At 41.2% G+C, this 115,343-nt stretch carries 114 protein-coding genes, 6 pseudogenes and 1 riboswitch (1 of these 121 running past the window's edge); of the genes and pseudogenes, 88 read left to right on the top strand and 32 right to left on the bottom strand.

Annotated features, from left to right (window positions below):
* Nucleotides 1-859, top strand: the final stretch of a protein-coding gene (locus tag AB5618_RS01760) for a bifunctional UDP-sugar hydrolase/5'-nucleotidase (protein WP_148462140.1). It extends 1,088 nt beyond the left edge of the window; only the last 859 of its 1,947 coding nucleotides appear in the window; its start codon lies beyond the left edge, outside the window; the stop codon is at nt 857-859.
* A gap of 103 nt (nt 860-962) precedes the next feature.
* Here the strand turns inward: AB5618_RS01760 and AB5618_RS01755 are convergent, their stop codons facing one another.
* Nucleotides 963-1,295, bottom strand: a complete 333-nt coding sequence (locus AB5618_RS01755) for a helix-turn-helix domain-containing protein (RefSeq protein WP_173735011.1) — start codon at nt 1,293-1,295, stop codon at nt 963-965.
* A gap of 399 nt (nt 1,296-1,694) precedes the next feature.
* Between AB5618_RS01755 and AB5618_RS01750 the strand changes: the two genes are divergently transcribed.
* Entirely contained in the window at nt 1,695-2,732 is a 1,038-nt protein-coding gene (locus AB5618_RS01750) for a DUF3878 family protein (RefSeq protein WP_148462141.1), read from the top strand.
* A gap of 8 nt (nt 2,733-2,740) precedes the next feature.
* Here AB5618_RS01750 and AB5618_RS01745 read toward each other — a convergent pair whose 3' ends face one another.
* Both AB5618_RS01745 and AB5618_RS01740 read right to left on the bottom strand, forming a co-directional pair.
* On the bottom strand, nt 2,741-3,172 hold the full coding sequence (locus tag AB5618_RS01745) for a threonine/serine exporter family protein (protein WP_148462219.1): 432 nt from the start codon (nt 3,170-3,172) through the stop codon (nt 2,741-2,743).
* A 5-nt stretch (nt 3,173-3,177) separates the two neighbouring features.
* Nucleotides 3,178-3,942, bottom strand: coding sequence for a threonine/serine exporter family protein (locus AB5618_RS01740; RefSeq protein ID WP_148462142.1), 765 nt, complete (start codon nt 3,940-3,942; stop codon nt 3,178-3,180).
* Nucleotides 3,943-4,153: 211 nt separating this feature from the next.
* Here AB5618_RS01740 and AB5618_RS01735 point away from each other — a divergent pair, with 211 nt between their 5' ends.
* From AB5618_RS01735 to AB5618_RS01705, 7 genes and pseudogenes are all read left to right on the top strand, one after another.
* Nucleotides 4,154-5,674: a C69 family dipeptidase gene (locus AB5618_RS01735; protein ID WP_148462143.1), complete on the top strand. Its 1,521-nt coding sequence runs from the start codon at nt 4,154-4,156 to the stop codon at nt 5,672-5,674.
* A 119-nt stretch (nt 5,675-5,793) separates the two neighbouring features.
* Nucleotides 5,794-6,147, top strand: coding sequence for an Hpt domain-containing protein (locus AB5618_RS01730; protein ID WP_148462144.1), 354 nt, complete (start codon nt 5,794-5,796; stop codon nt 6,145-6,147).
* 145 nt (nt 6,148-6,292) lie between these two features.
* A pseudogene (locus tag AB5618_RS01725) lies at nt 6,293-6,421 on the top strand (AzlD domain-containing protein); the annotation flags it as partial.
* Between the two features lie 17 nt (nt 6,422-6,438).
* Nucleotides 6,439-6,549 (top strand): DUF6783 domain-containing protein, encoded by a 111-nt coding sequence (locus AB5618_RS01720; RefSeq protein WP_368366453.1) that lies wholly within the window; start codon nt 6,439-6,441, stop codon nt 6,547-6,549.
* A 115-nt stretch (nt 6,550-6,664) separates the two neighbouring features.
* A complete protein-coding gene (locus tag AB5618_RS01715; protein WP_368366440.1) occupies nt 6,665-7,843 on the top strand; it encodes a PLP-dependent aspartate aminotransferase family protein in 1,179 nt (392 codons plus the stop codon).
* A complete protein-coding gene (locus AB5618_RS01710; RefSeq protein WP_368366439.1) occupies nt 7,824-8,999 on the top strand; it encodes a MalY/PatB family protein in 1,176 nt (391 codons plus the stop codon). Before AB5618_RS01715 ends, AB5618_RS01710 begins: the two co-directional genes overlap by 20 nt.
* An 86-nt stretch (nt 9,000-9,085) precedes the next feature.
* Nucleotides 9,086-9,721 (top strand): DUF4317 family protein, encoded by a 636-nt coding sequence (locus AB5618_RS01705; protein ID WP_330661182.1) that lies wholly within the window; start codon nt 9,086-9,088, stop codon nt 9,719-9,721.
* Between the two features lie 247 nt (nt 9,722-9,968).
* On the opposite strand, the gene AB5618_RS01700 is transcribed toward AB5618_RS01705, so the two are convergent.
* Genes AB5618_RS01700 through AB5618_RS01690 form a run of 3 tightly spaced genes read right to left on the bottom strand, consistent with a single transcriptional unit; the run spans nt 9,969 to nt 11,371 of the window.
* Nucleotides 9,969-10,418 carry an HD domain-containing protein gene (locus AB5618_RS01700; protein ID WP_294670883.1) on the bottom strand — a complete coding sequence of 150 codons (450 nt, stop codon included), beginning with the start codon at nt 10,416-10,418 and terminating at the stop codon, nt 9,969-9,971.
* Nucleotides 10,419-10,421: 3 nt separating this feature from the next.
* On the bottom strand, nt 10,422-11,252 hold the full coding sequence (locus AB5618_RS01695) for a hypothetical protein (RefSeq protein ID WP_368366438.1): 831 nt from the start codon (nt 11,250-11,252) through the stop codon (nt 10,422-10,424).
* On the bottom strand, nt 11,228-11,371 hold the full coding sequence (locus AB5618_RS01690; RefSeq protein WP_368356933.1) for a DUF6783 domain-containing protein: 144 nt from the start codon (nt 11,369-11,371) through the stop codon (nt 11,228-11,230). The genes AB5618_RS01695 and AB5618_RS01690 overlap by 25 nt, the downstream gene beginning before the upstream one ends.
* A gap of 217 nt (nt 11,372-11,588) precedes the next feature.
* On the opposite strand from AB5618_RS01690, the gene AB5618_RS01685 reads away from it, so the two are divergent.
* Genes AB5618_RS01685 through AB5618_RS01675 form a run of 3 tightly spaced genes read left to right on the top strand, consistent with a single transcriptional unit; the run spans nt 11,589 to nt 13,908 of the window.
* Entirely contained in the window at nt 11,589-12,761 is a 1,173-nt protein-coding gene (locus AB5618_RS01685) for a glycosyltransferase (protein WP_226836580.1), read from the top strand.
* Nucleotides 12,749-13,477, top strand: a complete 729-nt coding sequence (locus tag AB5618_RS01680) for a glycosyltransferase family 2 protein (protein ID WP_195991162.1) — start codon at nt 12,749-12,751, stop codon at nt 13,475-13,477. Before AB5618_RS01685 ends, AB5618_RS01680 begins: the two co-directional genes overlap by 13 nt.
* Nucleotides 13,474-13,908, top strand: a complete 435-nt coding sequence (locus AB5618_RS01675; protein ID WP_368366437.1) for a DUF2304 domain-containing protein — start codon at nt 13,474-13,476, stop codon at nt 13,906-13,908. Before AB5618_RS01680 ends, AB5618_RS01675 begins: the two co-directional genes overlap by 4 nt.
* Before the next feature lie 14 nt (nt 13,909-13,922).
* On the opposite strand, the pseudogene AB5618_RS01670 reads toward AB5618_RS01675, so the two are convergent.
* Nucleotides 13,923-13,976: pseudogene (locus AB5618_RS01670) on the bottom strand (DUF6783 domain-containing protein); the annotation flags it as partial.
* A 51-nt stretch (nt 13,977-14,027) separates the two neighbouring features.
* Between AB5618_RS01670 and AB5618_RS01665 the strand changes: the two are divergent.
* From AB5618_RS01665 to AB5618_RS01595, 15 genes are all read left to right on the top strand, one after another.
* On the top strand, nt 14,028-14,855 hold the full coding sequence (locus AB5618_RS01665) for a glycosyltransferase family A protein (RefSeq protein WP_368366436.1): 828 nt from the start codon (nt 14,028-14,030) through the stop codon (nt 14,853-14,855).
* Nucleotides 14,856-14,875: 20 nt separating this feature from the next.
* Nucleotides 14,876-15,868: a glycosyltransferase gene (locus AB5618_RS01660; RefSeq protein WP_148462152.1), complete on the top strand. Its 993-nt coding sequence runs from the start codon at nt 14,876-14,878 to the stop codon at nt 15,866-15,868.
* 89 nt (nt 15,869-15,957) lie between these two features.
* On the top strand, nt 15,958-16,836 hold the full coding sequence (locus AB5618_RS01655; RefSeq protein WP_148462153.1) for a glycosyltransferase family 2 protein: 879 nt from the start codon (nt 15,958-15,960) through the stop codon (nt 16,834-16,836).
* A gap of 106 nt (nt 16,837-16,942) precedes the next feature.
* Complete coding sequence (locus tag AB5618_RS01650) at nt 16,943-17,737, top strand: ABC transporter permease (RefSeq protein WP_148462154.1); 795 nt, start codon at nt 16,943-16,945, stop codon at nt 17,735-17,737.
* A gap of 17 nt (nt 17,738-17,754) precedes the next feature.
* Nucleotides 17,755-19,056 carry an ABC transporter ATP-binding protein gene (locus tag AB5618_RS01645; RefSeq protein WP_148462155.1) on the top strand — a complete coding sequence of 434 codons (1,302 nt, stop codon included), beginning with the start codon at nt 17,755-17,757 and terminating at the stop codon, nt 19,054-19,056.
* A 16-nt stretch (nt 19,057-19,072) separates the two neighbouring features.
* Nucleotides 19,073-20,746, top strand: coding sequence for a glycosyltransferase (locus tag AB5618_RS01640; RefSeq protein WP_368366435.1), 1,674 nt, complete (start codon nt 19,073-19,075; stop codon nt 20,744-20,746).
* A gap of 2 nt (nt 20,747-20,748) precedes the next feature.
* Entirely contained in the window at nt 20,749-21,645 is an 897-nt protein-coding gene (locus tag AB5618_RS01635; protein ID WP_187566109.1) for a glycosyltransferase, read from the top strand.
* Nucleotides 21,646-21,664: 19 nt separating this feature from the next.
* Nucleotides 21,665-23,119, top strand: a complete 1,455-nt coding sequence (locus AB5618_RS01630) for a glycosyltransferase family 2 protein (RefSeq protein ID WP_195380266.1) — start codon at nt 21,665-21,667, stop codon at nt 23,117-23,119.
* A gap of 17 nt (nt 23,120-23,136) precedes the next feature.
* Nucleotides 23,137-23,973 carry an NAD(P)-dependent oxidoreductase gene (locus tag AB5618_RS01625; RefSeq protein ID WP_148462159.1) on the top strand — a complete coding sequence of 279 codons (837 nt, stop codon included), beginning with the start codon at nt 23,137-23,139 and terminating at the stop codon, nt 23,971-23,973.
* 22 nt (nt 23,974-23,995) lie between these two features.
* Nucleotides 23,996-25,345 (top strand): bifunctional 2-polyprenyl-6-hydroxyphenol methylase/3-demethylubiquinol 3-O-methyltransferase UbiG, encoded by a 1,350-nt coding sequence (locus AB5618_RS01620; RefSeq protein ID WP_270413456.1) that lies wholly within the window; start codon nt 23,996-23,998, stop codon nt 25,343-25,345.
* 50 nt (nt 25,346-25,395) lie between these two features.
* Nucleotides 25,396-26,451 (top strand): acyltransferase, encoded by a 1,056-nt coding sequence (locus AB5618_RS01615; protein WP_187566112.1) that lies wholly within the window; start codon nt 25,396-25,398, stop codon nt 26,449-26,451.
* A 469-nt stretch (nt 26,452-26,920) separates the two neighbouring features.
* Entirely contained in the window at nt 26,921-27,940 is a 1,020-nt protein-coding gene (locus AB5618_RS01610) for an acyltransferase family protein (protein WP_368365669.1), read from the top strand.
* 111 nt (nt 27,941-28,051) lie between these two features.
* Complete coding sequence (locus AB5618_RS01605) at nt 28,052-28,237, top strand: hypothetical protein (RefSeq protein WP_148462163.1); 186 nt, start codon at nt 28,052-28,054, stop codon at nt 28,235-28,237.
* A gap of 201 nt (nt 28,238-28,438) precedes the next feature.
* A complete protein-coding gene (locus tag AB5618_RS01600; RefSeq protein ID WP_226836596.1) occupies nt 28,439-28,618 on the top strand; it encodes a hypothetical protein in 180 nt (59 codons plus the stop codon).
* 218 nt (nt 28,619-28,836) lie between these two features.
* Entirely contained in the window at nt 28,837-29,772 is a 936-nt protein-coding gene (locus tag AB5618_RS01595) for a glycosyltransferase family 2 protein (protein WP_148462165.1), read from the top strand.
* A 100-nt stretch (nt 29,773-29,872) separates the two neighbouring features.
* Here the strand turns inward: AB5618_RS01595 and AB5618_RS01590 are convergent.
* Together AB5618_RS01590 and AB5618_RS01585 are read right to left on the bottom strand one after the other, a co-directional pair.
* A pseudogene (locus AB5618_RS01590) lies at nt 29,873-29,956 on the bottom strand (DUF6783 domain-containing protein); the annotation flags it as partial.
* A gap of 96 nt (nt 29,957-30,052) precedes the next feature.
* A complete protein-coding gene (locus tag AB5618_RS01585; protein WP_368366434.1) occupies nt 30,053-32,056 on the bottom strand; it encodes a DUF2142 domain-containing protein in 2,004 nt (667 codons plus the stop codon).
* Nucleotides 32,057-32,189: 133 nt separating this feature from the next.
* Here AB5618_RS01585 and AB5618_RS01580 point away from each other — a divergent pair, with 133 nt between their 5' ends.
* From AB5618_RS01580 to AB5618_RS01515, 14 genes are all read left to right on the top strand, one after another.
* Nucleotides 32,190-34,283: a transglutaminase domain-containing protein gene (locus tag AB5618_RS01580; protein WP_368366433.1), complete on the top strand. Its 2,094-nt coding sequence runs from the start codon at nt 32,190-32,192 to the stop codon at nt 34,281-34,283.
* 148 nt (nt 34,284-34,431) lie between these two features.
* Entirely contained in the window at nt 34,432-35,400 is a 969-nt protein-coding gene (locus tag AB5618_RS01575) for a beta-ketoacyl-ACP synthase III (RefSeq protein WP_195380294.1), read from the top strand.
* 282 nt (nt 35,401-35,682) lie between these two features.
* Nucleotides 35,683-35,907, top strand: coding sequence for an acyl carrier protein (gene acpP / locus AB5618_RS01570; RefSeq protein ID WP_118578781.1), 225 nt, complete (start codon nt 35,683-35,685; stop codon nt 35,905-35,907).
* Between the two features lie 145 nt (nt 35,908-36,052).
* Nucleotides 36,053-36,991 carry an enoyl-[acyl-carrier-protein] reductase FabK gene (fabK, locus tag AB5618_RS01565; RefSeq protein WP_118578783.1) on the top strand — a complete coding sequence of 313 codons (939 nt, stop codon included), beginning with the start codon at nt 36,053-36,055 and terminating at the stop codon, nt 36,989-36,991.
* Nucleotides 36,984-37,910 carry an ACP S-malonyltransferase gene (gene fabD, locus AB5618_RS01560; protein WP_195589757.1) on the top strand — a complete coding sequence of 309 codons (927 nt, stop codon included), beginning with the start codon at nt 36,984-36,986 and terminating at the stop codon, nt 37,908-37,910. Before fabK ends, fabD begins: the two co-directional genes overlap by 8 nt.
* 148 nt (nt 37,911-38,058) lie before the next feature.
* Nucleotides 38,059-38,799: a 3-oxoacyl-[acyl-carrier-protein] reductase gene (fabG, locus tag AB5618_RS01555; protein ID WP_148462171.1), complete on the top strand. Its 741-nt coding sequence runs from the start codon at nt 38,059-38,061 to the stop codon at nt 38,797-38,799.
* The gene (fabF, locus tag AB5618_RS01550; protein WP_148462172.1) at nt 38,796-40,034 is read left to right on the top strand and encodes a beta-ketoacyl-ACP synthase II; all 1,239 of its coding nucleotides are present in this window, start codon (nt 38,796-38,798) and stop codon (nt 40,032-40,034) included. Before fabG ends, fabF begins: the two co-directional genes overlap by 4 nt.
* A 106-nt stretch (nt 40,035-40,140) precedes the next feature.
* Nucleotides 40,141-40,677, top strand: a complete 537-nt coding sequence (accB, locus tag AB5618_RS01545) for an acetyl-CoA carboxylase biotin carboxyl carrier protein (RefSeq protein ID WP_148462173.1) — start codon at nt 40,141-40,143, stop codon at nt 40,675-40,677.
* A 121-nt stretch (nt 40,678-40,798) separates the two neighbouring features.
* On the top strand, nt 40,799-41,227 hold the full coding sequence (gene fabZ / locus AB5618_RS01540; protein WP_118578791.1) for a 3-hydroxyacyl-ACP dehydratase FabZ: 429 nt from the start codon (nt 40,799-40,801) through the stop codon (nt 41,225-41,227).
* A 36-nt stretch (nt 41,228-41,263) separates the two neighbouring features.
* Nucleotides 41,264-42,628 carry an acetyl-CoA carboxylase biotin carboxylase subunit gene (locus AB5618_RS01535; protein ID WP_173770180.1) on the top strand — a complete coding sequence of 455 codons (1,365 nt, stop codon included), beginning with the start codon at nt 41,264-41,266 and terminating at the stop codon, nt 42,626-42,628.
* A complete protein-coding gene (locus AB5618_RS01530; RefSeq protein WP_173770181.1) occupies nt 42,618-44,378 on the top strand; it encodes an acetyl-CoA carboxylase carboxyltransferase subunit alpha in 1,761 nt (586 codons plus the stop codon). The genes AB5618_RS01535 and AB5618_RS01530 overlap by 11 nt, the downstream gene beginning before the upstream one ends.
* A gap of 99 nt (nt 44,379-44,477) precedes the next feature.
* Complete coding sequence (locus AB5618_RS01525) at nt 44,478-44,915, top strand: MarR family transcriptional regulator (protein ID WP_330602502.1); 438 nt, start codon at nt 44,478-44,480, stop codon at nt 44,913-44,915.
* Between the two features lie 346 nt (nt 44,916-45,261).
* Entirely contained in the window at nt 45,262-46,299 is a 1,038-nt protein-coding gene (locus tag AB5618_RS01520; RefSeq protein ID WP_148462176.1) for an ABC transporter substrate-binding protein, read from the top strand.
* Nucleotides 46,274-47,044, top strand: a complete 771-nt coding sequence (locus AB5618_RS01515) for an ABC transporter permease (protein WP_148462177.1) — start codon at nt 46,274-46,276, stop codon at nt 47,042-47,044. Before AB5618_RS01520 ends, AB5618_RS01515 begins: the two co-directional genes overlap by 26 nt.
* Before the next feature lie 97 nt (nt 47,045-47,141).
* Here AB5618_RS01515 and nth read toward each other — a convergent pair whose 3' ends face one another.
* The 3 genes from nth to AB5618_RS01500 all read right to left on the bottom strand — a co-directional run bounded on the left by nth (nt 47,142) and on the right by AB5618_RS01500 (nt 51,327).
* Entirely contained in the window at nt 47,142-47,780 is a 639-nt protein-coding gene (gene nth / locus AB5618_RS01510) for an endonuclease III (protein WP_148462178.1), read from the bottom strand.
* A gap of 250 nt (nt 47,781-48,030) precedes the next feature.
* Entirely contained in the window at nt 48,031-50,289 is a 2,259-nt protein-coding gene (locus tag AB5618_RS01505; RefSeq protein ID WP_148462179.1) for a glycogen/starch/alpha-glucan phosphorylase, read from the bottom strand.
* Nucleotides 50,290-50,430: 141 nt separating this feature from the next.
* Nucleotides 50,431-51,327, bottom strand: coding sequence for an AraC family transcriptional regulator (locus AB5618_RS01500; protein ID WP_226836606.1), 897 nt, complete (start codon nt 51,325-51,327; stop codon nt 50,431-50,433).
* Nucleotides 51,328-51,697: 370 nt separating this feature from the next.
* Between AB5618_RS01500 and AB5618_RS01495 the strand changes: the two genes are divergently transcribed.
* The 11 genes from AB5618_RS01495 to AB5618_RS01445 all read left to right on the top strand — a co-directional run bounded on the left by AB5618_RS01495 (nt 51,698) and on the right by AB5618_RS01445 (nt 60,094).
* Nucleotides 51,698-52,477, top strand: a complete 780-nt coding sequence (locus AB5618_RS01495) for an HD domain-containing protein (protein WP_306797063.1) — start codon at nt 51,698-51,700, stop codon at nt 52,475-52,477.
* Nucleotides 52,471-53,037: a M48 family metallopeptidase gene (locus AB5618_RS01490; RefSeq protein WP_226836608.1), complete on the top strand. Its 567-nt coding sequence runs from the start codon at nt 52,471-52,473 to the stop codon at nt 53,035-53,037. Before AB5618_RS01495 ends, AB5618_RS01490 begins: the two co-directional genes overlap by 7 nt.
* Nucleotides 53,037-54,035, top strand: a complete 999-nt coding sequence (locus tag AB5618_RS01485; protein ID WP_118578801.1) for a glycoside hydrolase family 5 protein — start codon at nt 53,037-53,039, stop codon at nt 54,033-54,035. The genes AB5618_RS01490 and AB5618_RS01485 overlap by 1 nt, the downstream gene beginning before the upstream one ends.
* Nucleotides 54,036-54,128: 93 nt before the next feature.
* On the top strand, nt 54,129-55,355 hold the full coding sequence (locus AB5618_RS01480) for an endonuclease Q family protein (RefSeq protein ID WP_226840945.1): 1,227 nt from the start codon (nt 54,129-54,131) through the stop codon (nt 55,353-55,355).
* A gap of 55 nt (nt 55,356-55,410) precedes the next feature.
* Nucleotides 55,411-55,872, top strand: a complete 462-nt coding sequence (locus tag AB5618_RS01475; RefSeq protein WP_118578803.1) for a metallophosphoesterase — start codon at nt 55,411-55,413, stop codon at nt 55,870-55,872.
* 169 nt (nt 55,873-56,041) lie between these two features.
* A complete protein-coding gene (locus AB5618_RS01470; RefSeq protein WP_118578805.1) occupies nt 56,042-56,518 on the top strand; it encodes a hypothetical protein in 477 nt (158 codons plus the stop codon).
* Nucleotides 56,515-56,877, top strand: a complete 363-nt coding sequence (locus AB5618_RS01465) for a CidA/LrgA family protein (RefSeq protein ID WP_118578807.1) — start codon at nt 56,515-56,517, stop codon at nt 56,875-56,877. The genes AB5618_RS01470 and AB5618_RS01465 overlap by 4 nt, the downstream gene beginning before the upstream one ends.
* Nucleotides 56,874-57,566, top strand: a complete 693-nt coding sequence (locus AB5618_RS01460) for an LrgB family protein (RefSeq protein WP_148462180.1) — start codon at nt 56,874-56,876, stop codon at nt 57,564-57,566. The genes AB5618_RS01465 and AB5618_RS01460 overlap by 4 nt, the downstream gene beginning before the upstream one ends.
* A gap of 285 nt (nt 57,567-57,851) precedes the next feature.
* Nucleotides 57,852-58,109, top strand: a complete 258-nt coding sequence (locus tag AB5618_RS01455) for a hypothetical protein (protein ID WP_148462181.1) — start codon at nt 57,852-57,854, stop codon at nt 58,107-58,109.
* A 10-nt stretch (nt 58,110-58,119) separates the two neighbouring features.
* Entirely contained in the window at nt 58,120-59,109 is a 990-nt protein-coding gene (locus tag AB5618_RS01450) for a YafY family protein (protein ID WP_148462182.1), read from the top strand.
* On the top strand, nt 59,099-60,094 hold the full coding sequence (locus AB5618_RS01445) for a biotin--[acetyl-CoA-carboxylase] ligase (protein ID WP_306797064.1): 996 nt from the start codon (nt 59,099-59,101) through the stop codon (nt 60,092-60,094). The genes AB5618_RS01450 and AB5618_RS01445 overlap by 11 nt, the downstream gene beginning before the upstream one ends.
* 68 nt (nt 60,095-60,162) lie before the next feature.
* Here the strand turns inward: AB5618_RS01445 and AB5618_RS01440 are convergent, their stop codons facing one another.
* From AB5618_RS01440 to AB5618_RS01430, 3 genes are read right to left on the bottom strand one after another with little or no spacing between them, the layout of a single operon-like run.
* Nucleotides 60,163-60,930, bottom strand: a complete 768-nt coding sequence (locus tag AB5618_RS01440) for a hypothetical protein (RefSeq protein ID WP_148462183.1) — start codon at nt 60,928-60,930, stop codon at nt 60,163-60,165.
* A 1-nt stretch (nt 60,931) separates the two neighbouring features.
* Nucleotides 60,932-61,426 carry a hypothetical protein gene (locus AB5618_RS01435; RefSeq protein WP_148462184.1) on the bottom strand — a complete coding sequence of 165 codons (495 nt, stop codon included), beginning with the start codon at nt 61,424-61,426 and terminating at the stop codon, nt 60,932-60,934.
* Nucleotides 61,427-61,909, bottom strand: coding sequence for an RNA polymerase sigma factor (locus AB5618_RS01430; protein ID WP_226855120.1), 483 nt, complete (start codon nt 61,907-61,909; stop codon nt 61,427-61,429).
* Nucleotides 61,910-62,314: 405 nt separating this feature from the next.
* Between AB5618_RS01430 and AB5618_RS01425 the strand changes: the two are divergent.
* Nucleotides 62,315-62,983 (top strand): annotated as a pseudogene (locus AB5618_RS01425) (alanyl-tRNA editing protein); the annotation flags it as partial.
* A 383-nt stretch (nt 62,984-63,366) separates the two neighbouring features.
* On the opposite strand, the gene AB5618_RS01420 reads toward AB5618_RS01425, so the two are convergent.
* Nucleotides 63,367-63,672 (bottom strand): DUF6783 domain-containing protein, encoded by a 306-nt coding sequence (locus AB5618_RS01420; RefSeq protein ID WP_319017798.1) that lies wholly within the window; start codon nt 63,670-63,672, stop codon nt 63,367-63,369.
* Here AB5618_RS01420 and AB5618_RS01415 point away from each other — a divergent pair.
* Both AB5618_RS01415 and AB5618_RS01410 read left to right on the top strand, forming a co-directional pair.
* A complete protein-coding gene (locus tag AB5618_RS01415; protein WP_319017799.1) occupies nt 63,613-63,783 on the top strand; it encodes a DUF6783 domain-containing protein in 171 nt (56 codons plus the stop codon). The two genes, AB5618_RS01420 and AB5618_RS01415, sit on opposite strands and share 60 nt — an antisense overlap.
* Before the next feature lie 18 nt (nt 63,784-63,801).
* Nucleotides 63,802-64,677 carry an amidohydrolase family protein gene (locus tag AB5618_RS01410; RefSeq protein WP_148462186.1) on the top strand — a complete coding sequence of 292 codons (876 nt, stop codon included), beginning with the start codon at nt 63,802-63,804 and terminating at the stop codon, nt 64,675-64,677.
* Here AB5618_RS01410 and AB5618_RS01405 read toward each other — a convergent pair.
* Nucleotides 64,658-65,815, bottom strand: a complete 1,158-nt coding sequence (locus AB5618_RS01405) for a hypothetical protein (RefSeq protein WP_148462187.1) — start codon at nt 65,813-65,815, stop codon at nt 64,658-64,660. The genes AB5618_RS01410 and AB5618_RS01405 overlap by 20 nt on opposite strands.
* The gene (locus AB5618_RS01400) at nt 65,812-66,036 is read right to left on the bottom strand and encodes a hypothetical protein (RefSeq protein WP_148462188.1); all 225 of its coding nucleotides are present in this window, start codon (nt 66,034-66,036) and stop codon (nt 65,812-65,814) included. Before AB5618_RS01400 ends, AB5618_RS01405 begins: the two co-directional genes overlap by 4 nt.
* 189 nt (nt 66,037-66,225) lie before the next feature.
* A riboswitch (THF riboswitch) is annotated at nt 66,226-66,327 on the top strand.
* Nucleotides 66,328-66,413: 86 nt separating this feature from the next.
* On the opposite strand from AB5618_RS01400, the gene AB5618_RS01395 reads away from it, so the two are divergent.
* Nucleotides 66,414-66,974 carry a folate family ECF transporter S component gene (locus tag AB5618_RS01395; protein ID WP_148462189.1) on the top strand — a complete coding sequence of 187 codons (561 nt, stop codon included), beginning with the start codon at nt 66,414-66,416 and terminating at the stop codon, nt 66,972-66,974.
* A gap of 210 nt (nt 66,975-67,184) precedes the next feature.
* Here AB5618_RS01395 and AB5618_RS01390 read toward each other — a convergent pair whose 3' ends face one another.
* Nucleotides 67,185-67,940: an N-acetyltransferase gene (locus AB5618_RS01390; protein ID WP_118578831.1), complete on the bottom strand. Its 756-nt coding sequence runs from the start codon at nt 67,938-67,940 to the stop codon at nt 67,185-67,187.
* 289 nt (nt 67,941-68,229) lie between these two features.
* On the bottom strand, nt 68,230-68,850 hold the full coding sequence (locus tag AB5618_RS01385) for a GDSL-type esterase/lipase family protein (RefSeq protein ID WP_148462190.1): 621 nt from the start codon (nt 68,848-68,850) through the stop codon (nt 68,230-68,232).
* A gap of 275 nt (nt 68,851-69,125) precedes the next feature.
* On the opposite strand from AB5618_RS01385, the gene AB5618_RS01380 reads away from it, so the two are divergent.
* From AB5618_RS01380 to AB5618_RS01325, 12 genes are all read left to right on the top strand, one after another.
* Entirely contained in the window at nt 69,126-69,635 is a 510-nt protein-coding gene (locus AB5618_RS01380) for a prepilin peptidase (protein ID WP_148462191.1), read from the top strand.
* Nucleotides 69,632-70,645, top strand: a complete 1,014-nt coding sequence (locus tag AB5618_RS01375; protein ID WP_148462192.1) for a hypothetical protein — start codon at nt 69,632-69,634, stop codon at nt 70,643-70,645. The genes AB5618_RS01380 and AB5618_RS01375 overlap by 4 nt, the downstream gene beginning before the upstream one ends.
* Complete coding sequence (locus AB5618_RS01370) at nt 70,642-71,835, top strand: CpaF family protein (protein ID WP_148462193.1); 1,194 nt, start codon at nt 70,642-70,644, stop codon at nt 71,833-71,835. Before AB5618_RS01375 ends, AB5618_RS01370 begins: the two co-directional genes overlap by 4 nt.
* A complete protein-coding gene (locus AB5618_RS01365; protein WP_148462194.1) occupies nt 71,832-72,584 on the top strand; it encodes a type II secretion system F family protein in 753 nt (250 codons plus the stop codon). The genes AB5618_RS01370 and AB5618_RS01365 overlap by 4 nt, the downstream gene beginning before the upstream one ends.
* 3 nt (nt 72,585-72,587) lie before the next feature.
* Nucleotides 72,588-73,604, top strand: a complete 1,017-nt coding sequence (locus AB5618_RS01360) for a type II secretion system F family protein (protein ID WP_148462195.1) — start codon at nt 72,588-72,590, stop codon at nt 73,602-73,604.
* A gap of 79 nt (nt 73,605-73,683) precedes the next feature.
* Entirely contained in the window at nt 73,684-73,863 is a 180-nt protein-coding gene (locus tag AB5618_RS01355) for a Flp1 family type IVb pilin (protein WP_118578007.1), read from the top strand.
* 44 nt (nt 73,864-73,907) lie between these two features.
* The gene (locus AB5618_RS01350; protein WP_148462196.1) at nt 73,908-75,407 is read left to right on the top strand and encodes a DUF5702 domain-containing protein; all 1,500 of its coding nucleotides are present in this window, start codon (nt 73,908-73,910) and stop codon (nt 75,405-75,407) included.
* A gap of 80 nt (nt 75,408-75,487) precedes the next feature.
* Complete coding sequence (locus AB5618_RS01345) at nt 75,488-76,285, top strand: hypothetical protein (RefSeq protein WP_148462197.1); 798 nt, start codon at nt 75,488-75,490, stop codon at nt 76,283-76,285.
* A 28-nt stretch (nt 76,286-76,313) separates the two neighbouring features.
* On the top strand, nt 76,314-76,724 hold the full coding sequence (locus AB5618_RS01340; protein ID WP_173715845.1) for a prepilin peptidase: 411 nt from the start codon (nt 76,314-76,316) through the stop codon (nt 76,722-76,724).
* Nucleotides 76,721-77,155 (top strand): TadE/TadG family type IV pilus assembly protein, encoded by a 435-nt coding sequence (locus AB5618_RS01335; protein WP_226840946.1) that lies wholly within the window; start codon nt 76,721-76,723, stop codon nt 77,153-77,155. Before AB5618_RS01340 ends, AB5618_RS01335 begins: the two co-directional genes overlap by 4 nt.
* A gap of 3 nt (nt 77,156-77,158) precedes the next feature.
* Nucleotides 77,159-78,613 carry a DUF6382 domain-containing protein gene (locus AB5618_RS01330; protein WP_148462199.1) on the top strand — a complete coding sequence of 485 codons (1,455 nt, stop codon included), beginning with the start codon at nt 77,159-77,161 and terminating at the stop codon, nt 78,611-78,613.
* 130 nt (nt 78,614-78,743) lie between these two features.
* Complete coding sequence (locus AB5618_RS01325; RefSeq protein ID WP_319017797.1) at nt 78,744-79,382, top strand: rhomboid family intramembrane serine protease; 639 nt, start codon at nt 78,744-78,746, stop codon at nt 79,380-79,382.
* Here AB5618_RS01325 and AB5618_RS01320 read toward each other — a convergent pair.
* Nucleotides 79,313-80,002, bottom strand: coding sequence for a HAMP domain-containing sensor histidine kinase (locus tag AB5618_RS01320; protein ID WP_148462200.1), 690 nt, complete (start codon nt 80,000-80,002; stop codon nt 79,313-79,315). The genes AB5618_RS01325 and AB5618_RS01320 overlap by 70 nt on opposite strands.
* 193 nt (nt 80,003-80,195) lie before the next feature.
* On the opposite strand from AB5618_RS01320, the gene AB5618_RS01315 reads away from it, so the two are divergent.
* The gene (locus AB5618_RS01315) at nt 80,196-80,603 is read left to right on the top strand and encodes an HIT family protein (protein WP_118578001.1); all 408 of its coding nucleotides are present in this window, start codon (nt 80,196-80,198) and stop codon (nt 80,601-80,603) included.
* A 17-nt stretch (nt 80,604-80,620) separates the two neighbouring features.
* Nucleotides 80,621-81,148, top strand: coding sequence for an RNA polymerase sigma factor (locus AB5618_RS01310; RefSeq protein WP_173715846.1), 528 nt, complete (start codon nt 80,621-80,623; stop codon nt 81,146-81,148).
* A 48-nt stretch (nt 81,149-81,196) separates the two neighbouring features.
* On the opposite strand, the gene AB5618_RS01305 is transcribed toward AB5618_RS01310, so the two are convergent.
* Nucleotides 81,197-82,261, bottom strand: a complete 1,065-nt coding sequence (locus tag AB5618_RS01305) for an undecaprenyldiphospho-muramoylpentapeptide beta-N-acetylglucosaminyltransferase (RefSeq protein WP_148462202.1) — start codon at nt 82,259-82,261, stop codon at nt 81,197-81,199.
* Between the two features lie 120 nt (nt 82,262-82,381).
* On the opposite strand from AB5618_RS01305, the gene AB5618_RS01300 reads away from it, so the two are divergent.
* Together AB5618_RS01300 and AB5618_RS01295 are read left to right on the top strand one after the other, a co-directional pair.
* Nucleotides 82,382-82,924 (top strand): hypothetical protein, encoded by a 543-nt coding sequence (locus tag AB5618_RS01300; RefSeq protein WP_148462203.1) that lies wholly within the window; start codon nt 82,382-82,384, stop codon nt 82,922-82,924.
* 55 nt (nt 82,925-82,979) lie between these two features.
* Nucleotides 82,980-84,596: an MBL fold metallo-hydrolase RNA specificity domain-containing protein gene (locus AB5618_RS01295; RefSeq protein ID WP_148462204.1), complete on the top strand. Its 1,617-nt coding sequence runs from the start codon at nt 82,980-82,982 to the stop codon at nt 84,594-84,596.
* Nucleotides 84,597-84,646: 50 nt separating this feature from the next.
* On the opposite strand, the gene AB5618_RS01290 is transcribed toward AB5618_RS01295, so the two are convergent.
* Nucleotides 84,647-84,889: a TIGR03905 family TSCPD domain-containing protein gene (locus AB5618_RS01290; protein ID WP_148462205.1), complete on the bottom strand. Its 243-nt coding sequence runs from the start codon at nt 84,887-84,889 to the stop codon at nt 84,647-84,649.
* Between the two features lie 204 nt (nt 84,890-85,093).
* Here AB5618_RS01290 and AB5618_RS01285 point away from each other — a divergent pair, with 204 nt between their 5' ends.
* The 9 genes from AB5618_RS01285 (at nt 85,094) to AB5618_RS01245 (ending at nt 97,539) form a co-directional block, all read left to right on the top strand.
* Nucleotides 85,094-85,792 carry a 5'-methylthioadenosine/adenosylhomocysteine nucleosidase gene (locus tag AB5618_RS01285; RefSeq protein ID WP_118577995.1) on the top strand — a complete coding sequence of 233 codons (699 nt, stop codon included), beginning with the start codon at nt 85,094-85,096 and terminating at the stop codon, nt 85,790-85,792.
* A gap of 77 nt (nt 85,793-85,869) precedes the next feature.
* The gene (locus AB5618_RS01280) at nt 85,870-86,244 is read left to right on the top strand and encodes a hypothetical protein (protein ID WP_148462206.1); all 375 of its coding nucleotides are present in this window, start codon (nt 85,870-85,872) and stop codon (nt 86,242-86,244) included.
* Between the two features lie 87 nt (nt 86,245-86,331).
* Nucleotides 86,332-87,531, top strand: coding sequence for a methyltransferase (locus tag AB5618_RS01275; RefSeq protein WP_148462207.1), 1,200 nt, complete (start codon nt 86,332-86,334; stop codon nt 87,529-87,531).
* A gap of 11 nt (nt 87,532-87,542) precedes the next feature.
* Nucleotides 87,543-89,993 carry a hypothetical protein gene (locus AB5618_RS01270; protein WP_148462208.1) on the top strand — a complete coding sequence of 817 codons (2,451 nt, stop codon included), beginning with the start codon at nt 87,543-87,545 and terminating at the stop codon, nt 89,991-89,993.
* Nucleotides 89,994-90,142: 149 nt separating this feature from the next.
* Entirely contained in the window at nt 90,143-91,633 is a 1,491-nt protein-coding gene (gene galT, locus AB5618_RS01265) for a UDP-glucose--hexose-1-phosphate uridylyltransferase (RefSeq protein WP_148462209.1), read from the top strand.
* Nucleotides 91,634-91,778: 145 nt separating this feature from the next.
* A complete protein-coding gene (locus tag AB5618_RS01260) occupies nt 91,779-93,287 on the top strand; it encodes an InlB B-repeat-containing protein (protein ID WP_178090628.1) in 1,509 nt (502 codons plus the stop codon).
* 204 nt (nt 93,288-93,491) lie between these two features.
* Nucleotides 93,492-94,883 carry an asparagine--tRNA ligase gene (gene asnS / locus AB5618_RS01255; protein WP_118578103.1) on the top strand — a complete coding sequence of 464 codons (1,392 nt, stop codon included), beginning with the start codon at nt 93,492-93,494 and terminating at the stop codon, nt 94,881-94,883.
* Between the two features lie 14 nt (nt 94,884-94,897).
* Nucleotides 94,898-95,956 (top strand): DNA repair exonuclease, encoded by a 1,059-nt coding sequence (locus AB5618_RS01250; protein ID WP_148462211.1) that lies wholly within the window; start codon nt 94,898-94,900, stop codon nt 95,954-95,956.
* Between the two features lie 74 nt (nt 95,957-96,030).
* Complete coding sequence (locus tag AB5618_RS01245) at nt 96,031-97,539, top strand: hypothetical protein (protein WP_148462212.1); 1,509 nt, start codon at nt 96,031-96,033, stop codon at nt 97,537-97,539.
* A 126-nt stretch (nt 97,540-97,665) separates the two neighbouring features.
* On the opposite strand, the gene AB5618_RS01240 is transcribed toward AB5618_RS01245, so the two are convergent.
* The gene (locus AB5618_RS01240) at nt 97,666-98,841 is read right to left on the bottom strand and encodes a ribose-phosphate pyrophosphokinase (protein ID WP_148462213.1); all 1,176 of its coding nucleotides are present in this window, start codon (nt 98,839-98,841) and stop codon (nt 97,666-97,668) included.
* A 3-nt stretch (nt 98,842-98,844) separates the two neighbouring features.
* A pseudogene (locus AB5618_RS01235) lies at nt 98,845-99,981 on the bottom strand (ATP-binding protein).
* Here AB5618_RS01235 and AB5618_RS01230 point away from each other — a divergent pair.
* Nucleotides 99,931-100,041: pseudogene (locus AB5618_RS01230) on the top strand (DUF6783 domain-containing protein); the annotation flags it as partial. The pseudogenes AB5618_RS01235 and AB5618_RS01230 sit on opposite strands and share 51 nt — an antisense overlap.
* 17 nt (nt 100,042-100,058) lie before the next feature.
* Here the strand turns inward: AB5618_RS01230 and AB5618_RS01225 are convergent.
* Together AB5618_RS01225 and murC are read right to left on the bottom strand one after the other, a co-directional pair.
* Nucleotides 100,059-101,243, bottom strand: a complete 1,185-nt coding sequence (locus tag AB5618_RS01225; protein WP_226814863.1) for a DnaD domain protein — start codon at nt 101,241-101,243, stop codon at nt 100,059-100,061.
* Nucleotides 101,244-101,761: 518 nt separating this feature from the next.
* Nucleotides 101,762-103,141 carry a UDP-N-acetylmuramate--L-alanine ligase gene (gene murC, locus AB5618_RS01220; protein ID WP_148463566.1) on the bottom strand — a complete coding sequence of 460 codons (1,380 nt, stop codon included), beginning with the start codon at nt 103,139-103,141 and terminating at the stop codon, nt 101,762-101,764.
* Nucleotides 103,142-103,551: 410 nt separating this feature from the next.
* Between murC and AB5618_RS01215 the strand changes: the two genes are divergently transcribed.
* The 4 genes from AB5618_RS01215 (at nt 103,552) to AB5618_RS01200 (ending at nt 107,802) form a co-directional block, all read left to right on the top strand.
* Nucleotides 103,552-104,829: a glucose-1-phosphate adenylyltransferase gene (locus AB5618_RS01215; RefSeq protein ID WP_148463565.1), complete on the top strand. Its 1,278-nt coding sequence runs from the start codon at nt 103,552-103,554 to the stop codon at nt 104,827-104,829.
* The gene (gene glgD / locus AB5618_RS01210) at nt 104,826-105,944 is read left to right on the top strand and encodes a glucose-1-phosphate adenylyltransferase subunit GlgD (protein ID WP_118577983.1); all 1,119 of its coding nucleotides are present in this window, start codon (nt 104,826-104,828) and stop codon (nt 105,942-105,944) included. The genes AB5618_RS01215 and glgD overlap by 4 nt, the downstream gene beginning before the upstream one ends.
* 54 nt (nt 105,945-105,998) lie before the next feature.
* Complete coding sequence (spoVG, locus tag AB5618_RS01205; protein WP_118577982.1) at nt 105,999-106,274, top strand: septation regulator SpoVG; 276 nt, start codon at nt 105,999-106,001, stop codon at nt 106,272-106,274.
* 271 nt (nt 106,275-106,545) lie between these two features.
* A complete protein-coding gene (locus AB5618_RS01200) occupies nt 106,546-107,802 on the top strand; it encodes a hypothetical protein (RefSeq protein WP_148463564.1) in 1,257 nt (418 codons plus the stop codon).
* 89 nt (nt 107,803-107,891) lie between these two features.
* On the opposite strand, the gene pduB is transcribed toward AB5618_RS01200, so the two are convergent.
* The 5 genes from pduB to AB5618_RS01175 all read right to left on the bottom strand — a co-directional run bounded on the left by pduB (nt 107,892) and on the right by AB5618_RS01175 (nt 114,024).
* Nucleotides 107,892-108,605: a microcompartment protein PduB gene (gene pduB / locus AB5618_RS01195; protein WP_118577981.1), complete on the bottom strand. Its 714-nt coding sequence runs from the start codon at nt 108,603-108,605 to the stop codon at nt 107,892-107,894.
* Nucleotides 108,606-108,670: 65 nt separating this feature from the next.
* Nucleotides 108,671-110,542 (bottom strand): ABC transporter ATP-binding protein, encoded by a 1,872-nt coding sequence (locus AB5618_RS01190; protein WP_148463563.1) that lies wholly within the window; start codon nt 110,540-110,542, stop codon nt 108,671-108,673.
* The gene (locus AB5618_RS01185; RefSeq protein ID WP_148463562.1) at nt 110,529-112,358 is read right to left on the bottom strand and encodes an ABC transporter ATP-binding protein; all 1,830 of its coding nucleotides are present in this window, start codon (nt 112,356-112,358) and stop codon (nt 110,529-110,531) included. Before AB5618_RS01185 ends, AB5618_RS01190 begins: the two co-directional genes overlap by 14 nt.
* Nucleotides 112,359-112,642: 284 nt before the next feature.
* Nucleotides 112,643-113,305 carry a sensor histidine kinase gene (locus tag AB5618_RS01180; protein WP_148463561.1) on the bottom strand — a complete coding sequence of 221 codons (663 nt, stop codon included), beginning with the start codon at nt 113,303-113,305 and terminating at the stop codon, nt 112,643-112,645.
* Between the two features lie 14 nt (nt 113,306-113,319).
* Nucleotides 113,320-114,024 (bottom strand): LytTR family DNA-binding domain-containing protein, encoded by a 705-nt coding sequence (locus AB5618_RS01175; protein WP_148463560.1) that lies wholly within the window; start codon nt 114,022-114,024, stop codon nt 113,320-113,322.
* Between the two features lie 165 nt (nt 114,025-114,189).
* Here AB5618_RS01175 and AB5618_RS01170 point away from each other — a divergent pair, with 165 nt between their 5' ends.
* Entirely contained in the window at nt 114,190-114,747 is a 558-nt protein-coding gene (locus AB5618_RS01170; RefSeq protein WP_148463559.1) for a biotin transporter BioY, read from the top strand.
* Nucleotides 114,731-115,147 (top strand): DUF1284 domain-containing protein, encoded by a 417-nt coding sequence (locus AB5618_RS01165; RefSeq protein WP_306467730.1) that lies wholly within the window; start codon nt 114,731-114,733, stop codon nt 115,145-115,147. The genes AB5618_RS01170 and AB5618_RS01165 overlap by 17 nt, the downstream gene beginning before the upstream one ends.
* Nucleotides 115,148-115,343 lie beyond the last annotated feature (196 nt).

The raw sequence follows: 115,343 nt of genomic DNA, 5'->3' as shown, positions 1-115,343 counted from the left end.
CAGTCTGGAAGAGATGGGCACAAAGCATGAAGAACTGAATCTTGGCGATATTATGTCTGATGCGTACGTATATGCTGTGGAAAATTCAGAGTATTACGATGGAAATCCGGTAGACGTAGCGGTTGTACCAAGCGGAACGGTCCGTGATACATACACGAAAGGTGATATTACAGTAGAAGATGTTTACAATTCGTTTTCTCTGGGAATTGGAAAAGACGGTGTAGCAGGATATCCTCTTATCAATGCATATCTGACAGGAAAAGAATTGAAGCTGGTAGCAGAAGTAGACGCTTCTGTTTCAGATTTTATGACAACTGCAAGATTATATTGCAGCGGATTGAATTTTACATACAATCCTCACCGAATGATTCTGAACAAGGTGACGGACTGTTATCTGACCAGAGAGGACGGAGAAAGAATCGAAATCCAGGATGATAAGCTGTATCATGTTGTGACCGATTTGTATACAGGACAAATGCTTGGCTCTGTGATGAAAATGTCCTATGGCCTGCTGTCTCTTGAACCAAAGGACAAGGACGGCAATCCCATTGAAAATCTGGAAGACCAGGCAATCATGGAAGACGGCAGAGAATTAAAGGCGTGGGATGCCATTGCAAGATATATGAAGTCCTTTGAAGATACAGACGGGGATGGAATTGCCAATGTACCGGAATATTATGCAGCCACTCATAACCGTAAGGTTGTAGATGACAGCACAAATATTATTGATCTGGTAAAAAATCCCAATAGATTCTCAGTAATGATCGTGTTGATCTGCCTGCTCTTCCTTGTAATTATTATCCTTATTGTAGTTCTGGTCCGAAAACTTGTCCGCAAGGTAAAAAAGAAAAGTATGTGATACTATCACAGAAATGGGGAATAAAATCTGATATAATACTATAAACACCATAAAGTTACAAAAGGGGCTGTCGGGAAATAGACAGCCCCTTTTACGTTCAGAATCAATCTTCTTCCATCCATACCTTCATGGTTTTCAGAAGCTTTTGTTTCTCTGGAATACTCATTTTATGTACCTGCTCGGAAATCTCGCGGTCCAGGGCAGTTTCACGGTATTCAGAATCAATTCTGCCAATCAGGGAATCCAGGGAGATGTTCAGCAGTCTTGCATAATAAATAAGGATACGCAGGGACATTGCAGTACGGTTATTCTCCACGTTGCTGATATAGCCAGGAGTTACATTCAGAGCTTTGGCAACTTCTGCCTGGGTAAGCTTCATTTTGATTCGCAGTTCTTTCATTCGGGATCCTAAGTTTTCGTAATCAATCTGATTCATATTCGTTCTCCAATCTTTTTAACAGGTGCCGAACCGGCTTACCTGCGATTTTACACGCATTTAAGCTGCTTTCCAATTTGAACAAAATCTTCTGCAAATTCTGACGCACATCTTGCAGAAAACCCTTTTCAAACAGTTTCTTCAAACATGCTCTGGCAATCTATGGAACGGTTTCACCGCTTCCTGATTGCCTGCGGGTTCTTATATTATGGAACGACAGCTTCTTTATCCATAATATAAAGTATATAGAAAATATATGAAAAATGTAAGCTGTAAATTGTATGCTATTTATTTTATAGCTATATATCTGTTGTCGTTATTTTGACATTTCTGTCAGATACCCATATAATAAAAAGTGAAATTGGAAACAGGAATCGAACAGTTTGAGGTAATCACAAGATGCAGGATACATTTGAAATGCTGGAGGAGCTTTTGGAACAGGAGCAATTTGAATTGCTGTTTCCGAAAGAAAACGGAGCACAGGCTGAATGGGAATGTTATGAGACATATGAAAATAATGAGGGAAAACAGGGCGAAAAAGACAGCCTTGCCAGAGTGGGAAAAGAGAAAATTCCAGGTGATATCCGCCTTGTTTATTTGATGAATGATGCCGTAGAAAGCTTTCTCATTTTCCGGGATGCCAGACTTACAGGCTCTTATCTGGAGAATTATGAAGGCCCTCTGAAATCATCCTTAAGTCAGGAAGGGGATGAATATATACTGGTAGTATGGCAGGGGGAGAACGTAGTCACTCTGTTTTTCAGAATGCTGGATCTGGAGGTTTATCTTTATAACTATGGGGAGATCGGTCATTTCTGGGTGCCTGGATATGAATATCTGCGTCAGCTGGAATATCGGATCGCCATTGCAAGAGATAAGCTGGAATATCTGGGAGAAGAGTTTTGTACAGAAGAAGAAAGGGCACTTGTGCAGCTGGCGGACTTTCCACCGTTGAATTATTGTTGTTATCCGGCAGTGCCGAAACAGTATATTGTGCCAAAGGAAGACCCCTGGAAGCCGTCTGCAGCAGCATTTCAAGTAATGGAAGAGCTAGCAGAAGAAGCCCGGGATTTTTCTCTGCTTCGGTTATTGCATGTTTATAAGAAATTTCCAGCTACATTTATCGCCAGGATTTTTGCCAGGGCATTACACAAGAATAAGCATAGTGCAGTGATTGATCTTCTTACTGGAAAAATAAAAAGCGCAGCGGCAGCTTATCCTGACCGGAATTTTGGAAATGAGGCTGATCAGCAGTTAAAAAGTCTGCTGTCAAAAGCGGGAAAAATGCAGGAAAAACTGGCCCGGGACGGAATCCATGCAGAAATATTAAGAGAAGAGCCCTTTACAACAGCCAGAGACAGCCTGGATTTTCAGGTTTTTCTCATGGTTTGGAAAAAGGGCTGGCGGAATCGCAAGGTGGAAATCCAGAAACTGTGAATAAGAAACTATCGTGCTTTAACACTTCTCAGAAAATAACAGATCGCCCATGCAATACTCATCCCTGCGGCGATTCCAAATGCGAAGAGAAAGGTGTCCCTCCCATATTTAAGTGCCTGCATGGGATTTCCCTCTACAATACTGCTCATGCAGTAATAAAGGGTACTTCCGGGAATTAACGGAATCACGGAAGTAACGAAAAAAGAAGTGGAAGTTTCCTTGCAGATTCTTGCCAGGATTTCCGCATACACATCTGCAATAAAACCAGCCAGCAGTGCCGGAAGAAAAACACTTCCCCACAGACTCTTCCCGAAGAGAAAGACCAGCCAGCTAAGAAAACCACCGGCAGCAGCCAGCGGCAGATATTTAGTTTTCATGTGAAAAAGAAGACCAAAAGCCACAGATCCGATAGCTCCGGTAATCAGCTGTATAACCGTCATTGTGATCAAAGTCCAAACCTCCCAAAAAGAATAATTGCGCCCATAAAACCAAGCGCCAGTGCTGCTGCAAGAAGTAACGCGGCGATCAGCCTGATAATACCCGAAAGGGTATCACCAATGAGTACATCGCGGATTGCATTAGTTGACATAAGTCCTGGAATCAGAAGCATAATATCACCAATCATGATCTTATCCATGTGAAGGAAAGGACAGAGAAAAGTAAATCCGCAAATGGCGCAGCCAGTGAGAAAAGATGCTGCAAACTGGAAAGTAACCTCGTTCATACATACTGGTCTTAGATATTTTTGCAGGCTCCATATCAGGATTGCAGAAACGCCGGCAGTAATGGCATCCGGAATAGTGCCGCCGTAGAAAAGGGCAAAACTGCTGGCTGCAAGAACGCTTCCAAGCAGTTTCCAAAGAGGCTTAGGCCTGTTTGCATTGATCTTCTCAAATTCATTTCGCAGCTCCGCAGCAGAAACCGGATGACTGCAGAAACGGCGGCTCAGGTCATTGAGCTGCTCCAGCTTGGTGAAATCATTCCCCCCACATTCATGAATGCGCCGTGTCTGCGTCCGTGCGCCATCTCCGGGAAATTCTATAGTAATAACAATGCTGGACGTGATGACGAAAACGTTCATATGGGTAGCACCACAGGCATAACCCATCCGGTTCAGGGTGTCCTCCACCCGGAAAATTTCTGCGCCGCTGTTTAACAGAGCGTCGCCCATATCAAGAAAAACATGCAAATAATCTTTAGATGTCTGCATAAGGAATTCTCCTTTAAGTTATAGAAAAGCCCTGACGGGCCGGATTCTTTCGCGTATCATTTTGCTCTGGGAATAACATAAGTATAAAGCTTAATGGCAGGCAATACAACCGTTAAATAAATGATTTCCGGAATCCTGTATTCCATAAAACGTTGGATTGTGCTAACATAGAGCATAGTAGATTACGAAATATTTTCAGGAGGAAATTTAAATGGGTTGTACTACAATTTTAGTTGGAAAAAAGGCGTCTTATGATGGCTCTACTATGATCGCAAGAAATGACGATTCCGGTTCCGGCCATTATATGCCCAAAAAATTTGTGGTGGTTCATCCGGAGGAACAGCCGCGGAAATATAAATCTGTGATTTCTCATGTGGAAATTGATCTTCCAGATGATCCAATGGGCTATACATCTGTGCCAAATGCAGTAGACGGCGAAGGAATCTGGGCAGCTAGCGGTGTAAATGAGGCAAATGTGGGAATGACTGCTACAGAAACGATTACCTCCAATCCCCGGGTACTTGGCGCGGATCCTCTGGTAACCTATCAGCCTGCAAAGGACGGTAAGGAGGAAGCAGCCGGTGGAATCGGAGAGGAAGATATTGTATCCATTGTTCTTCCATACATCCATAGCGCCCGCGAAGGGGTAATCCGCCTTGGAAGCATTCTGGAGAAATACGGAACCTATGAGATGAATGGAATTGCTTTCCAGGATCAAAACGAAATCTGGTGGCTGGAAACCATCGGCGGCCATCACTGGATGGCAAGAAAGGTTCCGGATGAGGCATATGTAGTAATGCCAAATCAGCTTGGAATTGATAAATTTGACTTGGAAAAGGCATTGCGGGATCAGGAAAAATATCGGTGCCCATGTGAGGAATATGCGGATCTGGAATACATGTGTTCCGCTGACCTGAAAGAATTTATCAGCAAAAATCACCTGGATCTTTCCATGGATGGTGTACTGAATCCAAGAGATGCGTTCGGAAGCCATGACGATTCCGACCATGTTTATAATACTCCTCGTGCATGGTATATGCTGAGAAACCTGAATCCGAAGACAAAAATCTGGGATGGCGTAAATGCAGAATTTACTCCATATTCTGATGATCTGCCATGGTGCATGATTCCGGAAAAAAAGATTACTGTAGAGGATGTGAAATATGTATTGTCCTCCCATTATCAGGGAACCTCTTATGATCCATATGCTTCCTATGGAGAAAAAGAACAGCGCGGAGCATTCCGTTCTATCGGTGTGAACCGTACAGATTTCCTGTCTCTGATCCAGATGAGACCAGGCATGGAAAAGGACTGCAATATTCTGGAATGGGTTGCATTTGCATCCAATGCATTTAATGTGCTGGTGCCGTTTTATGCCACAATTGATACCACTCCGGACTATTTTTCCAGCACCACCAGGGAAGTAACCACTGACAGTTTCTACTGGGTAAGCCGCATGATCGGTGCCATGGCAGATGCTTCTTATAAGAGCTCCATTTTTCATATTGAACGTTATCAGGAGTGTGTAATGTCAAAAGGCCACCAGCTAATTGGCAAATATGACGCTCTTCTGGAAAAAGAGTCTGACGCAGCGAAGCGAATGTCCCTTCGCCATCAGGCCAACCAGGAAATTGCGGATATGGTGAAAAAAGAGGCTTCTGACACACTGAATAAAGTGCTTTATGAGCTGAGTAATCAGATGAAGAATGCTTATTCCAGGTCTGATGCGTAATGTCAGAGCCTTTTTCAAACACGCTCTAGAAACCTGTGGACAAATTTCTTTCAATTTAATATAATAAAGTGCAGAAAGCAGTTACATAGGGAACCGGAATGAAAATTAAGGAGGCTGGAATGACAATAAAAGAATGTTATGAGAAAGTTGGCTCAGATTACGATGGAGTTCTGAAAAGACTGGGAAGCGAAGCGCTTGTGAAAAGATTTGCGGTGAAATTTCTTAATGATCCAAGTTTTCAGGAGCTGACAGATGGTCTTGCCGCACAGGATGGAGAGAAAGCATTCCGTGCAGCCCATACCCTGAAGGGTGTGTGCCTGAACCTTGGATTTACAGAATTGTATAAGGTCAGTGCAGAGCTTACGGAGGTATTAAGAGGAAGAGAAACCGCAGGAAGTGATGAGCTTTACGCGCAGGTGAAAGAGCAGTACACGACCTTGACAGATGCTATCAGGGAACTGGCCGGTAATTAATGCCTGCTCCTATTCAGCAGATATCATCCCAAGAGATATTTTGTGAACTTCGTTTACAGAAAACCCAAGAAGTACGGTGCGAAAACATGGGAAACATGATTTCTGTGCATCGCGAAGAGTGTAACTATGAAGGAACGGAAGCGGACCTTATGGGCTGCCAGAAGCCATTGCGATTTTGTTTATCGTATTTTTGCATAAGTGGAAAAAGAATACACTGCTTAGTATTGGCGGTGGAACGATTTTGTATATGCTGCTGGTGCAGAGGGTGTTTTAGAGCGTGTTTGAAAAAGTATTCCCGCAAATTGTGACGCACATCTTGCAGAAAGCCTTTTTCAAACACGCTCTGAAATTGGCAATACACAAAATCTAACATATCTAATCAGATATAGCAATATTCTATAACGAACTCAAGGTAAAATGAATTATACAAAATCCTCTTATCTTGCTATGATATGTTCAGACAAAAAAGAGAGAAAACATTTCTCTGAACGCGATCATACGAATCTGGAGGAAAATCATGGCAAGAGGAATCAATACAAAATGTTTACATTTGGAAGAAGAGGAAGGCTGTTGTAACAATTATGGCTCTATCAGTTTTCCGATTTATCAGACAGCAACATATGAGCATCCGGCAGTAGGCCAGAGTACAGGCTTTGACTACAGCAGACTGCAGAACCCGACCAGAGAGCATCTGGAAAAAATTGTAGCAACTTTGGAAAACGGAATCGATGCACTGGCTTTTTCCACTGGAATGGCAGCAATCACTCTGGTAATGGAGCTGTTTAAACCAGGAGACCATCTGATCATAGATGCAGACCTGTACGGCGGAAGCATCCGGCTTTTTGACAATGTTTCTTCGAAAAACGGGATCCATTTTTCCAGAATCGACTGTTGGAAAGAAAATGTGGAAAGTTATGTAAACGAAAACACAAAAGCAATTTATATTGAAACTCCAACCAACCCCATGATGAATGTCACTGATATTGCGGCACTTGCGGAAATTACAAAAAGACATAATCTCCTTCTCATAGTAGACAATACATTTTTATCTCCATATTTCCAGAATCCACTGGAACTGGGAGCGGACATTGTAGTGCACAGCGGAACCAAATTCCTGGGCGGACATAATGATACCTTGGCAGGATTTCTGGTAACCAACAGAGAGGATATCAGCGAAAAGCTTCGTTTTCTTATTAAAACCACAGGCTCCGGCCTGGCTCCTTTTGACAGCTGGCTGATTCTTCGCGGTATCAAAACTCTTGGAATCCGCATGGAGCAGGCACAGAAAAATGCTTTCAAAATTGCAGAATGGCTGAAAACAAAGAGCGCAGTGACCAGAGTAATCTATCCGGGCTTACCAGAACACCCGGGATATGAGATCATGAAAAAGCAGGCCAGAGGATTTGGCTCCATGCTTACCTTCCAGCTGGAAAGCAAGGAGTTTGCCCTTTCTGTTCTGGAAAAAGTGCGGATGATCAAGTTTGCAGAAAGTCTTGGTGGTGTGGAGACGTTGATCACATATCCAACTACCCAGACGCATGCGGATGTGCCGAAGGAGATACGGGAACGCAACGGAATTACAGAGGCAACCCTTCGCCTCTCTGTTGGAATCGAGGATGCCCAGGATCTTCTTGATGAATTTGAAAAAGTATTTGCAGAAACAGAGGAAGAATTATATGGCGGAAAGAAATCTTGATTTTGATAAAGTGATTAACAGAAAAAATACCAGATGTCTGAAATATGATTTTGCAGTAAAAAGGGGCAAGCCGGCAGATGTGCTGCCTCTTTGGGTCGCAGACATGGATTTTGAGACCTCTTCTTATATTGAGGATGCGCTGGTAGAGCGTGCAAAAGAGGGAATTTTCGGATACAGTGAGGTGCAGACCCCTTATTTTGAAATCTTGGCAAACTGGATGAAGCTTCACCACAACTGGGAGATCCAGGAGGACTGGCTGATCAAAACACCAGGAGTTGTTTTTGCCCTGGCGATGGCGGTAAAAGCATATACGCAGCCGGGAGACAGTGTGCTGATCCAACTTCCCGTTTATTATCCTTTTTCAGAGGTTATTCAGGACAATGGCAGAAAAGTAGTGAGCAGCAATCTTTATCAGGGAGAAGACAACCGTTATCACATCGATTTTCAGGATTTTGAGAAGAAAATCGTGGAGGAAAATGTAAAACTGTTTTTCCTGTGCAATCCGCACAATCCGGTGGGAAGAGTGTGGAGCGCAGAAGAATTGGAAAAAATAGGAGATATCTGCGTAAAGAATGGTGTGACCGTTGTCAGTGATGAAATCCATCAGGATTTTGTTTTTAAGGGAAAGCATCAGGTGTTTGCCGGCCTGAAAAAGGAGTTTCAGGATATTTCCATTACCTGCACTTCCCCAAGTAAAACTTTCAATCTTGCAAGTATGATGATTTCCAATATTTTTATTCCCAATCCGGAGCTTCGCCGAAGATTCCGGAAGCAGCTGGATGCGGCAGGAACCAGCCAGCTTGGGGTTCTGGGACTGGTGGCAACAGAGGCTGCTTATTCCAAGGGGGAAGAGTGGTACCAGGCAATGCATGCTTATGTGGAGGCGAATATCAATTACACAAAAGAGTATGTGGAAAAATATCTGCCTGGGGTGAAGATGACAGATCTGGAAGGCACGTATCTGGTGTGGCTGGACTTCCGTGAGACAGGCCTGACTGTTGAGGAACTGGAGGATTTGATCCTTAATAAGGCCAGACTTTGGCTTGACAGTGGAAAGATTTTCGGAAAAGCAGGCGAAGGATTCCAGAGGATTAATGTGGCGTGTCCAAGGGTAACGCTGACGGAGGCGTTGGAGCGGATTAGAAAAGCGTTTTAAATGGAGATATTTTTACTTTCAGTTGTGTATAGCGCATAGGAATGGTAAAATAGAAAAAACATTTTGCGTATACACAGGAGAAAACCATGACCAACAAAATCGACCGTGAAGATATGCTGGCGCTGACCAGGAGGATGAATGTTGCCCGGAGTTCTTTTACAAGGATTGCGGGATGTTATGTGGATAAGGACGGGGACTTTGACGGCAGCTTTAACGTGAATTTTTTAAAGCTGTCTGCCGCAGAAAAGAAGAAAAACATTGAGCTTGCCAAGGTAGTTCCTTTTGCAGCAACAAATGTAAATCTGAAACGTTATGAATTTGCAGATGCAGACAGAAGGCCAGGAACCGTGTGGCAGCTTTTGATGGCAATCCGGGAATGTGGGCTGAAAAACGATGCTCTTATGGACAGCTTCTATGATCTTGTAATGGAGAATTATAAAAGCAGGAGACCTTATGCAGTTTATATTTTCCACGACAGATATGATATTCCGGCAAAGGCAGCAGATAAGGAGCGGCTGGGGGAATCAGAAACTGTTTTTGAATATCTGATCTGTGTAATTTGTCCACTTGCAGATGAATACGAGCCAGGCGAGCCGGAGTGCGGCTTTCTTTTTCCGGCATATACAGATGGAGGCGCAGACCTGAACCATGTTGCCGTGTTCCAGAAGGATGCAGACAGACCGCATCTGGAACTGGTGAGGTCGATTTTGCGGGTGAAATAATAAAAATTTAACATTGGCTTTTGCAAAATATAAAAAAGGTACCCTATTATAATTGATATCAATATAATAGAGTACCTTTTTACATAGTCTGGAGTACGTTCACAAAAAGGTTCGCTGCAAGATTTCCATCACACTGGGTGAAAGATTTCGCCTGGATAACAGCATCATAGTAGTCTATACAGGTGAAGCTGGAAAAAACATGCTGAAAATTGGGCTTTGTAGCTTATAAGAATGAGTGTGCTTTCATTTAGGATATTTCCTCATATTCTCGTATAATCTTTTTCGCTGCTGCATACTTCGTCCGCCAGTGCTTCAGCTGCATTGGATCCGGCGTGACGGAAGAAAGTCGCGTTTCATCTGAATTATGGGCGAGATCCGCAATCTTTACCTTACGAGCCAGCGGATTTTCGCAAAGTCTGCGCACATAATCCAGGTAATCATCGGAAGGAGCGTGTGTAAGCAGCTGGACTGCTTCTGTGATCTCTCTTGGAAATTCTGCTTCCAGATCAGAAAGAGTCAGGGCAGTATCTTCCAGAACGTCATGAAGCAGGGCAATGCAGGTGGTAGTTTCATCTGTCATTTGTTCTGCAAGATGAACCGGGTGAAGAATATAAGGAACCCCACTCTGGTCGTATTGCCCTTCGTGTGCTTTATATGCAATTTTTATGGCTTTTATGGTTAAGGGGGTATAGACCATAGTTTATTCTGCAGGTGCAGCCTCCGTGTCTGTATTTAATGGAGTGAAAGCTGCCAGAATTTCATCTGCTTCTGCTGTGGTATCTGTGGTGTATGATAAAATAATGGAGACAAACTTTCCTCCCTGTTTGCGGGTACAATATTTCTGAAGAATTTCATAGTCATTGACTGCCACACTTGTTTCCATAACACGGAAATCCTGCCCGGCAATCTGTATATCTGTCACATCTGAATAAGTATAGCCCATCCCGGTAGCATCCAACATCTGCTGTGCAGCCAGAAAATACTGGTCAACAGTCATATTCTCCAGAGAAGCATCCTCAACAACTAAGGAAACATTAGGAAAACCGGAGATGGAGGAAGCCATCATTTCATAAACTGTGCCGGACAAAGCATCCTCTCCAAGTTCCACCCCGGAAGATTCCTCCAGAGTAGTCTGGCCCTGCTTCATAACAGACTGAAGCTCTTCCTCTGTATTCATGACTACTGTTTCCGGCGGTGTGAATTTCAGATTCAGCCACTCACTCTGAAAATCAGTGTCTGTGATGGTGCCTTTTTCATAAGGGGTATCAGAAGTATCTGTGGCACTCTGGGAACTGTCCTTGATATCAGCGGAAGCTTCAGTGGTATTCTGAACGCTGTCAGAAGTATCGGCTGTCTCCTGTGCAGTGCCATCAGTGCTGCCCGCTGATGCCTCTTGTTTATTATCTGCATTTGTCGTATCTGCTGTATCAGCTGTCTGTGAGGTCTCCTCTGCCAGTACTGGAACAACAGCACCGGTGCAAAGGGAAAAAGCCAGCACAGCTGGTATTAGTAAGCTCTTTTTTCTTCGCATGAATTCGGTATCCTCCTAAGATTTATGATGCCAGAAAAGTTTGATGCATTCATTGAATAAAGAGGGGGATAAAATATCCCACAAATTGTGACGCACATTTTGCAGAAAGCCTTTTTCAAACATGCTCTGATGTCGTGAAACTATTATAGCAAATTCGAAATTACTTTCCTAGTGATAAAAGGTAGAAAAAAACGTGAAAAAATTGTGAAGGGTTACTGTTCGCTGGTGATTTACTGTGGGGAGTTGCGTTTCCTGTCATATTTCGTTATAATAAAAAGCAAAGACCCAAAAACAGATTTTTACCGATTGACAACTTATTATACAAGGAGTTTCTATATGAGCTTTTGGAATACCCTGAAACAGAAATTACGAAGCTTTATTCCGGTAAGCCGCACCTATATGGACAATAAGCTGCGTGAACTGGAAAAAGAGAATAGACGCCAGGAAAAAATTCTCCTGGAGCTTCAGAAAAACAGCCAGTCCATGCTGGAACTGAAGGATTATGTGTCACAGGAGCTACATCGCCGGGACGACTGGGGAAAACTGGCTGCACAGGTGAAGCGTGAAGCGAAAGACCGCCAGATCTGGGTGATCAAATGTCCTGCTCCTGAGGAAAAAAAGATCCGTTGGGGCGATTATGCGTATGCCGTTGCCTTGAAACGTTATCTGGATCGAATGGGAATGTACACTATAATTGACCTGCACGAAGACTGGGACTGTGAAGTAAACGCAGATGTGGTTCTTGTACTTCGAGGCTGCGAATTTTACCGTCCGGATCGCCGGAACACCAAATGCCTCTACATTATGTGGAATATCAGCCACCCGGAGATGGTTACCCAAGAAGAATACCAGCTCTATGATATTGTATGCGTAGGTTCCCGCCATTATGCCAGGGAGCTTCAGGCGAAGCTTACGGTTCCTGTTTATCCATTGCTTCAGTGTACAGACACTGAGCTTTTTTACCCGGATCAGGAAGCTGAATGCAGCCGTGGAAAAGATTATTTATTTATTGGAAATTCCCGTGGTGTGGCCCGCCCCTGTGTATTATGGGCAGCACAGGATAAGCTTCCGCTGAAAATCTGGGGTGCCGGCTGGAAAGCTATGCTGGGGCCAGATAAGACCATGGTACAGGATGTTTTTATCGAAAACAGCCAGATTCCCGCCCTTTACCGAAGTGCCCGCGTCACCTTGAACGACCACTGGAAAGACATGCTGGATTACCAGTTTGTGAATAATCGCATTTTCGATGCCCTGGCCTGCGGTCTCCCGGTAATATCTGACTGCTGCGATGAGCTCAGGGAAATCTTTCCGGAAGCAGTGCTGTACTATAGCAATAAAGAAGAATTCCACCAGTGCGTGAAGAAAATTGAGAACAACTATGAAGAAGTGAAAGCAAAAGTCGACGAGCAGTGGCCGCTGATTAAGGAGAAATATTCCTTTGAGGCGAGAGCGCGGGAACTGGTGGAGATTGTGGAGAAACACAGAACGGAGAATTCATGGCCTCAATAAAAACAATATCAAAAATTCTGATCATTATACCAGCTTACAATGAAGCTGGATGCATAGAAAAGGTAGTAGATAATTTGGAAAGGAATTATCCTCAATATGATTACGTGGTGATCAATGATGGCTCCACCGATGATACCCGTAAGATATGTGCCCGCCGCGGTTATAATTTCATGGATCTTCCTGTAAACACCGGGCTTTCCGGCGCGATCAAAAGCGGTATGCGCTATGCGAACTATTATGGATATGATTACGTTCTCCAGCTGGACGGCGATGGTCAGCATGATCCAAAGTATATAGAGGATATGATTACGGAGATGGAGCGGACCGGTTGTGACATTGTGATCGGGTCCAGATTTAAAACCCAGCGGAAGCCTGTTAATTCCAGAATGATTGGAAGCCAGCTGCTTACCTACGCCATCATGATAACCACAGGCGGGAAATATATTGGAGATGTAACTTCCGGAATGCGCCTTTTTAATAAGCGCATGATCAAACGCTTTGGCTACGATATCAATTACAGTCCGGAACCGGATACCCTGGCATACCTTTTGAATTGCGGGGTAAAGATTGAAGAAGTGCAGGTAGAAATGCACGAGCGAATTGCCGGAACCAGCTACCTGGATTTTAAAAATTCCATTTGGTATATGATGAAAATGTTCTTTTCTATTTTTATTTTTCAATGGGTGCGTAAACGAGAGAAAGGAGACAAAAAATGAGCGACACGCTGAAAGGTTTACTTATTATTGCCTCTGTTCTGACTGTTGGATGGATTCTTCGAAAAATCCGAAAAAATAAAGTCAAAATGGAGGACGCTATTTTCTGGATCTTTTTTGCAGTCATTTTACTTTTGCTGGCAATCTTTCCGGAAATTTCCTATGAATTGTGTCGTATATTCGGAATTATGTCACCAAGTAATCTGGTGTTTCTGGTGATCATTTTCCTGCTGGTAGAGAAAATATTTACTTTATCTATAATCGTGTCTCAGCTGGAAGATAAAATTGGGGTCTTATCCGCAGAAGTGGCTCTTCGCTCCAAAGCTGAGAATAAGAAGATTGATAAAGTGGATGAGAAAGAGATGCTATTGGAACGGGAAGAAGTAGAAAAGCAGGAGATAGAGGCTGAAATTGGTATTGGAGAGGGAAGATGACTAATGGTTTCCTTGAAAATCATTCCAGCAATCTGTACTCCCCACTTTGGGGGATATTTTGCAGAAAGCCTTTTTCAAACATGTTCTGGAATGAATATATCTAAAAGTTTATAGAGAAAATGAAAAATATGGGATTAAAGAATTTTGATAATAGTAATAAAATAAATCTTCATACATTTGCAGTATGCGCGTACGGTGAGAGTCCGTATTTGGAAGAATGTATACAGTCCCTTCTGGCACAGAAAGTCAGAACCAGAATTCTGATTGCGACTTCGACACCTAATCCATATATATATGGAATTGGCGAGAAGTATGGAATACCTGTTTATATAAACTATGGTGAAAAAGGTCTGGCCGGAGACTGGAATTTTGCCTACAGCTGTGCAACAACACCGCTTGTAACCCTCGCTCATCAGGATGACAGATATTATGTAAACTATACGGAGGATGTACTGGCAGCTGCGAAGAAATGTCGTCATCCTCTTATTATTTTTACAGACTATAATGAACTTCGAAATGGAAAAACGGTGACAACTAACCGGCTTCTTAAGGTGAAACGTCTGCTTCTGACTCCTCTGAAACTGACTTGCTTTTGGAAAAACCGTTTTGTTCGAAGGAGAATTCTCTCCATAGGATCGGCTATCTGTTGCCCTGCAGTCACCCTTGTAAAAGAAAATCTGGACAGTTTTTCCTTTAAAAATAACATGAAAAGCAACATTGACTGGCAGGCATGGGAAGAAATTTCCAGGCGAAAAGGCGAGTTTGCATACACTGCAAGGGCAGGAATGGAGCACCGGATCCATCAGGAATCCACAACCTCGGAACTGATTGAGGAAAACGGAAGAAGAGCGGAAGACTTATATATGTTCCGGAAATTTTGGCCGGGGTGGGTTGCGAAAATGATTGAGAAGGTTTACCAGAAGAGTGAAGAATCTAATGAGGTGTGAAGAGAATTAAGGAGAAAATCATGCCGGAAGTATCTGTCATTATTCCAGTATATAATAGTGAAAAATATGTAGAAAAATGTATCTGCTCGGTTATGGCGCAGACTTTACCCGAACTGGAAATCATTATAATCAATGATGGGAGTATAGATGAAAGCGGGAAAATTCTGCGTAAATTGGCGCAGAAAGACAGCCGGATTATTCTGTTAGAACAGGAAAATAAAGGCGTGGCAGCAGCCAGAAACCTGGGTGTAGAGAAAGCGACCGGAAAATACCTTACATTTGTGGATGGAGACGATTACCTGCAGGAAGACTATATTGAAAAAATGTACAGTCTTGCGGAAAAAGAAACTCTTGATATGGTAATATGTGGCCTGACTTATGTGGACGAAGGTGGAAAAGAGCTGAATAAGATTATTCCGGGTGTGTATAAACGTTTGGAAAATGAGGAGTGGACATTCCGAATTTCAGCAGTATGTTCCCATTTATACAAACGGGAACTGTGGGAAAAGTATGACGTGAAATTTCAAAGCGGTGAGCGAGGGGAGGATATGCCGGTTTCTTTGTTTTTTTCTGCTGTATGTCCAAGAATCGCTACCTTGCCGGAATGCGGGTATTATTATGTGCAGCACGCATCGTCAGCGATTCACAATTTCAAAGGTTTGGAAAAATACTCTCTTCCGTATAAAGGCCTGGAAAATACTTTAACCAGAGTAAATAAAATTGGAATTCAGAACAGTCCGGAATTCTATGAGCTGTTTGTTATGAGGATTTTTGCAACCTGTCTGTTTCAGCTCGCCCCGGGAGCAAGATGGGAGAAAATCAGGGAATTGTGCGATTATATCAGCTGTACGGTAAATATGTATTTTCCAGCTTATTGGAAAAACAGTAAAGCAAAGCTAAATGCAAAGGTGGACATTCCATTTACGCAGAAAGCAGCAGTAAAAGTATTGATTCTTTTATTAAAAACGAAACTTCTTAGGCCCTTTGGCTGGCTGATCAGTAAAAAAAAATAACAAAAAAGATTGTGTGGCGTGCTATTTCCAATGCTTCATATTTTAAATGTTGAAGTAAAATTTCAGTAGAAATATTAAGAGGAAAACAAATGGAATACGTAAGCTTTGTGATATTACATTATAAAGATTATTCAGTAACGGATACCTGTGTCAGGTCTATATTGGCAATGGAACAGCAGGAACGTATCCGGATTGTGATCGTAGACAACGACATTCAGAAAAAAGAAAAAGACAGACAGGAACTGCTCCAAAAATATCAGGGGAATTCCAGAATCAAGGTTTTGCAGATAAAAGAAAATGGCGGCTTTTCTTATGCAAATAATCAAGGGTATCAGTACGCCAGAGAACATTTTGGGAAAAGCTATATCATTGTTTTGAATAATGACATTGAATTTACACAAAAAGACTTTATCAGCAGACTGGAAAAAAGTTATGTAAATAATCAATGCTATGTTCTGGGTCCCGATGTGATCAGGCAGAGTACCGGTGAACATCAGAACCCAATGGATACCAGACTTAGAACCAAAGAAGAAGCAGAATATACTATAAAAATGAACCGCCTGGCGTTACGTTTTTATCCAGTCATGTATCCTGTTGTTTACCATATGCTTCAAAAAGCGGAAAAAAACAAGATAGAAAATCAGAAACAACACATGACACTTTATAGTCAGCTTCAGAAAAATATTGTCCCTTTTGGCGCCTGTCTTATTTTTACTCCATCATTTGTCGAAAAAGAAGAAAAAGCCTTTGAGCCGGAAACCCGGTTTTTCTACGAAGAATATATACTGGCGCTGCGCTGTCAGCGAAAAGGCTATAATATTGTGTATGATCCTTCCATGTCGGTGAAACATGAAAGCGGTGCAGCAACCAAGAAAAGCTATGGGACAGAAAAGAAGCGGATTCGGTTTATGATGGAGAAGACTGTGGGGGCGTGTGAGGTTTATTTGGAGATGCTGGGAGAAGAGTAAGTCTGAGAGATACTTTTTCATGTGGTTTTCTTGCGTTTTATATACATATATGATAAGATAACTTCGATTTAAAAGGACAAATATTTGAAATGATCAGGTGGAATACATGAAAAAATGGTGTGAGAAATTGAAAGGAAATTTATTTTTTGTTAGTCAGTTTGCATTGGATGATTTTAAAACAAAATATGCCGGTTCTGTGTTGGGATTTTTCTGGGCATTTGTTCAGCCGGTTATTACGGTATTAATATACTGGTTCATCTTTCAGATTGGATTCAAAAATGGAGATGTAGACGGCTATCCATTCATATTATGGCTGGTATCCGGCTTATTGCCATGGTTTTTTGTAAGTGATTCTATTACAAATGCAACTTCAAGCTTAGTAGAATACAGTTATCTTGTAAAAAAGGTTTTGTTTAATATTAATATATTGCCAGTTGCAAGAGTTGTATCTGTGTTTTTTGTACAATTATTTTTAATTGGTTTTACAGCGATATTATTTATCGTATATGGACAGATGCCAAGTGTGTATTGGTTACAGTTAGTTTATTATATTGTCTACATGCTTCTTGTATGCATTGGAATATCGTATTTCACTGCATCACTTTTTGTTTTTTTTAGGGATGTCGTTCAAATCGTATCCATTGTTCTACAGATTGTTTTCTGGATAACACCGATTGTATGGCAGATGAGTATTTTTGATGAAAAGGTACAGTGGGCACTGAACTTTAATCCTTTGTTTTATCCGGTACGAGGCTATCGTGACGCATTGATGAGTGGAAAATGCTTTTGGGAATATGGATTCGGATGGAATTTGTATTATTGGCTGATTGCGTTGGCTTTTTGTTTAATAGGAATGAGCTGCTTCAAAAAATTAAAACAGCATTTTGCTGACGTATTATAGAAGTGAGGATATTAGGAATGCAAAATTATGCAGTGAATATAGAAAATTTGAATAAAACATATCGCTTATATAATAAACCGTCTGATCGTGTAAAGGAAGCGTTAGGCTTTGGCAAGAAGCAGAGTAAAACTTTTGAGGCGCTTAAGGATGTAAGCTTCAATGTGAAAAAAGGCGAGACAGTGGGGATTATCGGAACGAATGGTGCCGGTAAATCTACTTTGCTGAAAATTGTAACCGGAGTTTTAAGTCCGACAGCAGGAAATATTCAGATAGAAGGTAAGGTTTCTGCTTTATTGGAACTTGGAGCTGGCTTTAATGAAGAATATTCTGGAATAGAAAATATATATTTGAATGGCCGTATGATGGGTTATTCACGTAAGGAAATGGATGAGCGCCTTAACGGAATCGTAGAATTTGCGGATATTGGAGACTTTATCAATCAGCCGGTGAAAACTTACTCAAGCGGTATGTTTGCACGTTTGGCTTTCGCAGTTGCGATTAATGTGGAACCAGATATTCTTATTGTAGATGAAGCACTGAGTGTTGGAGACATTTTCTTCCAGAACAAGTGTTTTAAAAAATTTGATGAGTTAAAACGAAATGGCGTTACGATTCTTTTTGTATCTCATGATATCGGAAGTGTACGCCAGATGTGTTCCAGAGTTTTATGGCTTGATCATGGTACGGTCAGAGCCTTTGGCGAAGCTGCGCATATTTGTGATATGTATATGGACGAAAAGCGAAAATCAGCAGAATATGTGGCCGGACATATTCAGGATGAAGTTGCAGGGAATGTCTTCATGGAAAAAATTGATGAAGAGAGAAAATATCCCAAGATCAGTTTTGTGGAGGATCGTTTTCACAATGACAGTGTGGCAATCCGTTCTCTGTTTTTTACAGATTCCGAAGATAAAGCGGTAAATCGACTGTACGTTGATAAAACTTATCGAACTCATGTAGTAATTGAGTGTATGAAAGATGCACCAAGCCTGATTGTTGGATTTGTGTTGGAGAATAACAAAGGACTTCCTCTGTTTGATATTAACAATTTTATTAATCAGGGCGAAGTGGTCAACGGAAAGAAAAATGACATTATTGAGATCGTGTACGAATATACATTGCCGCGTATCATGAATGGTGTTTATCTGGTAGGAGCAGCGGTAGGTCAGGGTACACAGTCTAAGCATGAAATGCTTACCTGGCTTCATGGTATTATGGAACTGGAAGTCGTAAATCAAGGTTACAATTCTTCTTATATTGAAATTCCAAGCAAGATCAGAGCCTTTTCTAATCGACAGGAAAATGTAATGTTTTTATAGAATTTGTGGGTAAAATATGGATATTGTAATTGTTACATATAATTCTGAAAAATGGATAAAAAGGTGCCTGGATTCTCTGCTGAAGGCAAAGGCACTTTCTTCAGATCTGAAGTTGTTTTTTGTGGATAATCATTCCAGTGATCAGACGGTAGAATTGCTGACTGCTTATAAAAAGAAATACGACTTCAGCCGTTTTGAGATTATTCAGCAGGAACAGAATCAGGGTTTTGGAAATGCTAATAATCTGGGAGCATCCTTTGGAAAGGATGAAATTGTTTGCTTTTTGAACGTTGATACAGAGGTATTCGAAGATACTTTTAAGCGGCTGGAAGAGATAATTGCAGAGTCATCGAAAGAAATCGGAGCCTGGGAATTCAGACAGCTGCCATATGAGCATCCCAAAATTTATGATCCTGTTACTGGCATTACAAGTTGGATGTCCGGAGCAGCATTTGCAGTACGCAGAGAAATTTTTGAAAAACTTCAGGGGTTTGATAAAAATATTTTTATGTATGCGGAGGACGTGGATTTCAGTTGGCGTCTGAGAGCATCCGATTACAAAATTAAATATTGTCCGACTGTGAAAATAATGCATTATTCGTACGAAAGCATTGGAGCGGTGAAGCCGGCGCAGTATGTAAATTCTCTGATTAATAATCTGCTGCTGCGATATCGTTTTGGCAGCTTTTCCGATGTGATGAGAGGCTATTTTCAGTTTGCAATAGTGTTTTTTTTACATCGGGCCCCCTATCCGGGAGCGAAAAAACAATTGCTTCAGGCTTTTGCGGCACATTTTTCACGTATCTCTTCTTTTAATAATAAAAGTTATGCCAGGGCGCAGGTGGGACAGTTCCTGGAGTGGGATTATGAAATTACGCGTGACAATAAAATCCAAACACAGAAGGATTGTGAATTTTGTCCTTTGGTTTCCATTATTGTGCGAACCTGTCAGCGTGCAGAAGTTTTAAGAGAAGCGTTGATCAGCATCCGAAATCAGACGTATTCCAATATAGAGGTTATAGTGGTGGAAGATGGTGAGGCTTCTGCTGAAAAAATGATCGTAGAAGAATTTTCAGATTTGAATATCCGATATTATTCCACCGGAAAGAAAGCCGGACGTTCAGAAGCGGGAAATCTTGCATTATCGAAAGCAGCCGGGGAATATATTAATTTTCTGGACGATGATGATATCTTTTTTGCGGATCATGTAGAAACCCTGGTACAGGCTTTGGCGCAGAACAGAAAATATCTTGCAGCATATGCATTTGGATTTGAGACTCCGGTTGTTGTAGAAAGCACCTCTCCGTACAAATACCATATTAAAGCTTATAATAAGCGATATACGACTGCATTTGATGAAGTAGAGCTGTGTTATCATAATTTTATACCAATACAATGCATTATGTTCTCGAGACGTCTTTATGAAGAATTTGGGGGCTTTGACAGCTCAATGGATTATCTGGAGGACTGGGATTTATGGGTAAGGTATGCGCAAAGGACAAAGTATATTTGTGTGGAAAAAACAACATCTTTGTATAGAGTTCCTTTTGAACAGAAGATTCAGAAAGAACGACAGCATCAATTAGACGAGGCATTAAAAACAGTGCGAAAAAAACACGAATCCTATGAGATTCCTGTGAGTGCAGCAAGACTGGCTGTATATGGAAAAAAACGAATATGGGAGAAATAATAATGAAATTACAAATTCAATCTGTAATTTATGGAAATCAGGTAGACGCTTTGGTGAAAGCAATGAAAGCCCTTCAGCAGGCTGTAAAAGTCTATCACAGACGCGTGGGAGATCTGCAGGTGAGGCTTATTTATGGTGACTCTACACCAACTCCTGTTCTGGATGAAAAAACACAGAAAGATATCCGTGAAATGCTGAAGGCGGAAATTGAATTTGAATATAAAGTATTTGGATTTAATTCCGGAACTGCCAAAGGTCATAATCTGATGGCTGAGAATACAGATGCTGATATTATGATGATCATGAATCCAGATGTTATTTTGGAGCCAACCTGTCTGTGTAAGCTGATGGAACCTCTTAAACTGAAAGAGGTTGGAATGGTGGAGGCAAGACAGACTCCGCTGGAGCATGCAAAGGAATATAATACAAAAACAGGAGAAACGGAATGGGCATCTACTGCCTGTACTGTGTTTAAAACAGAGGTATACAATAAAATAAATGGTTTTGATGCAGAAACCTTCTTTTTATATTGTGATGACCTGGATTTTTCCTGGCGTGTGCGCTTGGCTGGTTATAAAATCATTTATATGCCATCCGCTATTGTATATCATGCTAAAAATCTGTCCTTATCAGGAACCTGGCAGCCTACATCCGCAGAAATATATTATTCTGCAGAAGCAGCCATGCTTCTTGCCTATAAATGGTCAAATCCGGAAAGGGCAGAAAAGCTTTGCCAGCAGTATCTGACTCATGGTGGTGAAAGCGAAAAAAAAGCAGCGCAGGAATATCGTAAAAGAGAAAAAGAGGGTACTTTACCCCAAATGATAGATCCAGAACATAAAATCGGAAGATTTTTAGGGGATGAATATTGTAAGATGCGATTTAAGTTTAATCACTAATTGCTTTGAGGAAATGAGTATGAATAATAAAAATAATAATAGTTGGAAAGATATTATTGGTGAATTTTCAGCGAACAGTAATGTTGGGCTGTATTTAAAAGGATTAGAGCATTTAAATACAGAAGAAAACCAGAAATTATACGAAGAGAAATATCTTCCTGTCATTCAAGGTGAAAAAAAGGAAAATTCTCCTTTTTTAAGCGTTATTATCCGTACGCAGGGAAAGAGAGAGCAGGGATTGCGCGAAGCCCTGCTGTGTCTGCAGGCGCAGGAATGCCAGGACTTTGAAATATTATTGATTGCGCATAAAGCTGATGAAGAACATGGTAAGTTGATCGAAGAAATTCTGGAAGATCAGGAAGAGGAATTCAGAAAGAAAATAAGATTCTTTCGTCTGAATGAAGGAACCAGAACAACTCCGCTGAATTATGGTTTTTCCCATGCGTGGGGCAAGTATGCAGCTGTTTTTGATGATGATGATATTCTTTTCTCAAACTGGGTAGAGGAATTTAAAAAGTGTGCAGAAGAAAACGAGGGCCGTATTCTTCATTCTTTTGCATTTGCACAGGACTGGGAAAATCTGGAAAAACTGGGATATTGTGCAGTGGCTGCTCCGTCTGCAAACTACTGTGTTCCCTTTAATTTGATCAATCAGTTATCTGTTAACAGATGCCCATTGATGACTCTGGCGTTTCCTGTAAATATTTTTCAGAAGGCAGGAATTATATTCAACGAAAGCCTTAATGTGACAGAAGATTGGGAATATTTTATGAGAACCGCTTTTTTATGCGGCGTTTCCGATATTGAAGCACCGACAGCAATCTACAGATTCTGGAAAAACATTGAAACATCTGCCACCTTGCATGATCAGGAAAATTGGGATGCAACGTATCATTCTGTACAAGAGACTTACAACAGTCAGAATATTATTCTGCCGGCAGGAAATATCAGAAGAATCATAGAGCTGTCAACAGCTGGTGCAGCTCAGAATCTTGTAAATGCCAATGGCGAAATGGTAAGTCAACTTTTCTTCAGTAAAGGTGAAAGGTTTAGCAATAATCAGGTGATTCAGGCCGTGAATAAGGCAGAAGCACCGCAATTTGACATCTGGTTTCTATTTGAAGAAAAAACAAATGATTTAACAGCAATGCGATTCGATTTATGTGAAGAAGGACTGTTTATGCTGAAAAATTTCAGTGTGGATATCTGGTTTACAAACGGAGAGAAAAAAGTACTTACGTTAGAGGATTGTGTACATAACGGCCTGGAGACGAAAGAGGGAGTATTTTTCATTAACTCAGATCCGGAAATCGTGTGGGAACTTAAAGATGAAAGACTGCTCGATGTTGTGAATGTGAAAGGGGAATTTGAACGGCGGGTGAAAACCAAAGGATGGGTGAATACGCTGCTGAATATTTTCCCGTTGAAAAAATGTTTTAAAAAGAGAAAACTGCATAACAAAGGATATTTTTAGATTAGGAGGGTAAGACAATGAAAGTATTGGTAACTGGTGCTGCCGGCTATATGGGAAAATATGTAGTAAAAGAACTGCTTGGAAAAGGCCATGAGGTTTATGCAATTGACTTTAACCATAAGGAAATTGATTCAAGAGCTGAAATTCTGGATGTGGATATATTTTCCGGTGATGACAGAATTTATGAAAAGGTAAAATGTCCTGATTTATGTATTCATTTAGCATGGCAGGATGGATTTGTGCATAATTCACCAAAGCATATGGAAAACTTATCAAAGCATTTTACATTTCTGAAGAATTTAATTGATGGCGGCTGCAAAAGAATCGCAGTTATGGGAACCATGCATGAGATTGGATTCTGGGAAGGTGCAGTGGATGAAAATACTCCGTGTAATCCATTATCACAGTATGGTATTGCAAAAAATGCATTGAGACAGTCTCTTTTACTGCTAACCCAGAATTCAGATGTGAAGATTTACTGGTTAAGAGCATATTACATTCTGGGAGATGACAGACGAAACAGTTCTATTTTCACAAAGCTGCTTCAGGCAGTAGAAGATGGAAAAGAAGAATTTCCATTTACTTCAGGTGAAAACAAATATGATTTCATTGACATAAAAGATCTTGCAATGGAAATCGTAGCTGCAAGCACACAGGATGAAATTACTGGAATTATAAATGTCTGCACAGGAAATCCAGTTGCTCTGAAAGATAAGGTGGAAGCATTCATTAAAGAAAAGGGACTTCCGATTAAATTGAAATATGGAGCATTTCCTGACAGACCTTATGATTCCAAGATTATTTATGGCGATAGCACGAAAATAAATAAAATTTTAATGACAACAGGGAAATAACATTATAAAAGGATGTGATCGTGTGGAATTCGGAAATGGAAAAAAGAATCAGTTAGTATGGCGCTCGTCTGAAAACAGATATCATAATGAGGAATTCAAAGTGAATGAAGATAATGACAATGTAAATGTTGCGATACTTGCACGCCAGGTAAATGCAGAAAGTACAGTGCTTGATATTGGCTGCGGTGAGGGCAAATTTGGTGCTATGCTACTGAATAAAAAATGCCAATTATATGGAATCGATATTGATTCAGAAGCATGTCGAAATGCATCGGAAAAATATAAATATAATAAGATATTCTGCACAAATATTGAAGCGCCTGATTATGCGGATGAAGGATTTGCAGAATTAGAAAGTCTGTCTTTTGAATTTGACTATATTGCCTTGATCGACATTCTTGAACATGTAATAAATCCTACAAGGGTTATTGAAAACTCAGTCAGATACTTGAAAGATAAAGGGAAAATCCTGATCAGTGTTCCAAATGTGAATAATGCAGATATATTTTTAAATTTGCTTAATGATCATTTTAATTATCGCGAAGCGGGTGTGCTGGATAATACACACACGAAATATTTTACCAGACATTCCTTTATTGAGTGGATCGAAGATATTAATAGTACAGCAGACTTTGCACTGGATTGTGAATATATAGGAAGTACTTTCGGGGAAACCGAGTTTATGCAGGAAGTGGAGAAAAAGTATCCAAACGTGTATGAACTGATTCAGTTAAATCCATGGTTTAATGCGATTCAGCATTTGTTTGTACTGACCTATTATAAAAACAAAAAAGAGGCAAACACCAATCATCTAGAAGGACTTTTACAGGAAAAGGGTAATGATCTTGTAGGAAAGCTGAATCAGGTGCTTGATTTTTCAGGGGCAGATTTGCAGGAAAAGGATTTTTCAATGCTTCCAAATGAGAGAAGAACTTTAAAAGAGCAGGTCTTTGTATCAGAAGAAGGATGGAAAAAGTGTGCAGATGAGTTAAAGAAAGCGAAAGCCTTTGAGGAAAAAAATCAGAGAGACATTGATGAATTAAAGCAAGCATTAGAGCAATCGCAGCAAATGGTGAGTGAAAAAAATGCGGAGCTTAAAAATGTAGAGGATAAATTGGCGCAAAGTACAGCCGCACTGGAAGAAACTCGTGTTGAGTGGAAAAAGTGTGCAGGGGCATTGGAAGAAACCCGTACCGAATGGAAAGAATGTGCGGAAGCATTGGAAAATGCGAAAAAAGGCTGGGGAGAATGCGCGGAAGCATTAGAAAATGCGAAAAAAGGCTGGAAAGAATGTGCGGAAGCGTTAGAAAGTGCGAAAAAAGGCTGGAAAGAATGTGCGGATGCATTAGAACAGGAAAGAAAATCAAAGTGATGTATCCACATAAGTGAAATATAAGAGGAAATGGAGAAAGAAATTATTTAATGGCGAGGGAGAAAAGAGACAATAATTTTAATATCATTAGGTTTGTTGCTGCAATAATGGTTATGGCTGGACATATGGCATATATTGGTGGCTATACCCTTCCTACATTATGGGGAGAAGGAATTCAGGCGCTCGGAGTAAAAATCTTCTTTTTGATTGGTGGATTTCTTATTGCGAAAAGCTGGGAATCAGATTCTAATCCGGTACGGTATATGACGAAAAGAGTTTTTAGAATTTTTCCTGCGCTTATTGCATTTACATTAGTTGCTGCTTATGTGATTGGACCAATCCTGTCAACACTTACAATCAACGAATATTTTCAGTCACCACTGGTTAGAAATTATCTGCGAAATATATTGTTATTTCCAGCATATTCACTGCCGGGAGTGTTTGAAACAAATCCATATCCCAATGCAGTAAATGGTTCATTATGGACTCTGCCTATAGAATTCGCAATGTATATTTTGGTTCCGATTATTTTGATTCTTGCAGGAAAAAAAAAGGAGAAGAGATATTCTTTTGCTTTTGTTTCTGTGATTACCGTTGTATTATGTTGTCTACAAATGGTAAAACTTTTGTATCATCCTGAATGGCGTTGTGTCATATATGGGACAGATATATGGGCTGCGATGGAACTGATTCCGTGGTATCTGATTGGAGTGTTATTCACTTTTCCATGTATGCAGAAATTGTTAAATATTCAGGTAAGTATTTTGGCAGCCTTCCTGTTGTCCTGTCTGAACCCAGGATCGCTTACCTTTTGTATATTAAAATATGTGACATTTTCATATACAATATTCTCCTTTGCATTGGTGGAAAAACCAACCTTTGCAAAATGCTTTTCGCAGGCTGATATATCATATGGATTATATTTATATGGTTTTTTTGTGCAGCAGATCATAGTATATCTGTTTAATAAAAGCAGCATTGTAATAGGAGAAATTTGGTTATTGGTATTTTGTATTGGCATTACATGCATAATAGCGCTGCTTTCTTTTTTATGCGTAGAAAAGCCGATGCAGCAGCTAAGCAAGAAAATATTGGCCAGATTATAGAAAATGCATAATTATATTAGACTTTTGTTCGTCGATTATCTATGTAAAAACTATATAGTAATCGACGCTGGTTATTATGGATAGCTCTGTAAATCTTGGAAGTAGTACACGTTTTCCCATATTTACATGAATTAGAATACAATGCTGATATGGAATAATTTGATTAATTATACGATAGGGGTTGGAATGATAATTGAAGAATGTAATTTGACATTTGATCCCGATATGCTGGTGAATATCAACTCGTATAGAGAATATCATCCCAAAGAACATTTTTCCACTCTTGCCCGCCGATTACCAATGTAGTAAAATAAACCTACATGGTAATCGGCGGTTTGTTATTATGGAGGGGTTATTTCATGGGCAGATTTGTAAATCTTGGCAATAACGCGTTTCAGACTGCACTTACTATTTATAGTCACAAATTTATTATATGGGAGAAAGAAGTATGAAACAACGTATTCAATGAATTGATGTTGCAAAATGTTTTGGAATGTTTTTTATTTATTTAGGACACTATGGAGTTGTGACAGGAAATGCATATAATTGGGTTTTTAGTTTTCACGTATGTTTATTTTTTTATTTGTCTGGATGCCTTGAAAATTTTAATCATAAAACAATATTAGAAAATATTCAAAAAAAGGTTATTAATATTTTAATTCCTTTTTTCTTTTTCGCTATATTAGGCATTCTATATAATGCTGTATTGATAAATACAAATGTTTATATACACGAGAATTTAATGCTTTTATTAAAAGGGGATATTCGAAATCATATAAATTTTGGGGGCGGATTATGGTTTCTTTCTTGTCTGTTTGTTATTGAAATATTATTTTCTTTTATAAAGAAAATGAATAAAAAAATTATTATATTTATTACATGCTTAATTTTATTTATGTTCTCACAGTTTTTGATTTCTCCACCTCCCACCGTACAACCAAGTTGGTATTGGAATATTGATAGTGCATTATACTATACTATTTTTTATTGTATAGGATTTATTACATATGAGCCGGTCCTTAAACTTTTTAGAAGTAAGAAATCACTTGTAAAATGGATTTCAAATATTGCTCTGCTATTATGTTTTATATATTCGTTTTCCCTATTTTGGAAAAATAATTTATTGTCTAAAATAATTGGATTAAATGATATAATTGGAAAGATGTTTGAAATTATCACTCCGCTTCCTTCTATATTTTTAGTTCTTAGAGTTTCGTATTTTCTATCGGGTGTAGAAATATTGGAACGATTAGGAAGAGCATCTTTGTATTTGTGTGGAAATGAATTTATAATAAAGGAATTGGTTCCGCAGATTCTTGGTATATTCAACATTTCAATAACTATAAGTACTACAATTCAAGCATACATATATTGCTTTTTGCTATTATGTCTTGTAGAAAAATTGTTAATGCCATCTGAAAAATTAATTATAGAAAAATTGCAAAATGAAACTTCTTCTTTAGTTAAAATGTTGTTACAGTGTAAATGATTGTAAGTGTCTTAAAACATGGTGTAGTGACTCCAGACGTTTCTCCTGATATAATGTAATATAGTGGTTTTGAGTCACTTACGAAAAATCACACGTCGGAAAAAGAAGGGAATGAAGGACTTTATCCGTGGAATCATAGAGGAAAATCAGGGCGGTTTTGAGAACAGCCGGGGGAAATATGTTGACAGGTATGATGTATACGGTATGATAGTGAAGCGTTTTTTATGCGAGGGAGACACGAAAAAAAGGAACTTTCATATTTATTACAGTGACGGAAAAGCTTACAGTAAAAAGTAGGAGATCAAGCCCTGGATGAAAAGATTGAACGCAGATAAGCATTCCCCCGCTTCAAGTGTGCGGAGCACTAAGCAGCAGGTGAGGGGGATGCTTCTGTCAGTGGGAATTGAAAGCTCCCACTGACAGATCGCGAAGCGACTGCGTTCATGAGCAAGTAGAGAAGCGGATTGCGAATGTACGCTTTACAAAGTGGAAGCGGATGTGATCGCAGCGAAGAAAAGATATGACCATGCAACCGCAGTTTTGAAAGAGCTATTGGACAAGCGGGATACGATAAGGAAAGATGAAATCCTGTCAGCAATTGTAAAGAGTGGACGGTCTTATGAGGAGATAATGAACTTCCTGAATGTGGAAGAAACTGAGAGAGAAACAAAGGAATAGACAAGGAATGAACCACAACTGCGGCTGTGGTGCGAGTTTTAGGCGGAAAATTTCTGGAGGTTCACATTGAGGGGAAAAAAGTATTGATCGGATAGTTTGGGGAACAATCCCCTTGCCCGCCGATTGCCTATGTAGTAAAATAAAGCTACAAGACAATCGACGGATTTTTTGCGTAAAGAAAACTTACTTAAGAATCACCGGAAAGGAAAACATTTAAAATGGATAAAATAGCAGTACTAATCCCCTGTTACAACGAGAGCAAAACCATAGAAAAGGTTGTAACAGATTTCAAGAAAGTATTGCCGGAAGCGGTAATATATGTATACGATAATAATTCCACTGACCATACAGATGAAATTGCCCGCAGAGCAGGTGCTGTAGTCAGATATGAATATCAGCAGGGCAAAGGAAACGTTATTCGCAGGATGTTTCGTGAAATTGATGCACAGTGCTATATCATGGCAGACGGAGATGATACTTATCCCGCAGAGTTTGCCCCCTCAATGGTTGAGAAGGTATTGAATAAAAAGGTTGATATGGTAGTGGGAGATCGTCTGTCATCTACTTATTTTACAGAGAATAAGCGGCCATTCCATAATTTTGGAAACAGTCTGGTGCGTAAATGCATTAACATTATGTTTAAAACCCAGATAAACGACATCATGACAGGCTACAGAGCATTCAGCTACCAGTTTGTAAAGTCCTTCCCTGTATTATCCAAGGGGTTTGAGATTGAGACTGAAATGAGCATTCACGCAGTTGATAAGAACATGTATATCGAAAATGAAGTGATTGAGTACAGAGATCGTCCCGAAGGCAGTGAATCCAAACTGAATACATATTCAGATGGCTTCCGGGTACTGAAAACCATAGCCAAATTATACCGCAATTATAAGCCAATGGCATTCTTCGGACTGGTGGCAGCAGTGCTTTTGATCCTTGGAATTGGATTCTTTATCCCGGTATTTGTAACCTTCCTTGAAACCGGACGCGTGGGAAAAATTCCTACTCTGATCGTATGTGGTTTTGCTGTTTTGGGAGCAATTCAGTCATTGTTTTCCGGACTGGTCCTGCAGACAATGGTTCAGAAGAACCGGCAGGACTTTGAAATGGAACTGCAGAGAATACAGGAGCAGTATAACAAATTATTATGAAAGTTCTGGACAGCAGTGCGAAGCACGAACGTTCATATATGGTAGTAACGCTAGAGCCTGTTTGAAAAATCATTCCCGCAATCTGCATGCCCCACTTTGCGGTATATTTTGCCCGAATTCGATTGTCGTAGCCCGCTACGGCGCCCTCATCCGGACAAAATCTCCCACAAATTGTGACGCACATCTTGCAGAAAGCCCTTTTCAAACACGCTCTAGAGAAGATATGTCTGCCTGGAGAAATAATAAAAAGTGGAAGCACAAAAAAGGCTTCCACTTTTTGTTATATGATCATTGTTATAGCCTGTACAACAACAAGACTTTCAATCACCATCATAGTTTCCCATATTTTACAGCTGCGGTTATGATCCACAGACACCATAGCTGTAGAGAACAGGGAAAACAGCGCTGGAGCAAGAGGAAGAAAATAACGTCCCTGAATGCCCTGTATATGATCACAATCCATTGTGGTATAACCGACCATCATGGAAAACATGATCAGCAGCAAAGATCCCAGACAGCTAAAGGCGATAAATGTCCGGTTTTTCCTGGTGAAAACCGGGGCGTCTCCTTTTACGTTTACAAGCAGTAAAAGAATGATCAGGAATACTATTAAAAGGGACCAGTTGATATTAATATCCAGCCAGGATAATTTTCCACCTAATAAGCCTCGTAGAATGGTGTCACTGCACTGGATGACCGTATTCCATAAAATATAAATGGTTTGGAGCGGGTGCTGGAATACATATGAAATCGGATAAATAGTATTTTCCGGATCCGCAGAAATATCTGTGGCAAACATTGCAGAAAACATAGGCATAAATTTAATTAAAGTAACTGCAATTAAAAGGACAGCTCCCACGCAGATACATAAAGGAACGATCCAGCGCATCTTTTTATGCATGTGATGATGGGGCACATGGGAAAAACACATGAGCAACAATAACAAAAGTGGAAGGTAAACCCCGCCTTTCACAATTGCAATGAACAGTGCCAGAAATCCAAGAGCAATCAGGTAACTTTTTTTTCGTCTGGGGTTATGTAAACTGTAAAAACACAGCGCCGTAAACAAAAAAATGAACCCATTTATCACAGAATCATAGGAAGCAGAAGCTGCCTGCTGCAGTGTGATAGGCAAAAGCCCAAGTGCTCCCAGAAGATTTTTTCCAAATGGTGCAATGCAAATGGCTAAATAGACCAGAAGAATAAATACCAAAAGACTGCAGATTCTTGCCAGCTGGAAAGTAAGCATGGGGGAAAGATGCAGCAGCCGTCCAATACTAAGTCCTATTGCAGCCGGAACATAAACGACTGCAGGAACCAGACCTGATGTGCTTACATAGGAAATTTCAATCAGATCCGTATCCGAAGCAAACTCAAAGCTGTGAAACAGAAGCTGGTAGTAGGAGTTCGTCTCCAGTCCATTGCTTAACATATCGCTTAACTGAGCATCACAACGCCGTTTATATATGGTATTGCCTGGGGTTTCCGTATTTTTTACAAACAGCATTTTGTTAGAAAGGCTGTAAGCTGCATCAAAATGCGTTGGTTCATCCGGAACTCCGTGAACGGTAACCAGGCATTGGAAAATCAGTCCCAGAAATAAAGCAACAGGAATATAAAATTTCTGCACGGTCATCTGGCGGATAATGATCAGATAAAATGTCATTATTATAAATAAAAGCAAGATAACACACAGCGCAATATAAAAATAAAGCATGAAATTATTGTCGCCGTAAGTGAAGGAATAAATAATATTTGTATGACTGTTTGTATCGTTGTTAAACTCCTGAATTAAGGCCTGTTTTTCATTTGATGTAAAAGAAAGAACCGTTTTCTCCCCATTTATTAATTTCAGTTTTAATTGTAAATGTGCATTTTCAGAGGCACTTACTGGCTGGGACAGATCGCAGGTCAGTTCTTTCTTTTTTGTTGCGCGGAAAACGGAAAGCGTGTGTTCTGCCTGATAATAAATTTCTCCGGAATCTGCATTCGTCAAGGTGATGAAAAGGCGGGCATTGGAAGTTTTATTTTTTGCAGTGCCCTCAAGTGTAAACATCTTTAACTCAGGAACTGTACAGGTAAACGTCTCTGTAAGAACGGGGGAATCCGAGGACAAGGTTATGGTACCTGTAGGTTTATGAGTTGTCATCATAACGTACTCAATGGGCTGATGAAGGTTAAAACGAAACTGGGCTTTATACATAAGAAGACATACACCACTGATAGAGAGAAGAATGATAAAAAGCGAGAGGATATGTCCTGGTATTTTCTTTTCTTTATTCATATATAGAATCTCCTGTGTAAAAAATATTTGTGAAATATGCTCTGCTATTCACACAAAAATAAAATTTCATGTTAAAATATTATAACGAATCGGAAATAAATATGCAATGATTTATAAGAAAAGAGAGGGATAAATGAAGAAACGGAAGCGCTTACTGGTTATACTTTCAACATTTGTCATGGCTGCTCAGCCCCTGTGCGTTGCCGCAGAAATGCAGGATGCAGAAGGCTTTGGGGCAGTAGAAGAAATATGGGCTGACGAGGAGAACGAGGAGGAATTTTCAGCTGCTCCTGAAGTGGGGAATGAGGATTTAAATGGCTTTCAGGCTGAAATTTCCACAGAGGAAAATGACAGGATTGAGGCAGAAGAATCTGGTGAGATCATCTCCGGTGCTATTGCAGGAGATTCCGTTGACAGCGGCATCAGCCTTTTTTCTCTGGACTATTACACGGACAGCTATGGTGCTCAGTTGGATGGAAATGCAAAGGCCTTGTATGATCTTCTGGTGCAGAATTATGTGGTGGATTACAGCCAGTATCTGGACAGTGTTGATTTTCCTTTTGAATTTCCTGATACCATTACATTTGAAGCAGTTGTTGAGGATGGCAGTTTTCAGAGAAAAGGAGAAAGCTATGTACAGGCTACCAATGATGTGAAAACAGCCATTCAGGCAGCTTCAGATGCTTTTTCCTATGATTATCCACAGGCATTCTGGTTCAGGGGCAGCAACTATGGATACCGGGTCAGCTGTGTTCGGGATGGGTCCTCTTCTACCGGATACAGGGGAACCTTTAAGAATTTCACCTTTAAACCGGCAAACAGGGAAATCAGTGAGAATTCCCATACTCGAATGGGGGATTTTATGGGTGGTGTTCAGAGTGCTGTTGCAGAGCTGAATGAGCAGACTTTGGGCATGGATATGGAGCAGAAAATAAAGCGGATTCATGATTATATCTGTCAGAGAGTTACTTACAGGAACGATAATACTTTGTGGGTGCATTCTGCCGCCTCGTTGTTTCTGGATGCAGATCCTGCATTTGTCTGCGAGGGCTATGCGAAATCCATGAAAATTTTCTGCTATTATATGGGAATAAATTGTGCCTGTGTCAGCGGAACAGCCAGGGGAACTTCTTCAGGAACTCCTGGAGCGCACATGTGGAATTATGTACAGATGGATGATGGAAACTGGTATCTGGTGGATGCCACATGGGATGATGTGGGAACACCGCCATCTTCACGATATTTGCTGGTGGGACGCTCTACAAAGGGACAATATATTACCATTGGTGAGGAGCGTGTGGAGTATACCAGTTTTTCTACTACTTCAGCAGAAACGGCTGGTCCTGTGTTTATTTTGCCGGTTCTGGCAGAAGAGAGTTATGCAGATAATAAGGGGAAAAATGAGCCCGCAGTTACAGTTGTGCCTACAGTGACACCAACTGCGGCGGTAAGTGCGGGACCGACCCCGACCGTAAGCGTGAAACCAGCGCCAACCGTAAGTGTGGCTCCGACTCCGACTGCAAGTGCGGAACCGACCCCGACCGTAAGCGTGAAACCGGCGCCAACCGTAAGTGCGGGACCGACCCCGACCGTAAGCGTGAAACCGGCGCCAACCGTAAGTGTGGCTCCGACCCCGACTGCAAGTGCGGAACCGGCACCGACTGTAAGCGTGAAACCGGCGCCAACGGCAAGTGCGAAAACGACACCCACCGCGAGTGTAGCCCCGATACCAACTGTAAGCGTGGCTCCAATACCGACTGCGACACCTATACCAACTACCACCATACTTACCTTACGGGTAAAACAAACCTACAAGTCAGGTGGTAAAATAAAGTCAGTCCGCACCACCAATAAAAAGATTGTCAAAGTGGATAAGAAGGGCAAAATCACTGGGAAAAAAGCTGGAAAAGCAACGGTAACCATCACTTATACCAACGGAAGCCGTAGGATTTTCCTGGTAAAAGTGCAGAAAGGCATTGTAAAAACAACGGCTGTTTCCGTGAATAAACGGAATATAATCCTTGCCAGAAAAGGAAAAAGCTTTCAGCTGAAAGTTACTCGCACACCAGTCACCAGCCAGCAAAAAGTAACTTATAAAAGTTCCAATTCCAAAGTAGCAGCAGTAAATTCAAAAGGAAAAATAGTTGCGAAAAAGAAAGGAACAGCTACAATTACAGTGAAGTCAGGAAACAAAAAAATTACCTGCAAAGTCAAAGTAAAGAAATAACCCCAAAATACTGTCAGAACCGAAACAAAATAAAGTTTTGGTTTTGACAGTATTTTTTTATTGACAAAGTCCAAAAATGTGATATACTTTGATAATCAAACTATTTTAAATTAAAAATAAGAACTACACAACATACCTGGAGGGTATTATGGTTGGAAAAATAAAGGGAACCGGTTCCTACAGGCCGGTTCAGGTGTGGGACAATGACAAACTGTCCCACATGATGGATACAAGTGATGAGTGGATTCGTGGGCGAACCGGAATCGGTCAGAGACACATTGCAAGCGGTGGAGAGACCGTTGCTTATATGGCAGCTCGTGCGGCTGAGGAAGCTCTTTCAGATGCAGGAATGCGACCGGAAAAGATTGATTTGCTCCTGGTGTCTACCATGTCATCTGAAAGAATCATGCCGTGTGCTGCATGCGAAGTGCAGAAACTGATCGGTGCAGTGAACGCAGCCTGCTTTGATCTGAACGGTGCATGCACAGGATTTCTGTTGGCGTTGAATACAGCCCAGGCCTATCTGGGACAGCAGATTTATCGCAGGGCATTGGTAATTGGTTCTGAAACTCTTTCCCATCTTACAAACTGGAAGGACAGAAGTACCTGCGTATTGTTTGGCGATGGCGCCGGTGCGGTGGTGCTGGAAGCGGAAGAAAATGCAGTCTATACCCAGGCTGTTCATTCTATTGGAAGTAAAGGCGAAGCCCTTACCTGTGTCAGCCGCAATCAGCAGCAATTTATAGAAAAAGACGCAGATATTTCTTCAACTTACATGCAGATGGATGGAAAAGAAGTATTCAAATTTGCAGTTTCCAAAGTTCCGGAAGTGATTATGGAGGTTTTGGAAAAAGCAGGAAAAACAAAAGAAGAAATCCGCTTTTACATGCTTCATCAGGCGAATAAAAGAATCGTTGCTTCAGTGTCAAAACACATGAACGAACCTTTGGAAAAGTATCCGATGAATATAGAAAATCTGGGAAATACATCCTCCGCAAGCATTCCGCTTCTCCTGGATGAGTGGAATAAAAAAGGCAGATTAAATTCAGGAGACTGGATTATCCTTTCAGGATTTGGCGGTGGACTTACCTATGGAGCCAGCCTGCTTCAGTGGTAAAAATGTGTATCAGGGCTTTGAAAAATAAAACTATAGCAGATAAAAAAGCTGCTTTGCTCTGGAAATCAGGTAATTCAGGCTGATAAATACAGGTTGTTAGAGAGCGTTTTGAAAATCATTTCCGCAATCTGCGCGCCCTATTTTACAGTATATTTTGCAGAATGTCTTTTTCAAACACACTCTGGTCATATAAAGTGAACAGCAACCATGTAAAGCTTTGAATCATAAAAAGTTGAAAAATGGATTTGAAAATCTAAAAAACAAAATAAGGAGAACAAAAAAATGTTAGAAAAAATCAAAGAAATCGCAGCAGATTCATTAGGAGCAGACGTAAGTACAATGACAGCAGAAACATCTTTCAAAGAAGATCTCGGAGCAGATTCCCTTGATCTTTTTGAGATGGTAATGGCACTGGAGGAAGAGTTTGAGGTAGAGATTCCTACTGAAGATCTTGAGAATATTAAGACCATCGGTGATGTGGAAAGCTATCTTCAGAGTCGCCAGTAATTTGGAAATTTTGTATTCAGGCTTTGGCAGTATACATAAATAATAAGCCGGAATGTCAAGAAATATAAGTTGTTTACAGGATGATTCCGGCATGTATTTGCCATAGGTGGGCATGGTATAACGGAATTACAGAATGGAGAATTTCATGAAAACAGAAGTTACGGAATTACTTGGAATTGAATACCCGATCATTCAGGGCGGCATGGCCTGGGTGGCAGAATATCATCTGGCAGCAGCTGTTTCAGCAGCTGGCGGGCTTGGGCTGATTGGAGCCGCAAGCGCTCCTGCAGACTGGGTTCGACAGCAGGTACGGGAGGTGAAAAAACTCACCGATAAACCTTTTGGTGTGAATATTATGCTGATGAGTCCATATGCAGATGAGATTGCACAGGTAATTGTGGAAGAAAAAGTTCCAGTGGTTACAACTGGTGCAGGAAACCCTGAGAAATACATGAAAATGTGGAAAGAAGCAGGAGTAAAGATCATTCCGGTTATTGCTTCTGTGGCTCACGCAAAGAGAATGGAGCGATGCGGAGCGGATGCCGTAGTGGCAGAAGGATGTGAATCCGGCGGCCATATCGGTGAGACAACCACAATGGTTCTGGTGCCTCAGGTCGTAGATGCAGTGAACATTCCGGTTATTGCAGCTGGTGGAATCGCAGACGGAAGAGGGATTGCAGCAGCCTTCATGCTTGGTGCAAAAGCCGTTCAGATGGGAACTCATTTTGTGGCAACCACAGAGTGCTGGGCACATCAGAATTACAAAGATATGATACTGAAAGCAAAGGACATTGATACAAAGGTAACCGGTCGTTCCACCGGTCATCCGGTACGTGCTCTCCGCAATCAGATGACAAAAGAATACTTGAAAAAAGAGGCAGAAGGAGTTCCGTTTGAGGAACTGGAGCAGATGACGCTTGGCAGCCTGCGCCGTGCTGTTGTAGACGGAGATGTGAAAATGGGAAGCGTTATGGCTGGTCAGAGTGCAGGACTTGTGAAGGAGCAGATGAGCTGTCAGGAACTGATCAGAAAGTTGGTAAAAGAGACGGATGCGTTGTTGAAAGGAACTGGAATTTATGAGTAAGATCGCATTTCTTTTCCCTGGACAGGGAGCACAGAAGGCTGGAATGGGACAGGATTTTTATGAAAAGTATCCCTCTGCCAGACAGGTTTTTGACCAGGCAAGTCAATGGCTTTCTCTGGATATGAAAGCTCTTTGCTTTGAAAAAAATGACAGATTAAACCTTACAGAATATACGCAGGCAGCACTGGTAACCACCTGTCTTGCAATGGAAAAAGTGGTGGAGGAGTGTGGGCTTCATCCGGATATAACTGCCGGATTAAGCCTTGGAGAGTACTGTGCCATTGCTGTTTCAGGTGGAATGAGTATGAAAGATGCCATAGTAACTGTGCGAAAAAGAGGAATCCTTATGGAACACGCAGTGCCGGCAGGAGAAGGCTCTATGGCAGCTGTTATAGGTCTTGATGCAGATAAGATCCAGAACGCAATTGCAGGAACAAAGGCTGAAATTGCCAATTACAATTGCCCTGGACAGATTGTTATCACAGGACCAAAACCTGCTGTAGAAGAAGCTTCTGTGAAGCTGAAAGAAGCCGGTGCAAGACGTGTACTTTCCCTTGCAGTAAGTGGCCCTTTTCATTCCTCTTTGCTTCAAAATGCAGGAAAAGAACTGGAAAAAGAACTGTCAAAAGTAGAGCTTTCCGGTCTGAAGATTCCTTATGTGACCAATGTGACCGCCCAGTATGTGACAGACATCAGCGAGACAAAAAATCTTCTTGCAAGGCAGATTTCTTCCTCTGTTCTCTGGCAGCAGAGTGTGGAAAAGATGATTCAGGAGGGTGTGGATACTTTCGTAGAAATTGGTCCCGGAAAGACTTTGGCTGGTTTTATGAAGAAAATAGCGCCGGAAATGAAGACCTATAATATTCAGAATGTGGAAGATCTTGAACAGATTTCAGATCTTATACACAGTAGAAAATAAGATCAAAAACAGTTAATTAAAATAATACAGGTATTATCAGAAGCAGCCGATACGGAGAAATTCAGAAGTGGTTAACAAAGGAAAAGTTAATGTTTGTCGTGCTGGAAAAATATGATATTCACCTGACTTTACAGGAGTAAAACAAGGAATGAATGCAGAAAAAAAGATTGCAGTTGTAACAGGTGCTTCCCGTGGAATCGGAAGAGCGATTGCTCTTGAGCTTGCTGCTAAGGGAGCATTTGTAGTTATAAATTATAATGGTTCAAAAGAAAAAGCGGAGGCAGTGAAAGCTGAGATTATTGCTGCCAGAGGTGCGGCTGAAACCAGTCAGTGCAACGTATCTGACTTTGATGCCTGCGGTGCTTTTATTAAAGAAACAGTAAAAAAATATGGACAGATAGATATCTTGGTGAATAACGCAGGAATTACAAAAGACGGGCTTCTGATGGCAATGAGTGAGGATGATTTCTGCAGGGTTATAGATACAAATCTTAAAGGAACTTTTAACTGCATTCATCATGTGGCCAGACAGATGTTGAAGCAGAAAAGCGGACGCATTGTAAATATGGCATCCATTGTTGGCATCGGCGGAAACCCCGGACAGGCTAATTATGCAGCCTCAAAAGCAGGTGTGATCGGTCTCACAAAGACTGCAGCAAAGGAACTTGCATCAAGAGGAATTACCGTAAATGCCGTTGCTCCTGGCTTTATCAGAACGGACATGACAGATGTACTTTCTGATAAGGTAAAAGAAGAAACCTTGAAGAATATTCCTATGGGAACTTATGGTGAACCGGAGGATGTAGCCAAGGCAGTAGCATTCCTGGCATCACCGGAAGCCAGATATATTACAGGGCAGGTTTTGTGCGTAGATGGAGGAATGTTATGAGTAAAAGACGTGTAGTGGTGACTGGACTTGGAGCAGTAACACCTGTGGGAAATAATGTGCAGGCCTTCTGGGAAAGTGTAAAAACAGGCAAAATAGGAATCGGAGAAATTACCAGATTTGATACTGCAGATTTTAAGGTGAAGCTTGCGGCAGAAGTAAAAGATTTTAATGCAAAAGATTATATGGATTTCAAATCTGCCAAACGAATGGAACTGTTTTCCCAATATGCAGTGGCTGCAGCAAAGGAGGCTATGGCAGATGCAGGAATTGAAATGGGAAAAGAAGATCCTTTCCGTGTTGGAGTGATCGTGGGATCCGGAATTGGGAGCCTTCAGGCAATGGAATCTGCAGATCAGAGACTGATCCAGCGCGGACCATCCAAGGTTGACCCTCTTCTTGTTCCCAAAATGATCAGCAATATGGCCGCTGGAAACGTATCCATTGCTCTTGGTGCAAGGGGAAAATGCACCAACGTAGTGACTGCCTGTGCGTCTGGAACACATTGTATCGGAGATGCATTTCGTGCAATCCAGTATGGTGATGCAGAGGTTATGATCGCAGGGGGAACGGAAGGTGCGATCAGCCCGGTTGGTGTGGCTGGATTCACGAATCTGACCGCCCTTAGCACCAGTCAGGATCCATATCGTGCGTCCATTCCATTCGATAAAGAAAGAGGCGGTTTCGTAATTGGAGAAGGAGCCGGAGTTGTTGTTCTGGAGGAACTTGAGCATGCAAAAGCACGTGGTGCGAAGATCTATGCTGAGGTAGTGGGATATGGCGCAACTGCCGATGCCTACCACATTACGTCTCCGATTGAAGACGGCAGCGGAGCGGCGCATGCTATGACGGATGCCATGAAAGAAGCTGGTGTACAACCTGAAGAAATCGACTACATTAATGCGCACGGAACCGGTACACATCACAACGATCTCTTTGAGACAAGAGCCATTAAAGCAGCACTTGGAGATGCGGCAAAGAAGGTAAAAATCAATTCTACTAAATCTATGATCGGACATCTTTTAGGAGCCGCCGGAGGTGTGGAAGCTGTTGTCTGTGTGAAGTCTATTGAGGAAGGGTTTATTCATCAGACTGTAGGCACAAAGGAGACAGAAGAAGAGTTGGATCTCGATTATTGTATCGGCGGACCAACACGGCAGGAAGTAAATTATGCTATGAGCAATTCTCTTGGATTTGGTGGACATAACGCAGTACTTTTAATGAAAAAATACAGGTGAAAGCGAGTATTATCAGTTTGCGAAGCCTGTGCCTGTGAAGGTACTGAAAAGATATATTTAAAGTATGAATTGCTGTAGAAATTGCTGTAAATAAGGAGAAAAAATCATGGAATTTGAACAAATATTAAAGTTGGTCGACCATGTATCAGCTTCTCATCTGGAGTCTTTCTGCTATGAAGGTGATGGAGTGAAACTGACTTTAAATAATAAAATTGCACCTGTGATCATACCTGGAACCATGCAAAATAACATATTATCGGGTGCTGAAACAGGAGAAAAAGGTTTCGTATATGGAGAAAAATATAGCATTTCGGAACAGGCTCCAGATAGAAAAATGGCGGATAAAGAACTTTCTGCAAGTGAGAAAAAACAGGCTTCAGATACAGTGATTTCCAACGGAGAACCAACAGGAAATACTGTGAAATCTCCTCTGGTAGGAACATTCTATGCAGCTCCATCTGAGGATGCTCCTGCCTTTGTAAAAGTGGGAGATATAGTAAAAAAAGGACAGATTCTTGCTATTGTAGAAGCTATGAAACTGATGAACGATATTGAAAGCGATTTTGATGGAGAAGTTGCAGAAATTCTGGTTGAAAACGGTCAGCCTGTAGAGTATGGACAGCCGTTATTTGTAATCCGTTGATATAGAAAGAAGCTAAATTTTATAATATCCATGTTAAAAGGTCAGAATCCCTTTTGACACGCAGACCATTTTATCAAAAATAGGATAAATACATTTGTTTTTCAATGAAATAGGAGCAGATATGAATCACTTAAATATAAAACAAATTGAGGAAATCCTTCCTCATCGTCACCCGTTCCTTTTGGTTGACTACATCGAAGATTATGAACCGGGAGAATTTGCTGTTGGCTATAAATGTGTCACATTCCGGGAGGATTTTTTTAAAGGACATTTTCCCCAGGAGCCGGTAATGCCAGGCGTTCTGATCGTGGAGGCACTGGCACAGACAGGTGCGGTCGCGATTCTTTCCAAGCCTGAAAACAAAGGCAGGATTGCTTACTTTGGCGGCATTGATAAGTGCCGGTTTAAAGGGAAAGTTCAGCCTGGAGATAAGCTAAAACTGGAAATGAAAGTCATGAAACAGAAAGGGCCTATGGGTGTTGGAGAGGCTGTGGCAACTGTGGATGGAAAGGTTGTAGTGAAAGCGGAACTTACTTTTATGGTGGGCTAGATAGATATATATTACGATACTCGGAAGGGTGAAATTATGATCAGAAAGTTATTAATTGCCAATCGCGGAGAAATTGCCGTAAGGATCATCCGCGCCTGTCGGGAAATGGGAATAGAAGCAGTTGCAGTGTATTCTGAGGCAGACAAAGAAAGCCTGCATACGCAGCTTGCAGACGAAGCCATCTGTATTGGACCGGGACCTTCTGTTAAAAGTTATCTGAATATGGAAAGTATTATCAGTGCCGCCATAGTATCCGGTGCAGATGCAATACATCCTGGATTTGGCTTCTTATCTGAAAATGCCAGATTTGCCCAGATTTGTGAGCAGTGCGGCATCACTTTTGTGGGACCTCCATCACAGGTAATCCAGAATCTGGGAAACAAACAGATTGCCAGAAATACCATGGAAGCAGCAGGAGTTCCAGTAATCCCTGGCACCACAAAAGCTATTCTGGATGTGGAAACAGGAGCAAGAGAGGCCAGTCAGATCGGCTATCCGGTCATTATAAAAGCAGCTCTTGGAGGCGGTGGAAAAGGTATGAGGACTGCCTTTTCTCCGGAGGACTTTGAACTGGCATTTCTTACAGCTCAGAAGGAATCTCAGATCGCATTTGGAGATGGAACCATGTATATTGAGCACTTTGTGGAACATCCCAGACATATTGAATTTCAGATTCTTGCAGACAGTCATGGAAATGTAGTGCATCTTGGAGAAAGAGATTGTTCTATTCAGCGAAATCATCAGAAAATGATTGAGGAATCTCCTTCTATGGCAGTGTCAGAAGAACTGCGGAAAGAGATGGGAATTGCAGCAGTAAAAGCGGCGAAAGCAGCACATTATGTAAATGCTGGAACCATTGAATTTCTCCTTGAAAAGACAGGAAAATTTTATTTTATGGAGATGAATACCCGTATTCAGGTTGAGCATCCTGTGACAGAATGGGTTACTGGTCTGGATCTGGTAAAGGAACAGTTAAGGATTGCTTCCGGGGAAACTTTGCATTTTTCCCAGGAGGATATTCATATTCAGGGACATGCCATAGAATGTCGTATTAATGCCGAAAATCCATGGAAAAATTTTCGCCCATCACCCGGAACAATCACGGATCTTCATCTTCCCGGAGGCCAGGGAATCCGGGTAGATACAGGAATTTACAGTGGTTATCAGATTCCACCGTATTATGATTCCATGCTTGCAAAGCTGATCGTACACGGCAATAACCGTGAGGAAGCAATTGCAAAAATGAAAAGCGCTCTGGGAGAAATGATCATTCAGGGTGTTGATACAAATGTAGACTATCAGTTTGAAATCATGAACGATCCGGACTATCAGAAAGGGGTATTTGATATCGGCTTTCTGGAGAGTCATCAGATCGGAGGAGTGAAGGTAAATGAAGCTTAGATATGCCTTTAAACGTACAATTGCAAACAAATCTGCAGGTGCAGATAAAGAACTGAAACCAGAAGTGCCGGATGGTATGCTGAAGAAATGTAATGCCTGCAAGGCCGCTGTATTTGTAGATGAGGTGAAAAAGAATGCCTATATCTGTCCGCATTGCGGTAATTATTTCCGTGTTCATGCGAGGAGAAGAATCGAAATGCTGGCAGATGAAGGAACCTTTGAAGAGTGGGATAAGGTAATGCCAATAAGTAATCCTTTGTCCTATAAAGGGTACGAAGAGAAGGTAAAAAAGCTTCAGGAAAAGACAAATCTGGACGAAGCAATTGTCACAGGAAAGGCAAAAATAGGCGGAATATCTGTAGTGCTTGGAGTGTGTGACAGCCGTTTTCTCATGGCCAGTATGGGAGAAAATGTGGGAGAAAAAATTGCAAGAGCAGTGGAAAGGGCAACACAGGAACGGCTGCCTGTAGTGCTTTTTGCCTGCTCAGGAGGTGCCAGAATGCAGGAAGGAATTGTATCCCTGATGCAGATGGCAAAGACTTCCGCAGCTTTAAAAAGACACAGCGATTCCGGGCTTCTTTATATCAGTGTCCTTACGAATCCAACTACCGGTGGTGTGACAGCAAGCTTTGCCATGTTGGGAGATATTATCCTGGCAGAACCAGGTGCATTGATTGGTTTTGCAGGTCCCAGAGTGATAGAACAAACGATCCGGCAGAAGCTTCCTAAAGGCTTTCAGAGTTCAGAATTTCTGTTGGAACATGGATTTATTGATCAGATTGTAGAACGAAAGAACATGAAAGAAACACTGGCCAGACTCTTGAAAATGCACTGTAAAAATGACAGCATGGAAAGTCTGGAAGGGCAGGAAAATGCAGAGAATATTTCTGCAAAAAAATCTGATTCAGCTGTCGACATGTCTGTAAACAGCAAATCAAATGTGGATTTTACAACGAAAATCACAGCAAAAAAATCCGCCTGGGAGCATGTTTCTCTTGCACGAAGCAAAGAACGTCCAACAGGAAAAGATTATCTTCCCTGGCTGTTCGATTACTTTACAGAGCTTCATGGAGACAGACTTTTTGGCGATGATCCGGCTCTGGTTGGCGGTATTGCATACCTTGCAGGAAAGCCTGTAACGGTGATTGCCCAGGAAAAAGGAAGTGGTACAAAAGAGAATATTGCCCATAATTTTGGCATGGTTTCTCCGGAAGGTTACCGAAAATCCCTGCGTCTTATGAAGCAGGCAGAAAAGTTCCACAGACCAGTGATCTGCCTTGTGGATACACCTGGGGCATTCTGTGGACTGGAGGCGGAAGAACGGGGCCAGGGAGAGGCAATTGCCCGAAATCTGTATGAGCTCTCCAGCCTTAAAGTTCCGGTGCTTTCTATTGTAATTGGAGAAGGTGGCAGCGGTGGGGCCCTTGCTCTTGCCGCAGGTGATCAGGTCTGGATGATGGAGAATTCCATTTATTCAATTCTTTCTCCAGAAGGCTTTGCATCTATTTTGTGGAAAGACAGCACACGGGCAAAGGAAGCCGCAGAAGTAATGAAGCTGACAGCTGCAGATCTGAAGGACCTTGGAATTATCGAGCAGGTAATCCCTGAGAATCAGCCTCTTACCAGAGAAAATATGGCAGATACCATGGAAGAATTGAAAAACAGAATAGAAGAATTCCTGGAAACTTATCAGATGCTTGATCCGGAAAAATTACTGAATAAGCGCTATAAGCGTTTTCGAAATTTGTAAAATTGTAGAAAAACATATCAAATTGTGATATACTTACCGTAAATATTTGCTTGAATGTTTTATAGAAAATAATGTTGTCACATTATAGGAGAGAAAAGAGTGGAGAACAGGGAAGTTATTAATGATGTACTGGTACATCTGTTCAACGAGATTATGGAGCTGGAAGAGCAGGCGATCATTACGGAAGAATATAAGGATATCACCAATAATGATATGCATATTATTGAAGCTGTAGGCCTTGGCGGGAACAAAATGTCCGACATTGCGGCCAAACTGAATATCACCGTAGGTTCCCTGACTACTTCCATGAACAGCCTTGTAAAAAAGGGATACGCCACAAGGGAGCGAAGTGAGCAGGACCGTCGTGTGGTATTTATCCATCTCACCCTGAAAGGGAGAAAGGCATATCATCACCATGCGGAATTTCACCGCAAAATGACAGATGCAGTGCTTGATGTACTGGACGAGAAGGAAGCTCTTGTCCTTGCCAAGGCACTGGACAGTCTGACCCTTTTCTTCAGGCAGTATAAATCATAATATCGGTAGAACCGGGTCATTTTGACTGTGATAAAGCTGAACTTCTCCTTTTTGAATCTCATATTTTGATCTGGATAATGATTATGACGCATATAGTTTGGCTATAAATCCAAGAGACAAATATCTGACTGCTGTAGCAGTATAGTTTCTATTACGGTTACTGTTCACTCCGTTCACAGTAACACGCTTCGCGATGCACAGAAATCATGCTTTGCATGATTTCGCGCCGCAACTCTCGGGTTTTCTGTGAACTTTGTTCACAAAAAACACCTCGCGGAATGTTACCAGTGAACAGTAACCTATTACGAACTGATGGGATCAGGTAAAGATCCGGAAAGGACATTCTATGAAGAGAAGAGCATTATCATGGTTTATGGCAGCTGCACTTGGTGTTGGAACAATGGCTGGAGGTATTGGAAGCGCAAATATTGTATTGGCAGAAGAACAGAAGGAAGAAACGGAAGCGGCAGATGAGACATCAGAAGAGCCGGCTGATGAGACGGATTCAGACAGTTCTGTAATGAAAATTGGGGCACTGAAGGGTCCTACTGCAATGGGAATGGCACAGCTTCTGGACGATGAGAATTACGAGTTTTCCCTTGCTGCATCTCCAGATGAAATTGTCCCAATGATCGTTCAGGGACAGGTAGATGTAGCAGCTGTTCCATCCAATTTAGCCTCCGTTTTATATCAGAAAACAGATAAAAACGTCAGCGTTCTGGCAGTAAATACTCTTGGTGTTCTTTATCTGGTGGAGAATGGTGATTCCATCCAGTCTGTAGATGATTTAAAGGGAAAAACGATCTATGCCAGTGGTAAAGGTGCGACTCCGGAGTATGCGTTAAACTCTGTTCTGAAGTCTAATGGACTGGATCCGGAGAAGGATGTGACCATTGAGTACAAGTCTGAGCATGCAGAGGTTGTAGCAGCGCTTGCAGAAGACCAGACAGCAGTTGGACTTCTTCCACAGCCTTTTGTAACCACTGCACTTATGAAGAATGAGAACCTTCGTGTGGCCCTTGACCTGAATGAGCTTTGGGAGTCTTCTGCAACAGATGGAAGCAGGCTGGTAACAGGTGTTGTAATTGCCAGAAATGATTATCTGAAAGAGCATGAAGCAGATATTGATGCGTTTATGGATGCATATAAGGACTCTGTAGAATTTGTAAATTCTGATACAGAAGCAGCTGCCCAGATCATTGGAAACCATGATATTATTCCGGCAGAAGTTGCAGCAAAAGCCATTCCGGAATGCAGTATTGTATTCATGGAGGGCGACGAAATGCAGACCATTCTTTCCGGCTATCTGAACACACTAAATGAGCAGAATCCGGAAACAATCGGAGGTCAGTTACCAGATGAGGACTTCTATTATAAACGCTGATAAGGCAAAAAAATATCGGATATTTTATAAAATTGTGGCAGCTGCTGTATGGATTATGGTATGGCAGCTGACCAGTATGTGGCTGAAACAGGAGATCCTTCTGGCATCTCCTGTTTCTGTTATAAAGAGACTTACCGAATTGATTGTAATGGGAGATTTCTGGAAATCTGTGGTGTTCAGTTTCGTAAGGATTATACTGGGATTTTCTCTGGCTTTGATCCTGGGAACGGTTCTGGCGGCGCTTTCTTCTGCTTTTTTTGCTGTGGAAGTGCTGATGGAGCCATTGATCATGGTGATAAAAGCTACGCCAGTTGCTTCTTTTATCATTCTGTGCCTGATTTGGATCCCATCCAGAAACTTATCCGTTTTTATTTCGTTTCTCATGGTTTTTCCAGTGGTATATACAAATATTCTGGAAGGAATCAGGCAGACGGACAAACAGCTTCTGGAGATGGCAGATTCCTTTGGAGCGGGAGTGGGAAAAAAATTACAATTTATCTATCTTTCCCAGGTTATGCCATATGCAGTTACTGCCTGTAAACTGGGACTTGGTCTCTGTTGGAAAGCGGGAATTGCGGCTGAAGTAATCGGCATTCCTGCTGGTTCCATCGGTGAAAAATTATACAAAGCCAAGGTGTATCTGGAGACACCAGACCTGTTTGCATGGACAATTGTCATTATTGCAGTGAGTGTGGGATTTGAGAAGATTTTTATGTTTGCGTTGAGAAGAAGTGTGGGAGAATAACCGTAAAAGGAAGCATTTTCGAGAAAATATCCGGGCGAAAATGCTTCCTTTTTATAGGGAGCTTTAAAACCTGCATATCCTGCAGAAAGCCTTTGCTTTAGTCTACTCCGTTTTTTGCGCAGATATCAGCGAGACAGCATCTGTCGCAATAAGGCCTGGTTCTGGCAGTACAGACTTCCCGTCCGTGGTTTACCAGGCGGTGACAGAAGTCATTTCCCTCTTCCGGCGGAATGATTTTCCACAGTGCCATTTCAACTTTCTTAGGATCCTTGATTCCATCCACAAGGCCAATCCGGTTGGTGAGACGAATGCAGTGTGTATCAGTGACAATAGCTGGTTTACCGAATACATCGCCCATGATCAGATTGGCACTTTTGCGTCCTACACCAGGGAGGGCGAGAAGAGCGTCAAAGTCACATGGAACATTGTCATGGTATTTTTCATGCAGGATTTTCATGCATGCGCTGATGTCTCTGGCTTTACTTTTTCCCAGTCCGCAAGGCTTTACAATCGCTTCAATTTCTTCAGGGGTAGCTGCTGCAAGTGCGGCTATGTCCGGATATCTGGCATACAGATCCTGCACTACAACATTGACTCTGGCATCTGTACACTGTGCTGCCAGCCGTACGCTAACCAACAGTTTCCAGGCTTCATCGTAATCAAGAGTGCAATCTGCCAGGGGGTATTCTTTCTTTAATCGATCTATCACTTCAAGAGCGAGTTCTTCCTTTGTCATTTTGTAAAATCCTTTCATGAATGATGTATTCATTGTAATTGGAAATCTTCGATTTTGCAAGTTTATGCTGCGCTATTTTGTATGAACTTAGGAAAAAGTTACTGGTCACGGAGTGACCAGTAATGGGAAAAAAATCACTGTTGACTCTGCAGACAGTAACAGAAAAAAAGTAATACTTCAGAGTGAAAATGTGAATATTGTTAAAAAAAATCCCGCGACAGCTATATATACTGCCACGGGATGGACTTTTTTAGTTTAAATGCCAGATATCTTTATTATACTGCTCAATGGTTCTGTCAGAAGAGAAGAATCCGGCTTCTCCGATATTTACGAGCATTTTCTTTGCCCAGCTGTTACGGTCTTCATAATCTGCAAATACCTGATCTTTAACTTTAATATAATCTTTGAGATCCAGCAAAGTCATAAACCAGTCTTTATTCAAAAGCTCGTTATAGAAGTTTCTCAGATGTTCCTCTTTACCAAGCTTCAGCATCGGCTCGCTGACAATAAAATCTACATACTTTTTAATATCAGCATCTCCCTCATAAATTGCTCTGGAATTGTAATCCATCTTCTCATAATGCTTGATAATTTCATCACTGGACTCACCAAAGATATAAATATTATCCTTGCCAACCAGATCGCTGATCTCAACATTTGCTCCGTCCATAGTACCAAGAGTAATAGCACCATTCAGCATAAACTTCATGTTTCCGGTACCGCTTGCCTCCTTGGAAGCCAGGGAAATCTGCTCGGAAATATCGCAGGCAGGGATCAGTTTTTCAGCAGCACTTACATTGTAGTTTTCCACCATAACAAGCTTCATATAAGGTGCTACGTCCGGATCATTCTGAATCAGGGTTTCCAGAGTCAGAAGCAGATGAATGATATCTTTTGCAATGTAATAAGCAGGAGCTGCTTTTGCACCAAAGATGAAAGTAATCGGTCTTTCCGGTTTCTTTCCGTCTTTGATTTCCAGATACTTATAAATAATATAAAGAGCATTTAACTGCTGACGTTTATACTCATGAAGTCTCTTGATCTGGATATCAAAAACACTGTTTTCATCAATCTCGATGCCAGTATTTTCCAGAACAAAATCCTTGCAGATCTTCTTTGCATTTGTCTTGATCTCAAGCAGCTGATCCAGAACCTTCTGGTCATCTTTGTAAGCCAGAAGCTTTTTCAGTTCATCGGCATCTTTCTTATAACCCTCTCCAATAAGTGAAGAAATAAACTTGGTCAGTGGCTGGTTGCAATACATTAACCAGCGGCGGAAAGTAATACCATTGGTCTTATTATTGAATTTTTCAGGATAAATTTCATAAAACTGATGCAGCTCGGAGTTCTTCAGAATCTCTGTATGAAGGGCTGCAACACCATTGATTGAGAAGCCATAATGAATGTCCATATGTGCCATATGAACCAGATTATTGCTGTCAATAATAGCAAGATTTTCAGCCGGATATTTGGCTTTTACTTTTTCATCCAGCTTGCGGATGATCGGAACCAGCTGTGGAACAATGTCTTCCAGATAATGGATTGGCCATTTTTCAAGTGCCTCAGCCAGAATTGTATGATTGGTATATGCACATACATGGGAAACGATTTCAGCAGCTTCATCAAAGTCAATTCCACGCTCACCAAGAAGGCGGATGAACTCAGGAATGATCATACTTGGGTGAGTGTCGTTGATCTGAACGACAGCATAATCAGCCAGATCATGAAGGTTGCTTCCCTTGGAAACTGCCTCATCCAGAATCAGCTGAGCGGCATTGCTGACCATGAAATACTGCTGGTAAACACGAAGCTTACGTCCATCTTCATCACTGTCATCCGGATACAGGAACAGTGTCAGATTGTGGAGAATATCCTTTTTGTTAAAGGTAATTCCATCATGAACCATGGACTCATCTGCCAGATCAATGTCAAAAAGATTAAGGTGGATCGCTTTGTTTTCATAGCCTGCAACATCAATACTATACATGGTAGATTTCAAGGAAAAACCTCTGAAAGGAACCATATAAGTTACATCTGTAGCAGTCAGCCAGGAATCAGGAGTGATCCATGGATTCGGTACTTCATGCTGAAGATTGTCTTCAAAAACCTGTTTGAAAAGTCCAAGATGGTAATTCAGACCAATACCTTCTCCAGGAAGTCCAAGTGTTGCAATAGAATCCAGGAAACATGCAGCCAGACGTCCAAGACCACCATTTCCAAGAGATGGTTCCGGCTCAACGGATTCAATTTCTGCAAGAGATTTGCCATTTTTTTTCAGAAATTCTGCAACCTCATCGTAGATTCCAAGATTGATCAGATTGTTGGAAAGAAGCTTACCAATGAGAAATTCGGCAGAAATATAGTAAATTTTTTTCTTGCCATCGTGATAGCCTTTTGCAGCTAACTGCTCTTTTGTATAGGTGAGAAGTGCTTCGTATACTTCCTGGTCGGTACATGCTGCGCAGTCTTTGTGGAACATGTTCTGGATCATAGTTTCTAAAGCTTTCATAATTATTTTCTCCTTTCGAGAGCGTGTGAATGATGCTCGTTTGAAATCCACCGGTATGCCTGATGCCGTGGACATCACCTTTGTTCGATGGTGTTATATTAGCATATGCATCTCTTAGAAAAATACAACAAAACTGTTCTGTTATGACATTTTTTTGCGGAATTTGTGAGGGGACAGCTGATTGGCTTCCTGAAATTTTTTTATAAAATAACTGGTATTGTTAAAACCTACATCTAGAGCAATGTCCGTCACAGATGCATCTGTATGCAAAAGCAGGGACTTTGCCTTTTCAAGTCTGTAGTCATTCAGGTAGGCTGCTGCTGTTTTTCCGGTATACTGTTTGAACAGCTTCATAAAATAGAATTCACTGTAATTGGAAAGACCGGACAGTTCCTTTACAGACAGAGGCTCACGGTAATGGGCACTGATATAGTCCAGGACCTTTTTTACAGATAAAAGATTCCTGTTCTGTTCGGCATCTGTAGTAATGATGTAATTTCCTGCCAGCATTTCATAAAAAAGCCCATAGAAAAGTCCTTTCAGCTTCATATAATAGAAGGGCGGTTTTTCCTTGTGGCATTTATGGATCTCGCAGAAAAGATGGAAAATATTATTATAATTTTCATTGGCAGGAGTGATCAGATGGGTGAATTCTGCCCGGTTCTCCATAAGCAGGGAGATTACTTTTTCCTGACAGAGATCCCCTGCAGGACCCGCCAGAAAGCTAAGGTCAAACACCACGCTTCTGTAATATAAAATATGTCTGGAATCTGACTTGATTCCATGCAGAACACCGCTGTTGACAATGAGAAGATCTCCCTCTTTCAGACGCAGTGTTTCCCGGTTAAGCCTTGCAAGCCCGTTTCCCTTGTCAATACAGATGATCTCCATTTCTTTATGCCAGTGGTTGTATAAGGAGCGGAAAATCTCACAATTATCTGTATAAGTTTCTACTGGCAGCTCAAAAGAACCATGGGTTTCAAGCTCCTTCATGGTTTCGTCTACGTTTGGTGAAATATCAGGTATTTTATCTGCCATGGCATCCTCCCTGAAAATGAGTATTATCCACAAGCTTCACGAAGCATGCAGAATTGTGTTATCTATGAACTTTGTTCACAAAAACGCCTCGCGGAACGTTACCAGTGAACCGTAACGAAATGTAAACAATAGCGAAATTTGTTTGCTTATAATTAATATATGTTATCATTGTCTTGTATTATACGTTATGCGTCAAACCTTCGCAAGTCTGTAGAAATTTTCGAAAATCTGACGCTTTTATTGGAAAAGAAAACCAGGTGGTTTATAATAAGGATTAAAAGAGCTGCTGTTCAGTATCTGCACATTGACAAAAGCGGTTACTTAATATTCGCTCTGGATGTGCAAAAGATACAGCGGAAAGGAAGGCATTTTGAAGATAGATTTTAAACATGCAAGAGGCGTTTTCGAGGATTATTTAAATGGATATGACAGAGAAGATGAAAAGATAAAATTAAAAATCATTCACACATATGGGGTGGTAAAAAGTGCTCGTGAAATTGGTCACAGAATGCATTTGAATGAGGAAGACCAACAGCTTGCGGAGCTTATTGCCCTGCTTCACGATATTGGAAGATTCCAACAGCTTCGTCTTTATAACAGCTTTTCACCGGACACTATGGATCACGCTGCATTCGGTGTACAACTGTTATTTGAGGGAGAAAATCCGATGATCAGCAGATTCATAGAAGACCGAAGCTATGATGAGCTCATTCGCGTGGCAATTGCCAGACACAGTGATTTCAGGCTGGAAGGAATTCAGGACGAAAGAACTCTTTTCCACGCAAAAATGATCCGCGATGCAGACAAGCTGGACAATTGCAGAGTGAAGCTGGTGGATTCTGTGGAGGCTATGATCGGTGTCCCTCAGGAGCATGCCGGAGAGGGCAAAATATCTCCAAAGGTATGGGAATCCTGCCTGAGAAAAGAGGCAGTTTCATCTCCTGACCGGATTACGTCCGTAGATTACTGGGTGTCCTATGCAGCGCAGTATTATGACCTGAATTTTAAGGAAACATGGCAGATCATGAAAGAAAAGAATTATATTTCCAGGATTATAAAGCGGTTGGAATATAAGGATAAAGACACCAGAGAAAAGATGGAAATACTGGAGCAGCAGATGAACGCTTACATGGAGAAAATCCTATGCTGAGCTCTCAGATTTCTTACCAGATCATCCGCAGCAGCCGCAAAACCATGAGCCTGGAAATTAAGGCTGATGGCAGTGTTGTTGTACGCGCGCCTCTCCGTCTTTCCGAAGCAAAAATTCAGAAATTTGTGGAAGAAAAACAAGAATGGATCCTGAAAAATCTGGAAAAAATCCAGAAAAGAGATGCACAGAAGGAGAACGTACAAAAGCTGTCTGCCCTGGAAAGACAGCATCTGCAGAATAAAGCCTGCGTGGTAATTCCAAGGCGAGTGGCATATTATGCAGAAAAGTTAGGGGTAAGCTATGGGAAAATTACCCTGCGTCAACAGAAAACAAGATGGGGAAGCTGTGCCGCAAATGGAAAACTGAATTTTAACTGGCTGTTAATTCTGGCACCTCCTGAGGTGCTGGATTATGTGGTGGTCCATGAGCTTTGCCACCGTAGGGAAATGAATCATTCCCAGGCATTCTGGAAAGAAGTTGAGAAGATCCTTCCAGATTACCGGGAAAGACAAAAGTGGCTAAAAGACAACGGCTGGAGATTAATGGAGGAGGGTTTTTAATGAGAAAAAAAGGAAAAAAATGGTTCGGTTTGCTTATTGCAATCGTATTTTTATGTGCATTCTGTGTACCGGTAGCGGCTGCGTCCAAGCTTCCCAGATTACAGGTAAAAGGCACACAGCTTGTAAACAGCAGTGGGAAAAAAGTACAGCTTAGAGGTATCAGCACCCATGGTCTGTCCTGGTATCCAGAGTATGTAAATCAAAGTGCATTTACTTTTATGAAGAAAAACTGGAAGGTAAATGCAGTGCGTCTTGCCATGTATACTGCTGAATATAACGGCTATTGTACCGGGGATGCATCCAATCGGCGTAAGCTGGAAGCGTGTATTGATAACGGTGTAAAATATGCCACAAATGCAGGTATGTATGTGATTATTGACTGGCATATTTTAAGTGATGGAAACCCTCAGCAAAATCAGAAAGAAGCTTTGAAGTTTTTCAAAAAAATGGCAAAAAAATACAAAAATAATACCAATGTGATCTACGAAATCTGTAATGAGCCAAATGGAGGAACATCCTGGAGTACAATAAAAAAATACGCTGAAAAGATTATAAAAGGTATCCGCACCTATGACAAAAAAGCTGTGATTCTGGTAGGAACGCCCAACTGGTCACAGGATGTAGATCAGGCTGCGCTTTCCCCGGTTAGTAAGAAATACAGGAAAAACGTAATGTACACCCTGCACTTTTACGCAGCAACACATAAGGAATGGCTGAGAGATAAAGCACAGGCTGCCCTTGATAAAGGACTGCCGTTATTTGTATCCGAGTTTAGTATCTGTGATGCTTCTGGAAATGGTGGACTTGATAAAGCTGAAGCAAAAAAGTGGCTGACTTTCCTGGATAAAAACAATATCAGCTATATGGCATGGAGCCTGTCAAATAAGGCAGAAAGCTCTGCATTTATAAAATCCGGCTGCAGTAATACAGGAAAATGGTCCTCAAAGAATCTGACAGCAGCAGGAAAATGGATTACAAACTGGTATAAAAAGAAATAAAAAGAACACATTGGAAAGTGTTTTTTTCTATAGTTTTGAGAATTTTGAGCAGTTGCAAATCAAAATATAAATGACGGAAATGGAGTTAATTAAGTGGAAATAATCGCAGATCTTCACATTCATTCCAGATATTCCATGGCAACAAGCAAGCTTGGAACCCCGGAATATCTGGATCTGTGGGCAAGAAAAAAAGGAATTTCTTTAGTGGGAACCGGTGATTTTACCCATCCTGCCTGGCGGGAGGAACTGAAAGAAAAGCTGGTTCCGGCAGAAAGTGGACTGTATCGGTTAAGAGATGAATATGTGCTGGAAGAGGCGAAAATGCTTCCTGGGGGAGCTCCCCGTTTCGTAATTACAGGGGAGATCAGTTCTATCTATAAGAAGAATGGAAAGTGCCGCAAGGTGCATAATGTACTTCTTTTATCCGGCTTTGAAGAAGCAGATAAAATAGCTGGGAGACTGGAAAAGATTGGAAATATTCACTCAGATGGAAGGCCAATACTGGGACTTGATTGTCACGATCTTCTGGAAATTTTACTGGAAAACTGTGCCGATGGAATGTTGGTTCCAGCACATATCTGGACTCCCCACTTCGGACTTTTTGGTGCCGCCTCAGGGTTTGATACCATGGAAGAATGTTTTGAAGATCTTACTTCATATGTTCATGCTGTGGAGACGGGATTATCTTCAGATCCACCTATGAACTGGCGTTTATCTGCACTTGATGGACTTCAGCTGATCTCAAACTCAGATGCACATTCTCCATCAAAGCTTGGAAGAGAGGCTAACTTACTGGACATTGAATTGTCCTATCAGGGACTTTATGGTGCTGTACAATATGGAAAAGGTCTTCTTGGAACACTGGAATTTTTCCCGGAAGAGGGCAAATATCACTATGACGGACACAGAAAATGTCACATCTGTCTGAGCCCGGAAGAAGCAGAAAAGTATCATGGAATATGTCCTGTATGCGGGAAAAAACTGACTATGGGAGTGAATCACAGAATTATGGATCTGGCTGATAGAGAAAATGGGTTTGTGAGAAAAAATGCCAGACCTTTTGAGAGCATTGTACCTCTTCCTGAGGTGATTTCTGCCTGTGTTGGAAAGGCTGTAACCACCAAAACAGTCACTGGTGAATATGAAAAGATGCTTCAGAAACTGGGAAATGAATTTGATATTTTAAGGGAAATTCCCATTGCGGATATTGAGAAAGAAAGTAGTCACATGATTGCTTCAGGCATTCGGAAACTTAGAAACAGAGAAGTAATCTGTAAACCTGGATTTGACGGCGAGTATGGGAAAATCTGTCTGTTTTGAGGAAAAGGCTGTTTTTTGAAAAAATATAGATGAATGTGGTATAAGGAACGGTGAAATGATAGAAAATAAGAGAATTAAAATTGGAATTATTTCAGATACACATGGTCTTTTACGGACAGAAGTTCTGGACATATTACAGTCCTGTGACTGCATTTTTCATGCTGGAGATGTGGACAGACCGGAGCTTCTGGATACTATAAGATCATTGGGCGCTTTATATGTAGTGCGAGGAAACAATGATGGATACTGGGCACAGAATCTGCGAAGAAGCTTGAACTTTACAGTGGGAAATGTGAAATTCTTTATGGTTCATGACAGGAAAGATGTTGCCTGGGAGTTAGGGGATACCCAGGTGGTGATTTTTGGACACAGTCATCAGTATTTTGCAAAAGAAATTGACGGAAGGCTGTGGCTGAACCCTGGAAGCTGCGGCAGAAGCCGCTTTGGTGGAGACGTGACCATGGCAGTTATGACCGTGGAAAACGGCAGCTGGCAGGTGGAAAAAATCGTGCTCTGAACAGTCGCAATGTGGAAAAAAGGAATATCCAGAACACAGTTTTACAATTATGTTGTAGAAAAATTGGGAAAAACAGGGGAGAGAATTGTCGAAAGATGACATTGCAATTTTAACAAGATAATGTATAATAGGGCAGAAGAAAAAGCCATGAAAGAAATGAGGATTTGCAGTGGAGAAAAAAGAAATCGATGTGAAATTCATTGTAGGAATTGTCATTCTTCTGGTGATCTTTGGCGTAGTAGGCGGCTCGTTCTGGAATCTGGTTGCCAGACAGGCACAGAAAGACAAACAGGAGGAAGCCCGTCTGGAAAATGAAGCCATAAGAGCTATTTATGTGGAAGCCGGAGATATACTGAAGGAAATGGTATTCGTAGATATGGATAAAAAAACTGTTTTCAAGGCAGCGATTCCCAAGGAAGGAATTTATAACAAAAATGATAAATTAATTGCCGGGGATACCTTGGAAAATGGAGATATGGTGAAAATCTACGGTGACAGAAATATGACAAGATCCATCCCTGCACAGTATCCAGGGATTACAAAGATGAAGCGAAATGGCAGGGCTTCTCTTGAGGAGCTTCAGCCTTATCTGGAAATTGCAAATGAACTTCTTTGTGGAGACAGCGAGGAGGAAGACAAAAAGTGAAGTATCTGAGGCAATTTTGTATTATTTTGCTGGTTTCAGCGTTGGGTGAGGGATTACATATCCTTTTGCCTCTTCCGGTACCGGCCAGTGTATATGGTCTTGTGCTGATGCTTGGAGCACTTGCAAGCGGAATTCTGAAACTTGAGCAGGTAGAGGAAGCAGCAGATTTTCTGGTTGAAATTATGCCGGTTATGTTCGTTCCTGCAGGTGTGGGACTTTTGGAAGCGTGGGGTGATCTGCAGCCAATCTGGCTTCCTGTTGTGCTCATAACAATTCTGACAACCGTCATTGTAATGGTAGTTACTGGACGCAGTACTCAGTTTGTGATCAGAAAGGACAGGGGGAAAGATAAGAAATGATAAATTTTATAGAAAATTCCCTGTTTTTCGGGGCGGCATTAAGTCTGGCTGGATATGAGGTCGGTCTTTTGCTGAAGAAAAAGTTTAAAATGGCGCTGTTTAATCCTCTTTTGATTGCAATTCTATGTGTAATGGGAATGCTTCAGCTTATGCAGGTGGATTATAAGACCTACAATGCAGGCGGTCAGTATATCAGTTATCTGCTTACTCCTGCTACAGTATGTCTTGCGGTACCGCTTTACAGACAGCTTACTCTGCTTCGTAAGAATCTGAAAGCTGTCGTTATAGGAATTGTTTCCGGTGTACTTGCAAGTATGGTTAGTGTCTTGATTTTTGCAAAGCTGTTTGGACTTTCCCATTCGGAGTATGTTACTCTGCTTCCGAAATCCATTACTACAGCCATTGGAATGGGTGTATCGGAAGAACTTGGCGGACTTGTTACGATCACGGTTGCAGTTATTATTATCACTGGTGTGCTGGGAAATGTGATTGCGGAGGCAGTCCTTAAAGTGGCAAAAATTGAGGAGCCTATCGCGAAAGGTCTGGCACTTGGAACTTCAGCCCATGCCATAGGTACATCTAAGGCAATGGAACTTGGTCCTGTAGAAGGTGCTATGAGCAGCCTGGCAATTGCCGTTGCCGGACTTCTTACTGTTATTGCCGCTTCTGTGTTCGCTGGATTTATGTAAAAACATGTTTGTGGATTAACTACTATGAAAGTATAGCGAATAAATAAGCCTGTAGACATGTTCATTTAGATTTTGTAAAAAGGAAAACGTCTGATTCTGTTTGAAACAGGTTCAGACGTTTTTTTATTACTCAAAAAGCGAACAGATATTCGAAAATGATGGATTCATACCGTTTTATAGGACTGATATTGTGGTAGACTAGTCTCATGAAGAAAATATGTTCGGAAAATACGTTCGGTATTTGATGGCGGATGATATTGGAGTTTGGGAAACGGAGGAGATATTATGTGGAAATCAGGCAGAAATATTAACAGCAGAAGAGCTGCCCTTGCAGAGGGATATATGGAGGATACACAGGAGAGCCGCGGCAGGAAATTTTCCGGGAGCACAGCCATGATACTGGGACTTTTTATTACATTGGAGCTCATGATCGGGGGAGCTATGATCTTTAATTATGATTTTCATGGTGCAGATCTTATTGCTCTGCTCTTTGCTTTTATGGTATTATATTCTGGAGTCGTAGCAGTATTGACAGATAAATAGGAGTAAGGATATGCCAAAATCTTTCCAGCAGAAACTGAAAATTTTATATCTTATGCGAGTCTTTTCTGAGAAAACAGATGAGGCACATCCCATGAGTGTGAAAGATCTGATTTCCTATCTGGAGAGTCTGGGAATTCATGCAGAGCGGAAGACGATATATGACGATATAGAGACTTTGCGTGTGTTCGGAATGGATATTATGAATCGAAGAGAGAGACCGTCAGGTTTTTATCTTGCAAGCCGTGAGTTTGAGACTGCAGAGCTGAAGCTTCTTGTAGATGCTGTTCAGTTTTCCAGATTTCTTACTGTTGGGAAATCGCGGCAGTTGATCCAGAAACTGGAGCACCTTACCAGTATTTATCAGGCCAAAGACCTACAGCGGCAGGCAATCGTACTGGATCAGGTGAAGAATACAAACGAGAGCATTTATTATAATGTAGATGAGATACACAGAGCAATTTCACAGAACAGACAGATCAGCTTCCAGTATACAGAATGGACAGTGTCCAAGGAGAAACATTTGAAGAAAGGTGGAGCTCGCTATCAGATCAGTCCATGGCAGATGATATGGCAGGATGGTAATTATTATCTGATAGGAGTCGATGAGAAGAGTGGCATTGTGAAGCATTACCGCGTAGACAAAATGTTGAAGATCTTTACAGAGAATGAAGCAAGAAATGGTGCCGAACTCTTCCGGAAATTTGACAGTGCCAGATTTGCTGCCGGTACTTTTGGAATGTTTGGAGGCCGTGAAGAGAAAGTTAATCTGGAATTTGAGAACCATCTTGTGGGTGTAATGATTGATCGATTTGGGCAGGATATTATGATCATGTCCAAGGACAATGAGCACTCCGTCACCAGGGTACAGGTGAATGTAAGTACACAGTTTTATGGCTGGCTTGCTGCCCTTGGAAATAGCGTGAGAGTGATTTCACCGGAGAATGTGCGAAAAGAATACCGGGATTTTTTAAGAAAAGCCCTGGAGAATTATGAAGGATAAAAGCATGACGGTTAAATCCAGACTTTTGGAGTTATTAGAACAGCATAAAGGTGAAACTTTATCTGGCGAGGATATTGGCAGGGAGCTTTCCTGTACACGAGCCGCAGTTTGGAAAGCTGTGAACAGTCTGCGCCAGGAAGGATACCCCATTGAGGCCGGACCGAATAAGGGATATATGCTTGCAAGAGAGAGTAATCTGATTTCAGCAGAGGGAATCAGACTTTTTCTGGAGGATCCACAGGTTGAGATAAAAATATTTGATGCAATCAGCTCTACCAATCTGGAGGCCAGGCAGCTGGCTGTGAGCGGAATGGCTGGACACGGCTCTTTTGTTGTTGCCATGGAGCAGACAGCAGGAAGAGGACGAAGAGGCAGGGAGTTTTATTCTCCTAAAGGCAATGGGATTTATCTCAGTGTTATTCTGGAACCGAAGGGGACACTGGAGGGCAGTCTTCTGATCACTACTGCAGCAGCTACTGCAGTGTATAAGGCTGTGAAAGAAGTATGCGGTGTAAAACTTGGAATTAAATGGGTAAATGACCTGTACAAGGATAACCGTAAGGTTTGTGGTATTCTTACAGAGGCGGTCACAGATTTTGAAAGTGGAAATATAGAATTTGCAATTGTAGGAATTGGGCTGAACTTGTACGTTGAGCAGGAACAATTCCCCAAAGAGCTTCAGGAAATTGCCGGAGGAATCTACGAAGATGAACAATCCTCCAGAACTGCGGACAGGAACCGCCTTGCAGCGCAGATTGTGAACTATCTTCTGGAAGAAACCCGGGAATTGAAATTGTCAGAAGAATACGTGGAACATAATATTGTTCCGGGAAATGAAATTACAATTACAGATAATAAAAGCAGCAGAAGTGCCAGAGCATTAGCGATTTGTCCAGATGGGAAATTGCTGGTTCAGGAGACTGATGGCACTCAGAGTAAGCTGGCTTTTGGAGAAATCTCAATAAAAATACCGCCGATAAAATAAATTTATCGGCGGTAAAGTTATTAGAAATATTATGTGGCAGATACCTGACTTTTATTGGAATAGTTACTCTATTTTGCAGAATTATTGTCTGGCTCAGCAGTAATGAATGGTTGAACTGAAGTAGTATCCGAAATTTTGATATCGGTATTCTTTATTACATTATCCGCATTCTGATCTGGCTGTGTTGTTGAAGACACTGTTGAGGCAGGTGCTGATTTTGTATTCATTTGTGGAGCGCTGTTATCAACAGGCTGTTGATAAGGACGATATGGCTGCCAATAATGTTCTGACACATCTTTTTTACAATCAGCTTTTTCGTCAGGAGAGATGCTTTTGATTTTTCCTGTAAGAAGCTGATAACCGGCAACGATGATCAGAATTCCAATGATAACAGAAGGAATCTGGTACATGATATCCTGTATAATAATAGCCAGAGAATTTGGTAAAATCCAGAAGAGCAGATCACGGAAACCATTCCAGAAAACAGCAACTCCGAAAACAATCAGGAGAATTGCCGCAATTTTAATATGTTTTTGCGAGAGCCTGATATTATTCTGAAATATACGGTCAAGATGCAGAATATAGTTATCCTCTATCGCGTAAAATTCTTCTTCCGGCAGTTCTTTCAAGTTATGAACATGGAAGAAACTGTAGAACCATAATACAGGAAGAAAGATAACCAGAGAGGAGATATTAAGCCCTCCGGCAATTGCGATAATAGCCCAGAATAGAGTCATAATGCTGATTCCCTGCTTAAAGAATCCCATATACATTTCTCCCGCACCAGGAATCAGGGAAGAGATAAAAAGCAGGAATCCCTTTTTTTGTTTTTGCATGTTAGTTACCTCCGTTTGTTATTGTATTTGAAATAGAATTAATGTAGTTGACAACTTTCTGGGGAGCATCAGAGATTCCATCTGTAATTCCATTTGAAAAATTACGTAATGAAGTTCTAATTTCCCGGCGCGTTTCAGATGATTTGGCTGTGGACTGCGGAAGCTGAGGCGAGACGAAGTCCATTTGCCCAAGGCTGAACAACATAACCAGTGCAAGTACGACTCCGACTACAGTGCGGAGCCCCTCATAGAAAAACCGCATTTTATAGGTGGCATCCGCTGCTGTTTTCTGTATCTGAATATCAGGAGCTGTAACACGTTCCATAATTGTTCCTTTCAGATAGGCGGGAGCTGAGGATGCATGATCTGTATATTCGTCCACAAGCTGGTTAAGACAGTAGTCGCAGTGATTCATATGTTCCAGAAATGCAATGATTTCATCAGTGTTCATCTCTTCATTTTGAAAATTATTCAGGTCATTACTATTGATATGCATTTAATCGCTCCTTTCTGCCAACATTTTTTTCAACATGTTTTTTGCACGATATAGCTGTGTCTGAATGGTCTTAGGGTTTTTGCCTTCTTTTTGCGATATTTCTGTTACGGACATTTGTTTACAGAAATGAGCAATGGCAATTTCCTTGTAAGGACTTTTCAGGCCGCTGCATATCCGAAATACCTGCTGTTCCGAATCAGACTGCAGATACTGTTCCTCTGGGGAAGAATGATTCTCCAGATCAGGAAGCTGTGAGAAATAAATATCTTCCGTTGGAATTGAACGGCGTCCGGCAGCTTTTAGGAAATCAAGGCATTTGCGTACTGCAATTTTGCTAAGCCAGGCTTTTTCATAAAGCCCATCGAAGTGGGCGAGACTTTTGTAGGCAGACAGGAATACCTCCTGAGTGAGGTCTTCTGCATCGAAAGGATTACCTACTGATTTCAGACATATGGAATATATCAGATTCTGGTATTGGTCAATCAGATATTCCAGATATTCTTCCTGTGAAATGTTATCAGCCTCCTTCCTGTCCGTTCTCTAATTATAACGCGACTGCCTGATAAAGTTCTTCAAAAATAAATAAAAATTTTGTAATTATTCAGCTGGTACTATTTTGCAAGGTGTTTTTACTATGAAAGTCCCGGATGGAAACCATGAATGAGCCATGCTTGCATGAGAGAATTCATAGATATCGGATGGGTTAGAGCGTGTTTGAAAAGGCTTTATGCAAGGTGTGCGTCACACTTTGTGGGAGATTGCGGCATATTTTGAACACGTCCTGAAATGACTAAATACAAAGAAAAAATAAAAATTGCGGGAAGAGCATAAATAGACTATAATCAGTTTCGTGAATAAAAGATAGAAATAAATCCTGCTGTTTAATTTATGAAAGAAGGAGCATTTATGTACGAGACAAAAAAGTTATATTATGAAGATGTATATAAAAAAGAATTTACCGCCAAGGTGTTGGAGTGTCGTGAGAGCAAGAAAGGCTATGAAATAATTTTAAACCAGACAGCTTTTTATCCAGAAGGAGGCGGACAGCCCAGTGATACCGGTATATTAGGCGGAATAAATGTTAAGGAAGTTCATGAGAAGGATGGAGAGTTAATTCATTATACAGATGGGCCTTTGGAAGTCGGTATGGATGTAATAGGAAAAATTAACTGGGGCAGAAGATTTGATCTTATGCAGCAGCATTCCGGAGAGCATATTGTAAGTGGGCTGGTACACGAAGCATTTGGATATGACAATGTGGGATTCCACATGGGAAGCGATGTGATCACCATCGATTTCAACGGAATGCTGGATGAAGAACAAATGGCCGAAATCGAAGCGAAAGTGAATCAGATTATCTGGGAAAACCAGGAAGTTGAGATTTTTTATCCTACAGAGGAGGAACTTAAAAATCTGGATTACAGAAGCAAGAAAGAGCTTTCCGGATGGGTTCGTATTGTGCGCTTTCCAGGAGCAGATACCTGCGCATGCTGCGGAACTCATGTGACGCGTACTGGAGAAATTGGAATGGTGAAGTTGCTTTCTGTGGTGAAATTCCGTGAGGGGGTTCGTATGGAAATGCTGTCAGGTAAGCGAGTGCTTGATTATCTGAATATGGTAAATGAACAGAATCGTCAGATTTCCGTGAAGCTGTCTGCGAAAATGGACAAAACAGCGTCAGCGGTAGCAAGGCTTCAGGATGAAAATTTTGCTCTGAAGGGAAGAGTACATGCGTTAGAAGAAGAATTTATCGTTGGCGAAGCTGCTAAATGGAAAGAAAAAGAGAATGTGCTTTTATTCCAGGAAGGAATGGAAGCAGGAAGCGTTCAGAAGCTTACAGATGCAATTTTACAGGTCTGTAAGGGGCGTTGTGCAGTATTCTCCAGGAATGCAGATGGAAGCTATAAGTATGCTATGGGAGAAAAAGACGGAGACTTACGTCAGTTTACAAAAGAGATGAATGCAGTATTGAATGGCAGGGGAGGCGGTAAGCCTTTCTTTGTACAGGGGTCTGTGCAGGCTTCCGAGAAAGAAATTCGAGCCTTTTTCGAAAATAAATAGCAGTTGTTCAGTTCCTTCGCAAAAGCACCTTGCGGAATAGCACCCGCTGAATAGTTGCAATAAATAATAAAAGAGGATTGAAAAAAATCCGTATTAGAGCGTGTTTGAAAAAGCATTCCCACAATATGTACGCCCCACTTTGCGGTATATTTTGCCCGAATTCGGTTGTCATAGCCCGCTACGATGCCCTCCTCCGGACAAAATCTCCCACAAATTGTGACGCACATCTTGCAGAAGTCCTTTTTTCAAACACGCTCTGCGGAAGAAAGGAAAAGCTGAATTATTTTTCAAGATAATCAGTGTTATAGGAAGAAATGTTTGGAGAGTGTCATGCGCACCTGATCATGGATGGACTGAATTATAAAGATGCAATTTCTATTCATAAGGATCATGTAAACGATGAAGTGATACGGAAACATTTGAAAGCTTATGAAGAGCTGGGGATTGTCTTTGTAAGAGATGGTGGAGATGCATTAGGAGTATCGGAAAGAGCCAGGAAACTGGCACCAGAATATGGAATTGATTATCGTACTCCTATTTTTGCCATCCATAAAAATGGACACTATGGCTCTATCGTGGGAAAAGGTTTTGACACTATGAAAGAATACCATGTCCTTTTGAAAGAAGCGAAAAACAAAGGGGCAGATTTTATTAAAATTATGACCACAGGACTTCTGGATTTTAATAACCATGGACAGATTACCGGAACGCCTTTAGACAGGAAGGAAGTCTGCGAGATGGTACATATTGCCCATGAAGAAGGGATGGCGGTGATGAGCCATACCAATGGAATTTATGGTGTACAGGCAGCTGTGGAAGCTGGTGTGGATTCAGTAGAACATGGAAATTATATTGATCCGGAAACAATCAGAGAATTAGCTGACAGTGATAGTGTATGGGTTCCTACTCTTGTGACAATTCGAAATCTTCGTGGATGTGGAAGATATAAGGAATCAGTGCTTGATCCTATTATAGAACTGGCCGCAAAGAACCTTCGTCTGGCATACAAGTACCGAGCAAAGGTGGCTCTTGGAAGTGATGCAGGAGCTTATATGGTCTTACATGGGAAGGGCTTAATGGATGAATACCAGGCATTTATGGACATTCTGGGAGAATCCGGGGATGTGAGAGCCTGGCTGGCAGATGGAGAGAAAAGGATTCAGGACACCTTCAGGCGTCCTGAATCTTGATAGATGTATAAATGTTGGAATTTTTGGATTTTGTAGGATCAAAGGTAATGCAGATACCTGCGCCGGATTCCATATTACTGGTGGAGGTATCCTTTGCCCCTTCTGTAAAGCAGGTTATGGTTGCGCCATCGCCAGTTTGAAGTGTGACGGTATTTGCTGTATGGCCTATAATTGTACCGCTGACTGAGCTGGTAATTTCCCGGCTTCCAAGAGAATCCGGATCATCACCGGTGACTGCTGTAACAGTAACACCATCCAGTGAATTTCCCTGAAATTGTCCAGTGCAAGTTATGGTTACATAGGAGCCTGGTGCTGTTCCACCTTTAAAGTAAGAAGGAATCTGAGACAAGTCCACATTTATTGTGCTGTCAGAGCCAGAGGGAAGAACTGTGAGCGTATTCAGGGAAATATTCTGAATTTCTGCATGAATCTGCTGTTCTTTTGCTGAGTCATCGGCAGAAACTTGTGCAGGATCTGGTGTTGGTGTTGGATCTGGAAGTGTAAGCGGATCAATATCTGAAATGCTTAGTACTTTCAGATGACTGGCATTAAGAGAAGAACTTTGGGTATCCTGACTGGAAGCAAACTTGCCTTTAAAATGAATGTATACCCATACACCGGTGCGGATGCCATTCTGATAATATTGTTCAGTTCCAGTGATTGGATAGGTGGCTGTTTTTCCCTTTTTATTTTTTATGGTAATGGTATTTGAGGTCAAACTCTGTACTTCCCCATAGGCCTTTCGTACTTCCAGCTGATTCTTTTTGTGAAAGTCGTCTACTACTTTCAATGCTTTTACAGTGCTGGTATCCTTGTTAGAAAGCTGGCCTTCATAAATGACACTGATCTCATCTCCAGTGATCATGCCATCTTCGCATTCCAAAGTTGCTTCAGAAAGATCAAAAACGTAAGTTTGTTCCTGATTTTCCATAGTCAGGGTGGCACCGGTGAAATCCTTAAGGGTTCCTTTGATTTCATCCATATAAACACGCTGTTTGGGTGTTTCTGAAGTGTTCTGTAAGGTGGCTTCACTCTGATCAGAAGTAGAAGTATAGCTGGTGATCATATCACCGGCAGTACATCCTGACAGAGAGAATAGTACCAAAGAGCCGAGTAATAGTTTTGTGAACTTTTTCATTGTTGCTTTGTATCCTCCGAATCCGGAAATGGTACAGGAAGAAAATCGAAAACCTCTCGGCATGCATTCCATTCCTCCGAGTTATCTGGCATACGATAGCCAAGTCCTGTACATTCTGTAGTGGCATTTGTATTCATGTAATTATTATAAAAAACATTATAAGGATTTTGTAGTGGCGGCTGTTTTTGGCAAGATGATTTGTTTGTGGATTTTATACTCATAGAAACACTCCTTTTTGTCAAATATTTTTCCTATATAAGGGAAGATATTCTTAGAATATGCGAAAAAGAGGAGAGTATGCACAAACATTTGTCAGTGAACAGTAACGATTAATTTATTTATGTGAATATTATAACAAATACATATTGAAATTTCTATATTTTGTGCTATAATCATTTTAAATAAATAATAGCGAAGTAGGAATTTATGCGTCAAGTGTTCATTGGCTGGGGAGTCGCCGTGAAACGAAAAGCAGCAGGACTGTTTACGATATATTTTCCGCACCCGTTGCTACATGTGAGAACATCTCATAATGTGGAGGGATTATTATTTATGGTAACTACTCTGTTATTTTAATCATTATGGAGGTGTTTTTTTTATGCATAAAAACAAACAGACATGGAGTGTTAAGACTCTTGTATTCCTTGCACTGCTGGTAGCAATCCAGCTTGTGCTGTCACGCGTTCTGGTAATTGATCTTGGTGTATATCGAATTACATTGGGAACGGTTGCCACTGTATTGGCAGGTCTTTGGATGGGGCCTGTAGCTGGTGGCGTAGAAGGTGCTGTTGCCGATATCATTGGATGTTTTATGAAAGGCTATGGAGTTAATCCACTGATCACTTTATCTGCAGTTGCCTGGGGTGTGATCCCCGGACTGGCTGGAAAACTAATGGCTGAAAAGAACAGAAAAGTAAAGACTGTTGTTATGTGTGTCGCAATTGCAGTCTCTGGCGTAGTGGGAACACTTGGACTGACCACTGCAGGACTGGTAATGATCGGAGCAAACTTCTATGCAATTATGCCAGGACGTCTTGTACAGTTTGCAATCATGACTCCAATCTACTGCGTACTTACCAGTCTTCTTTATTTCAGCCCGCTTACAGGCATGGTTGTAGGAAACATAAGACCTGCTAAGCTGGAGAAGAAGACCGTATAAATGGCAGCAGTCCAGGATCTGAATTATATACAAAACCCAAAATTAAATAATATGGCATAAGATGGATTATGAAGCAATGCACTTACTGGAAAGTTGATTGTTTGAGAAATCAACTTGTTGAATAAGTCAAAAAATACGATTCCCAAATAAAAGGCTGTGATCAGGATAAACACTGATCGCAGCCTTTTTTAAACATGCTCTGAAAAGTTTTCAGTTTGTATGTGTCTGAACCCGGAACCAATAGGTGTAGAGATAATGAAGTCCAAGTGATTCATAAAGATTACGTGCGGGAGTGTTTCCCTCTACTACCTGAAGATAGGCCTTAGTTGCGCCTTTCTTTTTTCCTTCTTTTAGAAGCGCAGTACAAATCTGACGAGCATAACCCTTGTGTCTGAAATCTTCGCGAACATGGATAGCGTACAATCCAATATAATTTCGATCCAGAATTCCAAGCCCGGTTGCAATAATTTTTCCGTTACTCCAGATGGAGGCGCATACGGTGTCTTTTACGATGGCATGATACATGGATGGAACTACAGCACGGTGAACAGGATTAATGGTGCCTTTCAGATCAAAAAGACTTTCAATCCAAATATCTGGAATATCGTCAGTAAGAGTTACCAGATCGCAAGGCGCAGAAAGATCTGCTCCATCCAGTGAGGCTGCCATAACATTTGTTGTATGCTGGATTTCGTAGTTGCGGTTTTCCAGAAGATAATCAAAATCCGGAGAAACCAGAGGACTGATCTTAAAAATTGCAGGGCTGCCCAGTCGGGCATACTCTGCTTCGCAGAAAGAAACCTTTTCCCTCCAGGAAAGGGTAGAAGTTCCGAACTGCTCCACACTGTTTGTTCTATGTGTATAAAAATAGGAAAAACGGAGAATCCATCCATCATAAAGCTCCATTTTATGGGAGGGCCATGCATTTAGTGACATATCTTCAATTTCTTTAATGATTTTATCCATAAAAAAACCTTCTTTTATAAGTTTAGGGTCATTATACATAATTGTATCCAGCAATGCAACTGAAAATAGTCTGTTATAAGACAGATTGCTTTTTACACATCTTGCAGAAAGCCTTTTTCAAACACGCTCTAGTACATCGTTTCGTAAATAACTATACCAATCGCGTAGGATGTGAATTCGAGTGTGCAGGTATAAAAACGCAGGCGTAGCGGGCTACGCCGAGGCTTTTATACCTGTGCAATCGGATTCACAGACAAGTGAGTGGTATAGTTATTTCGAAAACGATGTACTAGTACGGTGAATAGCCGCAAATTAATTTATACAATCTGTCTGCCAGAAATTTTTGTCCCTGCTCAGTAAGGTGAATCCCATCTGTAGTAATTTCTGAATATCCATAACGACGCGCCTTTTCATTCAATTCCTCATGCAATGTAAGATAAGGAATTTGAAACTGTTCTGATAGCTGGTGGATCATTTGTGATATTTTCTGGCGAAAAGGAAGCCAGGTTCTATAACAGGCAGGCCAGGGAAAAAGAAAGGGCTCCATTAAAATAATACGCGAGTTTGATTTTGTTAATATTGTTATAAGGTTTGCATAACATTTGTAAAAAGAAACAAGCATATTCCTCTGCTGAAACGGTGTTCTGTCCGTATTTATTATTAATCCAATATCATTGATTCCGATTAAAATTGTTATAATATCACTTGTAAAATCAGAATCACCCTGAATTCTCTGCAGAAGTCTGTTTATAGTAAAGCCGTCAGTGCCATAATTGCGCACCTGATAGTCTGAGTCGTCCCTTTCAAAACGGTCTGACAGTATTTTCACATAGCCATTGCCAAGGGAATCTCTGGAAAAGCAGTGATCACAATCGGTGATGCTGTCACCAAGACATGTTAATATTGTCATAATTTTACCTCCGTTAATATTATACTGCAAGAACAAAAAGGTTTATAGTTTTTTTAGAAAAATTTGTAAAAAAAAGACTGGACAAATGGTGATGGAGCACCTATAATAAGACTCACCAGAAGTCATCTGGTATCGAAGGTCATCTTTTCAGATTGACTATTCCCTATTCTACGAAAGATAAAATACAGAAAGCCTTTCTCAAACAGGCTCTAAAATACTTCAAGATAGCCTCCTGTTATTAGTGAACACTATGTAAAAGAAGGGATGGTACGTCTATGCTTTTTTACAGAATATTTCCTGCGATAGCGGCAGGCTGTGCCGCTCTGATGGATATTCAGAGAGCGAAGGTAGACAATGGCTGGCTGCTTTTTTGTGTACTGGTCAGTTTGTTTACGCGAATATGGAAAATGGATGTTAGCAGTCTTGGAACCTGGATATGCGGTCTGCTGGTACCGATACTGATTCTGGGAATTTTATTCATATTCAGAATGCTGGGAGCCGGAGACATCAAGCTTTTGAGTGTTATTGGAAGCATGATCGGACCGACGAAAATTCTCAATTGCATTTCCTATTCCTTTCTGATTGGAGCTGTCATATCAGCTGCTCTTATGATTTCAAGCGGCATTGTCTGCCAGCGAATTCTTTACTTATTACATTACATCAGTGCTTATTTCAAAACAGGAAAAAGAGAACCCTATTACAAAAGCGGTATGCCGTTGGAAAACTTTCATTTCACAGTTCCTATATTTTTAAGTGCATTGCTTTATGCGGGAGGTGTCTATTGAAGAAGAATATTTTTGCTGTCTGTGATCTTGAGGTGGATTATGCCTTGAATTTTATGGATTATCTTAATCATAAGAAAAATATCCCATTTGAGATTCAGGCATTTACCAACGTAGAGAGTCTGATCGCCTATGGGAAAATGAATCACATAGAGTTGCTGCTGATTTCCCAGAAGGCTATGTGCCGTCAGGTACAGGAATTGGAAATTGGTAAAATTGTTATACTTTCGGAAGGCGTGCACCCACCGGATCTGGACCGTTATCCAAGTGTGTATAAATATCAGGCCTCTTCAGATGTTGTGCGGGAAGTGATGGCGTGTTACGGAGCCGAGAAAGCAGTAGCCCCGGCTGTTTTTCCTGTACTGAAAAAGACCACGGAAATTTATGCAGTATATTCTCCTTTGGGGCGTTGCCTGAAAACATCGTTTGCACTTACATTAGGACAGATTCTGGCAAAAGAAAGAGCCGTTCTTTATCTGAATCTGGAGGAATACTCCGGTTTTGAAGAAATGTTGGGAAAAGGGTTCGCACAGAATTTAAGTGATCTTCTTTATTTTGTACGGCAGGAAAATGGAAATCTGATTTATAAGATGAACAGTATGGTACAGACAATAAACAATCTGGATTTCATTCCGCCTGTACGTACGCCAGAGGATATACGAGGAACTGCATGGGAAGACTGGGAAAAACTGATACAGGAGATTGTGCTTCACAGTAATTATGAATTTGTGATTCTGGATATTGGAGGGGCAGTGGATGGGACTTTTCAAGTTCTGGATATGTGCCGGAGAATTTATATGCCAGTGCTGTCTGATCCGGTATCCATATCCAAGATTGCCCAATTCGAAAACCTGGTAAGAATCTGGGATTATCCGCAGATTCTTACCAGAACTGTAAAGGTACGCCCACCTTTTCATGGAGGAAACGTGGCACCGGAGAATTATATTGAAGGGCTGTTGTGGAGTGAACTTGGAGATTATGTCAGGGAAATTCTGAGAAAGGAAAAGGAATGAGTCAGGAAATCTTTCGCAAACTGAGACAAATGCTCATGGAGAAGCTGGATGTTTACCGGGAACTTACAGACCAGGAAATTCTGGAAACGATTGATGAGCTGATCGTAAATACTCTGCGGGAATCAGGAGTGAGCCTGAAAGAAAAAGTGCAGCTTCGCCAGGAACTGTTTTATTCCGTCAGGAAGCTTGATGTATTACAGGAATTGATCGAAGATGAAACTGTAACTGAGATTATGGTGAATGGTCCGGATTCTATTTTCGTAGAACGAAAAGGAAAACTGACAAGGTGGCCGAAGTCTTTTACAGATCAGGAAAAGCTGGAGGATGTGATACAACAGATAGTGGGAAAATGCAATCGCATTGTGAATGAATCATCTCCTATAGTAGATGCCAGACTGGAAAATGGCGCCAGAGTCAATGTGGTTGTGGCTCCGATAGCATTAAATGGTCCAATTCTGACAATAAGGCGTTTTCCAGATACTCCTATTACCATGGAAAAGCTGATTGAACTGGGAAGTATAACCCCAGAGTGCGCGTCCTTTTTGGAAAAACTGGTAAGGGCCCGGTATTCGATTGTAATTGGAGGAGGAACGGGAAGTGGGAAGACCACATTTCTGGGAGCTTTGTCAGAGTACATACCAAAAGATGAACGGATTATCACTATTGAGGATAATGCAGAACTGAAGCTTCAGGGAATTGCAAATCTGGTGCGCCTTGAAGCCCGGGCAGCGACCATAAACGGAGCACCGGGAGTAAGTATAAGAGATCTTATTAAGTCTGCACTTCGTATGAGACCGGATCGAATAATCGTAGGAGAAGTACGGGGCGGGGAAGCTATGGATATGCTTCAGGCACTGAACACCGGGCATGAAGGCAGTCTTGGAACAGCTCATGCAAACAGTTGCCGTGATATGCTGGCCAGACTGGAAATAATGACATTGATGGCGGAACTGGATCTGCCGCTTCAGGCGGTAAGAAGGCAGATCGCCTCTGGCGTAGATATTCTGGTGCATCTGGGACGTATGCGCGACAAATCAAGAAAACTTCTGGAAGTTTCAGAAGTATGTGCGTATGCGGATGGTGAAATCAGGATACAACCATTGTATCAATGGCAGGATGGGTGTGGTCTGGTGCCTGTGGAGCCCCTCCTGCACAGAGAAAAACTGGAACGGGCGGGGGTAAAATTATGATCAGGCAGAAAGTTGATTATGGAAAATACAGATATTCTCAGAAAGAAATTTTGAAATATATAGGAGAAAGTGCAGCATTGTGTGGTGCTGTAGATTATTTATTCTATCAAACACCTTGGGTAATGTTGCTTGTGGTTCCGGTTTCTGTGTTCTTTCTGAGGTGGAAGAAGAAACAGATGATCAGAGAAAGAAAACGGCGCCTTAATTATCAGTTTCGGGATGCATTGAATTCTATGAGTGTGGCGGTACAGGCTGGATATTCTGTGGAAAATGCAGTTTCTGCCTGTGTGCGTGATTTAGAACAGCTATATCCGAAGAATGAAGATATTGTAGCTGAATTTCGTTATATAGAGACACAACAAAGGGTGAGTGTGCCGGTAGAGGAATTATTTCTGGATCTTGGACAGCGCTGTAAGGTTGAGGATATTGAAAATTTTGCTTCAGTTTTGTATACAGCAAAAAGAAGCGGTGGCGATCTTGGAAATGTAATTCAGAAAGTGGCTCGAATGCTGGGCGATAAGATTGATGTAAAAAAAGAAATTGAAGCGACTCTGGCTGCGAAGAAGTCGGAACAGATGATTATGAGCCTTATGCCGGCAGGAATTATTCTTTATCTGCAGCTGGCATCACCGGGGTTTCTGGATATTCTCTATGGAAATCCGTTTGGAATCTGTGCGATGACAGTCTGCCTTGCAGTATATGGAGCTGCTTACTGGATGGGAAAAAGAATTGTGGAAATCGAGGTGTAGTGGATGTGGCTCCATATTGTCATTTTTGTTATATTATTGCTTTTGACCGTATGCAGTACTTTAGGCTGGATCCATGTAGAAAACATTGGTACGGCAAAAGGCAGAAAGATGTTTCTTGTGGTTGCTCTGGCAGGAAATATAACAGGAGGATTGCTGACTTGGACAAAAGGTGGCGGACAGGTATTTGAAGATGGTTATGAGTTGAAAAAGGAGGAAAACGCTTATGAAGAAAAATTTATGGTATCCGTGGAAGGAGAAGAAACAGGCAGTGTCTATGTACAGATCCCGGAAAAAGAACTGGAAAAGGAAGATACCGGGCAGCAGGAAGTGCTGACGAAAGAGGAAGCTGAAGAACAGAAGCTTCTGGAATTTGTAGCAAATTATAACAGCGAACTGGAAGACGCTGAGTATTACTATCTTCCATCTGACTGGGAAGGAAGAAAACTGGAGTGGAAAACACCTTATGATACTACCGGAAATATGTTGGCAGCAATTTTTCTTGCAGCAGCATTTGTCATGATTGTTATAATTGCGCGAGAAGAGCAGAAAGCCAGAACGAAAAGATATGAAGAATTGATGATGGACTATCCGGGACTGATCATGAAGTTCACCTTGTTGGTGCAGGCTGGAATGACTGTTCGAAATACGTTTAGGAAGATGGCTTCGGATTATAAAAACAAAAATGAAAAACGCATTGCGTATGAAGAGCTTGTTACTGCCTGCCATGAAATGGAGAGTGGAATTTCAGAAATGGAAGCCTATCGCCGCTTTGGTGAAAGGTGCGGACATGTAAAGTATAAAACATTTGCAACATTATTGATCCAGAATCTTCAGAAAGGCAGCCGCCATATGGGAGAAATGCTGGAAAAAGAATCTGTGGAAGCCTGGGATGACAGGAAAAGAAAAGCAAAAGTTCAAGGAGAAGCGGCAACTACCAAATTGTTATTTCCAATGATACTGATGCTTGGCGTTGTAATGGCTATTGTTATGCTGCCGGCCTGTCTGTCCTTTTATGGATAAATCCAATCCGGAGGCTGATTTTCATATTTAAAAAGAAAAGTGCCAAAGGAAATTTTTCAGGCTGAGGGAGGTGAGAAATATGAGTGAACTGCGCAGACTGATGAGAGAGTTTTTGTGGGAAGAAGATGCTGTAGGCGTTGTGGAAATTATTCTGATCCTTGTAGTTCTTATTGCACTGGTCATGATTTTTAAAGACCAGTTGACCAGTCTTGTGAAGAATATTCTGTCAAAGATCACAAAGCAAAGTAATTCTATTTAAATGATTTCCAACTAACAAAATGATTTGAAAAGGAGAGGTGCGCCATGGTAAAAAGAGGAAGTATTACTGTTTTTCTGGCCTTAACCCTTGGACTTATTCTGTCCCTGCTGAGCTCAGGACTCGAGTCAGCAAGAATGGCTGCGGCCAGAACTCAGATTTTGAATGGGATGGATATTGGACTGTATTCTTTATTTGGACAATATAACAAGTCCTTTTTAAAGGATTTTGACTTGTTCGCTGTTGACGGAGCCTGTGGGGGAAAGGAAATGAATCTGGCCTCTATATATGATAATCTGGAATCTTATATGAAGCCTGTGATGAAGCAAAATAGTCAGAAATTGTCAGTACAGCAGGGTGGCATTTCCGGTTATCTTCTGATGACAGATTCAGAAGGTGAAGTCTTTTATCAGCAGGCAGTCCAATACATGAAAGAAACTCTTGGAAGCCATGGGGCAAAGCTCCTTTTAAACAAAATTCAAAATATGCAGAAAAAGACAATTGAAGCGGAGCGACAAGGAAATGAGATAGAAAGTAAAGGAACCATTGAAAATTATGAAAGTGAAATGGACTCTGCACAACAAAAAAGTCAGGCTTTGCTGGAAGAAAAAAAGAAACAGGAACAGCAGAATGGGCAAGATGGGTTTACAGATGGGAAAATGCTTCCGTCTGTGACAGAAAAGAAGCCTCCTGCAAAAGTTGAAAATCCTATTCCAACAATTCGAAAAGTACGAAAAATGGGACTTCTGGATCTGGTCCTTCCTTTTGGAAAAGAAGTTTCTGACAAAAAGGTAAAAACTAAAGAATTGGTTTCAGGAAGAAAACTTGAAACAGGATTGGCAATGGAGGATTCCGTAAAAGCAGATGGAAGTATGCTCTCCCAGGTTTTGTATCAGCAATATCTCATGGAAAAACTGGGAAACTATATAGAACCAGGAAAGAGCGGCTTGAGCTATCAGATTGAGTACATTATTGGAAAGAAAAACAGTGATGCGGCAAATTTGAAAGATGTAGCGAAAAAACTTTTGATGGTTCGGGAAGGACTTAATGTTGCATATCTGGTTTCAGATGCGCTTATGATGGGGCAGATTCATGCCATGGCAGCGGCAATTGCAGCCGCATTTCTTATTCCACCGGCAGTTGTGGTGATTGAAGGTGCGCTGATCCTATGCTGGGCTTTTGCTGAAAGCATTCTGGATGTAAGAGAGCTATTTGCCGGCGGAAAAGTACCTTTAACTAAGAATGCATCTAACTGGCAACTGTCGTTGCAGGGGCTGCCGGCATTGGTAGATAAGCTGGATACGGACCGGCAAAACGATGTAAACGGGTTGTCCTATGAGGATTATTTGCAGATATTTTTATTGACAACTTTAAAGGCACAAAAAGTTAAAGGGGGTATGGATATGATTGAAAGTTCGTTTCGGGAGATGGAAGACTGGAATGAATTTTGTCTGGATCATTGCATTACTGCACTGGAGGCTTCTGTGGATGTAAAGGCAAATAAAAGAAAAGTGTTTACCGTAACGCGGGAATATCACTATATTTAGCTGGAAAATAGATTGTCTTTTGCCATATTACTATATAAGAAAGGCGCAGAAGGATGCTTTCCCGGAAAGGAGATGGAAAATTGATTAAAAGAAAAAAGAGAAAAGATATACAGGCTCTAAGGAGCAGAACAAGAAGGAAGAGTTCTCTGGGAATCCGATCTGTCAGAAAGTCCCCGTTTTCTGCCAGAAGTCTTTTCGGAAAAGTGTCTTTGTGCGCCTTTGGGAAAGAAATAAAAGAGCAGGTAAAAAAAGCCAGTCTCACGATAGAAGCGGCCTTTGCCCTTCCACTCTTTTTCTTTGGAATGGTAACAATGATACATTTTATGGATGTATACAGAATTCAGACGGAACACTTGAGCAAACTGTGCCAGAGTGCAAAGGAAGCCGGAATGTATGCGTATGTGGTGGGAGGCGACGGAGTAGAAGAAATTACGCTTCCTGATGTTTACAAATACAAGCCAATTGGCGGATTGATACCGCTTCCGGCTAAATGGCAGTATAACAAGGTGAGGGTTCATGCCTGGACTGGCGCGGACAGAGGAAATGGGAATAGTGAAGAGAATAAAAAACCGGAAAATATGGTGTATGTAACGGTTTCAGGTTCGGTGTATCACAAAAAGCTGAATTGCAGTCACCTTAATTTGTCGGTTACTAAAGTGTCGGGTGGAAATGTTTCTTCCAGACGAAATGAAAATGGAGAGAAATATCATGCATGTGAAAGCTGCAGTAGAGGGCAAGCCCCAGAAAGTACAGTTTATATCACAAAATCTGGAAATCGTTATCATAATGACAAAAATTGCAGCGGCTTAAAAAGGTCCGTACGTCTGGTAAAAGAGTCGGAAGCTGGTAATCTGCATGCATGTAAACGATGTGGTTAATAAGAAGAACTGGAAGGGGAATAAAATAATGGAACGAATTTGCATTCTTGCATTTCTTGGAATTAACAGTTGGAAAGATATACGTACAAGAGAAGTTTCACTTTTGTCAATTGGTGTATTTGGAATTGTGGGAATGGTAAGAGTCTGCTTTCTTGGAAATGTGAGTATGGATCTGGTATGGAATGTCTGTATGGGAGCCGCTGTGATCGGGCTCAGTATTATCTCGAAAGGCGCTGTTGGGATGGGAGATGGTCTTTTATTTCTGTCGCTTGGAACAGTACTGTCTTTTGAGGAACTTTTGTCAGCATTTTTATTGGGACTTTTTTGCTGCTGTTTTTGGGGGATTGTGGTGTTATTTCTATCAGGCAAAGGGAAAAAGACTGAGATGCCTTTCGTTCCATTCCTTATGTTGGGCTATATTGGAGGTTTGATTTATTGAAAAAGAGAATGAAAAAGGGAAGCATGACAATAGAAGCAGCGCTTTTAATGCCGTTGCTTTTGCTGGTTGTGATGATAACTTTGTATTTGTTTTTTTACGTACATAATAAGGTCTGGCTCACAGCCGCGGCTTACGAAGCAGCTCTTGACGGCAGTATGGAAACGGCACGGCCAGAAGGGAAAAGTCGTGATAAAGCATTAAAAAAAGGAAAAGAACTTGGGAACACCGGATTTTATGAAAGCAAAAACCTGAAACTTCAGGTCAGCGAAGGAAAAAAAGTGCAGGTAACGTATGATCTTGATATGTTTTCCGTATATGGAGGATTTAACAGTCATTTGCAGGTAAAGGGAAGTGTAAAAGTAATAAAACCGGTAACTTGGATCCGAAAAGTAAAGGGACTTTCTGAGGTGTCAAATAAGCTGAAGGGGTAAAAAATGAAATCAGAATATAAAAGAGATATAAATGGAAATTATCTTGTGCTGTATGAAAATGAAGAACCAGATACTTCTTCTTATCAGATGAGAATGCTGGTTGGCAATTCGATTCCATCTATTCTTAAATGCAGAGTGCAGGGAGTTGATGGACAGTTTATGGTGTGTTATGACATTACCTCCAAACAGTCTTTGCTTTCTCTTTATGAAGAAAAGAAAATGGGTTACGAAGATCTTCAGATGATCCTGGGTGGATTTGTGCAGGTGATGGAAGATATGTCAGAATATTTGCTGAATCCATGTAGGTTAGTATTGAAGCCGGAGTATATGTATGTAGATGTGGAAAAGAGACAGATCTATTTTTGTTATCTTCCTGGATATGATGAAGATGTGAGACAGAAATTTCAGGAACTGACAGAGTATATTCTTCCGATTCTGGATCATGAAGACTCAAAGGCTGTAATGCTTGGGTATGGAATATACAGAAGAGCTTTGGAAGACAGTTTTCATTTGGAATATATAAAAAAGGAACTTTATCAGGATAGAGAGGAAATAGAAAAAACAGTTGGTTCCTCAATTTTGCAGGAATCAGGCACCATAACAGAGAAAAGGTGTAATTCAGATGGCAGTGAGAAAATTGATCTGTTTGAAAATTATGGGGAGTCAAAAGAGGAAAAGCCTCAGGAAGAACATCTGGAAGAGTTGCTTTGGGAGGAAGAATTATCTGAAAAAAAGAAAAAAGATGTTGGGGGTACGTCTAAAGGATTTTTGATTTGGTGTGTAGCAGCTGGATTTTTTGCACTGGTGGTTGTGGCCGCAGAAACACTGGGGTATCTGCCGAGGGTATCTATGCAGGTTATTCTGGGAGTGGCAGCTGGGATTATGGTAATTGGAATGTTGTGTACCTGGGGTGTGTCCGTTATAAAGAATAAGAATTGCATCAGACATGAGAAAAAGGGACATCTGGAAATACAGAATAAAAGAGAAAATAAAAAAGTGAGTGAAGACTCAGGAAAAGATAAGGTGAACTTTAAAGATAGCATTGAAAGAAACACGACTTCAATGCAAAATACAGCAGAAGTATTGCACCAAAAAGAAAAAATATCAATATCACAAAAAAATTGCGGCGAAACAGTGGTGTTATCTGCGAATATTGTTACTGGACCGGCAACTCTTGTAAGCCGTGAACCTGGTGAACTTGCTACGATTTATCTTCAGAATGAACTTACGGTAATTGGAAAAATGGAGAATGCAGCGGATGCGGTGATCGAACTTCCTACAGTAAGCCGGATACACGCGAAGATACGGAAACGGGAGGGAGAATATTATCTTACGGATTTGAATTCACGCAATGGAACATCTGTAAATGGCAAAATTTTAAAAGGGGATGAGGAATATTGCCTTCAGGATCAGGATCAGATAGACTTTGCGCAGGCCAGATATGTGTTTCTGAAATAAAATAACAGATTTTAAAAATTTACCGGGTCTGATCTGTTGAGGTATCAGAGAAATTGTGCTATACTTATTCTATTATCAGAAAGTAACAAAAACAGTCTTGAAAGTAGACTGAAAATATCGAGGTGATGGCGTGGAAGAAATAAAAAAAGAACCAATAACGGTTCTTTTTATACTTCTGAATATATTGATATTTCTTGTTGTTGATTTTACCGGCGGATCAGAAAATACTGCTCACATGATTGAATGTGGAGCCGCCTATCCGCCGCTGATTCTTGAAAATGAAGAGATATACAGGTTATTTACCTGTATGTTTCTGCATTTTGGAATTTATCATATTGCCAATAATATGCTTGTCCTTTTTGTACTGGGACAGCGCCTGGAACCGGTTGTAGGGAAGATTAAATTTATTTTAATTTACCTTCTTGGCGGTCTTGGTGGAAATATTTTTTCTTTTATTATGGAAATGAAATCAGCGGATTATGCAGTGTCAGCTGGTGCCTCTGGTGCCGTTTTTGCAGTAATGGGAGCAATGCTCTATGTAGTTATTCGAAATCATGGAAGAATTCAGGATATTTCCGTACGACAGATGATGATCATGGCCGGATTCTCATTGTATTTCGGTTTTACAAGTACTGGTGTAGATAATGCAGCCCATATTGGCGGCATGGTTTGTGGATTTATCTTGGCGGCAGTTCTTTATCATCCGGGAAATTTTTCTGGCAGAACAATGTGGAAGGATGTTTCTCCATCGGATTCAATTTCTGCATAAATGTTTCCACTGTGAGCCTGGATGATCTCTCTGGTGATTGCCAGCCCCAGTCCGGTTCCACCCTCTTTGAATGTTACAAATGGAGTGAAAATTTCATTCAGCTGTGATTCCGGTATGCCGCATCCATTGTCAGTTATGACAATATGTACCCTTTGGTCACTGGAAAAAGCACATAATTTTACTTTTCCATCAGCACTGGAAATTGCTTCTGCTGCATTTCTGAGCAGATTCAGTAAAGCCTGCTTTAATTTAACGGGATCAATAAAGAGGGCAGGCAGTGAGGGCGAAATATCAGTTTTTAAGGTAATGCCCAGGTACTGGTAAGTGGGCTGGATACTGGAAATAATTTCCTTAAGATAGGCAGTAAAAGCAGTTCTTTTCCGTTCAAGTTTATGGGCATTATTGTAATCCGAAAGATTATTTAACAATTCTTTGGTATACTCCAGATTAGCTGTAATATCATTCCAGTAATCAAATGAGACAACTTCAGGATGTGTGTCTTCAATCATCTGAATCTCACTGTTAATAAGTGCTATGGGATTGCGTATCTCATGGGAAAATCGTGATAGTATCAGATGAAATTCATCCTGTTTTTTGTTTAAGATTAAATTATTTTTCATAAGCTCACCTCAAGTGAAGTGTATCATTGAAGTGGACAAATGACAAACAAAATCGTACTTAAAAAATCGAGATTATTCGACAGAAATAAAAAAATACTGTTCAAAAAATTTTTTAAAAAAATTTTGGAAAAAAATGTGATTTTCGCTATTATCAGACGTATAATTTATATATTCTATTTGGGAGGATAAGACTATGAGTGATTGTATTTTTTGCAAAATTGCAAACGGAGAGATTCCATCAGCAACATTGTATGAAGATGAAGACTTCAGAGTAATTCTGGATCTGGGTCCTGCAAGTAAAGGACATGCCTTGATCTTGCCGAAAGCGCATGCGGCTAATATCTATGAGATATCAGATGATATGGCTGCGAAAGCAATGATTCTGGCAAAGAAAATGGCCACAAAAATGACCGAGGCGTTAAAGTGCGATGGTTTTAACATTGTACAAAATAATGGCGAACCGGCAGGACAGACTGTTTTTCATTTTCATATGCATCTGATTCCGAGATATGAAGGAGATCAGGTGGGAATTACCTGGAAACCTGGAACTTTAACGGATGAGGTGAAAAATGAAATCCTGGAGAAATTGAAAAGCTGCTAGAAAACGGGGTACACAAGATGAATAGCGAAGAATTTAACACATTTTACAGACGGTATTATAAAGTCTCTGTTAAAATCGCAAATGGAATTGTACAAAGCCGTTTTACAGCCGAGGATGTTACACAGGAGGTATTTTCATACTTTTACGAAATAAAAGAGAGACTGGATGCTTCCAGCGAAGAAAAGCTTCACGCATTGGTGGTATGGAAAACAACCAATAAAGGAAGGGACTACCTGAGAAAATCATATGTAAAGCGGGAAGTAATGTTTGACAATGATGTGGCTGAATTGCAGTATCGTACTACAGAAAGCGCAGAAGCGGCATTACTGGGGCTGGAAAAACAGAAATATTTATCAATGGCATTTGAAGGCCTGTGCCGGAAAAATTTAATTAACTATATGATTTTTATGCGAGTTGTAATGGAAGGTGTATCTACTGAAGAAGTAGCGCGCGAATTTGGCTATACAAGAAATAATGTAAATAACAGAGTACTTAGAGCCAGAAAATGGCTTTTAGCAGAAATCTTAAGACTGGAAAAAGAGTAAAATTAAAAAGCATACCTCTGTTAAATAACAGAGGTATGCAGTGTAAAATCAGGAATGAATACATTCTTCAATGAGATTCACAATATGCTGAATAGAATTTAAGTTTTTGCCTGCAGACATAGCCGCAATATATTTATTACGTTCCTGATAGAGTTTGCGGATTGCCTCTAAGAGAGACGCTTCTGTAATCTCTTCCTCCTCCAGTACCATACTGTAACCTTGGCGCTCGAAGGAGCGGGCATTGAGAATCTGATCACCGCGGCTTGCCTTTGCGGACAATGGAATTAAGAGATTTGGCTTTGAAAGTGCGGCAAGTTCACAGATAGCATTAGCTCCTGCACGGGAGATTACTACATCTGCCAATGCAAACATGTCAGGAAGTTGTTCCTGAACATATTCATATTGGACATAACCTGTCAGCTGGATACTTTCATCCGTTTTTCCCTTGCCGCAAATATGAATAACCTGGAATTCTTTCAGCAGTTCAGGAAGAATTTTTCGTACATTTTCGTTTACAGAAGCAGCACCCAGACTGCCGCCAATTACCAGAAGAACTGGTTTATCTGAAGTAAAACCACAATATGCGCGGGCGTGTTCTTTATTACCATGGAGAAGCTCCTGACGAATAGGAGTACCTGTAAGAACTGCCTTATCTTTTGGAAGATTATTTACAGTTTCTGGAAAGTTACAGCAGACTTTTGTGGCGGAAGAAAGGCAAAGCTTATTAGCAAGTCCCGGAGTCATATCAGATTCATGAATGATTGCCGGAATGTGGCGTTTGCCTGCGGCAATTACCACTGGTACTGTTACGAAGCCACCTTTGGAAAATACTACATCAGGCTTTAATTTTTTCATAAGACTTTTAGCCTGAAAATAGCCTTTTATAACGCGAAATGGATCTGAAAAGTTTTTCAAATCAAAATATCGTCTTAATTTACCGGAAGCAATTCCATAGTAAGGAATACCAAGCTCCTCAATAAGCTGTTTTTCAATACCATTGTAGGAGCCGATGTAAGAAATTTTATAACCTTTTTCCTGTAAAGCGGGAATCAGAGCAATATTCGGGGTAACATGTCCGGCAGTACCACCGCCGGTAAGGATAATATGCTTCATAGGATCCTCCTGAATAAGTGTTTAATAGTTACAGTTCACTTTGTGAATAGCGACCTATTTAATAAATATGAACCCCTAAAAGGGAATTGTCAAGAAAAGAAAAAAATCTGGGAGAAAAAAATGAACAAAAAAAAGATAGGAGAGAAAACCGACAGTCTGTTAGAAGCTGAAATGATCAAAGAAGCAAAAATGATAGAAGAAAGTCTTCTTGGAAATGCTGTAAATGATTTTGAGATTTCGGATGAGGAACTGGATGAGGCATATCAGCAGTTTTTAAAGAAAATGAAAGCAGAAGGCAAACTGGATGAAGATAAAATAAATGAGGCCAATTCTGCAAAAGCTATGAATAATGATACAAAGACTGCTGAAATAGTGAAGTTTCCAGGATTCCGGAACGAGGCGTCCAAAGAGGAAAATTTAAAAGATGCTCAATCAACAGAAAGTTCAGCTGAGGAAATTGATTTTATTGCAGGATTTTCTGATAAGCTGTGTCAGTTTGAAAAAGAAGAAAATAAACTCTGGTATAAATATGGAAAGGCAGCAGGGATTGCAGTTCTTGCTGCAATCGGTATTCTTGCCGGAAGTATGGCAAGCCAGGCTGATTCAGCGAAATTTGTCAGCTCTGTTCAGCATATTATAAATAGTGAAGATGTTATGCCATAAAAACAGAAAAATATATGTAATATAAGTAAGAGTTCGGGTAAAAGGGGGAATCTGTATGAAGATCACTTTTATTGGAGCAACACATGAAGTTACCGGGAGCTGCTATTACCTGGAAGCAGCAGGAAAAAAGTTTCTTGTAGACTGTGGAATGGAACAGGGACCTGATTATTATGAAAATAAAGATATTCCTGTGCCTCCGGGAGAATTAGATTTTGTGCTTTTAACACATGCACACATGGATCATTCCGGAAATCTTCCTGCTATTTACGCAAAAGGCTTTAAAGGACCTGTATATGCCACAGAGGCAACCTGTAATCTTTGCGATATTATGCTCCGTGACAGTGCCCATATCCAGATGTTTGAGGCAGAATGGCGTAACCGCAAGGCAAAACGTCAGGGGAAGCCTGAATTTGTTCCAGCTTATACCATGGAGGATGCATTAGGGGTTATTCGTAATTTTGTAGGCTGTCCATATGAGACTGGAATAATTCTTGGCGAGGGGCTGAGAGTAAAGTTTATTGATGCAGGTCACCTTCTTGGATCAAGCAGTATTGAGGTGAATATCTGTGAGGCTGGAGTTGAAAAAACTATTGTATTTTCCGGAGATATAGGAAACAAAAATCAGCCGCTTATAAAAGACCCTGCCTATTTTAGTAAAGCAGACTACGTGGTAATGGAATCCACATACGGAGACCGGAGCCACGGAGAGAGACCAGATTATGTGCGCCTTCTGGCAGATGTCATTCAGGAGACTTTTGACCGGGGAGGTAATGTGGTAATTCCCTCTTTTGCAGTGGGAAGAACGCAGGAGATGCTGTATTTTATCAGACAGATAAAAGCAGAAGGCCTTATTCACGGGCATGATAATTTTAAAGTGTTTGTAGATAGCCCTCTTGCAAATGAAGCAACAAATATTTTCGGTATTCATAAATATGATTGTTTTGATGACGAGGCTCTGGAACTTATTCGAAAAGGAATCAATCCTCTTAGCTTTCCAGGTTTGAAGATATCCGTAACAAGTGAAGACTCAAAAGCAATCAATTTCGATGATGACTGTAAGGTGATTATTTCTGCCAGTGGAATGTGTGATGCAGGAAGAATTAAACATCACCTGAAACATAATCTGTGGCGGGAGGACAGCACCATTCTTTTTGTGGGCTATCAGGCTGTTGGAACTCCGGGACGCGCCCTTTTGGAAGGAACTCAGGAAATAAAACTCTTTGGTGAACCGGTGCACGTTGCAGCAAAAATCTGCCGTATGCCGGGAATCAGTGGCCATGCAGATGTAAATGGTCTGGTTGACTGGATAAAAGCATTTGAAGTAAAGCCTCAGAAAGTGTTTGTTACTCATGGCGAGGATACTGTGACAGAACTGTTTGCTGCAAGACTGCGTGATGAGATGAACTATGATGCATATGCGCCATTCAGTGGAACAGAATTTGATCTGGCTGAAGGCGAATTTCTGTACGAGGCAGAGGGCGTTAAGATACAGAAGCCTGTTGCGTTACAAAAAGCATCTAAGGCTGCAAAGGTATACGAAAAGCTGCTTGCGCTTGGATACAGACTGCTTTCCGTCATACGCAAAAACGAGGGCTGTGCAAACAAAGATCTGGAGAAGTTTTCAAGGGATGTCCAATCTTTATGCGATAAATGGGACAGAACTGATGGGTAAGTGTTACAGTCTGAAAAGAAATCCCCGGGACAAAAATCCCGGGGAAGTAATTATGAAAGCGCTTCTTTTAAAGCAGTGGCAAGCTGATCTGGGCATGAAGTAGGTCTGCGTCCACACTGGATTCCCTCCAGGCGTGCAATTACTTCTTTCGCCGGCATACCTTCTACAAGTTTGGCAACTCCTTGTGTATTTCCAGAACATCCACCAATAAATTTCACATTGTGAACTTTCTGTTCATCATCAATATCATATTGAATTGCCATAGAACAAACACCTTTTGTTTTATATTCCATTGTTTTTTCCTCCAATCGTTATGTAAAATCAGGAGCTCAGGAACGCTGGTCAGGTTATGAACAGCAATAGCTTTGCACCTTCTCTCATTATAGCAGAAGATATTATAAGTTTCTATGCCAAATTTAAGTTGGATATAGCAAGAAGTTTTGGTATAATGTCAGATGAAGAAGCAGTTAACTTTCAAAAACAGAGGAGAATGCTAAATGAAAACAATTGGTATTATTGGCGCAATGGAAGTTGAAGTTGCGATTTTAAAAGAAAAAATGGAAGATGTACGAATTATAAAAAAAGCTTCCATGGATTTTTATGAGGGAATACTTGCTGGAAAAAAGGTTGTTGTAGTGCGTTCCGGAATTGGTAAGGTAAATGCTGGTATCTGTGCTCAGATTCTGGCAGATGTATTTTCAGTAGATGCGATCATTAATACAGGAATTGCAGGAAGCTTAAATAAAAATATTAATATTGGTGATATTGTTCTTTCCACAGATGTTGTACAGCATGATATGGATGCTACCGGATTTGGATATCGCAAGGGACAGATTCCGCAAATGCCTGTATTTTTCTTTAATGCAGATGATAATCTCCGCAGACTTGCTGCAGAAGTATGTAAGGAAGTAAATCCGGATATTCAGGTATTTGAAGGAAGAATTGCTTCTGGAGACCAGTTTGTCTGCGATCAGGATGTTAAGAATCGAATTGTATCAGAGTTTTCAGCATATGCGACTGAAATGGAAGGTGCAGCCATTGGACAGGCAGCATACTTAAATGAAATTCCGTTTCTGGTTGTCCGTGCTATTTCTGATAAGGCTGATGGAAGTGCGCAGATGGATTACAGCGAATTTGAGAAAGCAGCTGTTGACCATAGTGTGAGGCTTACTTTAAATATGCTGGCGCGTATTTGAAAAATGGTGCAATTGACCGAAAAACGGAAGCTTGCATATAATGAGAGTGAAATGGAAAAGGAATCGAAATTGCTGATATGATATATAAAGATTTTTATCCATTTTACACAAGCTATGCAAATCCCTTGCTCTACCGGGGAGAAAAGGAACAGGAAGAGGAATTTTTACTGATGAAATCCTACTATCCGGACACTGCCAGAAAAATACAGGAAAAAGTGGAAGAAGAATGTGATCTTCAGGATTATGAAGGCAGCAGGCTTTACGATGAATATCCTGACAGGTTTATGTTGTATCACCTTGGAAGGAAGATCATGGATGAAGTAAAATCAGAGGCTGGTATGGAAGCAATGTCTGATGGACTTCTTGGTGATCTGGTAGAAGTGCTTCTTTTTCATGAAATATCACGAAGAAGATGCCGACGAAGAAGATGCAGGAGAGATTTTTACAGATAAGACGCATCAAAATGACAATTAGAGGTTGCTGTGAGCGGAGTGAACAGTAACGATTACAGAATATAAAAGAAAATAATTATAATAAAAATGAAAACAATAGATGAATATTTAGAGGAACAGATAAATGAACAGCTGTGTCAGGCTGTCTTAAGCGGCAGCAGAGGGGACGGACCATCCAAAGTAAAAATACGCCCTGTAGAAATTCGGGGAAAGGTGGTTTATCAGGCTTCTGAAACTGTAGGGACGAAGGTGCTCCATAAAAATTATTCCAGAGAGGAACTGATCTCATATTTAAAAGCGGGGCTGCAGCATGATTTTTCTCAGCTTCAGGCAAGTGGGATGGCGCTGGATGGAACTATTCTGGTAAGCAAAAAAGGAAAGATGACCATAAAGACCAGACGTCATCCCGAAAAAGGAAAAGGTCTGGCTTTCGGGATGGACAAGACCTTCAGCAAGGGCACGCAGATATTGGCCCACAATCGTGTAAAGCAGTACATACTTAAGGAAAATATTCCAGTCCCCTTTCTTGTTGATCTTGGTGTTATGAATAAGGAAGGCAGGATTATCACCCAAAAATACGATAAGTTCCGACAAATCAACCGATTTCTGGAATTTATTCAGGACATTCTTCCAAGACTGGATCAACAGCGGGAAGTGACCATTCTTGATTTTGGATGCGGAAAGTCCTACCTTACATTTGCCATGTATTATTATCTGAGAGAACTGAAAGGTTATGATGTAAATATTATTGGTCTGGATCTGAAAACAGATGTAATAGAAAAATGTAATCATCTTGCAGTAAAGTATGGATATGAAAAACTGCATTTTTATCAGGGAGATATTGCTGATTATGAAGGTGTTTCTTCTGTTGATATGGTAGTAACCTTGCATGCCTGTGACACAGCTACAGATTATGCTCTTGCGAAGGCTGTGGAATGGGGAGCGAAAGTTATTTTGTCTGTACCCTGCTGTCAGCATGAGGTAAATAGACAGATAAAAAATGAAGTGTTGGAGCCTGTACTGAAATATGGCATTCTTAAGGAGAGAATGGCTGCTTTGATGACAGATGGAATTCGAGCCAATCTGCTGGAAAGTATGGGATACGAAACTCAGATCCTGGAATTTATTGATATGGAGCATACACCCAAGAATTTGCTGATCCGTGCTGTAAAGACAGGCAAACCAAAAGATATGAAGAGTACAGTGCAGCTTATGAAGGAACTGCATATAAATCCTACACTGGAAAGACTTCTGCACCGTGAAGGGGAGGTACAATCAGAGAGTTAAGAGGAGAAAGAATGATTAAATTTTTACGCAGAGCAGTGATTCTCCTGTTTGTTTTTGTTCTCGGCGTGGCAGGAAGTTCGTTCCTGCTGAATAGTGAGACTACGGATGACCGCTCTGATATGAATGATCCGGTTTTTCCGGAGGTAATGGTTGATTTTGATGGAAATTATGCAAACAGGATGTATGGTTATGCACAGCCTATGCAGTCTGATTTTACCAGGGATAGTGTGACGCCTATTGATACATCCAAGGAACTGTCCTTTGTCATAAATGCCTATGATACAAAGGTGAAAAGCCTTTCCTATGAGATACGTACTTCAGATGGCAGTAAGGTATTGGAAAACCGTAAGATTAAAAGTCTGGATAAACAGGACAGCTATCTGACAACGACAATTAAGCTGAGTAGTGATCTTCTGATGAATCAGGAGTATTCTTTGCAATTATCTCTTGAGACAAATAAGGGAACAGCTTATTACTATACAAGAGTAGTTTCCAGATCCAATGTGAATGCTGCCCAGTACGTGAAGTTTGCTGCGAGCTTTTACGAAAAATGTCTGGATAAAGCGTCCGCCGAGGATCTGACTGCTTACCTGGAATCAGACACGTCCAGTACATCTACCAACTATACAGATATTAATATCAATTCTACATTTGCCCAGATCAGCTGGGGCAATCTGAACCCTCAGATTTACAGAAAGGGAATTCCTGTAGTGAAGGATATTAATGAAACCACAGCCAGTCTTTCTGTTGAATATCAGATTGCGGCACTGGATGAAGATGGCAACCAGGAAATCTATGATGTGACAGAATTTTACCGGATGCGTTATACTGAAACAAGAATCATGCTTCTGGATTTTAAACGAAGTGCATCACAGGTGTTTGAGGAAAGCTCCATCAGCATTTCCGACAAGGGGCTTTTACTTGGAGTCAGAGACAAAAATGTGGAATATATGATGAATGAAAACGCAGGAGTTCTTGCTTTCGTTCAGGAAGGGGATTTATGGTCTTATTCTCCTGATGATGGAAAATTTTCCAGAATTTTCAGTTTCCGCAAAGAAACGGATGGAGATTTCAGGGATTCCAGATACCAGCATAATATAAAGATCATCCGTGTGGAAGATAACGGAGATGTGGACTTTGTTCTTTATGGATATATGAACAGAGGCGTTCGGGAAGGATACTGTGGTGTTTGTGTATATCATTACAGCAATGATCAGAATGTGGTGGAAGAAAAAGTATTTATTCCGTCTACAGAATCCTACGAATTCCTGAAAGAGGATCTTGGAACATTATCCTATGTCAGTACAGAAAATGCTCTTTATCTTTTATTTGCAAATAAGCTTTATAAGATAAACATTTCAGATGGTACCAGTGAGGTTCTTGAGGAAGGAATTAAAATAGATGACTTTGCTGTTTCGGATACAGGTGCACATGCTGCATGGATCATTCAGGAAGGTGAAAGCGCCGGAAATATAAAAGAAATAGATTTTGAAACATTAGAAACCAGGAGTCTTGCACCATCTTCAGGACAGTCTTTAGTGCTGAATGGATTTATGAATGAAGATCTTGTTTATGGAATCGTAGTTGATGGAGATGTGATCGCAGACGATAATGGTCATGAGACTACGGGGATTCATACGGTCCGTATTGAAGGATTTGATGGAACTTTGAAAAAAGAATATCATCAGGATGGATTGTATGTAACTGATATTACCATGGGAAACACTATGATGGAATTTCAGTTGTCCAAGAAGACAAAAAAAGGATACAAAGCAGTAAGCAAGGATAATATTCTGAATAATTCCAAAGCCTCGACCAATACTGTATCCGTGGAACTTGTGACAAATTCCAGAACCGGAACTCAGATACGACTGGCTCTCACTGAAACGCCTGAAATTCAGGAACCGTTAGTTGTTTATGCAAAAATGAAAAATATAGGTGATGACCGTATTATTCTGGATACGCAGATTCCTGAGGAAGATATTTACTATGTTTATGCAAAAGGAGGATTGGACAGTACATTCACAGATCCTGCACTTGCGCTTCAAAGAGCAGATGATCAGACTGGTGTTGTGCTGAATCGTGCTCAGCAGTATGTATGGGAGCGTGGAAATAAGAAGACAAAGCTGACTCTTAATCTGGAGGATGTGCCGGAAGCAATGAAGAGTGCATCCCTGGATGTTACAGCACTGCAGGAGGCTCTTGGGGATGAGGGTACTATCATTGATTTGTCTGGTTGTACATTAGACAGTGTCTTATATGAGGTCAGCGCCCAGCGTCCGGTAATTGCCAAGACCGGGGATAATACCAGTGTTGTGATCATTGGATATGATGAATATAACACATATCTGTACGATCCGCAGAAAGGGGAAACTTATCCTTACGGTATGAATGACAGTACGGAGCTGTTTGAAAAGGCCGGCAATATTTTTATAAGTTATGTTGAGAAACTGAAGCTTTAAAGTGGCTGTTGGGAAAGCCGGTACAGTCCGATATTGAACATGTATGCAAAAAATGCTGGATGTGAAAGATGCAGCAAAGTGGTGGTTAACAGTCTGTCTGTGGTGGAGGACAGACTGTTAAAAATAAAGCAACAGGAAAGGACAGAAAAATGCTAAGCGAAAGTATTAAAAAACTGGTACAGTATGGAATTGAGACAGGGCTGACTCCTGTCTGTGAGAAAAACTATACAACAAATCTTCTTCTTGATGTTTTTAAAGAAGATGAATACACAGAACCGGCAGAGGAATATTCTGATATTAATCTGGAAGAAGTTCTGAAAGAACTGTTAGACGAAGCTGTAGAACGTGGTCTGATTCAGGACAGTGTGGTTTACAGAGATCTGTTTGATACAAGATTAATGAACTGTCTTATGCCCCGCCCGGCTCAGGTACAGAAGTCTTTCTGGGAAAAATATGAGAAATCTCCGGAAGAAGCAACAGATTATTTCTATAAATTAAGCCAGGACAGTGATTATATTCGTCGTTATCGTGTAAAGAAAGACCAGAAATGGACTGTGGATTCTCCTTATGGAGCAATTGATATTACAATCAACCTTTCTAAGCCAGAGAAAGATCCGAAAGCTATTGCTGCGGCAAAGCTTATCAAATCAAGCAGCTATCCCAAATGTCTGCTTTGTCCGGAAAATGAGGGATATGCAGGCCGCGCAAATCATCCTGCAAGAGAGAATCACAGAATCATTCCGATCACAATCAATGACAGTCCGTGGGGAATGCAGTACTCTCCTTATGTTTATTATAATGAGCATTGTATTGTATTTAATTTCCAGCACACACCTATGAAAATCGAGAGAAACACATTTATCAAGCTGTTTGATTTCGTGAAGCTGTTTCCACATTATTTTCTGGGGTCAAATGCAGACTTACCGATTGTGGGAGGTTCTATTCTCAGTCACGATCATTTCCAGGGCGGCCATTATACGTTTGCTATGGCAAAGGCTGAAATTGAGAAATATGTAACTATTCCGGGCTATGAGGATGTGGAGGCTGGTATTGTAAAATGGCCGCTGTCTGTACTTCGTATCCGTCATAAAGATGAGAAGCGCCTGATTGATCTGGCAACTCATGTGCTGGAGGTTTGGAGAGGCTATACAGATGAGGCTGCATTCATTTTTGCAGAAACGGATGGTGAACCTCATAATACGATCACTCCGATCGCACGTAAAAAAGGTGATATGTATGAGTTGGATCTGACTCTACGAAACAATATTACCACAGAAGAAAATCCTCTTGGCGTATATCATCCGCATGCACAGTACCATCATATTAAGAAGGAGAATATCGGTCTGATCGAGGTTATGGGCTTGGCAGTTCTCCCTGCGCGACTAAAAGAAGAACTGGAGCTTTTGGAAGAATATATTCTGGATGGCAAGGATGTTGCTTCTAATGAGAAGATTGAAAAACATGCGCAGTGGGTAAAAGAATTCCTTCCGAAGTACGATCATCTTGATAAAGACAATATTGAAGAGGTTCTTCATAAAGAAGTTGGAAATGTGTTTGTTCACGTGCTGGAAGATGCTGGTGTTTACAAATGTACAGGAGAGGGCAGAGCTGCATTTATGCGTTTTATTGAAAATTTGTAACCAAATCATAAAGACAATCTTTTGGGGTTGAAAGAATGTGTCCGTTTGATTATACTGAAGACAGCACAGAAGATGAAATAAGAACTATTTATTTTCTGTGCAGATGATGAAAGCAGGAGAGACATTAAAAAGCAGAGGAGTGCCTATGAAAAATAAAACAAAAAGAAAAAATAGGATTTTCCGGGTTCTGTTGGCCACAATGTTGATTTTGTTCGGAGTTTCATTTAGAAATGATGGAAAAATTGGGATTAGTGGTGTTCAGTCTGTACAGGCGGCCACTAAGAACGTAGTTGTCAGATTCTGGAATCAAAGTGGAAAAACATCTTATTCCAAGCTGCGTATAAAGGTAAGTGCCGGGAAAAAAATTAAGCTTCCGGCAGTTCCTGCAATTACCGGATACAAAAATCTTGGCTGGTCCACTCAGAAAAACGATACCAAAGCGGTATATGCCGCGGGGAAAAAAATACGTCTGAAAAAGAATATAAATCTGTACGCGGTGCGTAAAAAAGTTGGTATATATAAAGTTTATTTCTATGATAATACCGGAAGCACCAGTACAGTATTTAAGAAACTAAACAAAGCTGTTACAAAAAACGGATATCTTACCTTGCCAGAGCTTCCACAAAAAAGCGGCTATAAGGCAGTTGGATGGAGTACTAAAAAGAATGCTTCCCAAGCGGCGTATACAGAGGGACAGAAGATTCGAATCAAAAAAAATATAAAATTATATGCTGTTTACGAGTCTGATACAACATTTACGGTGGCTTTGTGCAAGAATGATGGAACCGTTTACAAGACAGAGAATGTAGCATCTGGAAGTTCTTATACATTGCCGTCTGTAAGAAATGCATCCGGATACACCTTTATGGGATGGGATATCCAGTTAGGAAAAAGCACAGCACCGCGTTATGAAGCTGGTGATACTATTACAGTAAACAGCAACATAAAGCTGTATGCAGTTGTGTTTAACCGTTCCGCTGAGGAAGACCTGACTCTTTCAGAGCTTCTGCAATCCGCAAGCAGCTGGAAGATTGGAAATGGCAGCAGCCGGGGGTACAATCACATTATTTTTGTAGGAGACTCCCGTACCAATCGTATGCAGAGAACGCTGCAAAATTTAAATTCAGGGTATTATGAGTCGAATCTGCTGCGTGATATTGATTTTGTATACGAAGAGGGTAAAGGTCTTGAATGGCTGAAGTCTCAGGGAATGAATACGATTCTTTCTATTGCAGAAGAGAATTATTCCGTTCTGAAACCGACTGCGGTTATTTTTAATCTGGGAGTAAACGATCCTGGAAATATGTATGATTATATTTCTTATTATCAGGAGATTGCTGAGAGCTTACAGAAAAAGAACTGCAAGCTGTTCTTTATGTCGGTGAATCCGGTAAACAGTAAGACAATCGAATATCTTGGTAAGAATGCAATCCGAAAAGAAGAAGTAATCCGCAAATTCAATTCTGTTGTGGGTAGTGCTCTTGGCAGCACTTTCGAATATATTGATACGTATTCTTATCTGATGGAGAATGGATATGGTACCAATATTAGTGGAACTGGAGTTGACCTGCCAGACGATGATGGACTTCATTACACCACCAAGACTTACAAACGAATTTTTAAGTATTGTCTGGATTATCTTATATTGCATTAAACGTTCAGAGAAATACTGAGAATGAGGCAACTTTGCAATAGGAAAATACTTACAGAAGAGAAGATCTTTGTCCAAAAGTGTCGAAGCTTAACAGACAGGATCTTCTTTTATTCCCTGGAAAAATATCCTTGCGCGAATAAGAGGAATAGTCTATACTATAGAGAAATGAGTGTTTGGAAAAATGAGGAGAAAGAGGAACTAATTATGAAACTTACAACAGTAAAAGAGATTTACAGAGAACGGGATAAATACCTGGATCAGGAGATCACCGTAGGCGGCTGGGTACGAAGCGTTCGTGATTCCAAGACCTTTGGATTTGTTGTTCTCCATGATGGAACATATTTTGAGACCCTTCAGATCGTTTACCATGATACAATGGACAATTTTGCTGAGATTTCCAAACTGAATGTAGGCGCAGCGATTATTGTAAAGGGAACTCTGGTAGCGACTCCACAGGCGAAACAGCCATTTGAGATCCAGGCTGCAGAGATTTCTGTAGAAGGAACATCTGCACCAGATTATCCGCTTCAGAAGAAACGCCACAGTCTTGAGTATTTAAGAACGATCACACATCTTCGTTCCAGAACAAATACCTTCCAGGCTGTTTTCCGTGTACGTTCTCTCTGTGCATATGCAATACACAAATTCTTTCAGGAGAGAGGATTTGTTTATGTACACACTCCGCTGATCACAGGAAGTGACTGCGAGGGTGCAGGGGAGATGTTCCAGGTTACAACCATGGATCTGAATAACATTCCTACAGATGATAAGGGAAATATTGATTACTCTCAGGATTTCTTTGGCAAGGAGACAAATCTGACTGTAAGCGGTCAGCTGAACTGTGAGACATTTGCACAGGCATTCCGTAATGTATATACATTTGGACCAACTTTCCGTGCTGAGAACTCCAACACCACACGTCATGCAGCTGAGTTCTGGATGATCGAGCCTGAGTGTGCATTTGCTGATCTTGAAGATAACATGAATCTTGCAGAAGCGATGCTGAAATATGTGATCAGATATGTTCTTGAGAATGCTCCAGAGGAAATGAACTTCTTCAATTCTTTTGTGGACAAAGGACTTCTTGACAGATTGAATCATGTGGCAAACTCTGAGTTCGGTCGTGTTACCTATACAGAAGCAATTGAGCTTCTCGAGAAGAATAATGACAAGTTTGATTATAAAGTATCCTGGGGATGTGATCTGCAGACAGAGCATGAGCGTTATCTGACAGAACAGATTTTTAAGAAACCTATTTTTGTTACAGACTATCCAAAGGAAATTAAAGCATTCTATATGAAAGCAAACGAGGATGGCAAGACCGTTGCAGCTATGGACTGCCTGGTTCCTGGAATTGGTGAGATTATCGGTGGAAGCCAGAGAGAGGATGACTATGGTAAGTTGAAAGCTCGTATGGAAGAGCTTGGGCTGAAGGAAGAAGACTATGACTTCTATCTTGATTTGCGTAAATATGGTTCCACACGTCATTCAGGATTTGGTCTTGGATTTGAGCGCTGTGTAATGTATCTCACAGGAATGGGTAATATCCGTGACGTAATTCCATTCCCGAGAACAGTTAACAACTGCGATTTATAAAATGAGGTAAAAGAATGAGATTTATTCATCTTGCAGATGTACATCTTGGTGCAGTGCCTGACAGAGGCTGCCCATGGAGTGACAAGCGGGAGAATGAAATCTGGGAAACATTCCGCCGGGTTATTGCGGGTATCCGCGAAAATCCGGTGGATTTGTTATTTATAGCCGGAGATTTGTTCCATCGTCAGCCACTTCCATATGAATTGAAAGAAGTAAACGATTTATTTTCCGGAATACCGGAAACAAGGGTATATTTAATGGCAGGAGAAAGGGATTATCTGAAAGAAAATTCTTTTTACAGAACTTTCACCTGGGCACCGAATGTGACTTTTTTTCCAGAAGAGAAGGTAACCTGTGTGAAAGATACGCAATTCGGGGTATATGTTTATGGAATGAGCTATGAACATTCACAGATCAGACAGCCCTTGTATGATGGCGTACGCCCTGTGAAAAATGATGGAGTGCATATTCTTATGGCTCATGGCGGTGATGAAAGCCATTGCCCGTTAAATATAGCTGCACTTGCAGGAGCTGGTTTTGATTATATTGCATTGGGGCATTTCCATACTCCACAGAGCGTAATAAGAGATGTGGCTGCTTACAGCGGAGCTCTTGAGCCAATTGAAAGCAATGATCTGGGAGCACATGGCTACATTGAGGGAAGGATTGAAAATGGAAAAGTGAAAACCAGATTTGTGCCGTTTTCTATTCGAACCTATAGTCAACTTCTTCTCAATGTAAATGAAGAAAGCACCCAGCTATCTATTGAAGAAGCTTTGAAGGATGAGATATTTAAAAAAGGCGGACTGAATATATATCGTGTAATTCTTCAAGGGAAAAGAAAACCAGAGCTTTTTCTGATTCCGGAAAAACTGAAATCCTTTGGAAATATTACAGAAGTACTGGATGAGACCAGACCTGCTTATGATCTGGAAGAACTGCAAAAAAAATATGCCGGAACTTTGATAGGGGATTATATCTGCTTTTTTATGGAAAAAAACAGAAATACAGTGGAAGATAAGGCCCTGTACTATGGTTTGCAGGCACTGTTGGAGACAAGACATTCCAGCTGACACAAAGCAGATAGTAACAGAAAATATGTATTGCAGTGTAAAATTGAGATGTATGTGCGAGGGAATAAGGTTATATGATTTTTAAACGCATATTAATAAATAATTTTGGTGGGCTTCGGGAAAAAGACATAGAACTGACCTCTGGAGTAAATGTGCTCTATGGACTAAAAGAAACAGAAATGAACATTGTGTTTATCTTTGTGAAGAGCATGTTCTTTGGAGTGCCTGAGGAAATGCAGGAAAAGAATGGAATTTATGAAAAAGCAGGAACTGAAGCTTCCCGGGAAAAATATGGTGGAACTATATGGTTTCAGCACAATGGAAAAGATTACCGCCTGACGCGGGAAACAGGGGCAGGAATCCATAATTGTGAGCTGTTCTGTGAAGATACCAGAGAAATTTTAAATGGGGAAAATGGAGCCCTCGAGAGGATCCTTGGGGGATTTAGTGAGAACCTGTTCGACAATACTGTTATGGTAGAATCACTTAGCGGTAGTTCTTCCAGGGAAATGGCAAAGGAACTACAGAATAAACTGGCTGTTCTCAGCAAAAGCGGAGATGGTCTGGTGGATCTTGGAAGAACGGAGCAGATGCTGAAGATGTGGCGCAAGGGATATCTCACCCAGAAAGAACGTGGCAGGAAAGCAGTTCAGAGAGAACAGGAAAAACTGAGCGAGAAACTGGAAAGTCTGCAGAATGACCTGGATGGACTTCGGGACCAGAAGGGGCAGGTGGTTCAGGCGCAGGCAAAAATCTATTCGGCAGCAGGGAAAGAAGAAGCCACTGTGATTGAAGAACAGCTGCAGACTATAGAGAAAAAGAATCTGGGAATGGTGATAGCAGGTATTCTGGCCGTTATTGTGGGAATTATTGGTATTGTTGGAAGATTTCAGTTAACTGATGAGATGTCTAAAATAGGAATGGATGTATGCATCATTGCTGCTGTTGTGGCAATGGTTTATACACTTACTGCACGAAGAAAGCTGCATATGGAGTTTGTAAAGCTAAAGAAGAAAAAAGTGTATTTGCAGTCACAGCAGGAAAAGCTGAAATCCAGTAAAGAAGATATTGATGGAATTTACGGTGAGAAACTGACTGCTTTTACGAATTTGCAGAGCGAATATCAGGAATTTGAGCTGGAAATGTCACTTCCTACTTCTGAAGATCTGGAAACACAGTCCTTGAACCTGGCTATGGATACCATTAAAGAGCTGTCACGCAGTATTTATCTTGAGAAAGGCAGAAAGATTCGGATACGAGCATCCCAAATTTTCAGGGAACTTACAGATGGAAAATATATAGAGTTCTATGGAGATGAGGGACAGAGTTTGGAACTGTGTCTGGAAGAGGGAACTGTTTTGGCAGAAAATCTGGAAAAGGAAAACCTTGAAATGCTGTATTTTTCTATTCAGATGGCTGCTGCTGAGTTGTTCACGAATGAAACTGTTTTTCCAGTTATTTTGGATGATATTTTCCATGGGAAGAATCAGGATAAGCTTATGGCAGTTTTCAGGTGGCTGAAAAAACAGCCCAGACAGGTGCTGCTTTTTACCAATAATAAGGATATGGCTGACATTTTTTAGAAAACTGTTACAGTGAATGTTAAGTGATCGCGAAGCATGTAACTGTGAAAGTACTGAACAGTTACAAATAAATGATAACAAAACAAGAGGCTGACACCTGGAAGGGTCAGCCTCAAATTATTTTATTTATTTCTCATACTGTGCCATATATTTGTTTACACAGCGTTTAATCCTGTCAACTGGATTCAGCAGATGGCTTACAGACATATCATGATTCAGTGTATCAATGATCAGTGCAATGTATTTGCTCATATCACAGGAAATGTAATATGGTTTTGCAAGAAGTTCCTCAGACTGATATACCATATTGGTAGTGAGAAGCTTGTCAAATACACCAGCAGCATGTGCTTCATCGAATTTCTTAAGGTTGTCTGTAAACAGACCGAACGTGGAGCAAAGGTAAATTCTGCCGGCACCCCTGTCCTTAAGAAGAGAAGCAATCTTCAGGATAGTGTCACCAGAAGAGATCATGTCATCAATCAGGATCATATCCTTGCCTGCTACATTTGGACCAAGGAACTCATAGGCTGCAATCGGATGTCTTCCTCCTATATTCTTGGAGTAGTCAAGGCGTTTGTAATACATGCCCATATCAACACCCAGGATGTTTGCAAGATAGATCGCACGGCTCATGCTGCCCTCATCCGGGCTGATGATCATAAAATGCTCATTGTCAATATGAAGTCCCTGTTCATGGTTCAGAAGAGCCTTGATAAACTGATAAGAAGGCTGAACAGTCTCAAATCCATGAAGTGGGGTGGCATTCTGAATCTGTGGGTCATGTGCGTCGAAAGTGATAATATTTTCAACTCCCATATTTATCAGTTCATGAAGGGAAGTAGCACAGTCAAGAGACTCTCTTCCAATACGCTTGCTCTGACGACCCTCATAAAGGTATGGCATGATTACATTCACGCGGCGGGCCTTTCCTCCAATAGCTGCAATTACACGCTTCAGATCCTGATAATGATCATCTGGGGACATCAGGTTGGTGTATTTGCCAATTGGATATGAGATGTTGTAGTTACATACATCTACAAGAATATAAACATCATCTCCTCGCACGGACTCGGTGATCACACATTTACCTTCTCCGGAACCGAAACGAGGGTTCTGAACTTTGATTGTATAGGAATCTCTTTTGTATCCTTCAAAGGCGAAAGAATCTGATTCTGAATGCTCACGCTCCTTACGCCACTTAACGAGCCATTCGTCGACTTTCTGTCCAAGGCTCCTGCAGCTTTCCAAAGGAACTAATCCCAGTCTTCCAACGGGAAGTGTAGTCAATTCTTCTTGTGCCATTCTTTACTTTCCTCCTAAAAAAATTTTCTGAATGCGGATATCTTTTCCCACAAGCTTGGTCATCTGATAGTTGCTGGCGATGCGGGAAAAGGTTCTCTCAGAATAAGTTGCTGAGAAATCTTCCAGCTTCAGGTTTGTGGAAATAATCGTAGATTTCTTGCGCATGATCCGCTCATTGATGCACAGGAAAAGCTGTGAAGATACAAAGCTGTTGGTAAGCTCTGTACCCAGGTCATCAATAATCAGCAGGTCACAGTCAAAAATCGGTTCATCATCGGGAGCGTCGCTGCCTCTGGAAAAAGCAGAGCCTGCAAGAAAATCAAAAAGCTCGAATGAAGAAAAATAAAGTACACAGTGTGCACTGTCCAGAAGATCGTGAGCGATGCAGTGGGAAAGAAAGGTCTTGCCCACACCTGTGTCGCCGTAGAAAAACAGGTTCTGGAAAGAATTATCAAAGTCAGCGACAAATTCCTTCGCCATCTTATACGCGCGACGTGCAGTCTCACGTTCGGTGAGTCCCGTTGAATCATTTGTTATTGTATCAGAATAAAAGTCAAAAGAAAAGTGGTCAAAGTTCTCTTTTTCAAGAATTTCTTTTAAATTTGACTGTGTATACAGAAGTTCGATCTCTGCCTTCTTGAAACAGGAGCATTTCTGGCTGCCGATATAGCCAGTATCCTGGCAAAGAGGGCAGGTGTAGCTCATCTCCAAATAATCAGCAGGATAGCCGGAAGAAAGCAGTAATGCAGTGCGTTCCTGGGAAAGCAGGGCAATATCATTGCGAAGATCTTCAATGCCGACTTCCTGGCGGCTGATCAGGGCCCGGGCCTTCCTGGCACTTAAAGTAGCTACTTCCTCGTCGATTTCACGCAGACGGGGAATTTTCTCATAGGCTTCAGCAAGATGCTCTTCCTGTATGCGGCGGTTCCTGGCCTGGCGACGGTTGTATTCCCGCATTATAGTATCGTATTGGTAATTCTGTAAGGGCATGTAAATTCTCCTTCCAGGTTGTAAGACGTTAGAGCCTGTTTGAAAAATCATTCCCGCAATCTGCACGCCCCACTTTGCGGTATATTTTGCCCGAATTCAGTTGCCGTAGCCCGCTACGGCGCCCTCATCCGGACAAAATCTCCCACAAATTGTGACGCACATCTTGCAGAAAGCCTTTTTCAAACATGCTCTAGTATGTGTTTTAAATAAAAATCTGTTTCCAGGATTTAATTTGGCTTATTAAGCAGTTTCTTCTCATATTCAGCAAAATCGTAGTCACGCTGATGGAAATTGTTAAAGCGGTTTGGAGCTGCAGATTTCGGCTTGTCTGCTTTCGACACTGCTTTTTCCAGTTTGCGCTTCTGGTGCTGGGCATCCTGAAGGCGGACATCCCCTAAAGTGCGGATATTCTTATCCTTCCAACGCTGCAGAATTTTGTCTGCATATGGAAAACTTGGCTGTCCAGTCTGCAGAATTGTCCGTGAGCAGGCTTCCTGAATCAATTCCATGGCAAAACCATAGTCCCTGGTCCAGGTATTGATCAGCGAAATTTCCGCGTCTGAAGGATTGCGGTTGGCAATTCCCATCGCTTTCAGAACAGAAAAATATTCTTTGCTGTAGCGGGAGGTGGAATCTTTTGCCATTTCAACTGTGGTAATTCCTTCCTCCTTCCATGCCATGGCAACCGTCTCGATATAACGGATGCTGCGGTGGTCACGTCCCACACAGTATTCGATCAGATAATCGATCAAATCTACAGACATGTGCAGCTCGTCGTAGAAAAACAGGATCTTGCGTGTCTCTGTGGGGGTGAGCGTTTTGCCGAGGTATTGCTCGGCAATGTAAAGAAGCTGGATAATATCTTCATTCTGTTTCAGCTCCTTCACGCGATCTGGGGTAAGCGCTTTCGTCTCGGAAAGTGGTTTGGAGGAAGGCGGAGGGACAGGCAGATCTGTGCTGCGGTAGGAAAGCTGATCAGTCTGCAACGATTTATCAGTGGGGGCATTAGGGATGCCGGCTGGGGGGTCTGGGGCAGAAATGTGATAAGCATCAGGCACATCTCCGAGCGAACCAGCGTTACAGGTACCAGAAGGAGTCACCGTAGCCAGCATATCTGCTTCATTCCACGGTGCCTGTAAGGTAATTCCTGTCAATTCAGCTTCTTCGTATAAGAGGGTAACCAGTTTCTCAGACTCCCAGTATTTCAGCGCACGGAGGATATCTCCTTCTGTACAGAACAGGGAGTCTGCCATCTGGGAAAGCCCGAAAGCTTCCTCCGGGCGGCCAAGCATACGGAGCAGATAAATATAGACCTTTACAAATTCTCCATTTGCCTTTGGCATAAAACGGTCGATAAAAATATTGGATAAAATGGTGGCATCATTAAGCCCTGTACTATGTAACCTGATCATGGAAACACTCCTTATCTGGGAATATGAATCATCACTGTTCATTGTGTTTGCATTATAGCACACCCCTTTTTAAATGAGAATAGGAGATTTTTTGCCGGAATTTTTACAAAATGTGTGTGGATTGCAATGTGGATAATGTGGATAATGTGGAAACCAAGTTGCATATAATGTTTATGGGAAACCCGAAAAATGCGAAAAATTAAAGAAAAACTGTGATTTTTGTCGAGTTATGTCGTAGTATTATGTTAAGCACTTTATACACATAAGAATCCACATGCAGACCAGTGCAAAAATGTGCATAAGCCTGTGGATAATGTGGATAACTATTAAATTGCTTGAATTTCCAAGCTTTTTTCAATGTGGATAATTATTTTTGGCAAAAACAACTTGTGACTGTGGATATGAGAAGGTATGCACGTTTTGCCAGGAAAAACAGATCAGAGATAATAAAAATGATAAAATAAAAACAGCGGATGCAGGTCTTAAAAAGACATGACAACCGCTGAAATTGAAATCAATTATTTTCCCAGTAACTGTTCTCCGATTTTTACAACATCTCCGGCACCCATTGTGATCAGCAGATCTCCGGCTTCACAATTGTTCAGCAGGAAGTTCTCAATCTCATCAAAGGTTGGGAAATATTCGCATGGGGTACCAAGCTCCTGGATCCGTGCCTGCAGATTCTGGGAAGAGATTCCAAGATTATCCGTTTCTCTTGCTGCATAAATGTCTGCCAGAACCACATGATCGGCAAGCTTAAGAGCCTGTGCAAATTCCAGAAGAAGAGCCTTGGTACGTGTGTAAGTATGAGGCTGGAATACGCACCACAGCTTCTTGTGTGGATAATTGTGTGCAGCGTTTAAAGTAGCCTGGATTTCCGTTGGATGATGCGCATAATCATCAACAATCGTAACGCCTGCTATTTCGCCTTTATACTGGAAACGGCGATCTGTTCCTGTGAAACTGCCAAGTCCTTTGACAATGACATCATCCGGAATCTGAAGAAGCTGGGCAAGAGCAATTGCTGCCAGGGCATTGGAAACATTGTGGCTGCCCGGAACTTTCAAATAGAAACTTCCGGTCTTTCTGCCGTCCTTCAGAACGGTAAAGGATGCATGTCCATATTTGTCATAAGTGATATCTGTGGCCTGATACTGAGCTTCATGATCCAGACCATATGTAATAATTTTACATGAAAGGTCTTTGATAATATCCTGGTAATGCGGCGTATCCGCATTAATGATCAGGGCTCCGTCTGCAGGAAGCAGCTGGGCAAATTTGCGGAAGGAATGACGGATGTCGTCAATATCCTTAAAAAAGTCCAGATGGTCAGCATCAATGTTCAGGATCACACTGATCTTCGGGAAAAAGCTTAAAAAGCTGTTGGTATACTCACAGGCTTCTGTGACAAATGTTTCGGACTGACCTACTCGGATATTTCCCCCGATAGAAGGAAGAATGCCACCAACACTGATGGTCGGATCCGCATCTGCTTCCAGAAGAATCTGGGAGATCATGGAAGTAGTGGTGGTCTTGCCATGGGTTCCGGAAACTGCGATTGGGGTATCGTAGTTGCGCATGATCTGACCAAGAAGCTGGGCTCTGGTCAGCATTGGAATGCCTTTTTCCACTGCACTGGCATACTCCGGGTTATCCGGATGAATGGCTGCAGTGTAAACTACAAGTTCTATATCGTCTGTAATATTGGAAGCGCGCTGTCCGTAAAAGATGCGCGCACCTTTCCTGGTAAGGGAATCCGTAAGCGGGCTTTCTTTGGAATCAGAGCCGGAAACTTTAAAATCCTCGCCGAGAAGGATCTCAGCAAGTCCGCTCATGCTGATTCCGCCAATACCGATAAAATGGATATGAAGCGGTTTATGGAAGTCTATTTGATACATGTTAATCTCCTTATTCTAATCATTTTTCAGCGATTCAATATTATTGAAGGGAAAGCCTCCTGAATCGTTATGAATTTTTACAATTACTTTCATTTATTATACCCCGAACTGTGAAAATTGCAAAGTATTTCTTTGGATAGTCGGTAACCAATATGGTTCACTCTATGACCGGTAATACGCTTTGCGATGCATATCATGCAGAATACCTTTTTCAGACAGTCTCCAAAGGACAGTGACATTACTGTGCAAAATGAATAAAAAATAGTGGTCGGAGTTTCATTTGTGTCGAAAAAACATGTACAATAACGATAAAAAAAGTAAAATATCAACAAATAATTTGTAAAATATGTTTATTAAACATGGGAAGTATGGTATAATGATAAATCATAACTACAACAAGAGGTGATAGCATGATTAAAAAAGAAATGATTGCCATGCTCTTAGCCGGCGGCCAAGGCAGCAGACTTGGGGTACTGACAGAAAAAGTGGCCAAACCAGCAGTAGCTTTTGGAGGTAAGTACCGTATCATTGATTTTCCGTTAAGTAACTGTATTAATTCAGGAATTGATACAGTTGGAGTCCTGACACAGTATCAGCCTCTGAGACTGAATACCCATATAGGTATCGGTGTTCCGTGGGATCTGGACAGAACTGAAGGCGGTGTAACCGTACTTCCACCTTATGAGAAGAGCACAAACAGCGAGTGGTACACAGGAACAGCCAATGCCATTTTCCAGAATATGGCGTATATGGAGCAGTACAATCCCGATTATGTGCTTATCCTTTCAGGAGATCATATATATAAGATGGATTACGAGGTTATGCTCGACTTCCACAAGGCAAATAAGGCGGATGTGACCATTGCCTGTATGCCTGTACCTATTGAGGAAGCCAGCCGTTTCGGCATCATGGTAACGGATGAGACTTTCCGTGTAACTGAATTTGAGGAGAAACCAGAGCATCCAAGCAGTAATCTGGCATCTATGGGAATTTATATTTTCAGCTGGCCGGTTCTGAAGGAAGCGCTTTACGCACTGAAGGATCAGCAGAGTTGTGACTTTGGTAAACATATTCTTCCATATTGCAAGGATAAAGGACAGCGCCTTTTTGCCTATGAATACAATGGCTACTGGAAAGATGTTGGAACTCTTGGTTCCTACTGGGAAGCAAATATGGAACTGATTGATATTATTCCTGAGTTTAATCTTTATGAGGAATTCTGGAAGATTTACACCAAGGGCGATATCATCCAGCCACAGTATATTTCAGAGGAGGCCGTTCTGGACAGATGTCTCATCGGTGAAGGCTCTGAAATCTATGGCGAAGTACATAATTCTGTAATCGGACCGAATGTTGTGATCGGAAAAGGCAGTGTGATCCGGGATTCTATTATCATGCGGAATACAATCATCGGTGAGAATGTAGACATGGAAAAGGCAATTGTGGCAGAGGACGTAACCATAGGAAATGACGTGGTTCTTGGCTGCGGCGAGGAAGCACCTAATATAAAGAAACCTGCGGTATATGCATTTGGCATTGCGACCATAGGAGAAGGCTCCGTGATTCCGGATAATGTTAAGATTGGAAAGAACACGGCGATTTCCGGTGTGACCACTCCGGCAGATTATCCGGATGGCATTCTGGAAAGCGGACAGGTAATTGCAACAAAGGACGGTGACAAATCATGAGAGCAATCGGAATTATTTTAGCCGGCGGTAACAATAACCGCATGAGAGAATTATCAGACAAAAGGGCAATTGCAGCAATGCCTATTGCCGGAAGCTACAGAAGCATAGATTTTGCCCTGAGTAATATGGCGAACTCCCGCATTCAGAAAGTAGCTGTACTGACTCAGTACAATGCACGTTCCCTGAATGAGCATTTAAGCTCCTCCAAATGGTGGGATTTCGGAAGAAAGCAGGGCGGTCTTTTCGTATTTACTCCTACTATCACCAAAGAAAACGGTTTCTGGTATCAGGGAACTGCAGATGCTATTTATCAGAATCTCAATTTCCTGAAGAACAGTCATGAGCCATATGTTGTCATCGCATCCGGTGACTGCGTGTACAAGATGGACTATAACAAGGTTCTGGAATATCACATTGCGAAACGCGCTGACATTACCGTTGTATGCACTACATGTCCGGATCCTTCCGAGGTTGAGCGTTTCGGTGTCCTTCGCATGAATGAGGACTGCAGGATTGAGGAATTTGAGGAGAAGCCAATGGTTTCCCCATATAATACTATTTCTACAGGTATTTATGTGATCCGAAGAAGACAGCTGATCGAACTGATTGAGAAGGCTGCACAGGAAGGTCGAAATGACTTTGTAAAAGATATTCTGATCCGTTATAAGAATCTGAAGAGAATCTATGGATATAAGATCGACAGCTACTGGAGCAATATTTCCACTGTTGAATCTTACTATAAGACCAACATGGATTTCCTGAAACCGGAGATCCGTAACTACTTCTTCAAACAGGAGCCAGCAGTTAAGACCAAGATTGATGATCTTCCACCGGCTAAATACAATCCTGGCGCAGATGTTAAGAATTCTCTGATTTCCAGTGGATGTATTGTAAACGGAGTGGTTGAGAATTCTGTCCTGTTTAAAGATGTTTATGTTGGAAATAATTGCGTAATTAAAAATTCCGTAATTTTGAATGATGTATATCTGGGGGATAATACACATATCGAGAATTGTATCGTTGAAAGCCGGGGAACCATCCGGGCAAATTCGTACTACAGCGGTGATGGAGAAGTAGAGATCGTTGTGGAGAATAATGATAGATATAGCTTGTAATATAATAAGACTTAAAGCGCAGTAAATGCGATTAAGAGGAAAGGGGCAGCAAAAATGAACATTACAGACGTACGGGTGAGAAAGGTTGCAAAGGAGGGGAAGATGAAAGCTGTAGTCTCCATTACCATTGATGAAGAATTTGTAGTACATGACATCAAGGTGATCGAAGGAGAGAAAGGTCTTTTCATCGCAATGCCAAGCCGCAAAGCAACCGATGGAGAATATCGGGATATCGCGCATCCAATCAATTCTTCCACTCGTGACAAGATCCAGACGATCATTCTCGAGAAATACCAGGAAGCTGCAGCAGAGGAAGAAGCTGCGGTATAAGAAGGAGAGAGGTTTTTACATCCCGCATTTTATGGAGAGATTCATGAAATGCGGGATATTTTTTGCAAAAACATTCCTGTGATTTGCCCAAACTATTTCACGGTATATTGTGCCTGAATTTGTTCTATAACCATGTATTTCATTATCTTTCCAGATTCTGGATAATTGTGAAATATTACGTAAATGTTACAAAAGTTAAATAAAAGTGTTGAAAAAATTACGAAATATGTTATACTTGACATACGAAAAAAATAACGAGGTGTTTACATAGATGAGATTTAAAAAGATTTTTTCAATGTTGTTAACTGGAATCATGATTGTTTCTATGCACGGGGCAGTATTTGCTTCTTCTACGGAGGAACAGATCGCTGATGTACAGGCACAGAAAGAAGCTGCGCAGGCAGAACTGGCACAGCAGCAGTCCAACATGGCATCTCTGGAGAGCAAGAAGCAGGAGCTTGAAAGCTATCTGGAAGAGCTGAATGCTCAGTATACAGACCTTACCAACAGTGTATCTGAGCTTGGAATTCAGGCAGCGGAGAAAGAAGAGCAGCTGAAAACTCTGAATACCCAGCTTGAGGAAGCCAAGGCCACAGCGGACAAGCAGTATCAGGATATGAAGAAGCGTATTGTATACATGTATGAGAATGGAAGTGCTTCCATGCTGGAGCTGCTTTTGTCCTCAGAAGATCTGGCTCAGTTTCTGAACCGTGCAGAAAATATAGCCCAGATTTCCCAGTATGACAGAGACATGCTTGCTAAATATAAAGCCCTTCAGGCAGATATCAAGGCCCAGGAAGAGCAGGCAGAAGAGGAAGCTCAGAATATTAATGAACTTCTGGCAGAGAAATCTGCCAAACAGCAAGAGGTACAGGCACTTACTGCAAGCACAAATGAGAACATTCAGTCCTATATTTATCAGATCAGTGCCAGCCAGGATGAAATCAGTGCTTTAAATACACAGATCAGTAATGCAGACAGCAGTATTTACAGCCTTTTGCAGGCTGCAGAGGCAGAGAAAGCAGCCCAGGAGGCGCAGGTAGCCCAGGAAGCTGAGGCTGCCGCCCAGTCACCAAGTGACGGGGAAAACTATGGCACAGAGGAATCCTACGATGACTACAGCGAGTCTGAAAGTGATTCCAATCAGGACGCAGATGACAGCAGTGCCTATGATGATTCTTATACCGAGTCATCGGACAGCAGTGAAAGCTCCGACAGTTCTTCCGAGGGCAGTAGTTCATCTTCACAGGGAACCTACCTTGGAACCTTTACTCTCACCGCATACTGTAACTGTGCACAGTGCTGCGGAACAGCAGGAAACCTGACAGCCAGCGGAACTGTTCCTACAGCGGGAAGAACCGTTGCCATGGCTGGTGTGCCATTCGGAACTCAGCTCCTGATCAATGGAAATGTGTATACAGTGGAGGATCTTGGAACACCTTACGGACATGTGGATATTTATTTTAACAGCCATTCAGAGGCACTTGCATTTGGACTTCAGAGTGCGGAGGTTTACAGACTGAATTAAGGAAAAAGAATACGCCCTGACAGGATTAAGATCATTAAAATCTTCTGCCTGTCAGGGCATTTGTCTGCAATAATATATAGGGGGGATTGTTATAAATACGGTTCTCCCGGAATTTCCGGATAGCTTCCCATTCCGATCAGCAGTTCCAGGCCGATCTGTCTTGCCTGGAGTACAGCCTCTTTCACAGCACTGGCATCTCCGGAGAGGGCAAGGATAACTTCATTGGAATGGCTTGTACCGATACTCGGTGTCATATAGCGTGTAATATGAACTGCAGAAGCCTTCATTGCAGTGTCTGCCATTACAAGTCCAATCGCTGCCGGAGAACCTGCCATGAATCCGAAAGCTTCCCCTGGAACTGCGTGAAAGGCCATGGCAAGAGCACCGCCTGCATTGGCTGAAAAAGCAAACTCCAAATGACCGGATTCGCTGATATATAATTCTCCTGCATACTTATTAGTTAGTTTCAGCGCCAGCGAAATAGCGTGGCGCACATCTGAAACATCATTTCCGCCAATCACAATATAGTTGCCGTGTCCACCCCAGCCTTTGGTATCCCGTGGAAATTCAATGGAAAGAACCTCTGTGCCAGTGGCTTTCACCGCATCATCGACAGCAGTGATCTGACCTGCTGCACCTGTACGGGAACTGAAAAGTCCAAGGGTATGATAGCGTGTCCCTATATTCATTTCCTTTAAAAGAGTATCATCAACTCCTGAAATTACAAGTCCGATGGTATCCAGAACAGCAGTTCCCACAAATTCAGTGCGGGCGCATTTGGTACTGATACTGTGTACGTCCATGGAAAAAACCTCCGTAGCATTACTTTTCCTTAGTTTAACATGATTAAGGGAAATTGAAAAGCTGTTTATCTATAATATTGCGCCTGCGCCGTCCATAGTTGGAAATATTTTCCACTTTTATCGGCAGCAAGCTCCTGGTGAGTTCCAGTCTGAATCACAGATCCTTCATGAAATACAACTATTTTATCGCAAAATTTGCAGGAAGACAGACGATGACTGATATAAATGGCAGTTTTATCGCCTGTTATTTCATTAAATTTTTCATATATTTCAGCTTCCGCAATGGGATCAAGAGCTGCAGTCGGTTCGTCCAATATAATAAAAGGGGCATTCTTATAAATAGCTCTTGCAATAGCTATTTTCTGAGCCTCTCCGCCGGAAATGATAATTCCCTTTTTATTGAAATCCTTGTAGAGATAAGTATTCAGACCTTCTGGCATTGTGGAAAGGCGATTGTAAAATCCGGATTTCTTCAGAGCACTTTTTACTTCTTCTTCGTCATAATTGATTTTGGCGGCTACATTTTCTCCAAGAGTTAGGGAAAAAAGTTTGAAGTCCTGAAATACCACGGAAAAAATCATCATATATTCTTTGTAATTATATTTTCGGATATCGATTCCGTTAAGAAGAATTTTTCCTTCTGTAGGATCGTAAAGGCGACATAGGAGTTTGATAAACGTAGTCTTTCCACTTCCATTCATACCAACGACAGCCAGCTTCTGACCGATTTTAAATTTCAAATTAATATTTCGAAGGGCATATTGTTCACATCCCGGATATCGGAAAGAAACATTTCGAAATTCTATTTCATACTTTCGGTCACTGCGTTTTTCAGTAGTCAGGCTTCCCTGATACATGTTATTGGGAATGTCCAGAAATTCAAATGTCTGTTTCAGAAAAACAGCATTGTTTTGCATATCTTCAATGGTGGAGATACAGCCGGATACACTTGAATATACTTTCGTAATAGAGGAAATATATTTTGTAACCGCTCCGATTCCAAAGGCACCTGTCCAGGCTTTTAAGCATACAAAAACATAGGCAATCCCTGTGAAAATTACAGATACTGCGGAAGACGCTGCCATGTAAAATCCAACAGGTCCCTTTCCATATCTGGCAAATAATCCCTTGGAACCGAAAGGATTTTCTTTGCTCAGATTATGCTTTTCGCATATTTTTTCCTGTTGGTAAATCCGCATATCCGCTGCCTTTTTGCTATCATAGCCCAGACGTCCGTAATATGCAAACAAACGATTGGAAAAGGTATGCAGATCTGCACTTCTGACCCAGTATTTTCCTGCCTTTCCAGCGAGTACAGGCGAAAACCAGGTAATCAGTACCATAACAGAAATTATGGCTGTTACACATACCGGATTGTTAAGAATAACAAGTTTTTCTGCTGTTTTTGGAATCTGGCTGGTGAAAAGGGAAATGGTCATGGATAAGCCACAAATGATCGAAAATCCTTCTGAACACAGAGCTTCATAATTTAACAGAACATTGTATAGTCCCCACCCAGGTCCATTGAGATTTTGAATAATGGAAGAATATAACTCCATAGTTTTGCTATCATCTAAATCACAGTAATCCATATCAAAAAGTTTTTCGCACAAAATTTGCTTGATTTTCATTCCAAGACCTGCGCTCCAAGTCCTTTTCCATTTTTTAAGAAATGCAGATATCAAGCTGATTCCTGCTCCGGATAATAAAGTAATCGTTACCAGAAAACGAATGCGGTCAGGGCTTCGGTCGCCTGCAAGTTCTTCAATAACAAGTGCAGATAAATATATGATTATATAGGGAGTCAGTGCTTTCCAGATGGTCAGACTGATTTGGGAAAGAATTAATTTTGGATAATATCGGTAAAAAAGCTTATATGCTCTGTGATTAAGCTGCAGTGCTTCTTTTAACGATATGTTTTTCTCATTTGTCTTCATTTTCCTCATCTCCTTCCCTGTAATATTTGCTTTGAACCTCATAGAGAGCAGCGTATTTTCCACTTTGCCTTAACAGCTCTTCGTGAGTTCCTTCTTCCTGTATTTCTCCCTGCTCCAGCATTAAGATTCTGCTGCAGAATCTGGTAGAAGCGAGCCGATGGGAGATATAAACTGAGGATTTTCCTTTTGTCATTTCGTCATATTTCTGATAAATGTCTGCTTCAGCAATGGAATCGAGTGCGGCAGTTGGTTCGTCCAATATAATAAAAGGGGCATCTTTATATAATGCGCGGGCGAGCATAAGGCGCTGTGTTTCTCCACCCGAAAACATAATTGCATTTTTGTAAACCTCACGATTCAGAAAGGTTTGATACTTATCTGGAAGAGCTTCTATTTTTGGAAGCAAGCCGGCTTTTTTGATACAATTTTTCACCTGTTTCAGGTCGAAATTTTCTGTTTGCGCCACATTTTCTGCAATGGTTCCCGCTAACAATGAAAAATCCTGAAACACTGCCGAGAACAGCTTATAATAGTCTTTTCTGTTATAGTTTCGGATATCTGTTCCATTCAATTTTACCTGTCCTTTTGTAGGATCAAGAAACCCACAGATTATTTTGATCAACGTAGTTTTTCCAGCACCATTAAGACCTACAACTGCCAGATTTTCTCCTGGATGTAAGGTAAGATTTATATTTTTTAAAGTATCTGTTTCAGCTCCTGGATAGCGAAATGAAACATTTTCCAAAACAATTTCATAATTATTTTTAGCGTCCTGATTTAAGGTAAGTCCATCTTTGAAACGGAATAATTCCGGATAATCCAGACATTCCCGGACCGTGGAAATATCAAGAGACTGTCGGTGCAATGTGCCAAGTCCTTCCAGAATTCCTGTAATCCAGCCTGAAAAACTGTCCACTGCAGTAAAATAAAGCAAAAAAGCAGGCACATCAAGACCGCGGTATAATACCAAATAAATTAAATATGCGTAGACCGCTCCATTGCGCAGAAAAGTAAAAGTCAAATCTGCAATTCCAGCCCAGATATAAACACTTTCTGCTTTTCGATGAAATGCTGTAAATTCCCTGGCTGTTTTGCTGTATAATTCTTCCAGCCAGAAACGAAGACCGAAAATGCGGATATCTTTTGCTGCACCAAAGTCAGCTGCACGGTTTAATAAATATGCCATTTGATGTATATATTCAGCTTCTTCCTCCCGATGTTGATACTTATATTCATCTAATCTTTGAGAGATAAAATAACTGATTCCGGCAGTTGACAGAATGACCAAAATCAGAATTGGATGAATTTGTGTAAGAAGACCGGCGTAAATAAAAAAACAGACAATATTGATCAAAAGTACAGTTAGTGTATTCCAGATTGCTTCAGTGGCCTGATCGTTATTGTCCGTATATTCGGCCGATTTGGTCAGTAATTTTTTGAATTTCATATCGTCTATATTGGGATAAGATGTTGTGGATGCTTTTTTGTTTAAAAGATTTACAATCTCACAACGGACACTGATCCGTCCGCAAATTACGTTTTGATTTGCATAAGCCAATGCAGCTGATACCAGCATTATCATAAGCACAAAAATTACAATTGTAAAAAGCAGTTCCTGAATGGAAACATGATTTTCTATTGCACTTAATATGACAGGAGAAACATAAAGGTTAAGAAGGTTCTGTATAATGGTTAACAGTGCGATAAAAAAGCTGATCACCAGAACTTTCTTCTCCTGAGAAGTGCAGGCAAGTTTAATCATGAACCATATATTTTGAAAAGTACTGTATTTTGATACAGGATTTTTTTGAAACATGATTTTCCCTTCTTTCTTATTTTTCTTTTGATACCAGATTGCTACGTGCTTTGCACTCCCGCAATCTTCAAAAACATTCGTAATCCGCTCATTTTTCTTCGGAAAATGGCTACTTACTCATGTTTTTTGCGGGTCAAGAGGTCAAAAATCCTCTTGCAAGCGAGCTTGCATCGGATTTTTGACCTTTTGACTCTGGTATCATTAAAAAGATTCTTAATATGATTTTACCAGAAAAAATATCCCCGGATTAAACCGGGGATGAATTGCATGTTTCGGGGGATGAATTATAACTGGGGCAGTAAAATCTCAGTGGTAAAGGCGCCCTCTTCACTGTTTCGGCTGATATATCCATCAGATCGCTTTACTATATCATCAATACGGATCAGCCCCAGACCATGACCATCACCTTTTGTACTTTTAAAAAGATTTCCCTGTTTTTTCAACTTCTTTCCCGCTGTAAAGTTAGTGAAAGAAATGTATAACTGCGTGTTTTTCATGTCCATATAAATGCGGATCAGTCGTTTTTCTTTGGGAAGCTGCAGGCTGGCTTCTATGGCATTGTCGAATAAATTTCCAATAATACAGCAAAGATCAATTTCAGAGGAATTCAGCTTAACAGGAATGTCAGCATCTGCAATTACCTGAATATCTTTGGACCGTGCCAGTGATATTTTAGAATTTAAAATAGCATCTGTCATGGCATTTCCGGTTTTTATCACAGTATCTACTGTGGTAAGATCCTTGTCAAGAAGATCGAGATAATGTCTGATTGCGTCCCAGTTTTCTGTGGCTGCATAAGCCTTCATTGTTTGGATATGATTGCGATAATCATGGCGCCAGCCTCGCATCTGGCGGTACATATTATCAACCTCCTGATAGTGAGTTTCAATCAGTTCCTTCTGATATGCAGCCATTTTTTTAGCTGCTTTTTTCGAAAATAAATGCATTTTAATCTCCCAAATCAGTCCATATTAATGATTGCCCGGTTAACCTTCTCATAAGCGCCGCGTGGAAGGGGGATTATACTTCCATCCTGCAAATAAATCTCTTTTTTTGTAACCCGGCTGATTTTTTTTAGATTTACCAAAGCAGAACGTCCCGCTCTGAAAAAATGAGAATCCAGCTTTTTTTCCAATTCGCTTAAGGTCATTTTCAGGGTGATAGTCTGTTGACTGTGAATCGTAATATAATTGCTGTTTACCTCTGCATAATTGATCTGACAGATGGGCAGACGAATCATCTCACCCTGACTGATTATGTTAAGAACCTTCTCATTCTTGATAAGCTTTGTGACTGCACGGTCAAGAACTGTAAAGAACTTCTCTTCTTGTATGGGCTTCATCAGATAGTGAAGGGCATCTACTTCATATCCGTCAGAAATATAGTCTGCGTATCCGGTGATAAATATAATTTGTACGGTCTGATTATCCTGCCGCAGCTTCCTTGCCATGGTAACACCATCCATGGCGCCCATTTCTATATCAAGGAGAAGAATGTCAAAATCTTTTTTCTCGGCATAATGAAACAAAAAATTTTCGGCTGATGTAAATTCTGAAATCTGTATATGATAACTGTTATGACTGCCCCATATTTCGCACAGAGAAGAAAGATAATTTCTGTCTGTGGCAAGGTCATCACAAATTGCAATTCTATATGTTTGACACAATTTTTTAATCCTCCATTTTACAGAAGTATAGCACGTATGCGGGAAACATGTCCAGATTCTTCACGAAGAGAATTGTAAACCAAAAACAAATAATAGGTTGACAATTGCAACGTAACTGTGTTAGATTGTATCTGACAAAAATAATATTTACTCGAGGAGGAGAATATGAGTACCGTAACCGCAACAAAGACAAAAACATACGACCTGGCATACATAGCTATTTTCGCCGTACTGATCGCAATCTGTTCCTGGATTTCCATTCCAATGACAGTGCCGTTTACATTACAGACATTTGGTGTATTTATGGCTGTTGGTGTGCTTGGCGGAAAGAGAGGCAGCCTGGCTGTACTGGTTTACATTTTACTTGGAGCTATTGGTGTTCCTGTATTTGCAGGATTTTCAGGAGGACTTGGTATTCTTCTTAACAATACCGGCGGTTACATCATCGGATTTCTTTTCTCCGCCCTGGTAATGTGGGCTATGGAATCTCTCTGGGGCAAAAAGCCTGTTATTCAGATTCTTTCCATGGTAGTCGGACTGATTGTCTGCTACGCAATGGGAACTATCTGGTTCATGGTTGTATATACAAGAACCTCCGGAGCTGTCGGACTTGGAACCGTACTGGGCTGGTGCGTAATTCCATTTATCATTCCTGACCTTGTAAAGATCGCTCTGGCATTTGTTTTGTCCAGAAGGGTACGTAAGCTTGTACCAATGCAGTAAAAAAGAACGTCAGACATATCCCATTCGCCCTCACCACGGGATGTGCCTGGCGTTTTTTATCGGAAATGGCTACAGCACTGGATTTACAGCCCATATGCAGGAAATGCTGGAGCTTTTTACAAAAGGGGCAGATGTTTGTCTCACAGTAAAAACTGACGAAATCTGCTCAGCCTGTCCAAACAATAGCCAGGGAATCTGCGAGGCAGCCGAGAAGGTGAAAAGATATGACAATGCAGTGCTGGCAGAATGCGGCTTAAAAGAAGGTCAGAAACTTGCATTCCCGGAATTTACCGAAGCAGTACAGAAAAAAATTATTGAAACGGGAAAAAGAACGAAAATCTGCGGTGACTGCCAGTGGAACCGGATCTGCCAGGAACAGCCGAGCCGGTGGAGTAAATGAAGTGGCAGGGAATTATGTTTATAAAAATATCTTTCGGAATTTTACAGGTGGATAGCGACAAAGTAAATCCAGTTTCGAAAGAATAAATTTAGCAGTTTTTGGGAAAAATACAGAGGGGACTGTCGGTGTGAACCGCTCCCCGTCAAGTAGACAATTGAAAAAATATAAATTTTTCCTGCCAGCAGAAATTTATCTG

This window comes from Ruminococcus sp. J1101004sp1_RTP21198st1_B9_RTP21198_201120 (genome assembly GCF_040924245.1).
GTDB lineage: Bacteria > Bacillota > Clostridia > Lachnospirales > Lachnospiraceae > Blautia_A > Blautia_A faecis.
This window is presented reverse-complemented; position numbering and strand designations above follow the sequence as displayed.

What these genes read in the sequence shown, in the direction of transcription:
- AB5618_RS01660 (WP_148462152.1), top strand. Translation starts at nt 14,876, where the DNA reads ATGCCGGAAGTATCTGTCATTATTCCAGTATATAATAGTGAAAAATAT.
- AB5618_RS01675 (WP_368366437.1), top strand. Translation starts at nt 13,474, where the DNA reads ATGAGCGACACGCTGAAAGGTTTACTTATTATTGCCTCTGTTCTGACT.
- AB5618_RS01300 (WP_148462203.1), top strand. Translation starts at nt 82,382, where the DNA reads ATGAACAAAAAAAAGATAGGAGAGAAAACCGACAGTCTGTTAGAAGCT.
- accB (WP_148462173.1), top strand. Translation starts at nt 40,141, where the DNA reads ATGGAATTTGAACAAATATTAAAGTTGGTCGACCATGTATCAGCTTCT.
- AB5618_RS01445 (WP_306797064.1), top strand. Translation starts at nt 59,099, where the DNA reads ATGAAGGATAAAAGCATGACGGTTAAATCCAGACTTTTGGAGTTATTA.
- AB5618_RS01350 (WP_148462196.1), top strand. Translation starts at nt 73,908, where the DNA reads ATGGTAAAAAGAGGAAGTATTACTGTTTTTCTGGCCTTAACCCTTGGA.
- AB5618_RS01290 (WP_148462205.1), bottom strand. Translation starts at nt 84,889, where the DNA reads ATGGAATATAAAACAAAAGGTGTTTGTTCTATGGCAATTCAATATGAT.
- AB5618_RS01385 (WP_148462190.1), bottom strand. Translation starts at nt 68,850, where the DNA reads ATGACAATATTAACATGTCTTGGTGACAGCATCACCGATTGTGATCAC.
- AB5618_RS01455 (WP_148462181.1), top strand. Translation starts at nt 57,852, where the DNA reads ATGTGGAAATCAGGCAGAAATATTAACAGCAGAAGAGCTGCCCTTGCA.
- AB5618_RS01650 (WP_148462154.1), top strand. Translation starts at nt 16,943, where the DNA reads ATGAAAAAATGGTGTGAGAAATTGAAAGGAAATTTATTTTTTGTTAGT.
- AB5618_RS01580 (WP_368366433.1), top strand. Translation starts at nt 32,190, where the DNA reads ATGAAGAAACGGAAGCGCTTACTGGTTATACTTTCAACATTTGTCATG.
- AB5618_RS01655 (WP_148462153.1), top strand. Translation starts at nt 15,958, where the DNA reads ATGGAATACGTAAGCTTTGTGATATTACATTATAAAGATTATTCAGTA.
- AB5618_RS01295 (WP_148462204.1), top strand. Translation starts at nt 82,980, where the DNA reads ATGAAGATCACTTTTATTGGAGCAACACATGAAGTTACCGGGAGCTGC.
- AB5618_RS01585 (WP_368366434.1), bottom strand. Translation starts at nt 32,056, where the DNA reads ATGAATAAAGAAAAGAAAATACCAGGACATATCCTCTCGCTTTTTATC.
- AB5618_RS01190 (WP_148463563.1), bottom strand. Translation starts at nt 110,542, where the DNA reads ATGAAGACAAATGAGAAAAACATATCGTTAAAAGAAGCACTGCAGCTT.
- AB5618_RS01315 (WP_118578001.1), top strand. Translation starts at nt 80,196, where the DNA reads ATGAGTGATTGTATTTTTTGCAAAATTGCAAACGGAGAGATTCCATCA.
- murC (WP_148463566.1), bottom strand. Translation starts at nt 103,141, where the DNA reads ATGTATCAAATAGACTTCCATAAACCGCTTCATATCCATTTTATCGGT.
- pduB (WP_118577981.1), bottom strand. Translation starts at nt 108,605, where the DNA reads ATGGACGTACACAGTATCAGTACCAAATGCGCCCGCACTGAATTTGTG.
- AB5618_RS01365 (WP_148462194.1), top strand. Translation starts at nt 71,832, where the DNA reads ATGATCAGGCAGAAAGTTGATTATGGAAAATACAGATATTCTCAGAAA.
- AB5618_RS01395 (WP_148462189.1), top strand. Translation starts at nt 66,414, where the DNA reads ATGCATAAAAACAAACAGACATGGAGTGTTAAGACTCTTGTATTCCTT.
- AB5618_RS01745 (WP_148462219.1), bottom strand. Translation starts at nt 3,172, where the DNA reads ATGACGGTTATACAGCTGATTACCGGAGCTATCGGATCTGTGGCTTTT.
- fabF (WP_148462172.1), top strand. Translation starts at nt 38,796, where the DNA reads ATGAGTAAAAGACGTGTAGTGGTGACTGGACTTGGAGCAGTAACACCT.
- AB5618_RS01705 (WP_330661182.1), top strand. Translation starts at nt 9,086, where the DNA reads ATGACCAACAAAATCGACCGTGAAGATATGCTGGCGCTGACCAGGAGG.
- AB5618_RS01605 (WP_148462163.1), top strand. Translation starts at nt 28,052, where the DNA reads ATGAAGGACTTTATCCGTGGAATCATAGAGGAAAATCAGGGCGGTTTT.
- AB5618_RS01355 (WP_118578007.1), top strand. Translation starts at nt 73,684, where the DNA reads ATGAGTGAACTGCGCAGACTGATGAGAGAGTTTTTGTGGGAAGAAGAT.
- AB5618_RS01250 (WP_148462211.1), top strand. Translation starts at nt 94,898, where the DNA reads ATGAGATTTATTCATCTTGCAGATGTACATCTTGGTGCAGTGCCTGAC.
- galT (WP_148462209.1), top strand. Translation starts at nt 90,143, where the DNA reads ATGCTAAGCGAAAGTATTAAAAAACTGGTACAGTATGGAATTGAGACA.
- fabD (WP_195589757.1), top strand. Translation starts at nt 36,984, where the DNA reads ATGAGTAAGATCGCATTTCTTTTCCCTGGACAGGGAGCACAGAAGGCT.
- AB5618_RS01340 (WP_173715845.1), top strand. Translation starts at nt 76,314, where the DNA reads ATGGAACGAATTTGCATTCTTGCATTTCTTGGAATTAACAGTTGGAAA.
- AB5618_RS01310 (WP_173715846.1), top strand. Translation starts at nt 80,621, where the DNA reads ATGAATAGCGAAGAATTTAACACATTTTACAGACGGTATTATAAAGTC.
- AB5618_RS01515 (WP_148462177.1), top strand. Translation starts at nt 46,274, where the DNA reads ATGAGGACTTCTATTATAAACGCTGATAAGGCAAAAAAATATCGGATA.
- AB5618_RS01695 (WP_368366438.1), bottom strand. Translation starts at nt 11,252, where the DNA reads ATGCGAAGAAAAAAGAGCTTACTAATACCAGCTGTGCTGGCTTTTTCC.
- AB5618_RS01575 (WP_195380294.1), top strand. Translation starts at nt 34,432, where the DNA reads ATGGTTGGAAAAATAAAGGGAACCGGTTCCTACAGGCCGGTTCAGGTG.
- nth (WP_148462178.1), bottom strand. Translation starts at nt 47,780, where the DNA reads ATGACAAAGGAAGAACTCGCTCTTGAAGTGATAGATCGATTAAAGAAA.
- AB5618_RS01405 (WP_148462187.1), bottom strand. Translation starts at nt 65,815, where the DNA reads ATGAAAAAGTTCACAAAACTATTACTCGGCTCTTTGGTACTATTCTCT.
- glgD (WP_118577983.1), top strand. Translation starts at nt 104,826, where the DNA reads ATGAGAGCAATCGGAATTATTTTAGCCGGCGGTAACAATAACCGCATG.
- AB5618_RS01635 (WP_187566109.1), top strand. Translation starts at nt 20,749, where the DNA reads ATGAAATTACAAATTCAATCTGTAATTTATGGAAATCAGGTAGACGCT.
- AB5618_RS01485 (WP_118578801.1), top strand. Translation starts at nt 53,037, where the DNA reads ATGAGAAAAAAAGGAAAAAAATGGTTCGGTTTGCTTATTGCAATCGTA.
- AB5618_RS01185 (WP_148463562.1), bottom strand. Translation starts at nt 112,358, where the DNA reads ATGTTTCAAAAAAATCCTGTATCAAAATACAGTACTTTTCAAAATATA.
- AB5618_RS01615 (WP_187566112.1), top strand. Translation starts at nt 25,396, where the DNA reads ATGGCGAGGGAGAAAAGAGACAATAATTTTAATATCATTAGGTTTGTT.
- AB5618_RS01400 (WP_148462188.1), bottom strand. Translation starts at nt 66,036, where the DNA reads ATGAGTATAAAATCCACAAACAAATCATCTTGCCAAAAACAGCCGCCA.
- AB5618_RS01715 (WP_368366440.1), top strand. Translation starts at nt 6,665, where the DNA reads ATGGCAAGAGGAATCAATACAAAATGTTTACATTTGGAAGAAGAGGAA.
- AB5618_RS01330 (WP_148462199.1), top strand. Translation starts at nt 77,159, where the DNA reads ATGAAATCAGAATATAAAAGAGATATAAATGGAAATTATCTTGTGCTG.
- AB5618_RS01360 (WP_148462195.1), top strand. Translation starts at nt 72,588, where the DNA reads ATGTGGCTCCATATTGTCATTTTTGTTATATTATTGCTTTTGACCGTA.
- AB5618_RS01640 (WP_368366435.1), top strand. Translation starts at nt 19,073, where the DNA reads ATGGATATTGTAATTGTTACATATAATTCTGAAAAATGGATAAAAAGG.
- fabZ (WP_118578791.1), top strand. Translation starts at nt 40,799, where the DNA reads ATGAATCACTTAAATATAAAACAAATTGAGGAAATCCTTCCTCATCGT.
- fabG (WP_148462171.1), top strand. Translation starts at nt 38,059, where the DNA reads ATGAATGCAGAAAAAAAGATTGCAGTTGTAACAGGTGCTTCCCGTGGA.
- AB5618_RS01700 (WP_294670883.1), bottom strand. Translation starts at nt 10,418, where the DNA reads ATGGTCTATACCCCCTTAACCATAAAAGCCATAAAAATTGCATATAAA.
- AB5618_RS01750 (WP_148462141.1), top strand. Translation starts at nt 1,695, where the DNA reads ATGCAGGATACATTTGAAATGCTGGAGGAGCTTTTGGAACAGGAGCAA.
- AB5618_RS01410 (WP_148462186.1), top strand. Translation starts at nt 63,802, where the DNA reads ATGTTTGGAGAGTGTCATGCGCACCTGATCATGGATGGACTGAATTAT.
- AB5618_RS01685 (WP_226836580.1), top strand. Translation starts at nt 11,589, where the DNA reads ATGAGCTTTTGGAATACCCTGAAACAGAAATTACGAAGCTTTATTCCG.
- AB5618_RS01200 (WP_148463564.1), top strand. Translation starts at nt 106,546, where the DNA reads ATGAGATTTAAAAAGATTTTTTCAATGTTGTTAACTGGAATCATGATT.
- AB5618_RS01645 (WP_148462155.1), top strand. Translation starts at nt 17,755, where the DNA reads ATGCAAAATTATGCAGTGAATATAGAAAATTTGAATAAAACATATCGC.
- AB5618_RS01225 (WP_226814863.1), bottom strand. Translation starts at nt 101,243, where the DNA reads ATGATCAGGTTACATAGTACAGGGCTTAATGATGCCACCATTTTATCC.
- AB5618_RS01450 (WP_148462182.1), top strand. Translation starts at nt 58,120, where the DNA reads ATGCCAAAATCTTTCCAGCAGAAACTGAAAATTTTATATCTTATGCGA.
- fabK (WP_118578783.1), top strand. Translation starts at nt 36,053, where the DNA reads ATGAAAACAGAAGTTACGGAATTACTTGGAATTGAATACCCGATCATT.
- AB5618_RS01680 (WP_195991162.1), top strand. Translation starts at nt 12,749, where the DNA reads ATGGCCTCAATAAAAACAATATCAAAAATTCTGATCATTATACCAGCT.
- AB5618_RS01280 (WP_148462206.1), top strand. Translation starts at nt 85,870, where the DNA reads ATGATATATAAAGATTTTTATCCATTTTACACAAGCTATGCAAATCCC.
- AB5618_RS01710 (WP_368366439.1), top strand. Translation starts at nt 7,824, where the DNA reads ATGGCGGAAAGAAATCTTGATTTTGATAAAGTGATTAACAGAAAAAAT.
- AB5618_RS01415 (WP_319017799.1), top strand. Translation starts at nt 63,613, where the DNA reads ATGTACGCCCCACTTTGCGGTATATTTTGCCCGAATTCGGTTGTCATA.
- acpP (WP_118578781.1), top strand. Translation starts at nt 35,683, where the DNA reads ATGTTAGAAAAAATCAAAGAAATCGCAGCAGATTCATTAGGAGCAGAC.
- AB5618_RS01490 (WP_226836608.1), top strand. Translation starts at nt 52,471, where the DNA reads ATGCTGAGCTCTCAGATTTCTTACCAGATCATCCGCAGCAGCCGCAAA.
- AB5618_RS01475 (WP_118578803.1), top strand. Translation starts at nt 55,411, where the DNA reads ATGATAGAAAATAAGAGAATTAAAATTGGAATTATTTCAGATACACAT.
- AB5618_RS01530 (WP_173770181.1), top strand. Translation starts at nt 42,618, where the DNA reads ATGAAGCTTAGATATGCCTTTAAACGTACAATTGCAAACAAATCTGCA.
- AB5618_RS01215 (WP_148463565.1), top strand. Translation starts at nt 103,552, where the DNA reads ATGATTAAAAAAGAAATGATTGCCATGCTCTTAGCCGGCGGCCAAGGC.
- AB5618_RS01370 (WP_148462193.1), top strand. Translation starts at nt 70,642, where the DNA reads ATGAGTCAGGAAATCTTTCGCAAACTGAGACAAATGCTCATGGAGAAG.
- AB5618_RS01460 (WP_148462180.1), top strand. Translation starts at nt 56,874, where the DNA reads ATGATAAATTTTATAGAAAATTCCCTGTTTTTCGGGGCGGCATTAAGT.
- AB5618_RS01500 (WP_226836606.1), bottom strand. Translation starts at nt 51,327, where the DNA reads ATGGCAGATAAAATACCTGATATTTCACCAAACGTAGACGAAACCATG.
- AB5618_RS01305 (WP_148462202.1), bottom strand. Translation starts at nt 82,261, where the DNA reads ATGAAGCATATTATCCTTACCGGCGGTGGTACTGCCGGACATGTTACC.
- AB5618_RS01390 (WP_118578831.1), bottom strand. Translation starts at nt 67,940, where the DNA reads ATGGATAAAATCATTAAAGAAATTGAAGATATGTCACTAAATGCATGG.
- AB5618_RS01435 (WP_148462184.1), bottom strand. Translation starts at nt 61,426, where the DNA reads ATGCATATCAATAGTAATGACCTGAATAATTTTCAAAATGAAGAGATG.
- spoVG (WP_118577982.1), top strand. Translation starts at nt 105,999, where the DNA reads ATGAACATTACAGACGTACGGGTGAGAAAGGTTGCAAAGGAGGGGAAG.
- AB5618_RS01630 (WP_195380266.1), top strand. Translation starts at nt 21,665, where the DNA reads ATGAATAATAAAAATAATAATAGTTGGAAAGATATTATTGGTGAATTT.
- AB5618_RS01320 (WP_148462200.1), bottom strand. Translation starts at nt 80,002, where the DNA reads ATGAAAAATAATTTAATCTTAAACAAAAAACAGGATGAATTTCATCTG.
- AB5618_RS01730 (WP_148462144.1), top strand. Translation starts at nt 5,794, where the DNA reads ATGACAATAAAAGAATGTTATGAGAAAGTTGGCTCAGATTACGATGGA.
- AB5618_RS01170 (WP_148463559.1), top strand. Translation starts at nt 114,190, where the DNA reads ATGAGTACCGTAACCGCAACAAAGACAAAAACATACGACCTGGCATAC.
- AB5618_RS01535 (WP_173770180.1), top strand. Translation starts at nt 41,264, where the DNA reads ATGATCAGAAAGTTATTAATTGCCAATCGCGGAGAAATTGCCGTAAGG.
- AB5618_RS01260 (WP_178090628.1), top strand. Translation starts at nt 91,779, where the DNA reads ATGAAAAATAAAACAAAAAGAAAAAATAGGATTTTCCGGGTTCTGTTG.
- AB5618_RS01440 (WP_148462183.1), bottom strand. Translation starts at nt 60,930, where the DNA reads ATGCAAAAACAAAAAAAGGGATTCCTGCTTTTTATCTCTTCCCTGATT.
- AB5618_RS01755 (WP_173735011.1), bottom strand. Translation starts at nt 1,295, where the DNA reads ATGAATCAGATTGATTACGAAAACTTAGGATCCCGAATGAAAGAACTG.
- AB5618_RS01595 (WP_148462165.1), top strand. Translation starts at nt 28,837, where the DNA reads ATGGATAAAATAGCAGTACTAATCCCCTGTTACAACGAGAGCAAAACC.
- AB5618_RS01270 (WP_148462208.1), top strand. Translation starts at nt 87,543, where the DNA reads ATGATTAAATTTTTACGCAGAGCAGTGATTCTCCTGTTTGTTTTTGTT.
- AB5618_RS01735 (WP_148462143.1), top strand. Translation starts at nt 4,154, where the DNA reads ATGGGTTGTACTACAATTTTAGTTGGAAAAAAGGCGTCTTATGATGGC.
- AB5618_RS01625 (WP_148462159.1), top strand. Translation starts at nt 23,137, where the DNA reads ATGAAAGTATTGGTAACTGGTGCTGCCGGCTATATGGGAAAATATGTA.
- AB5618_RS01665 (WP_368366436.1), top strand. Translation starts at nt 14,028, where the DNA reads ATGAAAAATATGGGATTAAAGAATTTTGATAATAGTAATAAAATAAAT.
- AB5618_RS01180 (WP_148463561.1), bottom strand. Translation starts at nt 113,305, where the DNA reads ATGCATTTATTTTCGAAAAAAGCAGCTAAAAAAATGGCTGCATATCAG.
- AB5618_RS01505 (WP_148462179.1), bottom strand. Translation starts at nt 50,289, where the DNA reads ATGAAAGCTTTAGAAACTATGATCCAGAACATGTTCCACAAAGACTGC.
- AB5618_RS01380 (WP_148462191.1), top strand. Translation starts at nt 69,126, where the DNA reads ATGCTTTTTTACAGAATATTTCCTGCGATAGCGGCAGGCTGTGCCGCT.
- AB5618_RS01285 (WP_118577995.1), top strand. Translation starts at nt 85,094, where the DNA reads ATGAAAACAATTGGTATTATTGGCGCAATGGAAGTTGAAGTTGCGATT.
- AB5618_RS01240 (WP_148462213.1), bottom strand. Translation starts at nt 98,841, where the DNA reads ATGGCACAAGAAGAATTGACTACACTTCCCGTTGGAAGACTGGGATTA.
- AB5618_RS01245 (WP_148462212.1), top strand. Translation starts at nt 96,031, where the DNA reads ATGATTTTTAAACGCATATTAATAAATAATTTTGGTGGGCTTCGGGAA.
- AB5618_RS01520 (WP_148462176.1), top strand. Translation starts at nt 45,262, where the DNA reads ATGAAGAGAAGAGCATTATCATGGTTTATGGCAGCTGCACTTGGTGTT.
- AB5618_RS01275 (WP_148462207.1), top strand. Translation starts at nt 86,332, where the DNA reads ATGAAAACAATAGATGAATATTTAGAGGAACAGATAAATGAACAGCTG.
- asnS (WP_118578103.1), top strand. Translation starts at nt 93,492, where the DNA reads ATGAAACTTACAACAGTAAAAGAGATTTACAGAGAACGGGATAAATAC.
- AB5618_RS01740 (WP_148462142.1), bottom strand. Translation starts at nt 3,942, where the DNA reads ATGCAGACATCTAAAGATTATTTGCATGTTTTTCTTGATATGGGCGAC.